94 protein-coding genes and 1 pseudogene (1 of these 95 only partly in view) are annotated in these 105,067 nt (G+C 71.3%); 44 read left to right on the top strand and 51 right to left on the bottom strand.

All coding sequences use genetic code 11. The annotated features are described in order from the left end of the window. Positions 1–151: 151 nt before the first annotated feature. Positions 152–907 (top strand): annotated as a pseudogene (locus tag ACIBQ1_RS04380) (transposase); the annotation flags it as partial. Between the two features lie 171 nt (positions 908–1,078). On the opposite strand, the gene ACIBQ1_RS04375 reads toward ACIBQ1_RS04380, so the two are convergent. The 6 genes from ACIBQ1_RS04375 to ACIBQ1_RS04350 form a co-directional block, all read right to left on the bottom strand. Next, on the bottom strand, positions 1,079–1,675 hold the full coding sequence (locus ACIBQ1_RS04375) for a hypothetical protein (protein ID WP_397274533.1): 597 nt from the start codon (positions 1,673–1,675) through the stop codon (positions 1,079–1,081). Positions 1,676–1,768: 93 nt separating this feature from the next. Further along, a complete protein-coding gene (locus ACIBQ1_RS04370; protein ID WP_397274532.1) occupies positions 1,769–5,857 on the bottom strand; it encodes an Ig-like domain-containing protein in 4,089 nt (1,362 codons plus the stop codon). Between the two features lie 434 nt (positions 5,858–6,291). Next, the gene (locus ACIBQ1_RS04365; RefSeq protein ID WP_397274531.1) at positions 6,292–6,696 is read right to left on the bottom strand and encodes an RICIN domain-containing protein; all 405 of its coding nucleotides are present in this window, start codon (positions 6,694–6,696) and stop codon (positions 6,292–6,294) included. 533 nt (positions 6,697–7,229) lie between these two features. After that, positions 7,230–7,682 carry a hypothetical protein gene (locus ACIBQ1_RS04360; protein ID WP_397274530.1) on the bottom strand — a complete coding sequence of 151 codons (453 nt, stop codon included), beginning with the start codon at positions 7,680–7,682 and terminating at the stop codon, positions 7,230–7,232. 515 nt (positions 7,683–8,197) lie between these two features. Further along, the gene (locus ACIBQ1_RS04355) at positions 8,198–9,016 is read right to left on the bottom strand and encodes an MOSC domain-containing protein (protein ID WP_397274529.1); all 819 of its coding nucleotides are present in this window, start codon (positions 9,014–9,016) and stop codon (positions 8,198–8,200) included. A 119-nt stretch (positions 9,017–9,135) separates the two neighbouring features. Then, positions 9,136–9,324 carry a hypothetical protein gene (locus tag ACIBQ1_RS04350; protein ID WP_397274528.1) on the bottom strand — a complete coding sequence of 63 codons (189 nt, stop codon included), beginning with the start codon at positions 9,322–9,324 and terminating at the stop codon, positions 9,136–9,138. A gap of 86 nt (positions 9,325–9,410) precedes the next feature. Between ACIBQ1_RS04350 and ACIBQ1_RS04345 the strand changes: the two genes are divergently transcribed. Further along, positions 9,411–11,024, top strand: a complete 1,614-nt coding sequence (locus ACIBQ1_RS04345; protein WP_397274527.1) for an SMI1/KNR4 family protein — start codon at positions 9,411–9,413, stop codon at positions 11,022–11,024. Here ACIBQ1_RS04345 and ACIBQ1_RS04340 read toward each other — a convergent pair. Continuing rightward, positions 11,010–11,909 carry a hypothetical protein gene (locus tag ACIBQ1_RS04340; protein WP_397274526.1) on the bottom strand — a complete coding sequence of 300 codons (900 nt, stop codon included), beginning with the start codon at positions 11,907–11,909 and terminating at the stop codon, positions 11,010–11,012. The two genes, ACIBQ1_RS04345 and ACIBQ1_RS04340, sit on opposite strands and share 15 nt — an antisense overlap. Positions 11,910–12,196: 287 nt before the next feature. On the opposite strand from ACIBQ1_RS04340, the gene ACIBQ1_RS04335 reads away from it, so the two are divergent. Beyond that, positions 12,197–13,285 carry a LacI family DNA-binding transcriptional regulator gene (locus ACIBQ1_RS04335; RefSeq protein ID WP_397274525.1) on the top strand — a complete coding sequence of 363 codons (1,089 nt, stop codon included), beginning with the start codon at positions 12,197–12,199 and terminating at the stop codon, positions 13,283–13,285. Here the strand turns inward: ACIBQ1_RS04335 and ACIBQ1_RS04330 are convergent. The 10 genes from ACIBQ1_RS04330 to ACIBQ1_RS04285 form a co-directional block, all read right to left on the bottom strand. Continuing rightward, on the bottom strand, positions 13,269–14,918 hold the full coding sequence (locus ACIBQ1_RS04330) for an AbfB domain-containing protein (protein ID WP_397274524.1): 1,650 nt from the start codon (positions 14,916–14,918) through the stop codon (positions 13,269–13,271). The genes ACIBQ1_RS04335 and ACIBQ1_RS04330 overlap by 17 nt on opposite strands. Before the next feature lie 35 nt (positions 14,919–14,953). Beyond that, the gene (locus ACIBQ1_RS04325; protein WP_397274523.1) at positions 14,954–19,435 is read right to left on the bottom strand and encodes a hypothetical protein; all 4,482 of its coding nucleotides are present in this window, start codon (positions 19,433–19,435) and stop codon (positions 14,954–14,956) included. Positions 19,436–19,675: 240 nt separating this feature from the next. Then, the gene (locus tag ACIBQ1_RS04320; protein WP_397274522.1) at positions 19,676–20,602 is read right to left on the bottom strand and encodes a substrate-binding domain-containing protein; all 927 of its coding nucleotides are present in this window, start codon (positions 20,600–20,602) and stop codon (positions 19,676–19,678) included. A 206-nt stretch (positions 20,603–20,808) separates the two neighbouring features. Continuing rightward, positions 20,809–21,522: an alpha/beta fold hydrolase gene (locus ACIBQ1_RS04315; protein ID WP_397274521.1), complete on the bottom strand. Its 714-nt coding sequence runs from the start codon at positions 21,520–21,522 to the stop codon at positions 20,809–20,811. A gap of 40 nt (positions 21,523–21,562) precedes the next feature. Next, a complete protein-coding gene (locus ACIBQ1_RS04310; protein ID WP_397274520.1) occupies positions 21,563–23,053 on the bottom strand; it encodes a glycoside hydrolase family 43 protein in 1,491 nt (496 codons plus the stop codon). After that, complete coding sequence (locus tag ACIBQ1_RS04305) at positions 23,050–23,325, bottom strand: hypothetical protein (protein WP_397274519.1); 276 nt, start codon at positions 23,323–23,325, stop codon at positions 23,050–23,052. The genes ACIBQ1_RS04310 and ACIBQ1_RS04305 overlap by 4 nt, the downstream gene beginning before the upstream one ends. Then, on the bottom strand, positions 23,325–26,207 hold the full coding sequence (locus tag ACIBQ1_RS04300; RefSeq protein WP_397274518.1) for a hypothetical protein: 2,883 nt from the start codon (positions 26,205–26,207) through the stop codon (positions 23,325–23,327). Before ACIBQ1_RS04300 ends, ACIBQ1_RS04305 begins: the two co-directional genes overlap by 1 nt. A gap of 3 nt (positions 26,208–26,210) precedes the next feature. Next, positions 26,211–27,782: a DUF3502 domain-containing protein gene (locus ACIBQ1_RS04295; protein ID WP_397274517.1), complete on the bottom strand. Its 1,572-nt coding sequence runs from the start codon at positions 27,780–27,782 to the stop codon at positions 26,211–26,213. A 28-nt stretch (positions 27,783–27,810) separates the two neighbouring features. After that, positions 27,811–28,680: a carbohydrate ABC transporter permease gene (locus tag ACIBQ1_RS04290; RefSeq protein WP_397274516.1), complete on the bottom strand. Its 870-nt coding sequence runs from the start codon at positions 28,678–28,680 to the stop codon at positions 27,811–27,813. After that, a complete protein-coding gene (locus tag ACIBQ1_RS04285; RefSeq protein ID WP_397274515.1) occupies positions 28,677–29,663 on the bottom strand; it encodes an ABC transporter permease in 987 nt (328 codons plus the stop codon). The genes ACIBQ1_RS04290 and ACIBQ1_RS04285 overlap by 4 nt, the downstream gene beginning before the upstream one ends. 242 nt (positions 29,664–29,905) lie before the next feature. On the opposite strand from ACIBQ1_RS04285, the gene ACIBQ1_RS04280 reads away from it, so the two are divergent. Genes ACIBQ1_RS04280 through ACIBQ1_RS04270 form a run of 3 tightly spaced genes read left to right on the top strand, consistent with a single transcriptional unit; the run spans position 29,906 to position 34,100 of the window. After that, positions 29,906–30,892 (top strand): hydroxyacid dehydrogenase, encoded by a 987-nt coding sequence (locus ACIBQ1_RS04280; protein ID WP_397274514.1) that lies wholly within the window; start codon positions 29,906–29,908, stop codon positions 30,890–30,892. Positions 30,893–30,903: 11 nt separating this feature from the next. Continuing rightward, positions 30,904–32,979 carry an alpha-galactosidase gene (locus ACIBQ1_RS04275; protein WP_397274513.1) on the top strand — a complete coding sequence of 692 codons (2,076 nt, stop codon included), beginning with the start codon at positions 30,904–30,906 and terminating at the stop codon, positions 32,977–32,979. Continuing rightward, a complete protein-coding gene (locus ACIBQ1_RS04270; protein WP_397274512.1) occupies positions 32,964–34,100 on the top strand; it encodes a LacI family DNA-binding transcriptional regulator in 1,137 nt (378 codons plus the stop codon). Before ACIBQ1_RS04275 ends, ACIBQ1_RS04270 begins: the two co-directional genes overlap by 16 nt. Here ACIBQ1_RS04270 and ACIBQ1_RS04265 read toward each other — a convergent pair. After that, on the bottom strand, positions 34,093–34,578 hold the full coding sequence (locus ACIBQ1_RS04265) for a hypothetical protein (protein WP_397274511.1): 486 nt from the start codon (positions 34,576–34,578) through the stop codon (positions 34,093–34,095). The two genes, ACIBQ1_RS04270 and ACIBQ1_RS04265, sit on opposite strands and share 8 nt — an antisense overlap. Before the next feature lie 261 nt (positions 34,579–34,839). Beyond that, entirely contained in the window at positions 34,840–35,649 is an 810-nt protein-coding gene (locus ACIBQ1_RS04260) for an SAM-dependent methyltransferase (RefSeq protein ID WP_397274510.1), read from the bottom strand. Positions 35,650–36,009: 360 nt separating this feature from the next. On the opposite strand from ACIBQ1_RS04260, the gene ACIBQ1_RS04255 reads away from it, so the two are divergent. Genes ACIBQ1_RS04255 through ACIBQ1_RS04245 form a run of 3 tightly spaced genes read left to right on the top strand, consistent with a single transcriptional unit; the run spans position 36,010 to position 38,805 of the window. Further along, positions 36,010–37,155, top strand: a complete 1,146-nt coding sequence (locus tag ACIBQ1_RS04255) for a nitrate ABC transporter substrate-binding protein (protein WP_397274509.1) — start codon at positions 36,010–36,012, stop codon at positions 37,153–37,155. A 48-nt stretch (positions 37,156–37,203) separates the two neighbouring features. Beyond that, positions 37,204–37,953: an ABC transporter ATP-binding protein gene (locus ACIBQ1_RS04250; RefSeq protein WP_397274508.1), complete on the top strand. Its 750-nt coding sequence runs from the start codon at positions 37,204–37,206 to the stop codon at positions 37,951–37,953. Between the two features lie 54 nt (positions 37,954–38,007). After that, complete coding sequence (locus ACIBQ1_RS04245) at positions 38,008–38,805, top strand: ABC transporter permease (protein WP_397274507.1); 798 nt, start codon at positions 38,008–38,010, stop codon at positions 38,803–38,805. A gap of 14 nt (positions 38,806–38,819) precedes the next feature. Here the strand turns inward: ACIBQ1_RS04245 and ACIBQ1_RS04240 are convergent, their stop codons facing one another. After that, entirely contained in the window at positions 38,820–39,725 is a 906-nt protein-coding gene (locus tag ACIBQ1_RS04240) for a helix-turn-helix domain-containing protein (RefSeq protein ID WP_397274561.1), read from the bottom strand. 54 nt (positions 39,726–39,779) lie between these two features. After that, the gene (locus tag ACIBQ1_RS04235; RefSeq protein WP_397274506.1) at positions 39,780–40,052 is read right to left on the bottom strand and encodes a DUF397 domain-containing protein; all 273 of its coding nucleotides are present in this window, start codon (positions 40,050–40,052) and stop codon (positions 39,780–39,782) included. Between the two features lie 154 nt (positions 40,053–40,206). Here ACIBQ1_RS04235 and ACIBQ1_RS04230 point away from each other — a divergent pair, with 154 nt between their 5' ends. The 3 genes from ACIBQ1_RS04230 to ACIBQ1_RS04220 all read left to right on the top strand — a co-directional run bounded on the left by ACIBQ1_RS04230 (position 40,207) and on the right by ACIBQ1_RS04220 (position 42,664). Continuing rightward, positions 40,207–40,530: a hypothetical protein gene (locus tag ACIBQ1_RS04230; protein ID WP_397274505.1), complete on the top strand. Its 324-nt coding sequence runs from the start codon at positions 40,207–40,209 to the stop codon at positions 40,528–40,530. Positions 40,531–40,642: 112 nt separating this feature from the next. Then, positions 40,643–42,385 carry a CocE/NonD family hydrolase gene (locus tag ACIBQ1_RS04225; protein WP_397274504.1) on the top strand — a complete coding sequence of 581 codons (1,743 nt, stop codon included), beginning with the start codon at positions 40,643–40,645 and terminating at the stop codon, positions 42,383–42,385. Positions 42,386–42,412: 27 nt separating this feature from the next. After that, on the top strand, positions 42,413–42,664 hold the full coding sequence (locus ACIBQ1_RS04220; protein WP_397274503.1) for an enoyl-CoA hydratase/isomerase family protein: 252 nt from the start codon (positions 42,413–42,415) through the stop codon (positions 42,662–42,664). Between the two features lie 58 nt (positions 42,665–42,722). Here the strand turns inward: ACIBQ1_RS04220 and ACIBQ1_RS04215 are convergent, their stop codons facing one another. The 4 genes from ACIBQ1_RS04215 to boxC all read right to left on the bottom strand — a co-directional run bounded on the left by ACIBQ1_RS04215 (position 42,723) and on the right by boxC (position 45,867). Then, positions 42,723–43,583 carry an amidohydrolase family protein gene (locus tag ACIBQ1_RS04215; protein WP_397274502.1) on the bottom strand — a complete coding sequence of 287 codons (861 nt, stop codon included), beginning with the start codon at positions 43,581–43,583 and terminating at the stop codon, positions 42,723–42,725. Between the two features lie 5 nt (positions 43,584–43,588). Next, complete coding sequence (fdxA, locus tag ACIBQ1_RS04210; RefSeq protein ID WP_397274501.1) at positions 43,589–43,918, bottom strand: ferredoxin; 330 nt, start codon at positions 43,916–43,918, stop codon at positions 43,589–43,591. A gap of 14 nt (positions 43,919–43,932) precedes the next feature. Continuing rightward, positions 43,933–44,121, bottom strand: a complete 189-nt coding sequence (locus ACIBQ1_RS04205) for an AMP-binding protein (RefSeq protein ID WP_397274500.1) — start codon at positions 44,119–44,121, stop codon at positions 43,933–43,935. A gap of 72 nt (positions 44,122–44,193) precedes the next feature. After that, positions 44,194–45,867: a 2,3-epoxybenzoyl-CoA dihydrolase gene (gene boxC / locus ACIBQ1_RS04200; RefSeq protein WP_397274499.1), complete on the bottom strand. Its 1,674-nt coding sequence runs from the start codon at positions 45,865–45,867 to the stop codon at positions 44,194–44,196. A gap of 162 nt (positions 45,868–46,029) precedes the next feature. Between boxC and ACIBQ1_RS04195 the strand changes: the two genes are divergently transcribed. Beyond that, a complete protein-coding gene (locus ACIBQ1_RS04195) occupies positions 46,030–46,878 on the top strand; it encodes a PaaX family transcriptional regulator C-terminal domain-containing protein (RefSeq protein WP_397274498.1) in 849 nt (282 codons plus the stop codon). A 3-nt stretch (positions 46,879–46,881) separates the two neighbouring features. Here ACIBQ1_RS04195 and boxB read toward each other — a convergent pair whose 3' ends face one another. From boxB to ACIBQ1_RS04175, 4 genes are all read right to left on the bottom strand, one after another. Further along, positions 46,882–48,303: a benzoyl-CoA 2,3-epoxidase subunit BoxB gene (gene boxB, locus ACIBQ1_RS04190; protein ID WP_397274497.1), complete on the bottom strand. Its 1,422-nt coding sequence runs from the start codon at positions 48,301–48,303 to the stop codon at positions 46,882–46,884. Between the two features lie 264 nt (positions 48,304–48,567). Then, positions 48,568–49,425, bottom strand: a complete 858-nt coding sequence (locus tag ACIBQ1_RS04185) for a 3-hydroxyacyl-CoA dehydrogenase family protein (protein WP_397274496.1) — start codon at positions 49,423–49,425, stop codon at positions 48,568–48,570. A 140-nt stretch (positions 49,426–49,565) separates the two neighbouring features. Continuing rightward, positions 49,566–50,759, bottom strand: a complete 1,194-nt coding sequence (locus ACIBQ1_RS04180; protein WP_397274495.1) for an alginate lyase family protein — start codon at positions 50,757–50,759, stop codon at positions 49,566–49,568. Between the two features lie 318 nt (positions 50,760–51,077). Further along, positions 51,078–51,992, bottom strand: a complete 915-nt coding sequence (locus ACIBQ1_RS04175; RefSeq protein WP_397274494.1) for a hypothetical protein — start codon at positions 51,990–51,992, stop codon at positions 51,078–51,080. A 178-nt stretch (positions 51,993–52,170) separates the two neighbouring features. Here ACIBQ1_RS04175 and ACIBQ1_RS04170 point away from each other — a divergent pair, with 178 nt between their 5' ends. The 4 genes from ACIBQ1_RS04170 to ACIBQ1_RS04155 all read left to right on the top strand — a co-directional run bounded on the left by ACIBQ1_RS04170 (position 52,171) and on the right by ACIBQ1_RS04155 (position 54,987). Beyond that, positions 52,171–52,545 (top strand): BlaI/MecI/CopY family transcriptional regulator, encoded by a 375-nt coding sequence (locus tag ACIBQ1_RS04170; protein ID WP_397274493.1) that lies wholly within the window; start codon positions 52,171–52,173, stop codon positions 52,543–52,545. Next, positions 52,542–53,489, top strand: a complete 948-nt coding sequence (locus ACIBQ1_RS04165) for a M56 family metallopeptidase (RefSeq protein WP_397274492.1) — start codon at positions 52,542–52,544, stop codon at positions 53,487–53,489. The genes ACIBQ1_RS04170 and ACIBQ1_RS04165 overlap by 4 nt, the downstream gene beginning before the upstream one ends. A gap of 244 nt (positions 53,490–53,733) precedes the next feature. Further along, positions 53,734–54,402 (top strand): PolC-type DNA polymerase III, encoded by a 669-nt coding sequence (locus ACIBQ1_RS04160; RefSeq protein ID WP_397274491.1) that lies wholly within the window; start codon positions 53,734–53,736, stop codon positions 54,400–54,402. Positions 54,403–54,468: 66 nt separating this feature from the next. Next, a complete protein-coding gene (locus tag ACIBQ1_RS04155; RefSeq protein ID WP_397274490.1) occupies positions 54,469–54,987 on the top strand; it encodes an EXLDI protein in 519 nt (172 codons plus the stop codon). Between the two features lie 30 nt (positions 54,988–55,017). Here the strand turns inward: ACIBQ1_RS04155 and ACIBQ1_RS04150 are convergent, their stop codons facing one another. The 3 genes from ACIBQ1_RS04150 to ACIBQ1_RS04140 all read right to left on the bottom strand — a co-directional run bounded on the left by ACIBQ1_RS04150 (position 55,018) and on the right by ACIBQ1_RS04140 (position 57,821). Beyond that, a complete protein-coding gene (locus ACIBQ1_RS04150) occupies positions 55,018–55,773 on the bottom strand; it encodes a ZIP family metal transporter (RefSeq protein ID WP_397274489.1) in 756 nt (251 codons plus the stop codon). Between the two features lie 159 nt (positions 55,774–55,932). Further along, positions 55,933–57,045, bottom strand: coding sequence for a Gfo/Idh/MocA family protein (locus ACIBQ1_RS04145; RefSeq protein ID WP_397274488.1), 1,113 nt, complete (start codon positions 57,043–57,045; stop codon positions 55,933–55,935). Then, on the bottom strand, positions 57,042–57,821 hold the full coding sequence (locus ACIBQ1_RS04140; RefSeq protein WP_397274487.1) for a ThuA domain-containing protein: 780 nt from the start codon (positions 57,819–57,821) through the stop codon (positions 57,042–57,044). The genes ACIBQ1_RS04145 and ACIBQ1_RS04140 overlap by 4 nt, the downstream gene beginning before the upstream one ends. 609 nt (positions 57,822–58,430) lie before the next feature. Here ACIBQ1_RS04140 and ACIBQ1_RS04135 point away from each other — a divergent pair. From ACIBQ1_RS04135 to ACIBQ1_RS04125, 3 genes are all read left to right on the top strand, one after another. Beyond that, entirely contained in the window at positions 58,431–59,441 is a 1,011-nt protein-coding gene (locus ACIBQ1_RS04135) for a LacI family DNA-binding transcriptional regulator (protein WP_397274486.1), read from the top strand. Between the two features lie 80 nt (positions 59,442–59,521). Further along, the gene (locus ACIBQ1_RS04130) at positions 59,522–60,523 is read left to right on the top strand and encodes a LacI family DNA-binding transcriptional regulator (protein WP_397274485.1); all 1,002 of its coding nucleotides are present in this window, start codon (positions 59,522–59,524) and stop codon (positions 60,521–60,523) included. 19 nt (positions 60,524–60,542) lie between these two features. Continuing rightward, positions 60,543–62,393 (top strand): glycoside hydrolase family 127 protein, encoded by a 1,851-nt coding sequence (locus ACIBQ1_RS04125; RefSeq protein WP_397274484.1) that lies wholly within the window; start codon positions 60,543–60,545, stop codon positions 62,391–62,393. A 30-nt stretch (positions 62,394–62,423) separates the two neighbouring features. Here the strand turns inward: ACIBQ1_RS04125 and ACIBQ1_RS04120 are convergent, their stop codons facing one another. Next, complete coding sequence (locus ACIBQ1_RS04120) at positions 62,424–63,683, bottom strand: ferritin-like protein (protein ID WP_397274483.1); 1,260 nt, start codon at positions 63,681–63,683, stop codon at positions 62,424–62,426. Positions 63,684–63,945: 262 nt separating this feature from the next. On the opposite strand from ACIBQ1_RS04120, the gene ACIBQ1_RS04115 reads away from it, so the two are divergent. Further along, positions 63,946–64,398 (top strand): DUF1801 domain-containing protein, encoded by a 453-nt coding sequence (locus ACIBQ1_RS04115; protein ID WP_397274482.1) that lies wholly within the window; start codon positions 63,946–63,948, stop codon positions 64,396–64,398. A gap of 82 nt (positions 64,399–64,480) precedes the next feature. Here the strand turns inward: ACIBQ1_RS04115 and ACIBQ1_RS04110 are convergent, their stop codons facing one another. The 3 genes from ACIBQ1_RS04110 to ACIBQ1_RS04100 all read right to left on the bottom strand — a co-directional run bounded on the left by ACIBQ1_RS04110 (position 64,481) and on the right by ACIBQ1_RS04100 (position 67,909). Beyond that, positions 64,481–66,109, bottom strand: coding sequence for an ABC transporter permease (locus ACIBQ1_RS04110; RefSeq protein WP_397274481.1), 1,629 nt, complete (start codon positions 66,107–66,109; stop codon positions 64,481–64,483). Then, entirely contained in the window at positions 66,106–66,999 is an 894-nt protein-coding gene (locus tag ACIBQ1_RS04105; RefSeq protein ID WP_397274480.1) for an ABC transporter ATP-binding protein, read from the bottom strand. Before ACIBQ1_RS04105 ends, ACIBQ1_RS04110 begins: the two co-directional genes overlap by 4 nt. Positions 67,000–67,066: 67 nt before the next feature. After that, positions 67,067–67,909, bottom strand: a complete 843-nt coding sequence (locus ACIBQ1_RS04100; protein ID WP_397274479.1) for an oxidoreductase — start codon at positions 67,907–67,909, stop codon at positions 67,067–67,069. 253 nt (positions 67,910–68,162) lie between these two features. Between ACIBQ1_RS04100 and ACIBQ1_RS04095 the strand changes: the two genes are divergently transcribed. Next, positions 68,163–68,873: a helix-turn-helix domain-containing protein gene (locus tag ACIBQ1_RS04095; protein ID WP_397274478.1), complete on the top strand. Its 711-nt coding sequence runs from the start codon at positions 68,163–68,165 to the stop codon at positions 68,871–68,873. 124 nt (positions 68,874–68,997) lie between these two features. Here the strand turns inward: ACIBQ1_RS04095 and ACIBQ1_RS04090 are convergent, their stop codons facing one another. Beyond that, positions 68,998–69,753 (bottom strand): SDR family NAD(P)-dependent oxidoreductase, encoded by a 756-nt coding sequence (locus ACIBQ1_RS04090; protein ID WP_397274477.1) that lies wholly within the window; start codon positions 69,751–69,753, stop codon positions 68,998–69,000. A gap of 87 nt (positions 69,754–69,840) precedes the next feature. Here ACIBQ1_RS04090 and ACIBQ1_RS04085 point away from each other — a divergent pair, with 87 nt between their 5' ends. Further along, complete coding sequence (locus ACIBQ1_RS04085; protein WP_397274476.1) at positions 69,841–70,437, top strand: TetR/AcrR family transcriptional regulator; 597 nt, start codon at positions 69,841–69,843, stop codon at positions 70,435–70,437. 191 nt (positions 70,438–70,628) lie between these two features. On the opposite strand, the gene ACIBQ1_RS04080 is transcribed toward ACIBQ1_RS04085, so the two are convergent. Next, positions 70,629–71,600: a zinc-binding dehydrogenase gene (locus tag ACIBQ1_RS04080; RefSeq protein ID WP_397274475.1), complete on the bottom strand. Its 972-nt coding sequence runs from the start codon at positions 71,598–71,600 to the stop codon at positions 70,629–70,631. Positions 71,601–71,715: 115 nt separating this feature from the next. Then, positions 71,716–72,147, bottom strand: coding sequence for a VOC family protein (locus ACIBQ1_RS04075; RefSeq protein WP_397274474.1), 432 nt, complete (start codon positions 72,145–72,147; stop codon positions 71,716–71,718). A gap of 91 nt (positions 72,148–72,238) precedes the next feature. On the opposite strand from ACIBQ1_RS04075, the gene ACIBQ1_RS04070 reads away from it, so the two are divergent. Next, positions 72,239–72,907 carry a GntR family transcriptional regulator gene (locus ACIBQ1_RS04070; protein WP_397274473.1) on the top strand — a complete coding sequence of 223 codons (669 nt, stop codon included), beginning with the start codon at positions 72,239–72,241 and terminating at the stop codon, positions 72,905–72,907. A gap of 30 nt (positions 72,908–72,937) precedes the next feature. Beyond that, the gene (locus ACIBQ1_RS04065) at positions 72,938–73,228 is read left to right on the top strand and encodes a hypothetical protein (RefSeq protein WP_397274472.1); all 291 of its coding nucleotides are present in this window, start codon (positions 72,938–72,940) and stop codon (positions 73,226–73,228) included. A 20-nt stretch (positions 73,229–73,248) separates the two neighbouring features. Here the strand turns inward: ACIBQ1_RS04065 and ACIBQ1_RS04060 are convergent, their stop codons facing one another. Next, the gene (locus ACIBQ1_RS04060) at positions 73,249–73,905 is read right to left on the bottom strand and encodes an NAD(P)H-binding protein (protein WP_397274471.1); all 657 of its coding nucleotides are present in this window, start codon (positions 73,903–73,905) and stop codon (positions 73,249–73,251) included. 221 nt (positions 73,906–74,126) lie between these two features. Between ACIBQ1_RS04060 and ACIBQ1_RS04055 the strand changes: the two genes are divergently transcribed. Further along, positions 74,127–75,113, top strand: coding sequence for a LysR family transcriptional regulator (locus ACIBQ1_RS04055; RefSeq protein ID WP_397274470.1), 987 nt, complete (start codon positions 74,127–74,129; stop codon positions 75,111–75,113). A 59-nt stretch (positions 75,114–75,172) separates the two neighbouring features. Continuing rightward, complete coding sequence (locus ACIBQ1_RS04050; RefSeq protein ID WP_397274469.1) at positions 75,173–75,715, top strand: DapH/DapD/GlmU-related protein; 543 nt, start codon at positions 75,173–75,175, stop codon at positions 75,713–75,715. Between the two features lie 61 nt (positions 75,716–75,776). Here the strand turns inward: ACIBQ1_RS04050 and ACIBQ1_RS04045 are convergent, their stop codons facing one another. Beyond that, complete coding sequence (locus tag ACIBQ1_RS04045) at positions 75,777–76,775, bottom strand: LacI family DNA-binding transcriptional regulator (protein ID WP_397274468.1); 999 nt, start codon at positions 76,773–76,775, stop codon at positions 75,777–75,779. A gap of 101 nt (positions 76,776–76,876) precedes the next feature. Continuing rightward, positions 76,877–78,406, bottom strand: a complete 1,530-nt coding sequence (locus tag ACIBQ1_RS04040) for an alpha-N-arabinofuranosidase (protein WP_397274467.1) — start codon at positions 78,404–78,406, stop codon at positions 76,877–76,879. Between the two features lie 176 nt (positions 78,407–78,582). On the opposite strand from ACIBQ1_RS04040, the gene ACIBQ1_RS04035 reads away from it, so the two are divergent. Then, on the top strand, positions 78,583–78,801 hold the full coding sequence (locus ACIBQ1_RS04035; RefSeq protein WP_397274466.1) for a hypothetical protein: 219 nt from the start codon (positions 78,583–78,585) through the stop codon (positions 78,799–78,801). 51 nt (positions 78,802–78,852) lie between these two features. Here the strand turns inward: ACIBQ1_RS04035 and ACIBQ1_RS04030 are convergent, their stop codons facing one another. The 5 genes from ACIBQ1_RS04030 to ACIBQ1_RS04010 form a co-directional block, all read right to left on the bottom strand. Then, the gene (locus tag ACIBQ1_RS04030; protein ID WP_397274465.1) at positions 78,853–79,623 is read right to left on the bottom strand and encodes an ABC transporter ATP-binding protein; all 771 of its coding nucleotides are present in this window, start codon (positions 79,621–79,623) and stop codon (positions 78,853–78,855) included. Continuing rightward, entirely contained in the window at positions 79,613–80,707 is a 1,095-nt protein-coding gene (locus ACIBQ1_RS04025) for a FecCD family ABC transporter permease (protein ID WP_397274464.1), read from the bottom strand. The genes ACIBQ1_RS04030 and ACIBQ1_RS04025 overlap by 11 nt, the downstream gene beginning before the upstream one ends. Next, positions 80,700–81,788 carry an ABC transporter substrate-binding protein gene (locus tag ACIBQ1_RS04020; protein WP_397274463.1) on the bottom strand — a complete coding sequence of 363 codons (1,089 nt, stop codon included), beginning with the start codon at positions 81,786–81,788 and terminating at the stop codon, positions 80,700–80,702. The genes ACIBQ1_RS04025 and ACIBQ1_RS04020 overlap by 8 nt, the downstream gene beginning before the upstream one ends. 147 nt (positions 81,789–81,935) lie before the next feature. Next, entirely contained in the window at positions 81,936–82,526 is a 591-nt protein-coding gene (locus ACIBQ1_RS04015; RefSeq protein WP_397274462.1) for a hypothetical protein, read from the bottom strand. 65 nt (positions 82,527–82,591) lie between these two features. Beyond that, the gene (locus tag ACIBQ1_RS04010) at positions 82,592–82,789 is read right to left on the bottom strand and encodes a heavy-metal-associated domain-containing protein (protein WP_397274560.1); all 198 of its coding nucleotides are present in this window, start codon (positions 82,787–82,789) and stop codon (positions 82,592–82,594) included. 161 nt (positions 82,790–82,950) lie between these two features. Between ACIBQ1_RS04010 and ACIBQ1_RS04005 the strand changes: the two genes are divergently transcribed. Further along, positions 82,951–83,508, top strand: a complete 558-nt coding sequence (locus ACIBQ1_RS04005) for a hypothetical protein (RefSeq protein ID WP_397274461.1) — start codon at positions 82,951–82,953, stop codon at positions 83,506–83,508. A gap of 119 nt (positions 83,509–83,627) precedes the next feature. Next, positions 83,628–85,010: a PepSY-associated TM helix domain-containing protein gene (locus ACIBQ1_RS04000; protein ID WP_397274460.1), complete on the top strand. Its 1,383-nt coding sequence runs from the start codon at positions 83,628–83,630 to the stop codon at positions 85,008–85,010. Here ACIBQ1_RS04000 and ACIBQ1_RS03995 read toward each other — a convergent pair. The 3 genes from ACIBQ1_RS03995 to ACIBQ1_RS03985 all read right to left on the bottom strand — a co-directional run bounded on the left by ACIBQ1_RS03995 (position 85,001) and on the right by ACIBQ1_RS03985 (position 87,626). Next, positions 85,001–86,281 carry an MFS transporter gene (locus ACIBQ1_RS03995; protein ID WP_397274559.1) on the bottom strand — a complete coding sequence of 427 codons (1,281 nt, stop codon included), beginning with the start codon at positions 86,279–86,281 and terminating at the stop codon, positions 85,001–85,003. The genes ACIBQ1_RS04000 and ACIBQ1_RS03995 overlap by 10 nt on opposite strands. A 53-nt stretch (positions 86,282–86,334) precedes the next feature. Then, positions 86,335–86,937, bottom strand: coding sequence for a copper resistance protein CopC (locus ACIBQ1_RS03990; RefSeq protein WP_397274459.1), 603 nt, complete (start codon positions 86,935–86,937; stop codon positions 86,335–86,337). Positions 86,938–87,026: 89 nt separating this feature from the next. Further along, positions 87,027–87,626: a hypothetical protein gene (locus ACIBQ1_RS03985; RefSeq protein ID WP_397274458.1), complete on the bottom strand. Its 600-nt coding sequence runs from the start codon at positions 87,624–87,626 to the stop codon at positions 87,027–87,029. Positions 87,627–87,712: 86 nt separating this feature from the next. Here ACIBQ1_RS03985 and ACIBQ1_RS03980 point away from each other — a divergent pair, with 86 nt between their 5' ends. The 13 genes from ACIBQ1_RS03980 (at position 87,713) to ACIBQ1_RS03920 (ending at position 103,441) form a co-directional block, all read left to right on the top strand. Beyond that, a complete protein-coding gene (locus ACIBQ1_RS03980) occupies positions 87,713–88,810 on the top strand; it encodes a phosphotriesterase (RefSeq protein ID WP_397274558.1) in 1,098 nt (365 codons plus the stop codon). 9 nt (positions 88,811–88,819) lie between these two features. Then, positions 88,820–89,572: a TetR/AcrR family transcriptional regulator gene (locus ACIBQ1_RS03975; protein ID WP_397274457.1), complete on the top strand. Its 753-nt coding sequence runs from the start codon at positions 88,820–88,822 to the stop codon at positions 89,570–89,572. A 76-nt stretch (positions 89,573–89,648) separates the two neighbouring features. Then, positions 89,649–92,417 carry an aminotransferase class III-fold pyridoxal phosphate-dependent enzyme gene (locus tag ACIBQ1_RS03970; protein WP_397274456.1) on the top strand — a complete coding sequence of 923 codons (2,769 nt, stop codon included), beginning with the start codon at positions 89,649–89,651 and terminating at the stop codon, positions 92,415–92,417. 99 nt (positions 92,418–92,516) lie between these two features. Beyond that, positions 92,517–92,864, top strand: a complete 348-nt coding sequence (locus ACIBQ1_RS03965) for an ATP-binding cassette domain-containing protein (protein WP_397274455.1) — start codon at positions 92,517–92,519, stop codon at positions 92,862–92,864. Then, entirely contained in the window at positions 92,861–94,294 is a 1,434-nt protein-coding gene (locus tag ACIBQ1_RS03960; protein ID WP_397274454.1) for an amidase, read from the top strand. The genes ACIBQ1_RS03965 and ACIBQ1_RS03960 overlap by 4 nt, the downstream gene beginning before the upstream one ends. A 17-nt stretch (positions 94,295–94,311) precedes the next feature. Beyond that, positions 94,312–95,184, top strand: a complete 873-nt coding sequence (locus ACIBQ1_RS03955; protein WP_397274453.1) for an amidohydrolase family protein — start codon at positions 94,312–94,314, stop codon at positions 95,182–95,184. Then, positions 95,181–96,731, top strand: a complete 1,551-nt coding sequence (locus tag ACIBQ1_RS03950) for a class I adenylate-forming enzyme family protein (RefSeq protein WP_397274452.1) — start codon at positions 95,181–95,183, stop codon at positions 96,729–96,731. Before ACIBQ1_RS03955 ends, ACIBQ1_RS03950 begins: the two co-directional genes overlap by 4 nt. Positions 96,732–96,747: 16 nt before the next feature. After that, positions 96,748–98,181, top strand: a complete 1,434-nt coding sequence (locus ACIBQ1_RS03945) for a gamma-aminobutyraldehyde dehydrogenase (protein WP_397274451.1) — start codon at positions 96,748–96,750, stop codon at positions 98,179–98,181. A gap of 71 nt (positions 98,182–98,252) precedes the next feature. Next, positions 98,253–99,779, top strand: a complete 1,527-nt coding sequence (locus ACIBQ1_RS03940; protein ID WP_397274450.1) for an ABC transporter substrate-binding protein — start codon at positions 98,253–98,255, stop codon at positions 99,777–99,779. A gap of 2 nt (positions 99,780–99,781) precedes the next feature. Continuing rightward, on the top strand, positions 99,782–100,726 hold the full coding sequence (locus tag ACIBQ1_RS03935) for an ABC transporter permease (protein ID WP_397274449.1): 945 nt from the start codon (positions 99,782–99,784) through the stop codon (positions 100,724–100,726). Continuing rightward, entirely contained in the window at positions 100,723–101,550 is an 828-nt protein-coding gene (locus ACIBQ1_RS03930) for an ABC transporter permease (protein ID WP_397274448.1), read from the top strand. Before ACIBQ1_RS03935 ends, ACIBQ1_RS03930 begins: the two co-directional genes overlap by 4 nt. Further along, on the top strand, positions 101,547–102,461 hold the full coding sequence (locus ACIBQ1_RS03925; protein ID WP_397274447.1) for an ABC transporter ATP-binding protein: 915 nt from the start codon (positions 101,547–101,549) through the stop codon (positions 102,459–102,461). Before ACIBQ1_RS03930 ends, ACIBQ1_RS03925 begins: the two co-directional genes overlap by 4 nt. 44 nt (positions 102,462–102,505) lie before the next feature. Further along, complete coding sequence (locus ACIBQ1_RS03920) at positions 102,506–103,441, top strand: oligopeptide/dipeptide ABC transporter ATP-binding protein (protein ID WP_397274446.1); 936 nt, start codon at positions 102,506–102,508, stop codon at positions 103,439–103,441. Here ACIBQ1_RS03920 and ACIBQ1_RS03915 read toward each other — a convergent pair. After that, positions 103,429–104,094 carry a DJ-1/PfpI family protein gene (locus ACIBQ1_RS03915; protein ID WP_397274445.1) on the bottom strand — a complete coding sequence of 222 codons (666 nt, stop codon included), beginning with the start codon at positions 104,092–104,094 and terminating at the stop codon, positions 103,429–103,431. The genes ACIBQ1_RS03920 and ACIBQ1_RS03915 overlap by 13 nt on opposite strands. Before the next feature lie 54 nt (positions 104,095–104,148). Between ACIBQ1_RS03915 and ACIBQ1_RS03910 the strand changes: the two genes are divergently transcribed. Beyond that, on the top strand, positions 104,149–105,067 hold the 5' portion of the coding sequence (locus ACIBQ1_RS03910) for a GMC family oxidoreductase (protein ID WP_397274444.1). It continues 572 nt past the right edge of the window; the window shows 919 of its 1,491 coding nt (coding positions 1–919); the start codon lies at positions 104,149–104,151; its stop codon lies off the right edge, out of view.

Genomic DNA, 105,067 nt, shown 5'->3' with positions numbered 1-105,067 from the left:
ACGAACAGAGTCTGAGGCGATCACGCCGACCGCGGTGGGACCTTGATCGGCGTGTCCCAACGAAACGGGGCAAACCCAAGATGATGCGGCACTAGAAGATCATCAGGAGTCCGTTGCAGGAGAAGTCTGTCATCCGCCAGACGCTGGCTTCGACGCCGCCGACTTCCTGTCCGACCTGGCCGTCACCGGGGCGCAGTTCCTGGTGCGCTCCTCGGCCCGCCGCTGCCCCCTCATCCTGCAGCGCCTGCCCGATAGCTCTTACCTGGCCAAAATCGGCTACGGCATCGTCAAGACGCCTGTCTTGGTTCGTGTTATCGAGGCGCGGATCACCGTCACTCTGGCCGATGGCACCGCCCGGACCGAGCAGTGGCGGCTGGTCACCAGCCTGCTCGACCACCGCCGCTACCCGGCCCGCGAATTGGTGGCGGTCTATCACGAGCGGTGGCAGGCCGAGACCACCTACTTTTCGATCAAGGCAACCATGCTGGACGGCCGCGTCCTGCGTTCCCGCACCATCCCCGGCATCGAGCAGGAGGTCTACGCCCTGCTGACGGTCTACCAGGCGTTGATCCGCGCCGCCGCCGACGCCGCGGTCATGCGGCCGGGCCTGGACATGGACCGGATCAGTTTCACTGTCCTGCTCCAGGCCGCCGCCACCACGGTGACCACCGCGACCGGGATCTTCCCGGCCGGCCCCGTCGACCTCCTGGGCACCATCGGCCAAGCCATCCTGGACGCCCTCCTGCCCGCCCGGCGTCGTCCCCGCATCAAGTCTCGCTCCCGCAAGAACCCGACCAGCACGTACGGCCCGAACGCTGGACAACACCCCACGACCACGCAGACCTACAGCTTTCACACCGAGGTCACGATCTTCGAGAAAGGACTTGCCTCACGCCCGCGACGCTAAACGCAACGGTGTTGCTGAATGCATACGTCGACCCTCACATGGAGTGCGGTTGCGAGGGTGTCCAGTTCGGTCGTAACAACCCGAGAATGGACATCCTCGCCCTATCTCCGCAGCTATGCCTTGGACTCATCCATCTAACGCGGGAGAACCAGGCAGCCCCGCCTCAATGAGTCACGGGGCGGAGAGCGGGAAGACCCGGCCGACGGTACGGAACCAATCGTCGTCGAGGAAGCGTCCGGTCATCCGTCCAACGAGGATGAGGTAGGCGTTGGCCGACACTTCGTCGCCCTGGCCCTCGTCGCTGTCGGGGAACAGCCCGTGCGCGTAGGGTTCGAAGACGGACCCCGGCGGGACCAGCCAGCCCTCGAGTTCTTCCGAGTCCCGTACGCCGTTGGAGTAGCTGAGGGGGTAGACCCCGTCGATCTCCCACGACCAGCTCACCTCGAGCATGCGGCATCCGCCCTCGATGAGCCGGGCGTCCCCCTCGTTGAGGGCGCTGAGGCCGACCACGGCCGACCAGCCGGGGGCGTGCGGTCCGATCCAAACGGCGTCGTCGCCGTTGAAGGGCAGGGTTCCGTCCAACGTCTGTGTCTCCTCCTGCTCCAGAGACGTCTCCCGGGCGGAACGCTGGTCGAGCCGGAGGAGGTCGGCGATCTCGCCGAGGTCCCCGTTCTCGATCCACAATCCGGCGAACGTCTCGCCGAAGCCATGGGCTGCCAGGAGGCCGTGCTGGTCGGCCGCGGGGAAAGATTGCCGTAAATCGTTCATACCAGCTATTTCTTGTTCGGATGAATAAGGGTCGGTAAGCGTGGTGCCGGGCTGCCGGCCCGGCACCACGCAGACTATCTTGACGTCAAGGCGCTACGGCACGATGTTCACCCAGAAAGGATTCTCCGCGCCTACGCGATAGCGGGCATAGAAATTCAGGAGCGCCTGCCCGTGACTGCCCCTTCCGGTGTTGTGCCTGGCGCTGAGCGCCAGGAGGGAGTAGTTCCCGTTGGCCGACGCCGCGCCCTGCCGCGTCGAGGCGAAGGGATATTCGTCGCAGTGGATTTTCCTGTCCGGGTCCAGCTGCGACGCGATCGGATCCACATAGCGCTCTGGATAGTAGTACCTGCAGTAGTTCGTGTACCGGGTCCCGTTCACGGTGAAACCGAAACGCGGACTGAAAACCCTCCTGTTCGTGGTGGACGTTCCTGCGGGGCCGCGGACCAGGGGGTCACCCGGCTCCACCTCGTCCTTGTCCGTACCTTCCGGGGCGTTCCAGTTCCCGGGGATGGTCTTGGTCTTCTCGTTGCCGAACAGTCCCTTGACCGGCGGGACCTGGGTCTCCGTGGTGCGCAGCGGCGGTACGGTGCGGCGGTTGTCATCCGGCCTGCCGTCCTGCTTGAGCGCGTCCTCGATGTGCTTGATGACCTGCAGGAAGCTGGAGTCCTTCGTCCGGGACATCGTGAAGAGGCGGTTGGCCGCCGGGTTGATGCACCCGCCCGTGTGCGGCTCGTTCGCCGAGAACTTGATCGAGTCGCAGCGTACGCTCGGCACGAAGGTATCGTCCGATCCGGTGCCGAAGCCACCCCGCAGCACGCCGGTCTTCTGTCCTCGTTCGCCCACCACCCAGTCGGTCCAGAATCCCATACGGGTGTCCAGGTCGCCGATCTTGGTGATCATAGGCGCGTACTTGCAGGTGCCTTCGCGGGCCGTGTCGACCTTGACGAGGAAGTCGGTGTTGCCGGCCTGGCGCCAGGCGGCCACGGTCTTCTCCTGGGCGGAGCCTTCCTGGATCCGGCAGGTCGCTCCTTCACCGGCGGCGAGGGTCAGATCCAGCTTGAAGGTGATCTTCTCGGCTTCCGCCCGGTGCTCCGAACCGTCCCCTCCTCTGATGTTGAAGTCTTCCAGCCGGGTGAACACCTTGAAGTTCTGCGGCAGCAGGGTGCTCCCTGCGGCTGCTCCTTCCACACCTCTGCCCGTCGAGTTGCCCAAGTAGCTGTGCATGACGTACGTGGCGTGGAACTCCAGGGCGAGCTCATCAGTGGTGAGATCCTCGATCGCGTCGATGGCCGCACCGATCCAGCCGGTCTTCTTGACCTTGCGCTTCCACTTGAGCTTTTCCTTGTCCCAGATGAAGTCCTGGATGAGGATCTGCGCCGACCAGCAGGAGGTGTACGGGCGTTCCTGGATGCGCGCGTAGTACTCCTCGCCGAGGGAGTCGGTGTCGCGGCAGTTCTCCACGCTGAGGTGCTGCGGGTTGAAGGGAGCGGTCGCAGGCGGCGGGTCGTCACTGGCGGCGGTCACCTTCGCCTTGCTGCGGCTCTGGCCCTTCGGCAGGTAGTGCGAGGCGGGGCCGTGCTCCCTGGCCTTCTTCGCCGAGCCACCGCCGCGGGCCGCGGTCAAGTCGCCGGCCGGGATCAGCGTCACCTCGTCGAAGTAGATCGTGGCCGCGCCGTCGACGTAGATGACGGCGTAGGCGGCTCCCACCGGCGCTGTGGCCGGGCCGGAGACCTGTTGCCACTGCCCGAGGGTCTCCTCGATGGGGAAGTTGTCGGATGACAGGAGATTGAAGCCCACGTCGTACCACTCGATGCCGAAGTTGAACCCCTCGACGGAGCTCGCGGCCGGATAGAACCAGCCCGACAGGCCGTAATCGGTGCCCTCGGAGATCTCGAACGTCTCCGCGGCCGCCCCCCCGGTGCCTGCCAGCGGGGCGAACTTGGCCGAGGCGGTGCCTTCGTGCGCCTGCTCTGTCGATCGGGTGAGTTCGTCCTCCTCGAAGTAGGCGTACCACGGGTCGATCTCCGACTCGAAGTACGGGTTCGGGTTCACCGGTTCCGCCGCCGCCGGGATCGTGATGAACGACCACGCATGCGCGGCCTGCGCGTTCCCGGCGGCGTCGGTGCCGCCGCCCGCGGTCGCCGTGTAGGCCGTACCCGCCTCAAGAGGCGCGGACGGGGTGAAGACGGCCACGTCGGCCTCGGCCATCGAGACAGTCCCCGGCACGGGGGTGCCCCCGGCCTCGCTGAGCGTGATCTGGACGCCGGTCACCGGTTCGCTGTAGGCGACGCGCACCTGCGCGCTGAGCGCCACGTCCGCGGCCCCGCTTCCAGGTGTCGTCTCCGTCACCGCCGGCGGTGTCGTGTCCGGGGGAACGGTGGACATCGTGGTGAAGGACCAGGAGTGAGCCGTCATGACGTTGCCCGCGTCGTCGGCCGCACCGCTGATCTCGGCGGTGTACCGGATGCCCGGTGGCAAGGTGGCGGACGGCGTGAAGGTGACCGTGGTACGGGATTGATCGACCGTGACAGCGCCGCCGACCGCCGTCCCCGCGGCGTCCTCAAGGCTCAGCACCGGGTCGTTGACCGGCTCACAGAACGTCACCGATACCGGGCTGCCGCCGCTGACGCCGGTCGCCTCCGGAAGCGGAGTGAGGGCCCGGATGGCGGGGGCCGTCGTGTCGGGGTCCTGGGCGGGTGGGCAGTCCGACACCGTGGTGAAGGTCCACGAGTAGTCACCCACCACGTTGTCCCAGATGTCCTGGGCACCGGTGATCGTCGCGGTGTACCGGGTACCGCCGGCGAGCGGTGCGGAAGGAGTGAAGGTGACCTTCGTTCCGGACGCGTCCGCATCGATCGTGCCGGAGACGGCGGTCCCGTCCGCGGCTTGGAGGGTCACCGAGGCGCCGATCACCTCCTCCGAGAAGGTAGCCGACACCTTGGCGTCCACCGGGACGCCGGAGGCACCGGGCGACGGTGAGACCGAGACAACGGTAGGGGCGGTGTCGTCGGCCTCGTCCTCGCCGCCGCCGGTCCCGCTGGTGTCCAGCAGGTCGGTGCCGACCTCGGACGCGAACCAGCGCTGCCCCTGCATGGCCGCCGTCATGGTCTCAATCGAGTGGTACAGCTCGCCGCTGCCCGAGCAGCCTGCCAGGGTGCTGCTGTAGCCGCCGGGGGCGACGACCGCGTTGGTGCCCGTACTGGAGGGCTGGTTGGCCCACGTCAAGGTGGAGTAGTCATAGGACTTGGTGAGCCGGCGCGCGACGATCCCCACGCCCACCGTGGTGCCGCACCCGCTGGCGTGGTAGTTCCACAGCCGCAAATCGGCGTCCACGATCGTGGCGTAGTCCAGGTCGGTGCCGTTGATCATGTAGCGCAGGTAGGTGCGCCACAGTTCTCCGTCGGCCGACTTCCCCGCCCGGAGCCACGTGAACAGCGTCGCCGAGTTGGGGTACTGCACGCTGGAGACGAAGGTGTCGGAGGAGTCCCCCGCGCCGATCCACTCACCGCTCATCGGCACGACGACCGGGTAGGTCACCGACGGATCGGCCAGGAAGGCCGCGTCGGGGGTCAGCACCAGTTCGGACCTGCCGGCGGAATCGGTGGCCACCGAGGTGTCCACGTTGCCGGTCCTGCCCTGTCCTGGCGCCTCCACGGCTTTGGCATCGACCGCGCGCGTGATCAGTGGGGCGGTCTCCGCGGTGCCCTGCGCCGACCTGAGCTGCGGCCGGCCGTCGGCGGCCCTGCCGTACGTCTTGCCCTTGGGCAAGACGACGGGCAGGGTGACCTTGATCGGTTCCTGGGGGCGGCTGCGCAGCACCACGTCCTGGGTGAACCCGTTCGGGCGGACGGTGAGTACCACGTCGGCGCCCTTGGCCACCGCGTCCGGATACGTGATCGTGTTGCCGTCCACCGTGGGCTTGGGCAGCTTGCGATCCCAGCCGACGGTGACGGTGCCGTCCTTGTCGTCGGCGGTGACCAGGATGGTGGCGCCCTCGCCGCCGAAGGTCAGCGGGGTCTTGACCAGCTTGGCCGCCAGCGTGCCGTCGTCCTTGGCCACGATCGAGGTGTCGACCGGCTGCCAGGTCTTCTCGCCGCCTTTTCCGGCGACCCGCAATTGCACCGGCTCAGTACTGAGTTCGGCGTGCAGCGTCTTGCCGTCGGCATTGGCCCACACCTTCATGGACTCGGTGTAGCGTGAGGGAAGAGGTACGCGTTTACCGGTTTTGGCCGCCTTTACCTTGGCGGCGTCGAGCACCTTGTCCACTTGGCCGACCGGGTCTCGGTCTAAGGGAGCCTTCGCGCTGGATGTTTGGTGCGCGATGGCGGGCGGTGAGGGCGGGCCCTGGGCGCCTGCGGGCGCCTCCATGAGCGAGACCGGTAACACTGGAGCGCACCGCCGCGGTCGCGTCGGCCGGGCGCGACGGCGCGCTACCGCAGCGAGGGTCGCGCGAACGCGATCATGGGGACGGCCGGGGAGTTCCTGTCGTGGTGCTGCCTGCAGTTCGAACCGGTAGACCACCGACTCCCGCCGTTGGAAGCCGACACGCTCATACAGTCGGTTGGCAGCCTGGCGTGGCGCCTGAACCCCGGGATCAGAAAGGACTAAACGCCCCCTTATACCTCTTCGAAGAGCCAGACTTGGCTGTTTCCCTTGCGTTCCCGCAACAGGACTATTGTGTCGTCGTCACGAGAAGAATCTTTTACGTCGACATGCAAATCGACGTCGTTTTCGATTTGCAAACGGTACCCTCCTTCGTCGTCGGAGATATGCCACAGGACTTGCTCCTCCGCAGTGCGAAGTGCGCTTCCCAGATCTGCACCGTGGCCACAAAGGTAGCGGCCAGACTGGATGTTCCGAAGCCACCACCGACGGCCGGGGCCATCCCGATTCACCTCCCACTTCTGATTATCGCCGCCATTGGGCCCCCATGCTCTGACCCAATTGTTGCCTTGGTTCTCATCCAGGCACATGCCGGTGTTCACGTTCACCAGCACGTAGATACCCCCTGCATGAGGCATGTCGATGTCCTTTCCGAACCACAGGTCGAGGCGAGACAGCCGAGCAGAATCGGCCGCAAACCCACCATGCCAGAGACATGTTGATCAAGCTAGGGTCTGGCCGCCATCACCGAGGCGGCCTGGCTACCGCATCGCTTCCGGCCAGGTCGGCCAGGTGGAGACGGTGGTGGACGCCGACCAAACCTTACCCACCGAAGATCAGCGAGCGCATCCAGCACACGGACGCCGGAACCTAGCGGGCGGGAACTCCTCAATTGATCAGGACCTTCATCAAATGGTCGGCGATCAATTGAGTTCAGAGAAGCCACCGCCATGGCCACCGCGGCCGTCGACCTCCCGCTGCTGCTCTACCGGTTCCGCACCGCCCCCACCGGCGGGATGAGCGTCGGCACCGTGCTGAACAAGCTGGCCGAGACCGGGCTCCTTACCGCGACTGGCCGTAGCGATGATTACAGAGAGCTACTTTGGGGCTGGTCGCATGGACCCGAGTGGGGGCCACCCGGGGCGCGGTCTGGAGTGCGTTTCGTAGCAGGTTACTTGTAGTACTGCACCCAGTACTCGACGGTGTGCTTCTTGTTGAGGTTGAAGGACGCCCAGTACATCGAGTGCCCGGCGTTGCTGATGCGGACGATGCCGTACTTGCCGTTGCAGGTCCACTTGCCGGACTTGGCGACCTTCTCGCCGCCGCCGTAGCGGCGCAGGAACCAGAGCTTGACCTCTATCTGCGAGTCGTTGCCCCAGCACCGGGCCTTGACCTGCATCACGCGGACGCCCGAGAGCCGCTGCCAGGTCGCGGTCGTGAAATATCCCTTGCTTGGGCCCAACGACTCGTGCCGTTGGGTCTGCCATCTGGCCATTGCCGCCGCGCTCGCGCGGATCGAGACCTCGCTGTGCGCGGCCGGGGCCGCGACGGCCGGCGCGGCCGTCGCCAGGGCCAAACCGGAGGCGGTGGTGGCGAGGGCGAGGGCGATGTTGGTGAGACGCATGGGTGCCTGCCTTTCCGTTTCCAGGGACTTTGTCGGTCTGTTCTCGAATGGGAAGGTAGGAGCGGGCGTGTTGAGCATGCGTTGAGTGTGTGTTGAACGCCCCCGAAGGCCCTCCGCTCGATCGGCCTGTGTTCCACCCGCTCACCAGGCAGGACGCGCGCTGCCCGCTCGGCGGAGACCACCTGCCGCCGCCGACCCGCCACCCGAGCCCCCGAACGATGAACCCGCCGGTGGCCGCAGGTCACCCCGCGCGTGACAGCAGCCGACCATCTCGTACGCCACGAGCGATCCGACTCACCGGACGGCGACCAGGCCCGCCCCGTTCATACCGCCTGCCGCCATGGTCGTGCAGCCCAGCACAGCGAACCCCGGACCGCCCTTCAAGGCTCGCTTGAGCCCTGTACGTCACTGGGCCGTGCGACTCGCTCGGGTCCCGGCGGCGAGTCTCCACTCTGCCGGTGATGCGGATGGACATCGTCACCGCCGCCGGTCACGCCGCTCGGGCGATCCGCCGGTCAGCCTGGGCTGATCGGATCGCCCACCCTGATCAGGCCCGTTTCGCGGGGTACGAGGCGGATGCCGAACCAGGTCCTGCCGTCCCACTTGCGGTGCCGGGCCAGTGTCCGCAGCGGCTCCTTACCCTTTTCCTGGGTCTCCGGATCGATGGTCGTCACCGCGCAGCGGTCGCAGATCTCCGAGACCCGGAAGGGCACGGCGCCGATCCGCACCTCCCGCCACCGGTCCTCCGCGAACGCCTCCGCGCCGTCGATGATCACACTGGGGCGGAACCGTACCCGTGACAACCGCCCGGGCGGGTCCTCTCCGCACCTGGCCGCCTCCTCGGCCAGCCATCCGTCCAGGGCGAGCGCGGACGACTCCGAGATGAGCAGGAGCGGCGCGTCCCACGCGAAGCTCACCACCTCGCCCGGCAGCCCGCCGTGCGCCGGATCGATCGACCTCCGGCCGGGGTCGTCCAGCCACACCAGCCTGGCCGGGCGTTCCAGCAACGCGCTGAACCAGGCGTGCGCGGCGTCGTCGGCGAGCACCGCCTTGTCCAGGCCGGAGAAGCCGACCGGCGTGGCCGCGCCCGCGGCGGGCGGCACGGTCAGGGGCTCCATCCCGCGTGCGGCGAGCCGCAGGCCGCCCTCGGCGGTGGCGTGCGCGGCGACGGACGCCAGCCGTGGGAACTCGCCCAGCCACAGGTTGTCGCCGCGCTCGTCGACGACCGCCCACCGCCGGTCCCCGTCCAGGCCCCAGGGGTGAACGATCGCCTCGGACAACGAGCAACCCTTGCCCGATTTGAGCGGATAAATCAGGATTTGATCAAGGATCACGGACCCTAGCTTATCCGGTTCAGTAACTGGCGCCATGGGGCAAACCCCCCTAATCCGGAGGCGGTCGTGCCCATGAGCCTGGGATCCGTGGCGGCCAGGCGTTCCGGGTGCCGGGGTCGCTACCGGCGGCGGTCCAGGAGCCGATGGTGGGGGCGTGGCCGGGCCGGGCCGGGGCGTGCGCGGCGGGCCGGGGCGTAGCGCTCCGCCTCGTCCAGCGCGATCACGCCCTCAGCCGGCTTCGCGGTCCTGCCCTCGGTGACGAGGTCGCGCATTTCCCGCCAGGCGGGTAAGCGGGTCTCTTGTGTCATGGGCGGGTGATTAGAGATCATCACCGACAAAGCAGCCGGTGCCGTTCCGGCCGTCCACAAGATCGAGTCGTGTTACAAAGGGCCGCGTGATTGACGACGTACTCCGTTCCATGGCCGAGAAGATCTCGGCCGCGGCGCCGCCGAAGTGGCGCAGGGCCGAATTGCGGGGGTTCGCGACCAGCGGCGGCGGGTCCGGCCACAGCGGCCTGACGTACGAGCCCGGCGCGGGCGACGGCGACGTCGACCTGCACGCCGAGCTGAGCGCCGTGCACGCGCTGGCCGCCCCGACCGGCGATCACCTGACCGTCGAGCTGGTCGTCGAGGCCAAGGGGCGGTTCGAGGGAGTGGTCAGCGAGTCGCTGGAGCGCGCCCCCGGCGGCGGCTTCCTGTACGTGCTCGACCGGCACGCGCTGCCGGCCGAGCCGGCGGCGTTCCAGCAGGGCCCGGCGGAGGCCACGCCGGCGGGGGACCCGCGGGAGGCGGTCGCCCTGCTCGGCGCCTACTTACGCGAGCGGGACCGGATCCTGGGACGCGACACCTACGCGCCGCCGCCCGCGCTCCCCGAGGCCCGCCGGGCCGAGCTCGCGATGGGGCTCCCCGACGACCTGTCCGCCCTGTACGCGCACATCGACGGCGACGGCGGCGAGGGGCTGCTGGACCGGCACCCCTGGTTCGGCCTCGAACTGCTGGTGAACCAGAGCCGCCCGGAGAACCGCTGGTGGGCCGCGGGACGCGCCTGGCGGCACCACCTGCTCAGCCCGCTGATCACCAGCACCGGCCCGCGGCTGGCGGTGCGCCGGGCGTCGGACCACCCGGGCTGGATCCCGTTCGCCACCAGCGCCGGCGGCGACTTCCTGGCCGTGGACCTCGCGCCGGGCCCCGGCGGGCGGCCCGGCCAGGTCATCCGCCTGGGCACGCATCACGACGACGGCCCGGTCTACGTCGCCGACTCGGTGACCGCCCTGCTGCGGCGGCACGTCGCCGCGCTGCGGGCGGGCGCGTACCGGATCGAGCACGGCGAGCTGTGGATCGACGTCGAGCAGCCGGCGGAGGAGCCCCGCACGCTGACGATCACCGGCCCCGACGCGGCCACCATGCGCGGCATGCGCCCGGGGATCGAACGCCTGACGGTGCTCAACGCGCCCTTGGCCGACTTCCGGCCCCTGCGCGGGACGCCGACGCTGTGGCAGCTCACCGTGGAGAACGTGCCGGGCGCGGACCTGGCCCCGCTGCGCGAGACGCCGGTGGAGCTGCTCGACCTGGCCATGGACACGATCAACCTGTGGCCGCTGGCGGGCCACGCCGCGCTGCGCCTGCTGACGCTGCGCACGGGGGACCCCGTGGACCTGGGGCCGCTGCTGTCGTGCCCGCGCCTGTACGGGCTGGATCTGTCCCAGGCCGCCGTCGCCGACCTCGGCGTGCTCGCCGAGCTGAAGAACCTGCTCTACCTGCGACTGCGCCGCGCGCAGTGGGAGGAGCTCTGGGAACGGTCCGGCCACCCGGCGGGGCTGGCGGCGGCCGGGCTGGCCGACGAGCCGCGCCGGGAGAGGGCCTGGTGGTGGTCGGTCGACAGGTCCTACCACGCCCCGGAGCCGTCGCTGAGGACGGCGGTCAAGTGGGCGGCCGACCTGGCCGGCAGGTCGGCGGACGTGCGGACCTTCACGGGCCGGTTCACCCGCGGCGGGTCAGCCTCTCGTTGAGATCAGCTCCAGGGCGCGCTGGTACTGCTCGGTCGACGGCTGCCGGGTCCAGGTCATGCCGGCCAGGTTGTCCGAGAGCATGCGCGCCATGACCATGGACATGACGTCGGACGGCTGCGCGTGCGGCATCTGCGGGCGCATCGACCGATATTCGGTGAGCACCCGGCCGTAGTCGTACATCAGCGTGTTCGTGAAGCGGCTGCGTTCGGCGTCGGCGCTCTCCAGACCGGCTGCGAACTCGGGCTCCGGCTCCTCGATCACGGCCTTGTAGGCGTCGAGCCGGTTGCGGATCTCGCCGGGGGCGGCGTGGCTGTGGGCGTCGTCGTACATGCGCGCCACGTGCCGCGGCAGCTCCACGAGCACGGTGAGCAGGCCGTAGCCGCCGTCCTCGTCGCCGTAGCCGCCGACGCCGCCGTCCACGCCCTGGGCGTGCGTGGCGCTCATCATGGCGCTGGTGAAGTCGTGCTTGTCCATGCCGTCGACCGGCACGGCCATCCAGTCGTCGTCGAGATGCAGGACGCCGCCGCTCTCGCTCTGCGCGGCGCGGTCGAGCAGGTGGCGCACGGCGGCCGCCGGGTTCGTGAGGGCCTGCGGGCCGAGCGCGGCGAACTGCTCGGTGAGCAGGAACAGCGAGATCGTCATGGACGGGTCGTAGACGCGCAGCACGCCGGCCTCGCGGTGCAGGAAGACCGTGCGCTCCTCGTTGTACGCCTCGAGCCCGGCCATGAAGGCCCGCTCCTGCTCGTCGTCGAGGACGAGCTCCCAGGCCCACTTGCGTTCGACGTGGAACTTGTAGAAGTCCTCACCTCTGAGCGGATCCCGGAACTTCCACCACAGAGCCACGCCGACGACCAGGACGACGATCACGCCCAATGCGATCCACATAGGGGTCCGTCTCTCTTTCGCTCGGGTTTACGGATAGAAAACCCGAATGTAGCGATGAAGATCCGTTGATCTCCCGGAAACAACCGGAACAGAATGACATGATCACGTTCGGTAGCTCCGCCTAGAAAACGTTGCCTGAAGCGGCTCGCGGCCAACCCGCCTCCCGTCTCACCGATCCCCATGGTGGCCCTGATGGTCTCGATGGCGTCACTGGCGCTCAGGGGTCACCCTGGGCAGCCGCAAGCAGCGTCCGTCCTGCTGGAAAACGTTGTCTATACTCCAGCATCATGGCCAGGAGAGGCGAGAATCGCCAGAACACGATCCGGGACGTCGCGGCACGCGCGGGCGTGTCGGTCTCCACGGTGTCCCGGGTGATGGCCGGAGACTACCCGGTGGCCCAGACCACCAAGCAGCGGGTGCAGCGGGCGATCAAGGAGCTCAACTACGTCGCCAACACCCACGCCCGCGCGCTGGTGGCGGGCGGCACCCAGACGGTGGCGTTCATCGTCAACGACGTGCGCGGGCCCGCCTTCGCCGCCGCCGTGCACGGGGCCGAGCAGGAGGCCGCGCGCCGCGGCCGGCTGTGCCTGGTGTGCGCCACCGAGGGCGATCCCGCGCGGGAGCTGGCCGCCGTCCACCTGATGCGCGAGCAGCGCGCGTCGGCGGTGATCCTGATCGGCGGGGCGATCGACGACGACGCCTACCGGGCGCGCATGGCCCAGATCGCGCACTCGCTCGACGCGGCCGGATCACGGCTGGTCCTGTGCGGGCGGCCGCCGCTCGGTGACGGCATCCCCGCCACGGTCGTCGAGTACGACAACGAGCCGGGCGCCTACGCGGCCACCGGCCACCTGCTGTCGCGGGGGCACCGGCGGATCCTCTTCCTCGGCGGGGAGCCGGCGTTCACCACGACCGCGGGCCGGCTCTCGGGATACCGGCGGGCACTGGAGGACCACGGCGTGCCCGTCGATCCCGAGCTGATCGTGACGCAGCTGGAGTTCACCCGGGCGTCCGGTCACGAGCACACGCGCCGGCTGCTGAGCTCGGGGCCGCCGTTCACCGCGATCTTCGCCGAGACGGACGTCGTGGCGGGCGGCGCGATGGCCGCGATCTTCGAGGCGGGGCTGAGCGTGCCCGAGGACATCTCGCTCGTGGGCTACGACGACATACCGCTGGCGACGGATCTGCGGCCGCAGCTCACGACCGTACGCGTGCCGTACGAGGAGCTGGGCCGCAGTGCCGTGCGCCTGGCGTTGGAGCTGCGGGAGGGGCGGGCGAGCAGCGGCTCTGAGCAGCACGCCGTGTTCGGCACCCACGTGGTGGTGCGCAAGTCCGTTTCGCCGCCCGCCCGCGACGGGGTCAGGCCCAGGCCGTGACCGCGGTGAAGGAGCTGTCGTCGCGGAACCCGGCCGTCCCGTCGTAGGCGTCCACCCAGAGCTCGAAGCCGCGGTGCCGCAGGAAGCGGCCGGGGTAGTTACCCGATTCGAGCCGCACCGAGCCGCTCGCGGTGCCCGGGACGGCGTAGAAGGTGGCGTCGGCCCTGAACAGGGCCGTGCCGTCGTCGGCGCCCAGGCGCGCCCGCCATCCGGAGTGGCGCAGGTACCGGCCGTCGGCGGCGCGCAGGGAGTAGCCGTTCGGCGCCGCGAGCCCCGCCACGATCGTGAAGGTGGCGTCCTGGCGGGTCTGGGCGTCGCTGGAGGCGCTCACCTCGTGCAGGTAGCCGAGGTCGTTCTGGTGCCTGACGAAGCGGGCGGGGTAGTTGACCGAGCGCAGCGACCTGGTCGTCCCCGTCGGTAAGGAGGCGCTGCCGGGGGTCCTGGCGTGCGTGAGCGTGCCGAACCCGAGCTGGTCGAAGCCGCCGCTGTTGGGCCCGTAGTCCCCGCCGCCGCCCTCCGGCCGCACCTTGGCGACGAACGCGGCCGAGTACGGCATGGCCAGGCCGCGCCTGACCGCGTAGTGGTGGTAGACGGTCTCCCAGACGGGCCGCAGCTCGCCGCGGCTCGCCGTGGAGATCGCGGTGTGCGTCTGCTGGGCGCAGTTCTGGCCGGTGCCCCAGGTGTAGGCGGTGAACGGGACGTCCTCGCCGAGGTTGTACCTGGCGATGTACTCACACGCCTTGGCGAACCGGTTGTCGTCGTAGCCGTACAGGTCGATGCCCTGGTTCCAGGCCATCTCGCAGAAGGCGCCCATCTGGCCGACGCCCATCATGGTGTGGCCCTGGTCGCGGCCGCTCTCCTGCCACTGCGCGAGCCCGCCGCTGTGCAGGAACGGGATGGCGTGCGTGATCGAGCCGTTGCCCGCGCCCGACTTGAAGTACGTGACGGCCCGGTCGATGAGGTCCTGGCGGTCGCAGAGCACGCCGATGGCCAGGATCGAGTTCATGGTGCACAGATCCCAGTTGGCCCAGTAGTTGGTGATGCAGGCGTCGTTGTGGTTGGTGAGGAAGTTCTCGTTGAGCGGGTGGAAGACGTTGAGCATCATCCGCTGGAAGCGGGCCAGGTCGAAGCCGCCGTAACCGCGCATGATCTCGGCGACGTTGGCGAACTGGTAGCCGTAGATGCCCGCGGCGAGGAACCGGTCGGCGTTGCCGGTGACCGTGGTGAGGGTGGCGGACCAGGCGTTGAGGATGTCGCGAGCCTTGTCGCCGTGCGCGGAGCTGCCGCTGACCTTCCAGCGCAGCGCGTTCTGGTAGGCGGCGTGGATGTCGTTGTAGAGGATGCCGTAGTTCTGGCCGTCGCCGCCGCGGATGATCGTCGCCTGCGGGCTGGGCGTCCAGGTGCTCTGGGAGTGGGAGTTGGCCACGAGCCGGTCCCAGCCCGCCTTCCACGGCTGGGCTCCGGCGTTGACCATGGACCGCATGCGGTCGAAGTCGGCCTGCGTGTGCAGCAGGCCGGGGTGGCTGGCCGCGGCGGCGGGTTCGGCGTGGCCCAGCAGGGCCGCGCCGGCGCCGGCGGCCAGGACGGTCTTGAGGGCGCCGCGACGGGTGACGGCGGGGATGCGTGCGGACATGACCTCTCCTTGGGGGGTGTGGGAGGGTGCGGGGGTCACAGGTTCGCGAGCGCGACGCGCAGCCGCTCGGCCGCGGCGTCGATCTGGTCCTGGCCGGTCAGGCCGGAGCGGGCGTGCTCCAGCGCGGCGGTCAGCTCGGAGGTGCGCCGGCTCGGGTCGACGGCCTCGGCCTCCTCGATGAGCAGGTCGAGCAGGGTACGGTCGTCGATTCTGGACAGGAACTCGATCTCGGCCACGTTGGTGTTGCCCGACGGGAAGGCCAGGCGCAGCCACGGGTAGGCCGCGGTCCGCCGGAGCGGGACGGAGTACCACTGCGCCGTGTTGACCCCGCTGACCGTGTGCAGGTCGGTCCAGGTCGCCCCGCCGTCGGCGGATCCCCTGAACACGGCGCCGTTGAGCCGCGTGACGTGCGTGGAGCGCGGGTGGTAGCGGATCGCGTCCGGCGCCACCGCCGCCGGCAGGCGCACGTCGATCCAGCCCGCCGCGGTGGTGGTGTCGGTGACGGTGGCCAGGTCGCCGTCGAAGGCGCGCCAGCCGTTCTCGGCCTTGGTGCCGCCGCCTCCCGGCCAGGGCTCGGTGGACGCCTCCACCATGGACGGCTCCACGCTCACCTTCCGCAGCAGCGTGCCGACCGGAACGAGCTGCTCGACGGCGGCGTAGATCCGGTCGATCAGCGCGTCCTCGTCGCCGCCCGCCTTCGCCTCGGCGATCACCCTGGTCAGCAGGTAGTAGCTGCCCTTGGTGTAGTCGGCCGCGGGCAGCTTCTCCGTCTCGGCGATCACCGTGGCGAGCGGTTCGGCCGTCGCCATCAGCAGGCCCGGCCCCGGCCGCTCGGCGCCGTCCGCGCCGATCGCCGCGACGCGGTAGAAGCGGGTGCCGTGCCGCAGCGGCTCGTCGGTGAACTCGAAGGTCAGCGCGCTCGACAGCACCGGGCGCCAGGCGGCCGCCGCGCCGTCCTTCCGGTAGACGGTGAACCGGGTGGCGGTGTCCGGCTTGCTCCAGCGCAGCGTCACCCGGTCCCTGGCCCGCTCCACCCTGGCGTACAGCGTCCCGTCGCGGTCGGGCGACACCGTGACGTGGGTGAACGTGGCCGCCGTGGCCGCCGCGACGCCGGCGTACACGCCTTCGGGGAAGGGGGTGAACAGCTCCGCCACGTACGACCACGACCGGCCGTCCTTGCTCGCCCAGGCCCGCACGATCTGGGCGTCGGCGTCCCGTACGAGCTTGACGAACGGGTATTCGGCCGCGGTGTATCCCTGGATTCCGGCGTCGATCGGGCTGCGCCGGTCGTCCTGCCAGTCGTGCCGGGAGTCGCGGGTGCGGTTGCGCAGGACGAGCCTGCCGGAGGCGTCCGCGCCGAAGTAGATGTAGCGGGCGTCGGCCCGGAGCATCACTCCACTGGCCGGGCCCCGGGCCTGCTCGATCCGCGCGCTGACGGACCCGCTGCCGGTGAGCACCTCGTTCGAGAACAGCAGGGTGTCCTGGATGTCACGCTTGTCCACGTAGTAGTCGTCGCCTTCACCGAGGCCCTCGCCGTTGCCCCCGGTGAGCTCGGCGCGCCGCTCGTCCGTCCTGACCCGGCCCGCGATCTCGCCGACGCGGTCCACCGGCGCTGCGGGCGGCTGGACGGCCTGCGAGGCCCAGCCGGAGCCCTGGCGGTTCACCCCGGTCACCGTGTACGCGCCGCCCTGCCTGCCGGCCTCGAACGTCGTGCCGCGCACCCCGGTGGCGACCACCTTGCCGTCGCGCCTGATCGTGTACGACTCGGCCCCGGCGGCGGCCTTCCACGTGAGGGTGACGCCGTCGCGGTCGCGCAGCGCCTGGACGAAGTCCACGTGGTGCGGCCTGAGCCGCTCGGCCACGGCGCCGTCCAGCCTCAGCACCATCGCCGTCTCCGGCGCCACGCTCACCGCGCCCCTGGCCACCCGCCGGCCCGAGACCAGGTCCACCGCGTCGCCGGGGACGTCCAGGGAGAACGACCGCTTGTTGCCGTAGTCGTCCCGGGTGGTGTTGAAGGCGAACACGTAGTTCCCGTAGCGGGCGGTCAGGAAGTCCGCGTACCCGGAGTAGGGGGTGTCGAACTCGTAGTTCTCCCGCCGCACGGTGCCGACGCCCGGCTGGTGGGCGGCGGGCAGGATCTCGCCGGCCAAGGCCTGCGGCAGGCCGCCGTCGCCCGTCTGCTGGTCCTCCATGAAGTCGACGTCGACGTTGTCCATCCGCAGGTTGTAGTCGCGGTAGGCGAACTGCGTGTCCGTGGCGATCTGCACGACGTTGTGGTGGTCCTTGGCCAGGACGTGCAGCCGCCCGTTGCCGGCGACGCCGCGCTGCCGCTCGAACAGCGAGCCGAAGATCCGCGTGTCGCCGTCGCGGACGGAGACGAACATGTCGTCCACGTCCGCGAACGCGAACCGCTCGTAGCGGGCCGGGTCGACGCCCAGGGCGGCCAGTTCCTGCGGCGTGTACGCGGCGAAGTCCGTCTGCGGGAGCACGGCCCCGGCCGCCGGCCGGGCGCGCAGGTAGGCGTAGGTCTCGGGCAGCCACATGTCGTACTTCCGCTTCGCCTCCACGGAGGAGAACGTGTTGAAGTACTGGTTGTCGGCGATCTGCTGCTGGACGAACCCGGCCGCCTCGTTCGCGTAGCCCCGGTACGGCTCCCACTCCGCGCCCGCGTAGCGCTCGGCGTGCTCGGACATGTGCTTGTCCAGCGTGACGTACTCCATCGTGCGGCCCTCGGTGTTGCGCAGGGCGTAGGCGGGCCAGCCCGGGTAGCTCGCGTTGCGCTCGTCGACGGCCATCTCGGCCAGGGACACCCGCTTGCCGCCGTCGTCCGTGCCGGTGTAGCGGGTGAAGCCGCGGGCGTGCAGGTTCTTCAGCGCCAGCTTGAGGATCTCGTCGTTGAGCTTCTCGTCGCCCTTGTGCCCCCAGGTGCGGAAGAAGTACTCGGGCAGGTAGTTGGTGGCCTCACCGTAGTTGGCGACGAAGGTGTTCTCCCTGGTCAGACCGGCCTTGGTGATGCCCGTGTAGTGCTCGCCGTACGGCAGGCGGCGCACCGCCCTCCCGTCCGCGCCGAGCTTGCTCCTGGCCAGGCCCTTGCCGACGATCTGGACGAAGTCGTCGGTGAAGCGGGCGGTGGTGTCGTGGTAGAAGAGCGAGTGGTAGAGGTCCAGGTCCTTGCCGTCGGGCCCCACCAGCACCTCCTCGCCGAGGAAGGGCTCGACGCCGAGCGCCTCCAGCAGGATCCGGTGGCTCCTGGCCTTGCCCTCGTAGAAGCGCGATCCGATCACCCGCAGGCCCTCGTGCGCCTCCCACGCGCCCTCGTAGGTGTACATCACCTGGTTGTAGATGTACGACAGGCGCGCCCGGGCGAAGTCGAAGTTGGCCTTCAGCACCCGCTCGTACGCCTCCCGCCGGGACAGCTCCCCGCCGTCCCAGTCGACGCCCTTGAGCGAGGTCGGCCCGTCCTGCGTGCCGGTGACGAAGGGCTCGTCGAGGAACGCCTCGAACTCCCGCGTGCCGTACGCCTCGGGGATCAGGTTCTCCACGATGTACAGCGCCTCGCCCAGCGCCCCGTAGTAGCCGCCCCAGTCGCCCTGGTGACCGCCCCTCAGCAGCAGCCGGGTGTCGGCGTAGTAGTCCTTGACGTGGTTGTCGATGGCCTTGAACAGGCGTCCCAGCGCCGCTTTCCCGAGCTCGGGCGTGTTTGCCGGCGCCCACGGCTCCACCAGCGCGGAGGCGTAGAAGCGCAGGTCGTCCTGGTAGCGGACGATCGACAGCTTGGCGCCCGGCGAGGCGTCGAGCTGCGCGCTGTACTGGTTGAACAGGTCGATCTGGCTCTTGCGGTAGCGGTCGACCATCGCCTGCTTGTCGGCGTCGCCCGGTCCTGGCGCGGGCGTGGTGTCCGGCGTGACCGCTCCCTGCTTCTCACCGGAGACGTCCAGGTACGCGGTGGTGTGCGTGTAGGCCCGGTAGTAGCCGCGCGAGTCGGCGGTCACGGGCTGGCTGAACCCGGCGTCGTACGTCCTGACCGTCATCTCCACGACCCGCCGGCCGCGCGTGTGGCCGAGCGGCAGCATGATCGTGTTGTAGTAGAACCGGCCGGGCAGCGCCTTGCTCGAACCGAGGTTGATCGCCTCGTAGTCGCCCGAGCGCCGGTAGCCGATCTGCTCGCCGTTGATGTAGGCGATCGTCTTGTAGGGCGAGGCGTCGCTCCCCCAGAACTTCAGCGTGAAGTAGTTCTGCGCGACCGGATCGACCGCGACCGTGAACCGCAGCTCACCGGCCTTGACCGTGGGCGGGGCGGTCGGCTTGGCCACTCGGGCGGGCTCCCCCAGCGCGCCTTCCACCGCCGCGGTGGAGGCCGCCTGCAGCGCGTGCGCGCTCTCCGACTCGGTGTCGCCGAACGTGACCACGTCCACGTATCCGGCGGGCAAGGGGGCGGCCGCCGCGGGGGAGGCGGTGAGAAAGGGCAGCAGCAGGATCGCGGCGAGCGGGCCGCCTAACCGGTGCCGTGTACGCATGGCGGATCGATCTCCTGATAGAAAACGTTCTCCCCGGAGATTAGGCCGAAGTGAGATGCCCGACAAGAACCAGTTACCTAGGCGTTACATGGCCAGACGACCTAGGTCGACCATTTTCCCAGCTCAGCGGCATGATTGATGACCAAGCACGAGGGAATGCGCTTTCCCCTCTTGTCGACCCGCCGGTACGCGTCTACGCTGAGCGCACTCGGATAGGCACCGTTAACTATCCTTGCTGGCTCAGAACGTCCAGAACTGGTGCGCGTTCTCCTTGGTCGCCAGCTTGACCGGGACCGCCACCGTCTTCGCGACGGGCTGGCCCTCGGCCGCCTTGATGGCGTCCTGCACCGCATGCCAGCCGATCAGCCGCGGCTGCTGGGTGACCGTGGCGGCCATGGTGCCCGCCCGCACCGCCTTGATCCCGTCGGGAGTGCCGTCGAAGCCGACGACCTTGACGTGGGTGCCCGCCTTCGGCCCCAGTGCCTGGATCGCGCCCAGCGCCATCTCGTCGTTCTCCGCGAACACCCCGGCGAGGCCGGGATGCGAGCGCAGCAGGCCCGTCATGACGGTCAGGCCCTTGGCCCGGTCGAAGTCGGCCCGCGGCGCGGCCACGACCTTGATCTTCGGGTACCCGGCGATGCCCTGGGTGAAGCCCTTGCTGCGGTCGCGGGAGGCGGAGGTGCCGGCCGTGCCGCGGAGCACGACCACGTCGCCCTTCCCGCCGAGCTGCCTGGCCAGCTCCTGCGCGCCGAACTTGCCACCGGCCACGTTGTCCGAGGCCAGCGTCTGCGTCACGGCGGTGCCGTTGATGGCGCGGTCGGCCGCGATCACCGGGATGCCGGCCAGACTGGCCGCTCTGACCTCCGGGCCGAGCGCGCGGGAGTCGACCGGGTTGATGATGACGGCCTTCACCCGCTGGGCGGTGAAGCCGTGGATCTGCGTCGCCTGCCGGGTGGCGTCGTTCTGGGCGTCGGCGACGGTCAGTTTGGCCCCGAAACGCTGCGCCGCCGCCTCGGCCCCGTCGCGGAACTGGACGAAGTAGGGGTTGGCCATCGTCGAGACCGACAGGCCGATCCGGATGTCCCCGAAGTCGTCACCGCTGGCGGGCACACCGCAGGCGGCGGCTCCCAGCGCGATACCGGCTATGACGAACGCGAGTCTTCCCATGATCTTCTTCTCGTAGGGTTCTGCCCCTGCTGCGAAAGGGCGCCGACGCGGGCGGCGGACGCGTCATCCGCCTATGACCGCCCGGCCGCCACGCTGAGGCCGGACGGCTCGAAATCGCTGGTCAGAGTGTATGTGATGGTCCTCACGTTTGCCGAACCCGAATGGTGAGCCGCGCAATCACGGCGGCGGCACGGCTCCCAGAAGGCTCAGCGGTCCCACCCGGACAGCACCAGGTCCACGAACTCCGCCGGATGCTCCACATGCAGGAAATGCCCGGCCTGCGGCCATACGACGGTGGAGGAGCCCGGATGCCCGGGCAGGCTCGCCTCCCACCGCGCGGCCTCCGGCACATTGTGCACGGCGAGCACCGGACAGGACCGTCTGGCCAGATACCGCTCCGACTCCCGGCGCACCCCGAACGCGCCGGGCACGGTGTACATCCCGGCGTAGCACTCGGCCAGCACGTGGCCGGGCGTGGCCAGCAGCTGCCCGGTGATCGGCGCGGGCAGCGGCCCGAGCTGCCGCAGCGCGGCGGCCACGCCGTCGGCGCGCAGGGCCGCCAGGCGCCCGGGGATGAGCCGTTCCTCCTCCTCGTCGGCGCCGTAGGCGGGGGCGACGACGACCAGCCCGCCGACCAGCTCCGGATGCTCGACCGCCAGCGCGGTGACCACCTGGGCGCCCATGGAGTGCCCGATGGCCAGCACCGGCTCCTCCAGGAGCGGCACCAGGTCACGGGCCAGGTCGACGGGCCGGTACCCGGTCGCCGGGACCGGGGACCGGCCGTGGCCGCGCAGGTCGGGGGCGATCACCCGGCGCCCCCCGAAGTCCAGGGCGCGCCACAGCCGGTGGTCGCCGCCCCAGCCGTGCACCAAGAGCAGGGGCCGCCCGTCGTGGCCCCAGGTCTCGACGTGCAACCTCATGGAGTGCCCGGAAAGGTGGTGCCGAGGAGGCGCCTGTGTCTCATGTGCGGTAGCCGATCCGCTCGAAACGCGCCGAGCAGCCTTCTCCCGCCAGATCCTGCACCCAGAACCCGACGAAGGCGCCGGTGAAGCCGAAGGCCCGCACGTGCCCGTCGACGAACTCGTCGGCGTGCTCGTCCGACAGGATCGTCGCGTCCAGGTCGGGCCCGTGGTTGAAGCGCACCACCGCCCCGTCGAACTCCACGCGCAGCTCGACCTCGGCTCCCGCGGGCCCGAGTACGCGCTCGGTGCGGGTCCCCTGGTCGCTGGTGGTCAGCACCAGGCCGTCGGCGGTCACGGCCAGGTAGTGCCAGTTGCGCGAGTTGTAGTAGGCGACGATGCCCGCCGCCTGATGGACGCTGTCCGGCTCGAACCGCATGACCGTTTCCAGGGAGCACTTCCGGGCCGTGACCCGGCGGGCGACCAGGCTGGGGCTGCGCAGGCCGTACGGGGACTGACCGCCCTGGACGGTGAGCCCGGCCTCGTCGGCGGCCAGCCAGTCGGGCGTGGCGGGCCGCCGCAGCGTGCTCCAGTGCGGCCCGAGCCCGCCGGGGGACGGCGAGCCGGCCCAGCCCTCGGCCGCCGGCCACGGGTGGGCGGGCAGCTCGGGCGCGGCCACCTCGACGGCGGGCACGCCGCCCGCCACGCGCGGCCAGCCGTCCTCCCAGGTCACGCGCTGGAGCGCGGTCTCGCGCCCGAGCACGCACCTGCCGTTGTGGTACGGCCGGGCCATCAGGTGGGACAGGTACCACTCCCCCGTCTGCGTCTCCACCAGGCAGCCGTGCCCCGCCTTCTGCAGCTCCAGGCTCCGGTCGTGCCGCGAGGTGAGCATGGGCCCCGCCGGGTCCTCCTCGTACGGCCCGGACATCGAACGCGAGCGCAGCACCGTGACCCCGTGCTCGTAGCCGGTGCCGCCCTCGGCCACCATCAGGTAGTACCAGCCGTCGATCTTGTAGAGGTGCGGGCCCTCGGTGACCTTGCGGTTGGGCAGGATCAGCTCGGGTTTGCCGCCGTCGAGGGGCTGCAGCTCGATCCCGGCGAACCCGTGGCCCGGCCGGGAGTCGAAGACCATGTTGAGCAGCCAGCTGCGGCCGTCCTCGTGGTAGAGGGAGGCGTCGAAGCCGCGGCCCGGCAGCCGGACCGGGTCTGACCACGGCCCCTCGATCGAGGGCGCGGTGATCAGGTAGTTGGCGATGTCCTTGTAGCCAAGGGCATAGTTATCCATCACGCCGTAAACCAGGTGGAAAAGCCCGTCGTGATAGGTCAAATCGGGCGCCCAGATGCCCCCTGAGTCGGGCACGCCGGACAGGTCGAGCAACCTGCGGTCGGCCAGGACGCCGCCGAGCGGGCGCCAGTTCACCAGGTCGCGGGAGTGGTGCACGCGGACGCCCGGATACCACTCGAAGGTCGAGGTGGCCAGGTAGTAATCGTCGCCCACCCGGAGGATCGACGGGTCGGGGTCGAATCCGGGCAGGACGGGGTTGCGGATCATTCGATCTCCACACTCTTTCCGGCAGGCAGCTCAACTTCTCGGCGCGGGCCCGAGGCACGGTGCGCCACGAAAATCCCGTTGTCCAGAATTTTCCGAACATTTGCCCAGGCCGGCCCGCCGTCCTTCAACCGCGCCGCCACCAGCGCCCGACGCAGGCTGCCGTGGGCCGAGAGGTTCTCATCACCCCTGGACAGTAGGGCTTTCCTCGCGGCCCGCGCCAGCTCGGGCGAGAGCGACGGCACCACCGTCCCGTAGCCGGGCAGGGAGTGCATCAGTCCTCCAGGAAGAGCACCACGGTGCTGAGGGGCGCGACCTCGATCGGCCTTCCGAGGCGGACGCGGCGGCCGGTCACGAGGTCACGGGCGTGGCCGGCGCCGGTGGTGTGCAGGCGGCGGGGCCGGTCTTCGGAGGTGTTCATGCCGATGAGGTAGCGGCCGTACGAGCAGCGGTAGAACTGGGCCTTCCCGACGAAGAGCTTCTCGACACCGGGGAAGTCCACCCCGAGCGCCGGGTCCGGGACGTCCGCGGGGTGCGGCCCGACCTTGAGCACCTCGCCCGCGAAGGCCTGGTGGATCTGGGGACCGGGCGGCGGGAAGCCGCCGGGCGGGATGTGGGAGGCGGCGGGGTCGTTGATGGCGAAGGAGAAGCAGACCCAGTCGGCCTCGGTCCAGGTGTCGCCGGTGGGCGTGACCTGGCACTGCTGCCTGATGGTGGCGACCCGATGGGTGTCGGGCGTGATGTGGTGGACGCGGGCCAGGTTGTTGACGGCCTGCCGGGCGCGCCAGTAGAGGGAGGCGTAGAGGATCTCCTTGCCGTTCTTGATCGCGACGACGCCGTTCTCCTCGTCGGAGAAGACGAAGGTGGGAGCGTCCCAGTCCATGGGGAACCGCGTGCCGCTCGCGGGCAACGCCTGGAAGGCGGGCCAGTCGCGCTGGACGAGACGCAGGGCGTTGAGCCCGACGCGCGGCCAGGTGTTGGTGAGCAGCAGGTCGAGGTGGCCGAAGAACTGGTTGTCGGCGATCATGCGCTGGGCGTGCCCGGCGATCGAGGGGTCGCCGAGGACGGCGGCGGCCATGGCGGGGTGGCCGTCCCAGGCCAGCCGCTGGGCGTAGACGACGTCGCCGGGGTAGTGGTCGTCGCGCCAGCCGACGGCGGCCTCCATGCGCATGGTCCGGTAGCCGTCGTTGTCGACCTCGGGGTAGCGGAAGACGGCCCGCGCGTTGATCATCTTGATCAGGTGGGCCTTCAGCTCCGGGTCCTCGACGCCGCCGAAGCGGGTGACGGCCTCGTAGAGCAGGACCAGCCAGTCGGTCACCTCGCCGTAGTTGCCGACGTACCCCAGCTCCCTGGTCAGGCCCTTCCTGGTGACCTGGTGGAAGTGCTCGCCGAGGATCTTGCCGGGCGTGCCGGACGCGTCCTCCCGGCCCAGGAACGGCTTCATGCCGACGGACTGGTGGATGTAGTCGCGGGCCTTCTCCTCGGCGAGCGGCGCCTTATCCGGATTTATCAGCATCAGGGCTCGGTTGCAGCGGTAGATGCCGAGCGCGCAGATCATCGACTGGTTGCTGTAGTGCGGCATGTGCTGCCGCCAGTACGAGATCGACTCGGCCAGCATCCTGGTGTACGCGTCCCGCCGTACCGGGAGATCGCCCTGGACCGGCGGGGTGGCCCCGTCCAGCGGCGTGACCTCGACGTCGTCGAACCAGGCGGTGCCGCCGCCCTCGACGCGGACGTCGAGCCGGAGCTCGACCGCGGCGGCCGGGGTGTCCAGCTCGGCGGTGATCTGCGTCCAGTCCCGCGTGCCGGTCGGCGCGTAGAACTTGTTGTCGGTGCCGACGATCTTCCCGGCCGCGTCGTAGAAGAGCACGTCGAGGTAGGCGCCCGGGGCCACCACGTCCTCGGTCCTGACCCAGACGCCGTAGCGGTGCCGGCCCTGGCCGATGAGGGTGCGGTTCTGGGCGGTGTTCCAGCCCGCGGCGGCGCCGGCGGCGGCGGTGACCTTGACCGAGCGCGAGCCGCCGCGCTTGACCGTGTCGTCCCAGAGCCAGGTGGCCGTGCCGGCCCAGCGGGCGGTGTTCCAGGAGGCGGGGGCCGTGCCGCCGCGCTCGAAGCCCGGGTTGGGCGCGCCCACGGGCCGCCCGCCGACCGGGCGTTCCAGCCGGTCGCCCAGGACGTCGCGGAGCAGCAGCAGCGCCAGGCCGACCTTGGCGAAGCCCTCCCACTGCTGGTCGGAGGCGGTCAGCACGGTCGGGTCGGTGAGCCACTTGGTGTAGCGGGCGTCGATGGCGGCCAGCACCTGGTCGATCGCGTCGGGGCTCCGGTAGGCGGGGCTCTCGGGCCAGAAGTAGCCCTCGGCCAGCCCCTGGAAGGCCCAGGAGTCGAGCGAGGCGGGGTTGCCGTCGATCCAGCCGCGGTGCTCGCGCAGCACCCTGGCCTTGATGTCGGCCAGCACCTCGGGGCCGGGCGCGGGCCGGACGGGCGCGTCGGGCACGGGCCCCTGGATGCCGTCGCCGGGGAAGAACGGCTCGGTGTGGGTGTAGATCCGGTAGAAGGGGCGGCTGGGCTTGTCCATCGACCGGTAGAACTCGGCCGCGTTCTGCCCGTAGCCCCAGATCCGGCCCATCGACCTGATCTCCAGCGTGACCTGCTCGCGGTCGCGGGTCATCGCCTCGGGCAGCGGCAGCGTGTGGTAGTGGAAGCGGCCCGGCGAGTGGGCGTCCTGGCTGAGGATGTCCAGCGGGTCGACCGCGCCCAGGTGGTAGTGGCCGACCTGCTCGCCCGCGCAGAAGAGCTGGAGCCGGGACTGGTCGGCCTCGCTCGCGGCCCGGTCGTCGCCCCACAGCTTGATCGTGACGTACGTGGTGCCGCGCGGCGCGCACCTGACGGTGAGGGAGATGGTGCCGCCCCAGACCCCGGCGGGCTCCCGCGGGCTGAGCACGCGGGCGGAGCGGCCGAGCGCCCCGGCCACCACCTCCGACCGGTCGGCGGTCACCGCGTGGGCGCGCTCGGAGGCCTCGTCGCCGAAGACCACCACGTCAAGGGGGGCCTCACGGCCTCTCGTGGAGGCGGCGGCCTCGCCGTTCCATAACCACGTGGCGGCGGCCAAGGCGCCGGAGGACGCCAGCACGGTCCTCCGGCTGATGGGTGACGTCACCGGTCACTGACCCTTCAGGTAGGCGTCGGCCTGCTTGGCCATCTCGGCCTGGACCTTGGCCAGGCCCGCCCGCTCCAGCGCCTTCTTCAGCTTGTCCAGTCCCTGGTCGACGTCGACGGCGCCGATGAACAGCGGGTTGGCGAACTGCGTCATGGCCGCGGTGACCTGGGTGTTCTCCCGCTTGATCGGCTCGGGGTCGGGGACGAAGCTGGCATACGGGTCGACGGTGAAGTTGTCGATGTCCTGCGCCCAGTCGAACCACTTGGCCTCGGACTCGGTCATGTCCTTGACCCGGCGCTCCAGCTTGGCCCGCCAGGCGAGGGCGAAGCCGGGGAAGGTGTAGGTGGTCAGTTGCTCGTACTTGTCGTCGCCGACGGGGTTCCAGTCCTTGCCGGGGATGCCGTAGTTGAGCAGGTCGTGGTTCTCCTTGATCGACACCCAGTCCTGCAGCTGCATGGCCTTCTCGTTGCTCTGGCCCTTGGCGTTGAGCACGACGAAGTTGTCGCTCTGGAAGGTCTGGTACGGCTTGGCGCTCTCGCCGCCCTTGAGCGGCATCACGTTCGCGATCATCGCGCCCGGCACGTTCTTGGTCAGCTCGGGCAGCGCCGTGGAGGACAGGCCGTCGGTCATGGCCCAGCCGGTGGCGACGCGACCGGCCTTGAACTGGGAGTCCAGCGCCTTCGAGTCCAGGGTGAGGGCGTTCTTGTTGATCAGCCCGTCCTGGTAGTACTTGCGGATCTTGCGCAGCGCGTCCACCATGCCCGGGGCCTCCCACCACGGGATCGGGTTGGACGAGCCGGTCTGCTTGCCGTCGGCGGCCAGGACGAAGTTGAGCGAGTCGCCGGTGAAGGAGGCGATGCTCATGGTGGGGTTGTCCCACATGTAGGGGTTGAGCCAGCCGACCGGGTTCCACGCCACCAGCAGCTTGGGCATCCGGGAGCTGACGCCGATCGGGATGATGTCCTTGTTCTTCTGCTTGACGTCGTACCAGAACTTCTCCAGCCCGGCGAAGTCCGTGATGTCGCTCATGCCGAGCTTCTCCGCCAGGTCCTGGCGGATGCTGAAGTGGTGGAAGCGGGCGACCGAGTTGATCTGGGGCAGGCCGTAGAGCTTGCCGCTCCACCGGTTCAGCTCGATGATCTTCGGGTCGATCGTGGCGGTCAGGTTGGGGTACTTGCCGCTGGACAGCAGGCTGCTCAGCTCGACGATCGAGCCGCTGGCGGCCAGCTGGGTCATGTTGAGCCAGCGCGCCTGCAGCGCGGTGTCGAACTTCTCCCCCGCGGTGAACTTGAGCAGCGCCTGCTGGCCGTAGCTGGTCCACGGGATGAACTGCGGCTTGATGGTGAAGCCCAGGTCGGCCTGGAGCTTCTTGTTGACCTCGGCCAGGACGGGGTCCCAGCCGACCGGCACGTCTCCGGGGAGCAGCAGGCTCAGCGCGAGCGCGCCGGCGGTCTGGGCGCCGCCGGTGCCCTGCGGCTTCTGGGAGTCGTCCGAGCAGGCGGCGAGGAGGGCGGCGAGGGACAGTCCGCCGCCGGTGGCCAGCAGCCGGCGCCGCGACATGATGTGGTGGGACACGGTAACTCCTGAGGTGGGGGGAGCGGCTTCAGCCCTTGGTGGCACCGAGGGTGATGCCCTTGACGAAGTAGCGCTGGGCGAAGGGGTAGGCGAGCAGGATCGGGCCGATGGCGACGGTGGTGAGAGCCAGCCGGAGCTGGTAGACGGGGGTGGCCGCCTCCGCCAGCTGCGGCAGCATCTGCGTGAAGGAGATGTTGGAGATGAGGTTCTGCAGCACGAGCGGCAGCGGGAACTTGTGCACGTCGTCGATGAACAGCAGCGCCATGAACCAGTCGTTCCAGTAGTGCACGGCGTAGAAGAGGCCGACGACGGCGAGGATCGGCTTGGACAGCGGGATCGCGATCGTGAAGAAGATGCGCAACTCCCCCGCCCCGTCGATCTTGGCCGACTCGAAGATCGACTCCGGCAGCTGGCGGAAGGCGCTGACCTGGACGAAGACCAGGAACGGCATGACCAGCAGCGGCAGGATCACCGAGAAGTAGCTGTTCTGCAGGTTCAGGTACTGCGTGACCAGCAGATACAGGGGCACCAGGCCGCCGGAGAACAACATCGGCAGGTAGGAGAAGACCGTCAGCGGCCGGCTGATGCCGGGCAGCCGTCGGGCGATCACCCAGCTCAGCCCCGAGGTCACCGCCAAGGACAGGGCCGTGCCCACGACCGTGATGAAGACGCTGGCGAAGTAGGCGTCCAGCACCGCGGGACCCGTAAAGATCATCTTGTACGCGGTGAGGTCGAAGGCGGCGGGGAACAGGCTGTACCCCGTCGTGGCCAGCTCGGACTCGCTGGTGAGGGACCCCGAGATGATCATCCAGAACGGGATCGCGCAGGCCAGCACGGCCAAGGAGACGCCGACGATGCTGACGATCGTGAACGGTTCCAGCTTCTTCTTGCCGCTCATAGGATGCTGGTCTCCTTCGAGTACTTGCGCTGGATCAGCACCGCGATCACCACGAGGACGAACCCCACCACCGACTGGAACAGGCCGATCGCGGCGGTGGTGCCGAAGTCGCCGAGCTGGCGCAGGGCGCGGAAGACGTAGGTGTCGATGACGTCCGTGCTGTCGAACAGGGTGCCGTTGTCCCCGACGATCGCGTAGATGGTGCCGAAGTCGCCGTAGAAGATCCGGCCGACGCCCAGCACCAGCAGGACCGCCGCGGTGGGCTTCAGCAGCGGGAGGGTGATGCGCCAGGCCATCTGGGCCCGCGAGGCCCCGTCGATCATCCCGGCCTCGTAGACCTCCTCGGGGATGCCGGTGATCGCGGCCAGGAAGATGACGCTCAGGTAGCCGCCGAGCTGCCAGATCTTCACGAAGGTGAGGATCCACGGCCACGGTCCCGGCTCCGTGTACCAGTCGACCGTGGGGAACCCGAGGCCCCCGAGCGCGTCGTTGACCGCCCCGCCCCCGCCGGAGGCCCCGGCCAGCAGCACCTGAAGGATGATGCTGATCACGACCGGGGAGACGAAGTAGGGGAAGAAGACGACGGACTGGGAGACCCGCTTGAAGAAGGTGCTGCGGATCTCGTTCAGCATGATCGCCAGGATCATGCCGGCGGCCAGCGTCGCGACCAGGAACAGGATGTTGAGGAAGAGGGTGTTGAACAGGATCCTCGCCGCGTCCCCGGACTCCAGGAAGTAGGTGAAGTTCTCCAGCCCGTTCCACGGGCTGCCGAAGATCCCCAGGTTGACGTCGAACTGCTTGAACGCCACCACCAGGCCGGACATCGGCAGGTAGCTGAAGACCACGAAGAACACGACCGCCGGCAGTGCGAGCAGCCCGATCGTCCAGTTCGCGCGGGCCGCCCTGCGTCGGACGCGGCGCCTGCCCGGCGGCCCGGAAGGCGGTCTCGTCTGAGGCTCTTGCCTCGTCTGTAGCGTGCTCATCACCGAAGTCCCGTCTCAGGCGGCAGCAGGTGGCAGTTGATAGAAACCGGTCGCTGCGAACGCTACGTCCGAGCGGCCAACACGTTCAAGGCTGCGTTACAGAGACGTTACACATCAACGCAGGCTAACCGGGACTTCCAGGTGGGACGCTCTTTCGAGATCGATCAAGGATTGACCGTTGACCCTGCGAGGCCGCGCTCCTACTTTAGAAACCGGTCTCTATCGAATGGAGGGCTTCCCCCGTGTCCCCACGCCCGAAGGCGTTGTTCGCCATGCGCGAGGAACATCTCGCCCTGCTCTTCCCCGCGCCCTTGCTGCGGCGGCTGGACACGCTGGCCGACATCGACGTCGCCCTGGTCGCCGAGCGGTTCGACGACCCACGCCTGGCGCTGGCCGACGTCGAGATCCTCATCACCGGCTGGGGCTGCCCGCCGATCGACGAGGCGCTGCTGGCCGCCGCCCCGCGCCTGCGCGCCGTCCTGCACGCCGCCGGCTCGGTCAAGGGCATGATCAGCCCCGCCTGGTGGGAACGCGGCCTGCTGGTCTCCACCGCCGCGGAGGCCAACGCCGTCCCGGTGGCCGAGTACACCGTCGGCGCGATCCTGCTGGCCGGCAAGGGGGTCTTCGGCCTCAACGAGCGCTACCGGCGCGAACGCTCCTTCACCCTGGCCAAGATCGAGCCCGGGATCGGCAACAACGGCCGCACGGTCGGCATCGTGGGCGCCTCCCGCATCGGCCGCAAGGTGCTCGAACTGCTGGCGCCGTACGACTTGGACCTGTGCCTGTACGACCCCTACACCCGCGTTCCCGGCGTACGGCAGGAGTCGCTGGAGGAGTTGCTGCGCCGCAGCGACATCGTCAGCCTGCACGCCCCCGCCACCCCCGAGACCGCGCACATGCTCGACCGGGCCCGGCTGGCGCTGATGCCGGACGGCGCGGTGCTGATCAACACCGCCCGCGGGTCGCTGGTCGACACCGACGCGCTGATCGCCGAGCTGAAGTCCGGGCGGCTGTCGGCGATCCTCGACGTCACCGAGCCCGAGCCGCTGCAGCCCGACTCGCCCCTGTTCGACCTGCCCAACGCCTTCCTCACCCCGCACATCGCCGGTTCGCACGGCAACGAGCTGTCCCGGATGGGCGGCGTCGTCCTGGACGAGCTCGAACGGCTCCTCGCCGGGCTGCCGCTGGCGCACCAGGTGAGGCCCGACGACCTGGACCGGGTGGCGTGATGGAGGCGTCCGTGACCTGGCACGACCTCGTCTTCGAGCTGGTCGCCGGCGCTCCGCCGCGGCTGCTGGCGATCGGCCCGTTCAAGGGCAACGGCCGTTCGGCGCTGCCGGTGACGCAGATCGAGGTGGCCGGCAGGGGCAGGAGCGGCACGGCGGGCAAGCGGCACGTCGACGGGCTGAAACTGCGTTACGAGAGCCACCTCGCCGACGACGATCGCCTGACGATCCGCTCCGGCGGCGACGGCGTCTCCGTGACGACCGTCTTCCAGGCGGTCGGCCCGACGGTCGGCCCGGCGGTCGGCCCGGCGGTCGGCCCGGCGGTCGGCCCGGCGACCGGCCCGGCGACCGGCCCGGCGACCGGCCCGGCGACCGGCCCGGCGACCGGCCCGGCGACCGGCCGGGTCATCCGCTGCTGGTCGACGGTGACGGCGACGGAGGAGCTGGTCCTGGAGCACGTGTCGAGCTTCGCGTTCGCCGGGCTGCCCTGGGACCTGACGGTGTGGAGCGCGCGCAACCCGTGGAGCGGCGAGTTCCGCTGGTCGGGGCGGCCGTTGGAGCTGCACGACGTCGGGATGACGCGCTTCGGCCAGACCGGGACGAAGAACCGCGTCGCGTTCACCAGCACCGGCTCGTGGCCCTCCTCCGAGCACCTGCCGACCGGCCGGCTGGAGTGCGCGGGCGGCACGCTCGCCTGGCAGATCGAGCACAACGGCCCCTGGCACGCCGAGCTGGCCGACCGCTTCGACGACGTCTACCTGGCGCTGTCGGGGCCGTCCCAGCGCGAGCACGGCTGGTCGGCCCGGCTGGCGCCGGGCGAGAGCTTCACCACCGCGACCGCCGCGTTCACGGTGGCCGACGACCCCGTCGCCGCCCTGACCGCCTACCGCCGGGCCGTCCGCCGGCCGCACCGCGACAACGCCGAGCTGCCGGTGGTGTTCAACGACTTCATGAACTGCCTGATGGGCGACCCCTCGACCGAGCGCCTGCTGCCGCTGGTCGAGGCCGCCTCCCGGGCGGGCGCGGAGTACTTCTGCATCGACGCCGGCTGGTACGACGACTCGCTGGCCGGGCCCGGCGACGGCGGCGTGCCGGGCTGGTGGGACACGGTCGGCGCGTGGGAGCCGTCGACCGTGCGCTTCCCCGGAGGGCTCCACGAGGTCATCGACGCGATCAAGGGCCACGGCATGGTCCCGGGGCTGTGGCTGGAGCCCGAGGTCATCGGCGTGCGGAGCGACGTCGCCCTGCCCGAGGAGGCGTTCCTGCGCCGGGCCGGGACCAGGCTGGCCGAGTGGGGCCGCCACCAGCTCGACCTCAGCCACCCGGCCGCCGCCGCCCACCTCGACGCCGTCGTCGACCGGCTGGTCCGCGACCACGGCATCGGCTACTTCAAGCTCGACTACAACATCGACATCGGCCCGGCCGACCGGCTGCTCGAACACAACCGCGCCTACCTGGACTGGGTCGAGCGCGTGCTGGACCGCCACCCCGGCCTGGTGATCGAGTCCTGCGCGGCCGGCGGCATGCGGCTGGACGGCGCCACCCTGGCCAGGCACTCCATCGCCTCGCTCACCGACCAGCAGGATGAGGTGCTGCTGCCCGCCATCGCCGCCGCCGCGCCCGCCGCGGTGCCGCCGGAGCAGGGCGCGATGTGGGCCTATCCCGGCGAGCGGGTCGCCTGGTCCATGGTCACCGCGATGCTCGGCCGCATTCACCTCAGCGGCCGGCTCGACCTGCTGCCCCCGGACCGGCTGGCCGAGGTCGCCGAGGCGATCGGCGTCTACAAGTCCTACCGGCGTGAGCTGGCGCACGGCCTGCCGCGCTGGCCGCTCGGGCTGCCCGGCTGGCAGGACGACCGCCTCGCCCTGGCCGTGGACTGCGGGGACGTCGCCTACCTCGCCGTGTGGCGCAGGGGCGGGCCGTCCACGACGATCGAGCTGCCCTGGCCGTCCGGTTACCGGGTGGCTCCGCTCTTCCCGGCCGCGGCCGAGGCGGGCTGGCAGGCGGGCACGCTCCGGGTCGCGTTGCCCGAGCCGTACTCCGCGGCACTGCTCCGCCTGACGAAAGGTGCGTCTTGCCCCGAAAGATGACGCCACCGAGCCCCGCCGCGCAGTCGGCGCCGAGGCCCGCCGCGCAGGAGGCGCCGCCGCCGAAGGCTGTTCTCGTGGACGACCCCGAGCGGGCCACCATCCGCGACGTCGCCGCCCGGGCCGGGGTCTCCGCGTCCACCGTCTCCCGGGTGCTCAAGGGGGACTACCCGGTCGCGCAGGCCACCCGGGCCCGCGTGCTGCGGGCCATGCGCGAGCTGGACTACGTCCTCAACGTGCACGCCCGCGCCCTGTCCGGGGCCGGCACCAAGATGGTCGCGTTCGTGCTCGACGACGTCACCGGCCCCTCCTTCGCCTACGTCGCCAAGGGCGTCGAGCAGCAGGCCACCGAGGAGGGCCGGCTGTGCCTGGTGTGCGCCACGAACGGCGACCCGGCGCGCGAGCTGGCGGTCGTCGAGGCCATGCGCGAGCAGCGCGCCGACGCGGTGATCCTGGTCGGCGGCGGCTCGGCCGACGACGCCTACCGCGAGCGCATGTCGCACTTCGCGCACGCCCTGGACAAGGCGGGCTCCCGGCTCGTGCTGTGCGGGCGCCCGCCGCTCGGCGACGACGTGCCGACCACCGTGGTCGAGTACGACAACGAGGCCGGCGCGTACGCCATGACCAGCCATCTGCTCTCGCGCGGCCACCGCCGGATCGTCTATCTCGGCGCCGCCGACGACGACGACCAGAGCACCACCAAGATCGACCGCGTGGCCGGCTTCCGCCGCGCGCACGAGGGCTTCGGCGTCCCCTGCGATCCGGGCCTCGTCCTGCCCGGCGACTTCTCCCGCGCCGCCGGTTACGACGCCACCAGGCGGCTGCTGGCGGCCGGGGCCGAGTTCACCGCGATCTTCGCGGGCACCGACATGGTCGCCGCCGGTGTGCTGGCCGCGCTGCGCGAGGCGGGGCTGCGCGTGCCCGAGGACGTGTCGGTCGCCGGCTACGACGACATCCCGCTCGCCGCCGACCTCGTCCCCGGGCTCACCACGGTGCACATCCCGACCGAGGAGCTGGGCCGCACCGCCGTGCGGCTGGCCCTGGACCTCGGCCAGCCGCAGCACGTCATCCTGGGCACGCACATCGTGGTCCGCGGATCGGTGGGCGACCGGATCGTCAGTTGAAGGGGTTGTCGTAGGTGAACCAGTTCTTCTTCCAGGTGGCCTGGTTCTGGCCGTTGAAATTGACGCCCTCCACCTCGACCGTGACGTTCCGGACGGTGCTGCCGACGTAATCCGTGGCGCCGTACAGCTGGGCCGGATATCTGCACTCGGGTATCGTCGTGTCGCCCCAGTTCAAGCTGTACGAGGCGCGGAGGGTCGCGCGGTCGTTGATCTTGACGTACCCGCCGGCGGCGCTGTAGCTCGACTCGCGGCACAGGTAGAACTGGTACGTGTACGTCGTGCTGTCGTTGAACTCGATCCAGCCGTAGATGCCGGCCAGCTTCTGGCTGCTGTCACCGCGTACTTCCAGGAAAATCGGGACCCGGGCGGCGGCGGAGGCCGAGTGGGCCGGCACGACCGTCACGGCGGCCGCGGCCAGCAGCGCGAGCACGGCGGTCAGGAGCCTTCTCGTGCGGCGTCGCAGGATGTCGGATAACAATTCCGCCCCCTTCTTTCTGACGTGGCGTGGCATCACCCTGCGCTGGCGGCCGTCGGGCCGTCCACTAGAGGATTCGTCGGGCCGGAATCGGGCAGGCGTTAAGGCGGCCGGACGCCGGGCTGATAAGGGGGCGGATCTCTCCTTTCACCGGCGGTTATGGGTCGGCCGCGGCGCACCGCGCGCCGATTCCCCTCCGTGAAAGTTTCACCGCCGCCCGGGCGGAAAGGCCGGGGCGGAAAGCCCGGCGAGGCCCGCGGGGCGTCAGGGCTTCCTGCCGACTCCGCAGAATCCGTCCACTTCCGGGACGTCGTCGATGTCGGGGCGCCACCGCGTGGTGGAGACGATGCCGGGGGGCAGGACCTCCAGCCCGTCGAAGAAGTGCCCGATCTGCTCGGGTGTGCGGATGGTCAGCTTGGGGGTGCCGTGTTCGTTCCAGTGGCGCACCTCCTCGCGCTTCGCCTTCGGGTTGAAGTACGCGGTGATGTGCACGATCGCCAGGTGGCTGCCGGAGGGGACGGCGTCGAGCAGGCGTTTGACGATCCCGTACGCCTCGGCGTCGTCGCCGACGAAGTGCACGATCCCCAGCAGCATGATCGCGATCGGCTGGGTGAAGTCCAGCGTGTCGGCGGCCGCTCTCAAGATGGCGCCGGGGTCGTGGAGGTCGGCCTGGATGTAGTTGGTCCTGCCCTCCGGCGTGCCCACGAGCAGGGCCTTGGCGTGCGCGAGGACGACGGGGTCGTTGTCGACGTAGACCACGCGGGTCTCCGGGGCCAGTCCCTGGGCGATCTCGTGCGTGTTGCCGGCCGTGGGCAGCCCGGTGCCGATGTCCAGGAACTGCCGCACCCCCGCCTCGGCCACCAGGTAGCGCACGGAGCGGCGGAGGAAGTCACGGTCGGCGCGAGCCGTCAGGGCGATGTCGGGATTTATCCGGCTCAACCGGTCGCCGACCTCCCGGTCCACCGCGTAATGGTCCTTGCCGCCCAGCCAGTAGTTCCAGATCCGAGCCGAGTGGGACACGGTCGTGTCGATCTCCGGCGGCCACCGGTTCGTCGTCGAGTTGTCTGTCGTCATTCAGAGGTCTCCAGGCTTGAGCATGGGTTCGCCGGCGGCGACGTACCGCGGGGTGATCATACCCATTTGCCACGGAAGTCGTCGTTAGCACACTTCTCCCGAATCCAAATCTCACACGACTGGACAAACCACCCACGGAGGGTGTTTCACCCGGATCCGCTCCGCTGAAATGCCGAGCGCCCGACAAATCATGGTAAGTTCCGGAAAAATATCTTTCGCTCATGCAGAACCAGAAATATCGGATCAGCGCTTGACATGGTTTCTGCCGCGAATATTCAATCGCCGCCCCATCGGAAGGATGGCACCATGCACGTGCGCCGGACACGGCATGCGGGACGTAAAACGGCTGGAACCGCGGCCATGATCGGGCTGCTCCTCCTGCTCGGGGCGTGCACCGGCACGCAGCAGCCGCCCCAGCCGAAACCGGCGGCAGCGGGGAACGCGAACGATCCGACCGACCTGCGCGGCGCCTGCCCGGCCACCATCGTGGTGCAGACCCAATGGACGCCGCACATCACCGTCGAAGGCGGGATGTATCACCTCCTGGGCGCCAACCCCACCGTCGACGCCGACAAGAAGCGGGTGACCGCGCCGCTGGTGGTCCGGGGCAAGGACACGGGAGTCAAGCTGGAGCTGCGGGCGGGCGGGCCGGCGATCGGCTTCACCCAGTCGTCGGCGCAGATGTACGCCGACACCGACATCACCCTCGGCGTCCTGGGCGGCATGGACGAGGGCATCCAGATGTCGGCCACCCAGCCGACCCTCGCGGTCATGGCCCTGATGGAGATCCACCCGCAGATCATCCTGTGGGACCCGGCCACCCACCCCACCTTCACCACCATCAAGGACATCGGCCGGACGGACACGAAGGTGCTCTACTTCGGCGGCAACACCTACATGGAGTACCTGGTGGGGGCGGGGCTGCTCAAGCGCAGCCAGGTGGACGGGTCGTACGACGGCTCCCCGTCGCACTTCGTCGCCGCCGGCGGCAAGGCCGCCGTGGCCGGGTACGCCAACGCCGAGCCCTACATCTACGAGAAGGACGTGCCGCAGTGGCGCAAGCCGGTGAAGTATCAGCTCGTGTACGACGCCGGCTACCCGAACTACGGCCCCCCGCTGGTGATCCGTCCGGCTGACAGGCAGAAGCTCACGCCGTGCCTGCGCAAGCTCGTTCCCATCTTCCAGCAGGCGCAGGTCGACGTGCTGGCCCAGCCGGGCCCCACGATCGATCTCACCCTGCGGCTCAACCAGGACTACAAGGTCGCCACCCAGTACACCAAGGCGAGCTCGGAGTTCTCGGTCGAGCAGATGAAGGCTCTCAAGCTGGCCGGCAACGGCCCCGACACCACCGTCGGGAACTTCGACACCGCCCGCGTCCAGCGGCTGATCGACATCACCAGGCCGATCTTCGCCGGGCAGAACAAGCCGGTGAAGGACGGCCTGAAGCCCGCCGACGTGGTCACCAACGACTTCGTCGACCCGAAGATCGGCTACAGCGCCGGCTGACCGGCCGGCGTGTTGCCCGTGTCCCGTCCGATGTGGTCTAGTGGCCGGGTGCTCGGTCAGGCCGCCACCTCCGCGCTGTCGTTCTCGGCCGCGGGCAAGCGTTACGAAGACGGCACGCAGGCGCTGGACAAGGTCGATCTGACCGTCGCCCCCGGCCAGTTCGTCGCGGTGGTCGGCCCCTCCGGGTGCGGCAAGAGCACTCTCCTGCGCCTGGCCGCGGGGCTGACCGACGCCACGGAGGGTTCGGTGCGCCGGGAGACCACCTCCGTGGGCTACGTCTTTCAAGACCATGCGCTGCTGCCGTGGCGCACCGTCCGCGCCAACGTGGAGCTGTTCGGCGAGCTGCGCGGGCTGTCCAGGGCGGAGCGGCGGCGGCGCGCGGACGAGGCGATCGACCTGGTGGGGCTGGCCGATTTCGCGCACCACCGGCCGCGCACCCTGTCGGGCGGGATGCGGATGAGGGCGTCGCTGGCCCGCGCGCTCGCCGTTCAGCCCGATCTGCTCCTGCTCGACGAGCCGTTCGGCACCCTGGACGAGATCACGCGGGAGCGGCTGCAGTCGGAGCTGCTGCGGCTGTTCGGCTTACGCCGCTTCGCCGCCGTGTTCGTCACCCACTCGGTCGGCGAGGCCGTCTTCCTCGCCACGAAGATCATCGTGCTGTCCGAACGGCCGGGGCGGATCGTCGGCACCCGCGACGTGCCCTTCCCTTACCCTCGTCCGCCCGAGCTGCGCTTCGACCCCGACTTCGCGCGCATAGCCGCACAGGTGTCGGCCTGGCTGCGGGGGGCGACCGCATGAGCGCCACCCCAAGGCGGCCGCGGAGGACGACCACATGACCACCACCGCGACCGCATGAGCGCCACCCCGAGGTGGCTGCGGTGGGTCCCGCCGCTCGCCGTCCTCGCCCTCGTGATCGCCCTGTGGTACGCCGTCACGTACCTGCTGCTGACCCCCGACCGGCGCTTCCTGCTTCCGCCGCCGGACGCCGTCGTGCGGGTGGGGCTCCTCGACCCCGGCAACCGCGCCGAGCTGTTCGCCGGCCTGCTGCTGTCCGCCCAGGTCGCGCTGCTCGGCCTGGCGAGCGCCGCGGCGACCGGCATCGTGTGCGCGATCGCCATGGCCCGGGCGAGCTGGCTGGAGCGGTCGCTGCATCCGTACCTCGTGATCCTGCAGACGATTCCGATCCTGGCGCTGGTGCCGCTGTTCGGGTTCTGGTTCGGGTTCGGGTTCCTCACCCGCGTCCTGGTCTGCGCGCTGATCGCGCTGTTCCCGATCGTGACCAACACGCTGTTCGGGCTGCGCTCGGTGGACGAGGCCCACCACGACCTGTTCACGCTGGCGCGGGCCGGATGGGCGGCCCGGCTGTGGAAGCTCCAGTTGCCCTCGGCGCTGCCCCACATCCTCACGGGCCTGCGCATCTCCGCCGGCCTGTCGGTCATCGGCGCGGTGGTCGGGGACTTCTTCTTCCGGCAGGGCGAGCCGGGCATCGGGACGCTCATCGACCTGTACCGGTCGCGGCTGCAGTCCGAGCAGCTGTTCGCGGCGGTCGGCCTGGCCTCCCTGCTCGGACTCGGCGTCTTCCTCGGCTTCGGCGCCCTGGCACGCCGGGCGACGTCCTGGCACACGGCCGCCCGGGACGCGGCCCGCTAGCCCGGCCGGCCCGCTCAGAGCTGGTCGAGCATGCTCTGGAGCAGGGCCGGAGTGGCCTCCTTAGGGGCGGCCTGAATGGTCAAGGTGTTCATCACCTTGCTGTAGTCGTCGATGTCGGTGGGCTTGTCCAGGTACATCGCGCTGGTGAGATGCTCCAGATAGACCACGTCGGGCAGGTCCGGGGCGTCGAAGCGTAAGAGCGTGAACGGGCCGCCCATCGCCGCGTGCCCGCCGATGTCGAAGGGCACGACCTGCAGGGTGACGTTCGGCAGCGCGCAGACCGCGAGCAGGTGCTCCAGCTGGGCACGCTGGACGTCGCGTCCGCCGACCGGCCGCGTCAGCACCGCCTCGTCCATGATCGCCCACAGGGTGGGCGCCTCGCTGTCGGTGAGCAGGTCCTGACGGCGCATCCGCATCGCCACCCGGCGATCGAGATCGTCGGGGTCCGCACCGCCGTGCCGCATGGCGATGACGGCCCGCGCGTACGGCTCGCACTGCAGCAGGCCGTGCACGAACTGCACCTCGTAGCTGCGGATCGTGCGCGCCGCCTGCTCCAGCCCGAGGTAGGGCTCGAACCAGCCGGGGAGCACGTCGCTGTATTGGTGCCACCACCCCGGAGCGCTGGCCTGGCGGGCCAGCTCCAGCATCTTCTCCCGCTCGACGGGGGCGGTGATGCCGTACAAGGTGAGCAGATCGGCCACGTCACGCTGCTTGAACGGGCTGCGGCCCAGCTCCATCCGGCTGATCTTGGAGTGGCTGGCGCGGATGGTGTCCGCGGCCTGCTCGCCGGTGATGCCCTTGGCCTCGCGCAGCCGGCGCAGCTGTGTCCCCACCATGATCCGCAACGCGGTCGGCCCGCTCCGGGCACCACGTACGACCTGGGAGGGGACGGCGTCTCCGTCAGGCTCTGCAACGATCATCATTGATCCTTTTGCCGGGCGAGGCACTCGTTCTTCCCTACGTTACCCACTGTTTCATGACGTTCCAGATGATGCGCCCATATTCGGGCTGATGACCAGGTCATCGAACTCGCCGTCTTTGGCGCCGAGTATCAGCGCCCTGACCTCGGCCTTGGTGTAGACGAGGACCGGCCCGTCGGGGAAGCGGGAGTTGCGCACCGCGATCCGGCCGCCCGGTAACTCGGCGAGCTCCACGCAACTACCGTCCGCGTTACTCCGCTGACTCTTACGCCACTTCACCCCAGACAACACAGAAGCCGACATGCCATTGTAAATGGGACCTTCCATACCTTTCCCTCTTTTCAACCCGTGTGACGAAATTGCAGGTGCATATGCACTTTCTTCAAAATGCATGTGCAGATGTACTTGCAGCGGGGAATGCCGATTGGAAAGGATAAGCCTCCGCAAGCACCACGATCTACCCCCCTTCATGGAGATCTTGATGCAGCGTCCTCGGCACCGCCGCTCGCGCGGCGGACCCGCCCAGACACCCCCGCAGGAGAACGCGGCCACCCCGGCCCCCACCTCAGCGGCCGCCGCCCTGTCGGCAGCCGTCGATCGCGACCTGAACGCCCTGCGCGCGCAGTGGCCGGGCTGGGTCATCACCTGGGGAGCATGGCGGCAGACCTACACCGCCTTCGAGTGCCGCGACCCGCTCCGCTGCACCGTCCTCGAGGCCCGCAGCCCCGACCAGCTCCAGGCCGCCATGGCCCGAGCGGAGCTCGAACTGAACGCCCGCCGGCCCCGGCCCGCCGAGCCGCCTTGACGCGCTCCGGCCCCTGGGGCCTTCCGATCGGCCCGGATGTGCGCTAGAAAGAGGCCGGAACGGAAAATGCTACAGAATCCTGACGTGGATGCGGTCACATGTAGGAGATCAGATGCGTTTCTCGGTCGACAAGGACGTCATGGTGCCGATGCGCGACGGGGTGACCCTCGCCACCGACCTCTGGATCCCCGAGGGGCCGCCCGCGCCGGCGCTGCTGGTGCGTCTCCCCTACGGCAAGGACGGCCTGCCGGCTCTCTCCGGGTCTCCCCTCACCCCCAACCTGCTCGCCCTGCTCGAAGCCGGGTACGCGGTCGTCTGGCAGGACACGCGCGGCAGGTTCCGCTCCAACGGCGAGTTCACCCCCCACGTCGACGACCCGCACGACGGCGCCGACACCATCGCCTGGCTGCTGGAGCAGCCGTGGTGCGACGGCAACGTCGGCACCTACGGCGGCTCCTACCTCGGCTTCGTGCAGTGGGCCGGCGCGTCGCGGACCCCGGCCGGGCTCAAGGCCATCGCCCCGGCGGTGACCAGCACGGACTACTACCACGCGCCCTGGTACTCCGCGGGCGGCGCGCTCTCGTGGCACGCGTCCTGGACCTGGACCACGATGATGACGCTCACGGCGGCGCAGACCGCGCTCGCCGCCGGGGCCGGCGACCCGGGCGTTCTCCTGGAGGCGGCCGGGATGGCGGCCGACCCCCAGCCGCACCTGACCAAGCTGCCGATCCTCGACCAGCCGCTGCTCGGCAAGCAGTCGCCCTGGTGGGCCGAGTGGCTGCGGCACCCCGACCGGGACCGGCTCTGGCAGGACCTCTCCGTCGCCGAGCGGTTCGACCGGGTGACCGTGCCCGCGCTGAACGTCGGCGGCTGGTTCGACCTGTTCGTCGACAGCACCGCCCGTACCTTCACCCGCATGCGCGCCGAGGGCGGCAGCGCCGAGGCCCGCGACGGCCAGCGGCTGATCATCGGCCCCTGGGACCATCTGTCGCAGGACGGCGTGTACCACGACCGGCAGTTCGGGATGAGCGCCGGCGGCATGGCGGCCGACCTGACCGGGGCGCACATCCGGTTCTTCGACCGGTGGCTGCGCGGCCGGACCGACGCGCTGGACGGCACCGCGCCCGTGCGGATCTTCGTCATGGGCATCGACCGATGGCGCGACGAACAGGACTGGCCGCTGCCCGACACCCGGTACACCGACTACTACCTCGACGGCTCCGGCCGGGCCAACACCGCCGACGGCGACGGCTCCCTCGGCACCGAGCCGCCCGCGGCGGAGGCGGCCGACACCTACACCTACGACCCGGCCCGGCCGGTGCCCACCCTCGGCGGCCGGATCATGCTGCCCGCTGCCCTCAACGGGGCCGGACCGGTCGACCAGCGCCCGGTCGAGACCCGCGACGACGTGCTGTGCTTCACCACCCCCGCGCTGGAGGAGCCGGTCGAGGTCACCGGGCACGTCTCGCTCGTCCTCCACGTCACCTCGTCGGCGCGCGACACCGACTTCACCGGCAAGCTCGTGGACGTCTTCCCCGACGGGCGGGCGATCTACCTCACCGACGGCATCCTGCGCGCCCGCTACCGCGACTCCCTGTCCGCGCCGCGGCCGCTCACCCCCGGCCAGGTCCACGAGGTCACGCTGGACCTGTCGGTGACCTCCAACGTGTTCCTGCCGGGCCACCGGATCCGCCTCGAGGTCTCCTCCAGCAACTTCCCCCGCTACGACCGCAACACCAACACCGGTGCCACCATCGCCGAGGACACCGCCGACGAGGTCGTCGTCGCGACCAACAGCGTGCTCCACGGCCCCGGGCACCCGAGCCGCCTTGTCCTGCCCGTGATCAGCCGCTGAGACATGGCGACGAAGAGAGAGGGCGCAGTGCCTCCACTGAACGACACGGTGAAGATCGAGGACGGGCCCGACCGGGTGCTGGTTCGGCTGGACCGGCCACAGGTGCGCAACGCGATCGACGCCGCCATGGTGGCGGACCTGCACGAGGTCTGCGCCGAGCTGGAACGGCGGCCGCGCGTCCTCGTGCTCACCGGCGCCGACGGGATCTTCGCCGCCGGCGCGGACATCCGCGAGCGGTGCAGCCTTCGAGGTGGGCGTTGCGGCCGACGACGCAGTTGACGACGGCGTCGGGGTGGATCCGGGGCACCTGGTCGCCGAGGGCGTGGACGGGCACGGGTCACTCCCCCGTTCGCAGGCCGGCGTACACCTTCGTCGCGTTCCCTGCGAGCACGGCCCTGGCGACCTCGTCGGGCAGGAGCCCGGCGACGGCTCGGGCGTTGGCGGCGGTGCCGGGGACGCCGGGCCAGTCGGTGCCGAAGATCCACTTGCGGCCGAGGCGGGCGAGGTCGTACCTGGCGTAGTACTCGGGCAGCCGCTTGGGCGGCAGGCCGGACAGCTCCAGCCACACGGTGTCGTTGGACAGCGCGAGGAAGGCGGCGGCGTCGTACCACCAGCCGCGCCCGCCGTGCGCGAGCACGACGTGGAGGCCGGGGAAGTCGCGCACGACCGGGATGAGGAAGCTCGGGTCGGCGTTCTCGTTGGCCGCGCCGGGGAAGGAACTGGTGCCGCAGTGGACGACGAGCGGGACGCCGCGCTCCTCCAGCACCTGGTACGCCGGGTAAAGGGCGGCGTCGTCGCAGCGGAACCCGCCGTGCACGGGGTGCAGCTTGAGCGCGGCGGCGCCGAGGTCGAGCTGGCGGCGCACCTCGGCGGCGAGGGGGAAGTGCAGGTGGGGGTTGACGTTGGCGACCGGCCGGAAGCGGGCGGGGTTGTGCTCGACGATCGGCAGCAGGTCCTCGAACGCCTGCGTGCCGGTCGCCTTGGGGCTGTACTCGCAGAACAGCAGCGCGACGTCCACGCCCTGGGCGGCGAAGAGCTCGTCCAGGCGGGCCGGGCGCGGCCTGCCCGCGGAGTCCCAGGCGTCCTCCAGCACGCCGCGCTCGCCGAAGTCGCGGGCCCAGCGCAGCCAGGCGGGCTTGAGGGTGCCGAGCTGCGGCACGTGGACGTGCGCGTCAATGAGGGGGATGCCGTCGATCATGCTCCTTACCTGCCCGCGACCATGGGGGTGTCCACCCCGATCCGGCCCGTTCTGCCGGAACCTCCGGGCGCGCCGAGCGGCGCCTCGCGCCCCCGCAGCACCTCGATGAAGAAGCGGCGGTTGTCGTCGACGAACTCGGCGTGCTCGTCGGCGACCCGCCGGTCCTGGCTGATGGCCTCGACGGGGCAGACGGGTTCGCAGGCGCCGCAGTCGATGCACTCCTTGGGGTTGATGTAGAGCTTGCGGTCTCCTTCGTAGATGCAGTCGACCGGGCACTCCTCGACGCACGACTTGTCCATGACGTCGATGCAGGGTGCGGCGATGACGTACGGCATAGTGAATCTCCTGGTCACGGACCCGAGGCGGGATTGTCGGTGGAGTGCCCCGGGAAGAGCTGGGCGACGGAGTCGAGGTGCACGGCGCCCTTGGGAACCCCGGTGGTGCCGGAGGTGTAGAGCCACAGGGCCCAGGAGTCCTCCAGCGTGGGAGCGGGCTCGCGGGACTCTCCCTCGCCCGCGCGCAGCAGCTCCTCCCACATCAGGGACGGGCCCGCGGCCCTCCCGGACGTGGCGGTGGACGAGCCAGTCCCCGGCGTTGAAAAGGGTCACGGTCAGACCCTCTTCAGGTCGTAGTCGCCCTTGCGGCCGGTGCCGTAGCGGCGCAGCGCGCCGTCGGGGCCGGAGGCGTTGGGGCGGACGAAGATCCAGTTCTGCCAGGCGGTGAGGCGGCCGAAGATCTTCGTCTCGACCGTCTCCGGACCGGTGAAGCGGTGGTTGGCCTCCATGCCGGTCAGCGCGTCGGGCGAGAGCGAGGCTCGTTCCTCCAGCACGATGCGCAGCTCGTCCTCGAAGTCGATGTCGTCCAGGGCGACGGTGACCAGGCCGAGCTCCAGCGCGGCGGCCGCGTCGAGCGGCTCGCCGAACCGGGCGCGGGCGGCCTCCAGGTCCCGGTCGTTGCCCCAGAAGCGGGAACGCAGGCGGGACAGCCCGTTGCCCATCGGGAAGAGGCCGTCGTTGGACGGGGTCAGGACGAGCGTGGCGGGGGCGGCGGCCTCGTCGCGGTCCTCGTAGACACCCTCCAGCATGTACTGCCGGTCGGCGGCCAGGGCCAGCTCGGCCAGCAGGCCCGCGAAGGCCGTGCCCGGCTCGATGACGGCGATGAGGCTGCGGCTGGTGACGTCGAGGCGTTTGAGGGTGCGCTTGTAGTAGTGGCGCACCTCGTCGACGAACCAGCCGGGCCTCTCGCGGAGCTGGGCGTCGTAGGCCAGCACCCGCTCGGGGTCGCCGCTCGCGCGCAGCACCCAGATGCCGAGTTCCGGCTCGTTGGTCCGCAGGTGCAGGATCAGGTCGTCCAGCGCGCGGGTCACGGCGAGCGGCCAGTAGCCGGCGCCCTGGTCGGCGGGGTCGGCGGGGTCGGCGGGGTCGGCGGGGTCGGCGGGCGGGGCGTCGCAGGGGCCCTCCACGGTGATCTCGACGCGGCGGCCGGCCCGGTCGATGCGGGCGCTCACGTACGGGTACGTGATGGCGTCGCCCTCGTCCTTGCGGTCGAGGGACGTCAGGGCCACCCCCGTGGCGCCCGGCGGACGCGTGGAGGCGGCCACCGCCGCGTCCGCCCGCCTGGCGACCTCCTCCTCGAACGAGTGGCGCGGCACGGCGGCGTCCACCAGGCCCCACTCCGCGGCGGTGGGGGCGCGCACGCCCTCGGACTTCGTGGCGAACAGGTCGGCGCGGTCCTTGCGCACGTGCCGCTTGTCCACCACGCGGGTCAGGCCGCCGGTGCCCGGCAGCACGCCGAGCAGCGGCACCTCGGGCAGGGACACGGCCGAGGAGCCGTCGTCGACCAGCACGATCTGGTCGCAGGCCAGCGCGAGCTCGTAGCCGCCGCCGGCGGCGGTGCCGTTGAGCGCGGCGATCCAGGTCTGGCCGGAGTGCTCGGTGGCGTCCTCGATGCTGTTGCGGGTCTCGTTGGTGAACTTGCAGAAGTTGACCTTCCACGCGTGCGTGGACTGGGCCAGCATCCGGATGTTGGCCCCGGCGCAGAACATCCGGTCCAGGCCGCCGGTGAGCACGACCGCCTTGACCTCGGGGTGCTCGAAGCGCAGACGCTGGACGACGTCGTACAGCTCGATGTCGACGCCGAGGTCGTAGGAGTTCATCTTGAGCTCGTAGCCGGGGACGAGGCCACCGTGTTCGTCCACGCGCAGCGTGACGGTGGCCACGGCCCCGTCCACCGCGAGGGTCCAGTGGCGGTAGCGGTCCGGCGAGGTCGCGAAGGTGACAGTCAATGCGTGCTCCGTGGGGGCGTGGAACCTTAGTTCCCAATATTCGACGGCTATCATGAGCAACGTCAAGAGTTTGTAGTGCTTCTGCCTGCATGCGCATCCGCGGGGGTGCCCGACCTGGCAGAATGCGCGTCACGAGCGTGTCGAACGACAGGGAGGGCAACCGTGGCGGGCGAGTCCGCTGAGCGTCCGCGTGAGAAGGCGTCCGCCAGCGCGCGCTCGATGCTGCTGACGGTGCTGGGCGAGTTCGTCCTGCCACGCGGGGGCGAGGTGTGGACGGGCACGTTGGTGACCGCGCTCGGCGCGCTCGGCGTGGAGGAGAAGTCCGCGCGCCAGGCCCTGGCCCGCACCGCCGCCGAGGGCCTGCTGGTGTCGGAGCGGCACGGCCGCAGGGTGCGCTGGAAGCTGACCGAGGCCGGAGACCGGCTGCTGCGCGAGGGCACCGAGCGCATCTACGGCTTCATGCGCGCCCCCCACCAGTGGGACGGCCGCTGGCTCGTCCTGACGGCGGGCGTGCCGGAGACCCAGCGCCAGCTCCGCCACCGGTTGCGCACCAAGCTGACCTGGCTCGGGCTCGGCTCCCCCTCCCCCGCGCTCTGGATCGTCCCCGACGCCTCCAAGGAGGCCGCCGTGCGCGAGGTCATCCGCGAACTGGACCTGACCGACCGGGCCTACGCCTGGACCGGACCGTCGGCGGGCATCGGCGACACCGCCAAGCTCATCACCGCCGCGTGGGACCTCGACGACGTGGAGAAGCGCTACGTGAGCTTCATCGAGCGCTTCGAGGGGCGCGCGGTCTCCTCCGACCGGGAGGCGTTCGTCAACCAGGTGCTGCTCATCCAGGAGTGGCGCCGGTTCCCGTTCCTCGACCCCGACCTGCCGGCCGAGCTGCTCGACCACGCCTGGCCGGGGCCCCGGGCGGCGGCCGTCTTCCACGACCTGCACAACCGGTGGCACCGGCGCGCGCAGGGCGAATGGGACCACATGGACGGCGAGGCCGCCGCCCGGAGCTGACCGTCAGACGAGCCCTTCTGCGGCCAGGTGCACGTAGTCGAACTCGACCGGCTGGTCGTTGATGCCGGTCTTCGGCGGGGCGATCCAGCCGGCGAACTTGCCGTACTCGTACTCGGGGACCATGAGGGAGGCGACCCGCTCGCGATCCCCGGGCGTGGGCAGCCACTCGTGGGCGCGGGCCTGCCAGGCGGCCTCGCCGACGACCTCGCCGTGCGGGGTGACGTGGTGGCCGGCGTAGACGCCGACCTTGCGGTTGAAGCCCTCGTGCGGCAGGTGGAGCCGCTCCTCCAGGCCGACGTCCTCCAGGGCCTGGTTCCAGCGGCGCACGCCGTTGGCGCAGTCGGCGACGTACTCGTCGCGCAGGTCGAGATTGAGGGCGCTGAGCATGGGCACGGTCCTGGTCCCGATCCGACCGTCCTCGACGTGGCGCAGCTCGCGGGTCTCCGCCAGCAGCACGTGGTCGTCCTTGCGCCGGGTCTCCATCCAGCGGCCCTTGAGCCCGGAGGTGTAGTAGTTGCCGGCGTTGGTCGACTGCTCCGAGCCGAACAGGTCCATCGAGACCGAGAACTGGAAGTTCAGGTACTTCTGGACGACGTCCAGCGGGATGCCGCCGTACGGCAGGACGTCGGCCGTGCCGTGCTCCTTCATCAGCTCGGCCGTGCGCTCCAGGACCCGTTGCACGCCCGTGGTGCCCACGAACATGTGGTGGGCCTCCTCCTTGAGCATGAACTCACACGTGCGCGCCAGCGGGTCGAACGCCGACTCCTTCAGCGTGCCGAGCTGGTACTTGCCGTCGCGATCGGTGAAGTACGTGAACATGAAGAACTGCAGCCAGTCGGTGGTCTCCTCGTTGAAGGCGCCGAGGATGCGCGGCGCGTCCAGGTCGCCGGAGTTGCGCTTGAGCAACTGCTCGGCCTCCTCCCTGCCCTCCCTGCCGAAGTAGGCGTGCAGGAGGTAGACCATGGCCCACAGGTGGCGGCCCTCCTCCACGTTGACCTGGAAGAGGTTGCGCAGGTCGTAGATGCTGGGCGCGGTGTTGCCGAGGACGCGCTGCTGCTCGACCGAGGCGGGCTCGGTGTCGCCCTGCACGACGATGAGCCGCATCAGGTCGGCCCGGTGCTCGCCGGGCACCTCCTGCCAGGCGGGCTCGCCCTTGTGCTTGCCGAAGCCGACCTTGCGGTCGGGGTCGCGCTCGGCCAGGAAGATCCCCCAGCGGTACTCGTCCATGGGGACGTGGTCGAAGTGCGCCCAGCCGTCGCGGCCCACGGCCACCGCGGTGCGCAGGTAGACGTCCTTGGTCGGCAGGGCCGGGCCGAGCTGTTTCCACCAGTCCAGGAACTTCGGCTGCCAGCCCTCCAGCGCCCGCTGCAGCCGGCGGTCGCCCGCGAGGTCGACGTTGTTGGGGATGCGCTCGCTGTAGTCCACGCGGCTGAGCGGGCCGCCGGGCAGGGGGCGGCGCCGGTACGGGAGTCGGTGCTCATCACTGCTCTCTCTACGTATACTTGTCGTTACTTCACGATCGAGTCGAGTGTCGCCGGGCTGCCCTGGAGGGCGGTGCGCCGGAGGTGGGCGTGGATGGCGCGCAGGCCGCCCTCCTCCTCGCCGCCGCCGGCCCGGCCGGGGCCGCCATGGACGAGCCCGCCCCGCCTCCGGCGCGCCAGGTCCCTGCGAGGTAGCTCTCCAGGGTGCTCACGACGCGTTCCAGTCGTAGAAGCCCTTGCCGGTCTTGCGCCCCAGGTGGCCCTGCTCGACGAGCCGGACGAGCAGGGCCGGCGGGGCGAAGCGGGGGCCCAGCTCGCGTTCGAGGTAGCGGGCGATGCCCAGCCGGACGTCCAGGCCGACGAGGTCGGTCAGCCGCAGCGGCCCGGTCGGGTGGCCGTAGCCGAGCGTCATCGCGGCGTCGATGTCCTCGGCCGCGGCGACGCCGGACTCGACCATGCGGATCGCCTCCAGCCCGAGCGCGACCCCGAGCCTGCTGCTGGCGAAGCCGGGCGAGTCGCGCACGACCACGGCCGTCTTGCCGATCGCCTCCACCCACGCCACCGCCCGCTCCCGCAGGGCCGGGTCGGTGGCGGTCGCGATGACCACCTCGACGAGCCTGCTGGCCGGGACGGGGTTGAAGAAGTGCAGCCCGAGGAGGCGCTCGGGGCGGGCGAGCGCCTGGGCGAGCGTGTCGAGCGAGATGCTGCTGGTGTTGGAGGCGATCACGGCCTCGGGCCCGACCGCGTCCTCGGCGGCGCGCAGGGTGACGAGCTTGAGGTCGACGTCCTCGGGCACCGCCTCGATCACCAGCCCGGCCGCGGCCAGCTCCGCGGGGTCCGTCACCGTGGTGAGGCGGGCCACCGGCTCGCCCGCGTCCTCGATCCGGCCGCGCTTCGCGCTGGCCTCGACCGCGCGGGCCACCCGGTCCCGGGCGGCGTCGGCGGCCTCGCCGTCGCGCTCCACCAGCGTGACGTGGCAGCCCGCGAGGAGCAGGGCGTGGGCGATGCCGGCGCCCATGCGCCCGCCGCCCACCACCCCGCACCGCTCCGGCAACGTCTGGGTCATCGCAGTCCTCCTGTGGCGAGCTCCTGGGCGCGGGGCGCCGACGCGCTGGATGCGGTCATGCCCCGTACGCTCACAGGTACTCAACTTGCCACAGTTTTATGGAGCTACGGAAGGATTATGTAGCAGATTTGTGGCACGGCCTAGTGGGGGTTGCCCGCGTGGGTGAGGGTCTCCCAGGCGACGAAGAGGTTGTTGGTGCCCGCCGGGCGCTGCCGCTCGGTGAGGGTCTGCGTGTTGCTCATCGCGATGCCCATGCGGTTGTGCAGGGCGTTGAAGCCGACCTCGGTGACCGGCCCCAGGCCCAGGGTGAGACTCCCGCCGCACAGCCACGCGGGCACGGCCGTGCCGAGCTGGTATTTCGCGTGCAGGCCGAGCGCGTGCCGCAGCCGGTCGGCGATCTCCGGATAGAGGTCCTGCCCCTGGATCCGGGCCGTCTCGGCAACGTGCGCAATCGACGCCAGGCCGTACCCGGTGTGGGTGAAGTCGCGGCACGTCTCCTGGGAGAGCCCGTCGACGAAGGTGTCCTGGCCCTGCCAGTAGTCGACGACCTCGGCGCGCGTGTCGATGCCGCTGCCCGCCGGCCCCTTGGGGAAGGCGCCGTCGGCGGTGAGGTAGACGTACGCGGGCACGCGGGCCCTGAACGTGCTCACGGCCTTGTCGTAGGCGGCCTTGTCCTCCAGGAACACCGCGATCCCGATCGCCGCGTCCGTCATCGTCAGCTCCCAGTTGCCGTTCGTGCGGGCGCTGCCGTTGATGACCTCGGGCAGGTAGACGTTGCGGAGCATGGTCGCGAAGCGGTTGACGCCCGTGGCGGACCAGCCGGTGTAGGTGTAGCGGATGATCTCGGCCGCCCTGGGCCAGGACGATCCCGCCCACCCGGTCTGGAGCGGCGCGTTGCTGTTGGTGTGGTCGGTGATCACGCCGGACCAGGCGTCCATGATCTGGATCGCCTTGTCCGCGTACCGGCTGTCGCGCGAGATGTACCAGGCCAGCGCGTCGGTGTAGGCGGCCAGCGCGTCCTGGCGCTCGTCCGTGCAGCCGTTGTTGGGGTTGGAGTACGGGCCGCACTCGACGACGGCCCGCGGTTTCGGGGTACGCGACAACGACGCGAGCGGGCTCGCGATCATCTGGTCGTAGGCGGCCTTCCAGGGCTGGGCCCCGGCGTTGACCTTGGCGCGGACGAAGTCGAGCTGGGCCTTGCTGACGAGCACGCCGGGATGCGCGAAGGCGGCCGGCGCCGCGGTGGCGGGCGGGGACATGACGATGGTGATCAGGGGGATGACCAGGGCGATCGCGAGTGACGACAGGATCCCGCGACGACGGGGACGGACCACGGACCCCACTCCTTATTTAGGAAACTTTCCTAAAGGACGGTGTGATCGTAGCCCTGACATCAAACCTTTACAAGACATGCCACCGCTTGTGGTCCGCCCTCAAGCAACCCGCATTGACTAAATCCTGGCTAGTCAACTAACGCTGCTTAACGCGCCGGCACTTCCGCCCGGCGGATGACCACGCCCTTTCCGACCTCCCAGGAGGCACCATGCCTGTGCTCCGCACCGCCGACGACAGTCCGGCCCAGGCGTTGCCGTCCTGTTGATCCATAGTCGCCGCAAGGGAGCCCGCGACCGAGCGCCGCAGCCGTCCCTGATTCAGTGCGTGTGGTCGTGGCCGTCGCTCGGGATGGCCTGCTTGACCCACACCGCCCGGGCGGTGAAAGCCGCCGTGCGGACCTTGCCCTCGTGCTGGAAGTCCAGGAACAACCGGTACTCGCCGCCGCTGGGCACCTGCGCGTAGAAGGTGATCTCCGGCCCCGCCGTCGCGCCGTCCTCCGGATGAACGTGCAGGTAGGCCAGGTCACCACCCCGCAACGCCACCAGGTGTCCATAGGCTCCCAGATACCGCTGCAGATCCGTCACCGGCTTGTCGCCCTTGCTCACGCTCAGCGTCAGCCTGCTCGCCTGGCCCGGCACCAGATCGCCCCGCAGATAGACGGTGTAGTCGTCCACCGTCGCCGCGCGGCTGACCCGAGCCGCCGCCCGCGGCGCGTACTCGCCCGCCACCAGCACATCGGCCCCCAGCGTCAAGCCGCTCCCGCCCGCCGGGGCGAAATCCGCGAACACCCGGTACGCGCCCGGCTCCTTCAGCCTCAGCGGCACCGACCACACCCCGTCCCCGCCCAGAACCGGATGCAGGTGCTGGAAACTCGCCAGATCCCGCGACACCACGATGAAATGCAGCTTCTTGTCATGCTGGACCTGGTAGTCGGTCACCGGCCGGCCGTCGGGCCCGGACACGGTGAACCGGAACTCGGCCGGCTCGCCCGCTTCGACGGTGGTCAGCGGGGTCAGGGTGTAACCGTTCTCGGACACTTGAAGCCCCCCAGGGGTCTCCCCCTTGGCCGTCCCATGACCGCCGTGATCGTGCGCGGCAGGAGCCCCGTGCGCCGTCTGCCGGGCCGGCTCCGGGGGAGCGGTCTCCCTCACCGCGTTGCCGGCACCCAGGGCGCCGCCGAAGACGAGGGCCAGCCCCAGAAAGTAGACGCCCAGCTTGGTTGCCGCGTTCATGCCTGATTCGTCACCTCGTGCCGCGCTTCCTCGACCACTGCCACACTCTCGGCTACGGCCACGAGGCCTTCGCTGTTCACGGTCAGCCGGAAACCCCTACGATCACCCTTCGTAGAGCGGGACAGGGCAGGCGCCCCAGGCGGTCCGCGGCGCTACGACCGCCGATAGCATTCTTGGCATGATGCGCGGCTTAGGAGAGCTCGAGTCCACCATCATGGAGCGGATGTGGGCCCGGCGGAAGCCTGCGTCCGTCCGGGACGTGCTGGAAGAACTGCAGCAGGAGCGCACCATCGCCTACACCACGGTCATGACCGTGATGGACAAGCTGCACACCAAGGGCCTGCTCAAACGCGAGCCCGTCCGCCGCGCCTACATCTACGAGCCGGTCGCCTCCAAGGAGGCCTACACGGCCGACCTGATGCGGGCCGCGCTGGCCGGCAGCGGCAACCAGGCCGCCACGCTGGTGCACTTCCTCGAACGGCTCACCCCGGAGGAGGCGACCGCCCTGGAGGCGGCCCTGCAGGTGTTCCCGCCCAGGGGCGGGCCGACGTGATCGCAGCCGCCGTCCTGGTCCTCTACACGGTGGTCGCCGCGATCTGGCTGCCGCGGCTGATGCGGGCCGCGCGCTGGGCCGACCGGGCGCCCCGGCTGGCCATCGCGATGTGGCAGGCGGCCGGCGCCTCCGTGGTCGCCTCCGCCGTCCTGGCCGCGTTCGCCTTCGCCGTGCCCGCCGACGCCGTGGGGCACGGGCTGGCCGGGCTGTTCGAGATCTGCGCGGCGATGTTGTCGGACGGCCGCGGCCTGACCCTGGCGGGTGCGGGCGCGCTCGCGACCGCGGGCGCCGTGCTCGCGCGCCTGCTCTCGTGCGGCGCGGCCCTCCTGGCCAGGGCGAGCGTGGAACGGCGCGCGCACGCGGCGATGCTCGGCCTGCTCGGCCGGCGCGACCGCGACCTCGACGCGATCGTGCTCGACCACGACGACCGGCTGGCGTACTGCCTGCCGGGCAGGCACGCCCAGACCGTCATCACCACCGGCGCCCTGCGCAGCCTCACCCCCGAACAGGTCGCCGCCGTGCTGGCGCACGAACGCGCCCACCTGCGCGGCAGGCACCATCTGGTGCTCGCCGCGGCGCACACGCTGGCCAGGGCGTTTCCGAAGGTGCCCGTGTTCGAGGCGGCCAAGGCGGAGATCGTGCGGCTGATCGAGCTGCTGGCCGACGATGTGGCGGCGCGGCGCCACCCCCGGGTGCAGATCGCCGCCGCGCTCGTCGGCCTGGCCACCGGCCGGGCGCCCGCGTTCGCCCTCGGCGCCGGCGGCGACACCGCTCTCCTTCGCGTGCGCCGCATGCTCCACCCCGCCTGCCCGCTCAGGCGCGCCGAGCGCCTGGCCGGAGTGGCGAGCGTGACGCTGCTGCTCGGCGGGCCGGCGGCGGTGGCGCTGGTGCCCGGGCTGGCCTCGTTCGTGGCGCATCACTGCCATTCGTTCCTCCCCTTCTGAGGCCACGGCTCCGAAACCGTCCTGGCGGTCTCCGGTGTATGCGGGGTATGAGACCGCTACCGTCCTCGCCCTCGCCGCCGCGCTCCTGTCCTGCCCAGCCTGCTCCTCCCGGGCGGGCGACTGCCCGGTCACGCCGCCCAGTGCCGCCCCGGCCTCCTCCAGGCGATCTTCGCGGAGTTTCCGCAGGTGAGCCGACTTCCGCGTTGGCGCCGTAAGCGAGAGGACGACGGGGTACGGTCAGCGCGTGGATGTGCCAGGAGCCCTGTACGGCGACGCCGTTCTCGCCCGCCACACTCTCCTCGTCATCGACTTCGAGGGGCTGACCCCGCAGGGGCGCCCCCTGGTGCCGATCGAGGTGGGCGTGTGCGCCGTGCGGGCCGTCGGCGGCGATCTGGCCGAGATGTGGCGGTTCGAGTCGCTGATGGCCGCCCCGGCCGACGTGCCCGTCACCCCGTGGGACGTGCGGCAGACCGGCATCACCGCCGCGATGCTCGCCACCGCCCCGCCGCCCCAGCAGGTCATCGCCGCCCTCGACGAACGCCTGACGGCGCCGCCGTACCGGCTCGTCGCCCATCATGCCGCGACCGAGGCGGCCCTGATCGCCGGGCTGCGGTCGTGGTGCCCGCGGCTGGCGGCCGTCCCGCTGCTCGACACGGTACGGCTGGCCCGCCACCTGTATCCGAGGTTGCCCTCCCACAGCCTGGACACGCTGCTCGCGCACCTGGGCATCCCCCGCCCGGCGGGCCGCCACCGGGCCCTGCCGGACGCCGAGGTGACCGTGCGGCTGCTGCGGCGCCTGCTGGCCGAAGGCGGCCGCACGCGCTGGCGATCCCTGTACGACCTCGACGCCATCGGCGGCCTCGCGCCCAGACGACCGGCACGCCGGCCGGGCGAGCAGCCGGGCCTGTTCTGACGGGCATCTCTTGCGGCCCTCTCCTCTTATACGTAGGCTTATACGTATAGACAGAGGAGGGCGGCAATGGCGCAGAACACGACGATCGACATCCCGGACGAGGACCTTCCGCTGCTGGAGCGGGCGCAGCACCTGGCCGGCGGGACGCCGTCGGCGGCGGTCAGCGAGGCGCTGCGGCGCTACGTCGAGATGGAGGAGGGCCGCCGGCAGGGCTACGAGGAGATCGTCATCCGGATCGCCGGGGACGAGCGGCGCTTCTCCGGCGTGCTGCTCGGCGAGTGGGGCCGCACCAGCCGCAGCGGGCGGGTGGACACGTTCCGGGTCTACCGCTCGCACGGGGGGACGTTCGTCCTGCACGTCGACCGCTCGCCCGACTGGGTGAGCGGCTCGGAGTCCGACGACTGGGCGACCACCTGGCTCGGCTACCTCGGCCTGGGCGAGACGAGCTGGGGCTTCGTGCCGGGCGACGCCACGGTGGAGGCGGCCGGCACGCTGGAGGAGCTGCGCGGCAAGATCCCCGGGGAGTTCTACGACCGGATCGCCGCTCTCGCCGACCGCCCCGTCGTCGAGGACCTCGACCTCTGACCGCGCGCCGGTGGTCCGGGCGGTGACGACTCACTCGCCCAGGCGCTCGACGGCGAAGGCCGCCAGGAACCCGATCGTGGCGATGAGCCCCGTGAGCGTGTGCGCGCGCTCGAAGGCCTCGGGGATCATCGTGTCGGCCACCATGGCGAGGATCGCGCCCGCCGCCACCCCCATGATCATCGCGGTGACCGCCGGCGAGGCCGACTGCATGGTCAGGTAGCCGAGCATCGCCGCCAGGCCGCTGGCCAGGGCGATCCCACCCCAGATGCCGAACACGTAGCGGGCGCCCCGGCCCGCGCGCTTCATCCCGGCGGCGCTGGAGAGCCCTTCGGGGACGTTCGAGATGAACACCGCGGCGAGGACGGCGAACCCGACCTTCCCTCCGCCCACGAGGGACAGGCCGAGCACCACCGACTCGGGCACGCCGTCGAGCAGCGCGCCGACGGCGATCGCCGCGCCGCTCCCCTGGACCTCGGCCTCGCTCGGTTGCTGATCGCCCGAGCGCTTGCGGTGCCGGGCGCCGTACCGGGCCAGCAGCGCGTTGGCCGCCACGTAGGCGCAGGCACCGGCGAGGAAGCCGGTGGCGGTCGGCAGGAGCCCGCCGGTCCGCTCGGCCTCGTCCATCAGCTCGAACGACAGCGCCGAGATCAGGACACCGGCCCCGAAGGCCATGATCATGGCGATCACCCGCGCCGGAACCCGCACCAGCCAGGCGACCGCCGCCCCCATGACCAGCGCCCCGCCGGCCAGCAGCCCCCACAGCAACGCCTCCAGCCCCTCCGGCATCGCCCCACCTCCGCGTACAGAACCGTACGATCCTTGCACTACGGGCATATGGTCTCCCCACCGGGCCGGGGGGTGACGTACGTCGTGCACGACGCCGCCCGCGCCGCCGACGAACCTGGCCGGCGCGGGCTGAGCGGCCCCGCTCGCAGCTGAGCAGCGCTAGCTCGTGGCGGCCCGCCGGGCCGCCAGCGCCGCCGTCGCCGTTCCCCAGGACTCGAGTCGCGTACGGATCTCCTCGCGCACGGGATGGGCCAGCGCGTCGTGGTGGGCCCGGTCCAGCAGCGCGTCGATCTCCACGCGCCGACCGGACTCCGCGGAGCGGACCGCCGCCTCGACCATCGCGAGGCTGCGGACGTTGCCGGCGATCGACCCCGGCGGCTCCACCCCCGTGCGCAGCGCCGCCACGAACTCCGCGAGCGCCCCGGCGACCTCCTCCTGACCGCCCCGCGGCACGTCCACGGCGCCGCCGGCACTGGACGTGACGCGGTCCTCGCCGTCCCAGGTGGCGGTGCCCGCGGCGCCGCTGGCCAGCCACTCGCCGTTCCAGGACGTCTCCGCTCCCTCGGCGCACCAGCTGCCGGTGAACACGTAGCGGGTGCCCTCCTCGAACAGGAAGGTCGCCGTCGCCGTCGCGTCGCCCCGGAACCAGCTCCAGGGCGGGTTCCAGCTCTCGCAGCGGACCGAGACCGGCTCCGCCCCCAGCAGGTGGCGGGCCGCGTCGAAGGCGTGGATGGCCATGTCGACCAGCAGCGGCTGCTCCATCTCGGCGCGGAAGCCGTCGAAGCGCGGAGCCCGGAAGAACCCGGTCGTGAGCAGCCCGATCGGGCCGAGCTCGGCGATCCGGCTCCGGTACGCCGCCAGGGCGGCGAAGTACCGGCGCGACTGGCTGATCATCAGTAATCGCCCGGCCGCCTCGGCGGCGGCGGCCTGGACGAGCACCTCGGCGAGGGTCGGCGCGGCCGGCTTCTCGCACAGCACCGGCAGCCCGGCGAACAGCGCCTCGACGTTCACCGCCGTGTGGGCCGCCGGGATCGTGACGTTCACGACGGCGTCCGGCTCGGTCGGCAGGAGCTCGCCGAGCGAGGCGCCGACCTCCGCGTCGACGCCGGCGGCCCGTACGGCCCGCTCCGCCCGTTCGGTGTCGAGGTCGGCCACCCCGACCAGCTCGACGTCGCCGGACGCGGCCAGGGTCCGCAGCCAGACGCCGCCCATCGCGCCCGCCCCGACCTGGACGACGCGGAGCGGGCGCGCCGGCTCGGTGGAGGGGCTCACTCGGCATGCTCCTTGTTGTGGAGGGCGCCGCGGTAGCCGTGCCCGTTGAAGAAGTCGCCCGCCTCGTAGCGGAGCAGGGTCGGCAGCTCGCGCCGCGACCGGTCGCCGGCCGCCCACTCGGCGCCGTTGGCGATGACGTGCAGCACGTCCGGGTGGTGGTAGACGGGATAGTCCTGGTCGCCGGGGCTGAAGTAGAAGATCTTGCCGTTGCCGCGCCGGAAGGTGCAGCCGCTGCGGAAGACCTCGCCGCCGGTGAAGGAGCTGATGAAGATGAGCTCGTCGGGCGTGGGGATGTCGAACTGCTCGCCGTACATCTCCTGGGCGGGGATCTCGATCGGGTGCGGGATGCCGCGGGCGATGGGATGGGTCGGGTTCACCGTCCAGACCAGCTCGCGGTCGTTGTCGCTGCGCCAGCGCAGCGTGCAGGTGGTGCCCATGAGCTTGGTGAAGATCTTCGACCAGTGGCCGGAGTGCAGCACCACCAGCCCCATGCCCGACAGGACATGCTGGTGCACCCGCTCGACCACCTCGTCGGCCACCTCCGCGTGGGCGGCGTGACCCCACCAGATGAGCACGTCGGTGTTCGCGAGCACCTCCTCGGTCAGGCCGTGCTCGGGATCGTCCAGCGTGGCCGTGGCGACGCTCGCCCGCTCGCCCAGCCAGCCCTCGATCCCCCGGCGGATGGCGTTGTGCATGCCGTCCGGGTAGATCTCGGCGACCCGGGGTTCGAGCCGCTCGTGGCGGTTCTCACCCCATACCGTGACGTGTGTCTTCACGCATGTTCCTTTCTCATTTGATCGCTCCGCTGATGGCGCCGGCCGCGATGTAGCGCTGAGCGAAGATCAGCAGCAGGCCGGCCGGGATGGAGGCGAGCACCGCGGTGGCCATGACCGCGGCCCAGTCCTCGGAGTTCGCGCACCTTGGAGATCAGCCCGGCACCCGGGATGTGGTTGATCTTGACCTCGACGCCGACGCTCTTCGCGCAGGCTTTGTAGATCGCGTCGTGCGAGGGCTCGCAGCAGTCCTGGACGGTCAGGGAGAGAGGGACGAGGGCGGCTGCTGCGACGGCGACTTTGGGCGCTTTTCCGGGGCACTTCCGTGCTGTCTTCATGTGAGCTGCTCCTTGCCGGCTTAGGGGGGCGGCATTGGGGGGGTGGTTCGCGAGGGCCACTGGCGGATGAGTCACGGGGAGAGCCAGGGATGCGGGACGCATCGCTCTCAGACATGGACAACAGTCGGTAAAGCGCTTAACCGAGCTCGCTTGTGAAGTATGTTGCGCCCATAGCTCAGGGAAGTCAATAACTAGTTAAGCGATTTACCGAGGAAGCCCCGATAGAGTTACGCTGCTCTTCGCGCGTGCTCACGAGGTGGGAGGCGGACAGTCCATGGTCACGATGCGCGACGTCGCCGAGCGAGCCAACGTCTCCATCGCCACGGTCTCCTTCGTCATCAACGGCACCAAGCGGGTCGCCCCGGAGACCAGGGCGCGCATCGAGGCGGCCATCCGGGAGCTGGACTACCGGCGCAATGTCGTGGCCCGCGCGCTGGCCAGCTCGCGCACGCGCATCCTCGCGCTGTTGCACCCCTACCTCGAGGCCCGGCCGATCGCCACCGCGAACCAGTTCCTCATGAGCGCCGCCCACGGCGCCCGCGAGCGCGGCTACGACCTCGTGCTGTGGCCCGTGAACGACGACGAGCAGATGTCCCACCTGCTCGCCGGCGGTCTCGTCGACGGCGCGCTGCTGATGGAGGTCCAGCTCCGCGACCCCCGCGTCGAGCGGCTCATCGCGTCCCGGCTCCCCTTCGCGCTGATCGGCCGGACCGAGGACGAAGAGCTGCCGTTCGTCGACATCGACTTCACCACCACGATCGACCAGGCCGTCGAGCATCTCCGCTCGCACGGCCACCGGCGCATCGCGCTCGTCACCCTGCGCATGAAGGCCTCGGCCGGGAACAAGCCCGGCTGGATCATACGGGCGAAGTCCGCGTACCTGGACGTGATGGCGGCTGCCGGCGATCCGGCCACCGTCATCACCGTGGAGGGCACGTCGGCCGGAGGGCGGAAGGCGGCACGCCGGCTCAGCGAGGACTTCCCGGAGGTGACAGCCGTCGTCGTGGTGAACGAGGGCGCCTCGGCCGGGCTGGTCAAGGAATCACGCGCGCTCGGCCGTGCCGTGCCCGACGATCTGTCGATCATCTCTGCGGCCACCACCGCCGAGCTCGGCGAGATGATCGAGCCGTCCCTGACCGTCATGACGGCGCCGGCCACCGAGCTGGGCCGCCTCGGCGTGAACGCGCTGATCGACCAGCTCGAAGGCGTCCAGGAGGCCCCTCCGCGCATCCTCATCCCCTGCACGCTGGTGCCGGGCCAGTCGGTCGGCCCCGCACCGGCCTGAGAGCGGACCGAACCCGGGCGGCGGTCGGCCATGCCTACCGCTCTGATTATTTTTTCATGATGTATGTGTATATTTGCCGCATGACGCGAGGACCGAAGATCGCTGACGTCGCGCGGCTGGCCGAGGTCTCCGTCCCGACCGTGTCGCGGGTGCTCAACGGCTCCTCCGGCGTGCGGCCGGAGACCGTGGCCCGGGTCATGCGCGCGGTCAAGGAGCTGGACTACCGGCCCAAGGGCGTGGCCAGGACGCTGATCTCGGGGTCGCGGTCGATGATCGCCGTCATGGCCGCGCACCTCAACCGCTACGGGTACGCGGAGGTGCTGGCCGGCATCGAGCAGGCGGCGCGCGACAACGGCTACGCGGTCACCGTCTGCGTGGTCGAGTCCGCCGGTGACGACGTACAAGGGGCGATCCGGCGCGCGCTCAGCCAGGAGATCGCCGGTGTCATCGTGATCGACTTCGACGCCCAGGGCGAGCGGGTCATCGGCCGCATGCCGAGCTCGGTGCCGATGGTCGGCGTCACCGGGTTCGACGGCCGCCCGGGGCACATGCCGTACGCGGTGATGGACGAGCACGCCGGCGGGCGCCTGGTCACCGAGCATCTGCTCGACCTCGGGCACGGCACGGTGCACCACGTCACCGAGCCGCCGTTCGGCCGCCCGGCCGGACGGACAGCGGGGTGGCGCGCGGCCCTGGAGGGCCGCGGGATCGAGCCGCCCCCGACCTGGACGGCCACCTTCGACCCGCACAGCGGATACGAGATCGGGCTGGAGCTGGCGCACCGCGACGACGTCACCGCCGTCTTCTGCGCGACCGACGTCGTCGCCGCCGCCGTGCTGCGGGCCTTCCGCGACTCCGGCGTGCCGCTGCCCGGCGGCAAGTCGGTGGCGGGCTTCGACGACCAGCCCTTCAGCCGGTTCCTCTCCCCCGCGCTGACCACGGTCGAGCAGGACTTCCAGCGCCTGGGCTGGCTGGCGTTCCGGCAGCTGCTGCACCTGCGCGACGGCCGGTCACAGCCGCCCGACCTCGTCGTCAGGCCCGAGCTCGTCGTCCGCGAGTCGGCCGCCCGCCCCCACCACTGAAGATCCAGCCAGGAGTGCCATGTCAGCGCCACCCGTCCAGCCGTCACACACCCTGCTGCAGCCGCTGCCCCTCGACCGGGCCCGGCTGGCGGAGGGTTTCTGGGGACGGCTCCAGAGCCTCGGCCGCTCGGCCGTCATCCCGCACGCGGTCGAGTGGATGGAGCGACTCGGGTGGGTGGCCAACTTCGACCGGGCCGCGAGCGGCGCCCGGTACGAGCACCGCGGGCGCGAGTTCGCCGACTCGGAGATCTACAAGATCATCGAGGCCGTCTCCTGGGAGCACGCCCGCTCGGGCCCCGGCGCGCTCGACCCGATCGCCGACGACCTGATCCGGCGGGTCGCCGCGGCGCAGGAGCCCGACGGCTACCTGCACACGCTCTTCGGCCGCCCCTGGCAGGCCCCCCGCTACAGCGACTTCACCTGGGGGCACGAGCTGTACTGTTTCGGCCACCTCATCCAGGCGGCGGTCGCGCATCACCGGGCGTACGGCACCAGGTCGCTGCTCGACGTGGCCGTCCGGCTGGCCGACCACGTGTGCGTCATGTTCGGGCCGGGCGGGCTGAACCGGGTGTGCGGGCACGCCGAGATCGAGGTCGCGCTCGTGGAGCTGTTCCGCACCACCGGGGAGCGCCGCTACCTCGACCAGGCGGCGCTGTTCGTCGAGCGGCGCGGGACGGGGACGCTGCCGCTGATCGAGTTCGGGCGGGCCTTCGCGCAGGACGACCTCCCCGTGCGCAAGGCCGACGTGCTGCGCGGGCACGCCGTACGCGCGCTCTACCTGGCCGCCGGGGCAACCGACGTCGCGATCGAGACCGGCGACCGGGAGCTGCTGGACGCGCTGAGGACCCAGTGGGACAACACCGTCGAGCGCCGGACCTACCTCACCGGCGGGATGGGCTCGCACCACATGGACGAGGCGTTCGGCGAGGACCACGTGCTGCCGCCGGACCGCTCGTACTGCGAGACCTGCGCAGGCGTGGCGTCCGTCATGTTCAGCTGGCGGTTGCTGCTGGCCACCGGCGACCCGCGCCACGCCGACCTGATCGAGCGCACCCTCTACAACATCGTCGCGACCTCGCCCGGCGACGACGGCCGCTCGTTCTTCTACGCCAACACCCTGCACCAGCGCCACCCGGGCGGCGAGGTCCCGCTCAACGACGACGGCGTGTGCATCCGCGGCGGGTCCGGCCTGCGCCAGGCCTGGTACGAGGTCTCCTGCTGCCCGCCCAACCTCGCCCGCACCCTCGCCGGCCTCGGCGGGTATCTCGCCACGACCACGTCCGACGGCATCCAGATCCACCAGTACGCGTCGGCCACCATCGACGCCGTCGTGGCCGGCGGGCCGTTCGAGCTGGAGGTCACGACGGACTACCCGCACAGCGGCGTGGTGACGGTCACCGTGCGGCAGGCGCCGGCCCGGCCGGCGTCGATCAGCCTGCGCGATCCGGAGTGGTCCACCGGCACCCGGCTCACCCTCAACAGCGTGCCCGTCGAGCCGGCCGCCGGCGCCACCATGGTGCTGACCAGGACGTGGCAGGCGGGCGACCGGCTGGAGCTGACCCTCGACCTGCGGCCCCGGGTCGTCCGCCCGGACCACCGCGTGGACGCCGTCCGCGGATGCGTGGCCGTCCAGCGCGGACCGGAGGTGCTGGCCATGGAGTCGGTCGACCTGCCGCCGTCGTGGGCGCTGGAGGACGCGGCGCTGCTGCCGGACACCGTCACCGCGGAGAACGGCTCCGTCGTGGCCACCGCCCGGCACCACCGATCCGGCGAGGACCGCACCGTGCCCCTGATCCCCTACCGCTCGTGGGCCCGCCGCGGACCGTCGGCCATGCGCGTCTGGATCCCGGAGGCGTCCGGCCGTTCCTGACGCCGCACGCCAGGCCCACCGCGTGCTCGCCTACCCGGAGGCCGCCTTGGCGCGGGCGGCGTCCAGCGCGTCGGCCACCGCCGTGACCTGCTCGGCCGCCGCCGCGACCACCGGGTCGGTGGCGGCGTGGGACGCGCTGCGCTCGGCGATCTGGCGCAGCCGTTCGAGCAGCACCGTCCAGGCGGCCTCGCGCCAGGGCACCACGTTGTCCATCAGGTAGTACATCTCGAAGGCCGGACCGGCCGTGCGTCCCGGATGGGCGGGGCCGGCGGGCCGCCGGGTCAGCTCGGTGCCGAGCGGCCGCAGCACGCTTGCCATCGTCGTGATCGCCGCACCGATCAGGGCGTCGAGCTCCTCCTCACTCTCGTCGGTGTGCGTGAAGAAGCGGGTGAGCAGCCACAGGATCGCCTCGTAGGCGAGGTTGCAGAGCTCGGCCAGCGCCAGCGTCCGCGCGTCGCCGATCAGCGGCTGCGGCTCCCGCACGTCGAAGGGCTGGCGGGTGAACGCGCCGAGCGCGGGGTGGGCGGGTTCGAAGGCCGGGTCGGCGGCCCGCAGCGCGTGATACTCCTCCCAGATCTTCAGGAAGCGGCCGTAATGGGCGTCCTGCCAGTCGCCCTGCGCGCCCTCGCCCTGCTCGATGATCTGGTCGATGGCGGCGCACGCCGACGCGAGGTCGGTCACCGCGACCATCTCGGGCCAGCGGAACAGCTCCGGGGTGGCCTGGGCCCGGGGCGAGCCGCAGAACACCTGCTCCTCGCCGTGCTTGGCGACCAGTGCGGTCAGGCCGTCCTTGATGCCCCGGTAGAGATGGCCGACCGTGGCGAACTCCTGCGCGCGGGGGAAGATCTCGCCGGACGCGACGGGCTCGGGCGGCGGGTCGCAGGAGATGAATTCGGCGGCGTCGTGCCGCTCCATGCCCTCGGGCCGTTCGAGGTAGAGGAAGTGGGCCAGGGCCGCCTCGCCGAAGGGCAGGAGCCGCATCTGGATCGTGGGCGGGAACGCGCCGCAGGACTGCGGGAAGTTCGGGCGGCCGAAGGTGGGCGCGGCGCCGATGGCCGACATGAGGTTGGCCACCAGGGCGAGGTGGAGCATCTCCTGTACGGCGATGCCGTGGAGCTCCTGGCGCCAGCGATCGACCGCGGCCTGCTGCTCGCCGGTGAGTCCTTCGGCCTTGAGGCTGAACTCGGCGAAGAGGTACTGGCACATGATCATGTGCTCGAGCTGCGAGGCCTGGACGAGCAGGTACCACACGTGCTCGCGGTGCTCGATCACGATGGGGGGCTCGGTCATGCTTACAGAATTACACAGAGGCCGCGCCGGCGGCAGGCCCACGCCGCGCGGGCTTCGCGACGGCGATCACGCGTTCGCGGGCGCCGGCTGCGCCGCTGACGGGCGGGGAGTACGGGCTCGCGCAGGCCGGCCAGGCCCTGGCGGACCTGGCCGCCCGCCGTACCGTCGGAAAGGTCATCCTGCGCAATTAGGTAACGACGGACGGGATCGGGCTCCCTTGCGCCCACCACCGTTTGTCACACCGGCGTGGGAGCATGACGTCATGGTGACCTCGAAGCAGCCGGTGACGGTCCCGACCGACGCCAGCGTGGACGATTTCCTGGCCGCGGTCTCTGACGAACGCCGGCGGGCCGACGCGGAGCGCCTCCGCGCGATTCTGTCCGAGGTGACCGGTGAGCCTGCGGTGATGTGGGGCCCCAGCATCGTCGGCTTCGGCAGCTACCACTACACCTACGCGAGTGGGCGCACGGGTGACTGGCCCTTGGCGGGCTTCTCGCCACGCAAGCAGCAACTCGTCGTCTATTTGGTGGGTGGGTTCGAGGAGCGGCACGCCTCTGTGCTGGCCCGGCTCGGTCCGCACAGGACCGGTAAGGGATGCCTCTACCTGAAGCGGCTCGACGACGTCGACGAGAGCGCGCTGCGCGAGCTCATCGACCGCACGGTGCGGGTGCACAAGGGCGTCGACCGGGCCACCGACCGCGGGCAGCAGCGGTAGCCCCTGACTCCGCGCTGCACGCCGACGACGTCCGCAAGCTGCGCCCGCTCCTGGACGGCCACCGCCGGCTGAGCCCGGTGCCTCAGCCGGCGGCGAGGTCGCGGCGGCGCAGGCCGTACAGGCCGAGCGTCGCCAGCACCGCGGCGAGTGCGGTCAGCACCACCGTGGCCACCGGGGCGAAGGACCCCAGCGGGTGCCAGGGGAGGTGCGACAGCACCGACGTGTCCACCAGCCACCCCGGCAGGTTCATGTAGGACCCCAGGACCTGCATGAACCCGCTGTACACGAGCACGGCCCAGGCCACCGCGCCCATGGCCCGCGGGGCGAGCCCGAGCAGCGCGGCGGGGACGGCGAGCAGCACCAGCACCTCGGGGGCGCGGACCAGGCTCGACCAGGCGACTTCTCCCACGAGGCCGGGTTCGCCGGTCGACAGGGCGGCGCCGACGCCGAGCGCGGTGCCGTACACCACCGGCAGGACGACCACGGCGAGCGCGGTGACCAGCAGGGACGACCAGTACCACGTGGATCTGCCGGTCGGCCCGGCCAGCACGGGGTCGATTCGCCCGCGCACCTCCTCGGCCCTCAGCCGGACGACCGACAGGACCGCGAAGACGCCGGTGTAGAGGGACCCGGTGAACACCATGAGGCTGATCCAGGCCCGCCCGAAGTCCGCGTCGGCGGAGAAGATGGGGAGATCGGTCTGCTCCATCCCCCCGGTCATGCCGCCCAGGACGAGGCCGATGGCGAGGAACGCGGCGCCCCATCCGAGGATGGCCCCCTGCTGGAGCCTCAGCGCGAGCGTGAACGACGAGCGCAGCCAGGAGGGCGCCGAGGCGCGGCCGGGGCGCGGGGCCATCAAGGAGGCGCCGAGATCCCGGTGGCTCGCCAGGGTGTAGGCGCCCGCGACCAGCAGCCCGGCGAGCAGGACGGACAGGCCGAGCGGCCACCAGCGCTCGTCGGCCAGCACCCGGGTCTGCTGCGACCAGCCGATCGGGGACAGCCAGAACAGCGTGCCGCCCTCCTGGCTCTGCAGCGCCCCCGCGCCCCGCAGCAGCCACACGACGAAGAGCACGATGCCCGCGAGCCCGTTGGCGCCCCTGGGGTGCTCGGTGACCTGGACGGTGACCGCGGTGACCCCGGCGAACAGCAGCCCGACCGCGGCGAGGGAGGCGCCGAACAGCAGGGCGCTGCCGGTGGGGAACCCGATGCTGATCGTCGCGGCGGTGGTGAGGACCGCGAGCGCGGCGTTGCCGATCACGGCCACGATCAGCGCCCCGGTGAGCTGAGCGTGCCGGCCGACGACGGCCGCCCGGACGAGTTCGGCCCGGCCGGTCTGCTCCTCGGCCCGGGTGTGCCGGGTCACGAGCATCACGTTCATGATCGCGGCGGCCAGCAGGAACTCCACCCAGTAGGCGGCGAGGAAGTAGCTCTGCGTGGTGACCTCGCCGAACAGGGGGCCGCCGAGCACCCTCATGAAGGAGACGCGGATCATCTGCGAGGCTTCGGCCAGGGCCTCGGGCGTCGGGACGACCGCGTTCACCGCGGCGTAGTAGAAGCGCGGGACGAGGGCCGTGATGGCGACCAGCCAGAGGGTGAGCTTGATCCGGTCGCGGCGCAGCGCCAGCCGTACCATCGCGCCGGTGCCGGTCAGGTGGCTGCTCGCCGGTCTCGATCCGGTACGGCCGCGCGCCGGGGAAACCGTGGTGGTCACGCCGCCTCCTTGTGCGCGTAGTGCCGGAGCATGAGCTCCTCCAGCGTCGGCGGGTGGCTGACCAGCGAGTTCAGGCCGAACGTGGTGAGGTGCCGGATGGCGGCGTCGAGGTGCTGGGCGTCGACGCCGAACCGCACGTTCCGGCCGTCGATCTTCGCGTTGTGGATGCCCGGCAGCCGGTCGAGGCCGGTGACCGGGGCGGCGGTCTCGGCCGCGACCGTCGTCCGGGTCAGGTGCCGCATCTGCGCCAGCGTCCCCGACTCCACGGCCTTGCCGTCCCGGATGATCGTGATCCGGTCGGCGAGGGTCTCGACCTGGGCGAGGATGTGGCTGGACAGCAGGACGGTGCGGCCGTCGGCGGCGGCCTCGCCGACGACCTGCTGGAAGATCGCCTCCATCAGCGGGTCCAGCCCGCTCGTGGGCTCGTCGAGGATCAGCAGTTCCACGTCGGCGGACAGGGCGGCGACGAGGGCGACCTTCTGGCGGTTGCCCTTGGAGTAGGTCCGCGTCTTCTTCTTCGGGTCGAGCTCGAACCGCTCGATCAGCTCGTTCTTGCGCTGCTCGTCGAGCCCGCCGCGCAGCCGGCCGAGCACGTCGACGGCCTCGCCCCCGGTGAGGTTGGGCCACAGCTCGACGTCGCCCGGCACGTACGCCAGCCGCCGGTGCAACGCGACGGCGTCGGCCCAGGGGTCGCCGCCCAGTAACCTGGCGCTGCCGGAGGTGGCCCGGATCAGGCCCAGCAGGATGCGGATGGTGGTGCTCTTGCCGGCCCCGTTCGGGCCGAGGAAGCCGTGCACCTCTCCGGTGTTCACGGTGAGGTCGAGACCGTCGAGGGCGCGCGCCGGCCCGTAGGCCTTGACGAGCCCGGAAATGGCGATGGCAGGGGTCATGGGGTTTCTCCGAATTGTGCCGCTGGTGGGACCGCCCGCCCCGGCTGCGCGCGGGGCGGCGGCCCGGTCAGGTGAGGGGGCCAGTGAGGGGGCCGGTGATGCGCGCGTCGAATTCGCGGTCCGAGAGGGACCTGTTGAGCTGCAGGAGAGCTTCGGCCTGCCAGCCGACGACGTAGCGGGTCTCCGGCCGGTCCGACTCGACGGCCTCCCGGATCGTCGTCGCGACGACGCCGGGGTCGGTGGCCTGGTCGCCGCGGTCGCCCACCGGCGCCTCGGCGGCGCGTGCCATGGCCGCGGCCATCTCCCGGTAGGCCCCGCCTCCGGAGATCTCCCGCAGCTGCCGCGCGGTCCCGGCCTCGAAGTCGGTCCTGATGATGCCGGGCTGGACGACGACGACGTCGACGCCGAACTGCGCGGTCTCCATGCGGAGCGTGTCGGAGAAGGCTTCCAGGGCGTGCTTGGAGGCGTAGTACCAGGCGCCGAGCGGGAAGGCGACCTCCCCGCCTATCGAAGACACGTTGACGATCGTGCCCGATCCCCGCTGCCGCATCCCCGGCAGCACCAGCTGGGCCAGCCGGGCCGCGGCGAACACGTTGACCTCGAACAGGTCCCGCGCCATGGCCAGCGGCGTGTCCTCCACGGCGCCGTGGACGACGGCTCCCGCGTTGTTCACCAGGACGTCGATGCGCCCGCACTCGTCCAGGACGGTGTCGACGGCCCGCTTGAGGTCTTCTTCTTTGGTCACGTCCACCGGCAGCGTGCGGCCTCCCGCGTCACGCAGTTTCGCCATCATCCTGTGCACCCGCCGCGCCGCCCCGTAGACGAAATGGCCGGCGTGCAGGAGCTCGAGCGCGGTGGCGTGGCCGATGCCGGATGAGGCACCGGTCACGAGACATACTTTGGCAACCATGCCATGGTCCCCCTCGGGTTCGACGGTGATCGGGGCCGGCTACGCGACGCGTGACCGGCGATCGTTCACCCACGGGGAAAGTTACGGATGCGTTTGCGGATTCGGCAAGTTGTGAACATCGTCGTAGCAGGTCAGAGCCGGATGGTTGGCGCAACGACAATGTCGGCAAATGCAACAATCCCTGTTGGCGTGTCGCACTCAGGTGCGTCCGGAAGCCATACTTGCGCGTGACGACGACGTGCCGGGAGGGCGCATGCCGGGAGGCCACCTGACGTACGACGAGCGCCGCAAGATCTCGGAGGGGCTGGCGGGAGGGCTCTCCTACGCGGAGATCGCCCGGCGCCTGGGGCGGCCGAGATCGACCGTCGGCCGCGAGATCGCGCGCAACGGCGGCCCGCACGGCTACCACGCGGGCCGGGCGCAGCAGGCGACCGGATGGCGCGCCCGCCGCCGGCCCGCCGCGCCGGCGAGCACGCCGGCCACGGGGGACTCCGGCCGGCGTGACCCCGAGGCGGTGCGGGAGTTCGAGGAGAGGCTCACCGCGAGATTCGGGGGTGTGCCGACGATGGCGGCCAGGGTGATGGCCTGCCTGTTCACCAGCGACACCGGCAACCTGACCGTCGCCGAGCTGACCGAGCGGCTGCGGGTCAGCCCCGCGTCCATCTCCAAGGGCGTCGGCTGGCTGGAGCAGGTGGGGCTCGTCAGACGCGAGCGCGACAACCGGCGCGAGCGGTACATCATCGACGCCGAGGTCTGGTACCGGGCGTGGCTGGTGGGCACCCGGTCGATGACGCTGTGGACCGAGACGGTCCGGGACGGGGTCGACATCCTCGGCGCCGACACCCCGGCCGGCAGGCGGCTCGCGACCGCGAGCCGGTTCTTCGAGCTCATCAGCTCGGACATGGCTCAGGCGGCCGAGCACTACCGCCAGACCTTCGCCGACACCGGGGAGATCCCACGCTGACCGCCGCGCCCCTTCAGGGGCGGCGGGCCCGCAGCGCCCCGGCCGTTCAAGGGCGGGTCCGTCGCCGTGAAGGGGGCGGGCGCGCCCGTCACGACGCCGCGAGGGCTCCACGCGGGGGCAAGGTTCAGACTGCCGCGCGCCCGCCGTCCACCGAGAGGGTGGCTCCGTGGACGTTGGCCGCGTCGTCCCCCGCCAGGAACACCACCGCCTTGGCCACCTCCTCCGGAGTGCTGGCTCTGCGCGAGGGGATGGTCGCGATCATCGGCGCCAGGAAGTCCGCCATCGCGGCGACCTTGTCGGTGGACGTGGGCCCCGGCGCCACGGTGTTGACCCGCACGCCGGAGGGACCGTACTCGTCCGCCCACGACTTCGTCAGCGAGTGGATGGCGGCCTTCGTGGTGCTGTAGAGGGCGGAGCCGCTCGTCCCGAACAGCCCGGAGATGGAGCCGAGGTTGATGATCGCGCCGCTGCCGCGGGCCGCCATGGCGGGGGCGACCAGGCCGGTGAGGAGGAAGGCGGCCTTGACGTTCACGGCCAGGGCCTGGTCGATGAGCGCCTCCTCCACCTCGGCCGTGGGGGCGGGGTGGATCAGCAGCGCGGCGTTGTTGACCAGGATGTCCAGCGGGCCGCCGGCCAGCCGGTGCGCGGCCTCGGCGAGCTCGCGGACGGCGGGCAGCCCGCCGGCGAGGTCGGCGCGGACGAACCAGGCCTGCCCGCCCTGCTCGGCGATGGACGCGACGACCTTCTCGCCCCGGACGGTGTCCCGGCCACTGACGATGACGTGGGCGCCCTCGGCGGCGAGCGCGCGGGCGATGGCCGCGCCGATGCCGTCGGTGGAGCCCGTGACCAGGGCGGTGCGCCCCTGAAGACGTGCGGACATGATGACTCTCCCTTGCGAAGGTGCAGGATTCGCGACCCAGGATGCCGAGGCTAAAATGGACCAGCAAGTCCAATCTTGGAGGTCACCATGCCCACGCTGACCCGCAAGGGGGCCGCGACGCGGCAGCGCATTCTCGAAGGCGCCGCCGCGCACATCCGCGAGTACGGCGTGGCCGACACGGCCCTCGACGACGTGCTGGCCAGAACCGCCACGAGCAAGAGCCAGCTCTTCCACTACTTCCCGGGCGGGCGCGAGGAGCTGCTGCTGGCGGTGGCCCGCTTCGAGGCCGGCCGCGTGCTGGACAACCAGCAGCCGGCGCTCGGCGAGCTGACCTCCTGGCCCGCCTGGCAGCGGTGGCGCGACACGGTCGTCGACCATTATCGGAGCCAGGGCCGCCTGTGCCCGCTCAACTCGGTCACCTCGCAGCTGGGCAACCGCACGCCCGCCGCCCAGGCCGTGGTCACCGAGCTGGTGCGCCGCTGGCAGGCCGAGATCGCCACCGGCGTACGGCACATGCAGGAGGCCGGCGAGGTCGACCCGGGCCTCGACCCCGAACGCGCGGCGGCCGCGCTGCTCGCCGGCATCCAGGGTGGCGTCCTGATCCAGATGTCCACCGGCGAGGTCACCCATCTGGAGGCCGCCCTGGACATGGGCATCGCCCACCTCCGCGCCGGCCGCCCGTAGCGGGACGGGGCGGAGGCGCCGCCCACCAAGGGGAGCCGACGGCACCGCCGCACGAACGAGCCACCGCTCGAACGGGCCACCACGCGAACGAGCCACCGCGCAAAGGGGCAGCCCTGCGAACGGGCCGCAGCGCGAACGGGCCGTCTCTCGGCAGGGGCCGGGCGGCGCGTCCCGAAGGACGCGAGCCTCCGTCAGATCAGCAGGAGGGTCTTGCCCAGGGCGGTACGGTGCTCGATCGCGGCGTGCGCGTCGGCGGCGCGCTCCAAGGGGAAGGTCTGCCCGATGACCGGCCGGACGAGCCCCGCCGCCGCCTGAGCCATCATCTGCTCCGCCCACCGCACCAGGTGCGGCCCGAACCCGAAGAGCTGCTCGATGCCGATCACTTCCACGCCCTTGTGGCGCGCCCGCTCGGGGTCGACGGCCGTCGCCTCGCCGCTGGAGGCGCCGTGCACCGAGAACCGGCCGCCACGGGCCGTCACCTCGAACGCGGCCCGCCCGATCTCCCCGCCGACGCCGTCGAACACCACGTCCGGCCCCGCACCGCCGGTCGCCTCCAGCACCTGCTCGGTCCAGGCCGGTTCGGAGTAGTCGACCACGGCTTCGGCGCCCAGCTCCCGGGCCAGGTCGAGCTTGCGCGATCCGCGGGCGGCCCCGACGACCCGCGCGCCCGCCGTACGGGCCAGCTGCACCAGCAGGCTGCCTACGCCGCCGGCCGCCGCCTCGACCAGCACCCACTCGCCAGGACGGATCTTGGCCCCCTCGACCAGCCCCTGCGCGGTGCTGCCGTCGCTGTGCAGGGCGACGGCCTCCGGGAGCCCCAGCTCGCCCGGCACCGGGAACAGCTCCTCGACCGCGGCCACCGCCCGCTCGGCGAAACCGCCGGTCTCCCCCGTCCCGGCGATGACCCGCCGGCCCGCCCACGCCGGATCAACCCCTGCTCCGACCGAGCTCACCCGCCCGGCCACCAGGCCGCCCGGCACGTACGGCAGCTCGGGCCTGGCATGCCACCGGTCGGCGCCGCGCCGGATCTGCGTCTCGACGAACGTCATGCCCGCGACCGCCACATCGACCACGACCTGCCCGGGCCCGGCGACCGGATCCGGCGCCTCCCCGGGCACCAGCATCTCAGGCCCGCCGAACTCGATCACCCGAACCACCCGCATTACCGCTCGCTCCTGTCTTCTTTGTGACATGACCTCCCTAGCGTGCAACCTCAATCGGACTTGAGGTCAACCGGCGGGCCGGGCGAAGGCTCCCCCGCCCGGCCCGCCGGAGCGATCAGACGGCGAAGACCTGGGAGTCGTCGGCGAACGCCTTGAACTCCAGCGCGTTCCCCGCGGGGTCGAGCAGGAACATCGTCCACTGCTCCCCCGCCTGCCCCTCGAAACGGACATAGGGCTCGATGACGAACTCGACGTCCGCCGCGCGCAGCCGGTCGGCGAGCCGGTGGAACTCGGGGATCGTCAGGATCAGGCCGAAGTGCGGCACGGGGACGTCATGTCCGTCGACCGGGTTGTGGATCCGCCGCGCGCGGGCCGGCGCCAGATGCGTCACGAACTGGTGGCCGCGCAGGCTCCAGTCCACCCAGGTGTCCGAGCTGCGGCCCTGCTCGAGGCCCAGCACCTCGCCGTAGAAGCGGCGCGCGGCGGCCAGGTCGTCGACCGGCATGGCCAGGTGGAACCGCGGGATCGGGGAGTCGAGAACCGTCATGAGGGGGACCTTCCTTCCTGACTACACAATGTATCAATGTTAACATTACGACAAGGAGTCGCGGCATGAGCTCCCATGAGAGGCTGGAGCCATGAGCGAACAGGGCAGGGTCGCCCCGGCCCGCCGTCGGGGCCTCGCCGACGAGGTCGCGGACCGCATCCGCGAGGCCATCTTCGCCGGGACCTACGCTCCCGGAGCGCAGCTGCGGGAGGTGGAGCTGTCCGGCGCGCTGGACGTCAGCCGCGGCCCGGTGCGCGAGGCGTTACTCCGGCTGGAGCGCGAGGGCCTGGTCCGCAGCGCGTGGCACCGCGGCGCCACCGTCACCACGCTCTCCGCCGAGGACGTCATCGAGCTCGACAGCCTGCGCGCCGCGCTGGAACAGCTCGCCGTCCGGCAGGTGGTCACGCACGCCTCGGACGACGACATCGCCGCCGTCGAGCAGGCGGCCGCGCGCATGGAGCGCGCCGAGGACGAGCACGACATGGTGCGCTGCGACATCGCCTTCCACGACGCCGTCTACGCCGCCGCCCGGCACCGGCGCCTGGAGGAGGCGTGGCAGGCCATCCGCTCCCAGGTCCACCTGTTCCTGCTGACCCGGATCGGCCTCGACTCCGCGGACTACCTGTCCCACATCCCCGAGGAGCACCGGGGGCTGGCCGCCGCCCTGCGTGCCCGTGACGCCGAGCGCGCCCTGGAGCTGTTCGCCGCCCACCGGCTCCACGCCTTCGACGTGCTCACCGCTCCGAACCCCACCCCCTGACCGCGTACGCCGATCGTGAGGAGATCAGCGATGACCCAGCAGCCCGCTTACCGCCGCACCCCCTTGACGCCGGAGGAGGACGCCCGCGCCGAGGCGAACTTCGCCTCTTTGGTCGCCGAGAACCTCACCGCCCACGGACGGTTCCGGGTGAGCGCCGACACGCCGGAGATGGTGGAGCTGTTCCAGCGGGTCGCCCGCAGGGCCGGTGACCTGCTCCAGCGCCCGGTGGTCAGCTACGCCAACGGCCGATACATCGTGATCACCTTCGCCCAGGAGAGCGCGGCCCCCGGCCTCACCGGACAGGCGACGCCGGGCACGTAGTGGCCGTCCTGGCGGTTCTCCTAGCGGGACGGGACGAGCCGGGCGACCGCGTCGCCGACGGGTGTGTCGCCGGTGGTGAGCTCGACGATCACGCGGTTCAGGGCCGGCTCGCGCAGGGCGGCGGCGATGAACGCGGCGACGTCGTCGCGATGGACGTCGCCGTACTCCACGGCGGGCCCCGCGGTGACGCGGCCGGTGCCGGGCTCGTCGCGGAGCGTGCCCGGACGGACGATGAGCCAGTCGAGGCCGGTACGGGTCAGGTACACGTCGGCGCTCTTCTTGACCTTGATGTAGTGCTCGAAGCCCGCGCCGGCGCCACCGGCGCGCAGGGCGTCCGGGAACACCGACACGAGCACGAACCGTGACACCCCGGCGCGGGCGGCGGCGTCGGCGGCCTTCTCCAGCCCCTTGCCGTCGATCAGGGTGGTCTTGTCCATGCCGGTGCCGTGCGCGCCGGCCGAGAACACCACGGCGTCGTGCCCGCCGAGCTTCCCCGCCAGCGCCTCCACCGGGTCGTGGATCAGGTCCCCGGCCACCGGCGTCGCGCCCGACGCCCGTACGGTCTCGGCCTGGGCGGGATCGCGGTACATGCCGGTCACCTCGTCACCGCGGCCGGCGAGCAGGCGGGCGAGCCGGCGCCCGACTCCCCCGGCGGCACCGATCTGGAACACCTTCACGCGGATCACCTTCCATGGTTGAAATTCATCCTAATGTTAACATTAGGACATCGAAGGGGCACACGAGAAGCGTCCTGCCCGGCGCCGACCACAGCCACCCGTGGGCCCGCACGACAACCAACGGTTGGACGCTCGCATCACATCAGCCACGTCAGAGCGTGACTGAACAACCGACCCGCGGCTGGCCACAACGATCGGTTGTGCACGCCTAAGGTGAACCGGTGGACACCGAGGCATTGCGATCGTTCGTCCGGGCTGCCGAGCTCGGACAGTTGCAACATGCGGCCGATGAGTTGGGCGTGACGCAGCAGGCAGTCTCCAAGCGGATCGCCGCCCTGGAGCGCGAGCTGGAAGTCCGTCTGTTCACGCGTACCGCCCGAGGGGTTGAGCTGACGCTCGACGGTCAGGCGTTCCTCCCCCACGCGCGGAGCGTCGTCGCGGGTGTCGAGCGTGCCATCACCTCGGTCAGGCCGGGCTTCCGGGCCCTGCGGATCGATGTTCTCGGCCTGCGAAGCGCGCAGGCCGTCGTTCTGCACGACTATTGGCGGGCGCATCCCGAGACCGACCTCGACGTGGTGACCCTCAGGGTCAACGACCCACGCGTGGCGGTCGCCGCCGTCCAAGCGGGCGATGTCGACGCCTCGTTCCGTAGCGTCACCGACCCGGCCACGCTGCCGCCCGACCTGCAGATGATCCACGCGTTCGACTCCCCGCTGGAGCTTCTCGTCGGCCCGAGGCATCCGCTCGCCTCCGCGCGCAGACTGACGCCGCCGCAACTGCGCAAGCACCGGATATGGGTGCCGGGCATCGCGCCCCGAAGCGAATGGGCGGAGTTCTACGATCAGCTCGCCACCGACTTCGACCTGCGCATCGACGCGGCGGGCCCGCACTTCGGAGACGAAGTACTCCTGGACATCCTCGCGGACTCCGCGAACGTGGCCACCCTCGTCGGGGCACGTGACCGGTACCTCTGGCCGACGAACCACGACCTGCGCCGCATCCCCGTCGTGAACCCGGCCCTCGCATACCCGCTCTCGCTCATCCTCCCCAGAACGAATCCGCACCCAGGACTGCGTGGAATCCTCACCCACCTCGCAAGCCTGCCGAGGCTCCCCGATCCGGTCTGGCTCCCGTCCTGGGCGACGACACCACGGCCCGGCGACGGCGACCTCGCAGCGCCTCGCCGGCCCCGGCCCTGGCAAAGGTGACTCCACCAGCGCCTGGCGGATCTCATCCAGTCACCGGTACACCAGAAAAGGATCATGGCATGTCCAGCGACCGTCTCATGCGCATCCACAGCCCCCGGTTCCAGGCCATGGCCGAGAGGGTCCTGCGGGTCACCGAACTCACCTCCCGCCTGAACGTCCTGCCCTTCGAGGACGAAGCGGGCAAGGCGGAACTGTTCGCGCGGATCCTCGGCAAGCCACTGCCGGCCAGAGTCACGATCTACCCGCCCTTCTACACCGACCACGGCCTGCGCCTGGACCTCGCGGAGCGCGTGTTCATCAACCAGAACTGCACGTTCCTGGACTATGCCGGCATCCGGCTCGGCGAGCGCGTGATGATCGGGCCGAAGGCCACGTTCATCACCGTCGGCCACCCGGTCGATCCCGAGGAGCGACGCGAATGGCTGAGCGGCGCGCCCATCGACGTGGCGGAGAACGTGTGGATCGGCGCCGGCGCCACGATCCTGCCCGGCGTCAGCATCGGCCGTGATGCCGTGATCGCCGCCGGCGCGGTCGTGGCCGATGACGTTCCACCGGCGAGCCTGGTGACCGGCACCAAGGCCACCGTGCACCGACGGTGGTGACGACCTCTCCAGGGCTTCCGGCGCGAAGGGGCTCCCGGCACGAGCCGGGGGCCGGGGGCCGTCAGCGGGTGGACTCGCGGACCTTCAGCTCGAAGGGCGCGGTGTACTCGCCGGCCGGGCGTGACGGGTCCTGGATGCGGGCGGTCACCAGCTCGACCGCCTTCGCGGCCATCCACCGGTGGTCGGGGGCCACGGTGGACAACGAGGGCACCATGTACGCCGCTTCGGGGATGTCGTCGTACCCGATGAGGCGGATGTCGTCAGGGACCCGGAGGCCGCGGTCGGCGAGGCCGCGGAAGACTCCCTGGGCGACGGTGTCGCTCACCGCGACCACGCCGTCGACCTCGTGACCGGAGTCGACCAGGCGGTGGGCCGCCTCGCGGCCCGACTCCAGCGTCATCCCGCTGACGGCGAACAGCAGCGCCGGATCGGCGTCGAGTCCCCGTTCGGCGAGCCCGGCGAGATAGCCCTGGTGGCGGCGCGTGACCACGTTCACGCCGTCGAGGGAGTCGCCGGTGACCATCGCGATCCGGCGGCATCCGCGGTCGATCAGATGCGTGGTCGCCGCCTTCGCGCCCTCCTCGTTGGGCATGGCGACATGGTCGAACCGCGCGGCGAAGTCCCGCTCGCCGAGCATCACGATCGGGTGGTCGCCGCCGGTCGGCAGCGAGTCCTGGGGGTCGATCCCGACCGCGCTGAGGATCAGCCCGTCGAAGTCCAGCGCATACGAATGGGAGATCGCGTCGATCTCCCCGGCCGCCGCCGCGCCGGTCTGCTCGATCGCGACGTGGAAGCCGTGCTCCCGCGCCCTGTCGATCACGTGGGCGGCGAGCTGGCCGAAGTAGGGCCGGTCGATCTCGGGGACGGCCAGCCCGATGACGCCGGTCCGCCCGGACCTGAGGGTCCGGGCGGAGACGTTGACGCGGTAGCCCGACTGGCGGATCGCTTCGAGCACGCGGCGGCGGACCTCGTCGCTGACCCCGGCGCGGTCGTTGATGACGTTGGAGACCGTCATCTTCGACACCCCGGACAGCTTGGCGACGTCGCCCATGGTGACCATGCCGCTCCTCAGGTCCTGCCCTTTCGGCCGGATCCGATCCGGCCGCTTCCGACTCGTGGCCGCCGCTGGTTCGAGCTTACTGCGGCCCATGACGGCGCCGGTTATGCGACGTCGACCTCCACGGTGACGAAGGAGTGGGCGGGCAGGTGCACCCGCAGACCCGTACCGGTGACCGTGACCTGCTCGTGGGAGCGGGGGGCGACGGCGGCCGGCGCGTCGGGGGTGTTGTGGGTCTGCAGCGACCCGGCGGTGAGGATCCGCGAGCGGACCTCGCCCACGCGGCCCCCGCGCAGGTCCAGCTCGACGTCGGAGGCGTCGGCCGCGTCCAGGTTGGACAGGGAGACGAGCACCTTGTCGTCCTTGCGGCTCGCCGACAGCGAGACGGTCGCCAGCGTGTCCGGCCCGACCTCGCGGGAGGGCAGGTCCGACAGGAGGTCGACCCGCAGCGACGCGGCGTCCTGGTGTCCCTTGTTCATCTCGAACACGTGGTAGGTGGGCGTGAGCACGAGCGCCCCCGAGTCGGGGTCGGTCAGGATCATGGCCTGGAGCACGTTCACGGTCTGGGCGATGTTGGCCATCACGAGCCGGTCGGCGTGGCGGTGGAAGATGTCGAAGTGCAGGCTCGCGACCAGCGCGTCCCGGAGCGTGTTCTGCTGGTAGAGGAAGCCGGGGTTGGTGCCCGGCTCGACGTTCCACCAGGTGCCCCACTCGTCCATGATCAGGCCGACGGTCTTGTGCGGGTCGTAGCAGTCCATCACGTTGGAGTGGCCGGTGAGGAGCTCGTCGGTGTGGGCGGCCTTGACCATGGTCCGGTAGTACTCGTCGTCGTCGAACACCGTGGCGGCGCCCTTGTCCTGCCAGGTGCCCGCGACCGTGTAGTAGTGCAGCGACAGGGCCTGGAAGAACCCGGCCGGCCGGCGCGCGCAGCCGAGGTGGCCGAGCGCCTTCATGAGCGTCTCGGTCCAGGTGTAGTCGTCGGAGTTCGCGCCGGCGGCGATGCGGTACAGCCGGTTGTCTCCGTGGTCGCGGCAGAAGGTGGCGTACCGGCGCGCCTCGTCGGCGTAGTGCTGGGCGGTCATGTTGCCGCCGCAGCCCCAGGCCTCGTTGCCGAGGCCCCAGAAGCGCACCCGCCAGGGCTCGTCGCGGCCGTTGGCCTTGCGCAGGCGCACCATCGGGGAGTCGCCGTCGCGGGTGAGGTACTCGACCCAGTCGCTCATCTCCTTGACCGTGCCGGAGCCCACGTTGCCGTTGATGTACGGCTCGGCGCCGAGCAGCTCGCACAGGGCCATGAACTCGTGGGTGCCGAAGTGGTTGTTCTCCTCGACGTTGCCCCAGTGGGTGTTCACCATCACCGGGCGCTGCTCTTTCTGGCCGATGCCGTCCATCCAGTGGTACTCGTCGGCGAAGCAGCCTCCAGGCCAGCGGAGGTTCGGGATGTTCAAGGCGCGCAGCGCTTCGACGACGTCCAGCCGGATCCCGCCGGCGTTCGGGAGGTCGCTGTCCTCGCCCACGTAGAACCCGCCGTAGATGCACCGGCCCAGGTGCTCGGCGAAGTGGCCGTACACGTGCTTGCTGATCACGGGGCCCTTGACGTCCACATTGATGACCGCGGACACGGCAGCGTCACTCATGGATCACACCTTTTCTCGATAAGCAACGGCGGCTACTTTATCGATAAAGTAGGGCCTGTCAAGGGGAGGGAGGTCCCGGGGCCGCCGGGAAAGTGCCCCTTTCTTGCCCTGTTGGCTCGGGAATTCTCGCCCACCCGCCCCTATGCGACCGGCCGCGCGATCCGTACGGTGAGGCCATGTGCGATCTGAACGCCACGGAGACACGTGAGATCATCGCATCACTCAGCGAGGTGACCGGCCTGTCCGGCCAGGTGACCACGCACATCGACGACATCGGGAAGACGTCGTACATGGACCACGAGAGCCTGGCCGCGCTCCTCGGCACACTGCGCGACCGCGCCGAGGCGGCCAGGGAATGGGTGGCCGCCAAGCCTCAGCAGCACGCGGGCCACTGACCCGGTGCCGACCGGCCCCGGCGGAGGCGCCGGGGCCGGTCGGCGCGCCGTTCACGGCGCGGGTGAGGCCACGGCGATGTGCGGGCGGCCGGTTATGGGGTGCGGGCTGATGTGCGCGCGCACGCCGAAGACCTCCTCGATGAACGCCGGGGTCAGCACCTCCAGGGGCGGGCCGTGCCCGGCGACCCGGCCGTCGCGCAGGACGACGACCTGGTCGGCGTAGGCGGCGGCCTGGTCGAGGTCGTGCAGGGCGGCCAGCAGGGTCAGGCCGAGGGAGCGGATCAGGTCCAGCAGCAGGAGCTGGGAGCCGACGTCCAGATGGTTGGTGGGTTCGTCGAGCACCAGCAGCGGCGCCTGCTGGGCCAGCGCGCGGGCGAGCAGGACGCGTTGCCGTTCGCCGCCGGACAGGGTGATCATCAGCCGGTCGGCGGCCCAGTGCATGCCGACGCGTTCCAGTGCGGTGTCGACCATGGCGCGGTCGGCGCCGGTCTCGCGGTCGAGTGGCCGTTTGTGGCTGTGGCGGCCGGTGGCGACGATCTCGGCGACGGTGAAACCCTCACCCGCCTGACCGTGCTGCGGCAGCACGGCGCGGTGGCGGGCGGCCTGGCGGGGTCGCATCCGCCACAGGTCCTGCCCGTCGAGCCGGACCACGCCGGCGGAGGGGCGCAGTGACCGGTAGACGGTTCGCAGCAGGGTTGACTTGCCGCTGCCGTTGGGGCCGATGAGAGCGACGAACTCGCCCGGTCCGGCGGTCAGGGTGACGTCGTCGACGATGGGACGGGTGTCGATATGGGCGCTGACGCCGGCCAGGTCAAGCCGCATCGGTGGCTCCCTTCGCGCGGCGGCGCAGCAGCCACAGGAAGAACGGCACGCCGAGTCCGGTGGTGAAGATGCCGACCGGCAGCTCGTTGGGCCGGTCGGCGGTCCGGGCGGCCAGGTCCACCAGCACCAGGAACAGCGCCCCGGCCAGCAGGGACACCGGCAGTACGCGGCGGTGGTCGGCGCCGACGACGAAGCGGGCCATGTGCGGGATCATCAGCCCGATGAAGCCGATGCCGCCGACGACGCTGACCACGGTGGCCGTCAGCAGCGAGGCCGCCACCAGCAGCCCGACGCGCAGCCTCGCCACCGGCACGCCGACGGCGATGGCGACCTCCTCGCCGGCCAGCAGCGCGTTGAGCGCGCGGGCCTGCAGCATCAGCCACGCCAGGCAGGCGACGATGAGCAGGGCGGGCATGCCCAGGTCGGGCCAGGACGCGCCGGCGACGCTGCCCATCAGCCAGAACATCATGCCCTGCAGCTCGGTGGGGTTGAGCTGGAGCTGGACGAAGGTGGTGGCCGCCGTGCACAGGTAGCCGATGGCGACGCCGGTCAGCACCAGCCAGGAGTCCAGCAGCCGACCGGCGCGCTGGGCCAGCAGGTAGACCAGCAGCGCCGAGCCTATGGCGGCGGCGAAGGCGGCGCCGGTGACGCCGAGCACGCCGGTCAGGCCGGCCAGCGCGGTGCCGCCGAGCGCGGGGACCAGCACCGCCCCGAGGGAGGCGGCCGAGGCCACGCCGAGGACGTAGGGGTCGGCGAGCGGGTTGCGGACGAGAGCCTGCAACGCGACCCCGGCCACTGACAGGCCGGCTCCGGCGAGCGCGGCCAGCAGTGCCCGGGGCGTGCGGATGTCCCAGACCACCTGGCTGAGCAGCGGGTCCGCCGCCGCGCCGCGCCCGGTCAGGTGGGCCCAGACCACGCCCCAGACCTGGCCGAGGGGCAGGGTGACCGAGCCGACGGAGATGCCGGCCACCAGGGCCGCGACCAGCGCGACGACCAGGGCGGCCAGCAACAGCCCGGTCGCGGGCCCGGAGATCAGATGCGCGCGGTGAGGACGTACCGGTGCGCGGGTCAGGGTGTCAATCACCGGGGTGGACCACCTTGGAGATCTTCTCCACGGCGGCGGCGTTGAGCGGGCCGAGGTAGGCGCCGTCGGAGATGATCGTGTAGGTCCTGGACTTGGAGGCAGCCCAGTTCGGGTAGGCGGCGAACAGTTCGGCCGCCTCCGCATCGCCCTTCTCATCCGGGGTGAACAGGCCGACCACCAGAACGTCGACCTGGGCGGTGGCGAGTTGTTCCCGGTTGAGGGTGCGGGTGGCGTCGGCGGTCTGGCCGGCGAAGGCGTTGACGCCGCCGGCGACCTTGATGACGTCGTCGTAGATGCCGCCGGTCATGACGGCGGGCAGCCCGTTGGCGTTCATCATGGCCATGCCGGGATAGGCGATGAGCACCTTCTTCGGCGGCAGGCCCGCGACCCGTGTCCGTACGGCCTCGATGCGGGCGCGCAGCTTGCCGACCAGGTCGAGAGCGCGGTCCTGGACGTCGAAGACGCGTCCGAGCAGGGCGATGAACTCCAGCGAGGAGTTGATCGACTGGTTGCGGTAGGCGACCTGCTCCGCTTCGGTGGCGTCGGGCTTGCCCATCGCGCAGTTGACCGGGTTGACCAGGGAGGTGATGCCGGCGGCGGCGAGTTGCTCGCGGGTGGCGAAGCCCTGCTTGGCGTCGAACCCGCCGGACCAGGTGGACACCACCAGGTCGGGCTTGAGCTTGAGCACCTGCTCGGCGGGGACGTCGAAGTTCTTGTTCATGGTCAGCCCGCCGGTCGGCAGGGCCTTGATTTTGGCGATCATGGAGGGGTCGTCGGAGACGCCGTAGCTCTGGGCGTTGGCCAGGACGCTCTTGTCCAGGCCGAGCATGATGAAGCTTTCCACCTCGCCCACGCTGGTGCCGTTGAGGATGAGCACCCGCTGGGGCGGTTTGGTGAAGGTGACCTTCGTGCCGCAGTTGTCAAAGGTCAGGGGGTAGCCGGACGTGGTGGGGGACGCGGCGGTGGACGCGGCGGTGGAGCCGCTTTCCGAGCCGCCCGGGTCGCCGCAGCCGGCGGCGGTCAGGGTGAGCAGCGCGCACAGCGCGGCGGCCAGCGGGCGGCGGGCATGACAAAGGTTCATCGATGATGCTCTTTCGAAGTCGAGTCTGAAGGCACGCGAGATGGGCGCGGGTCGCAGCGGCGACCGGCGCGCATCGCGGGAACGCGGGACCGCCCGGGCGGCTCTGCGGCACGCCCGGTGTCACGCTCGTTCGGAAACAGCCCAGGATCAGGCGGTTCTTAGGCGCGCTCCAGGGGGTGCCCGCCCTACCAGGGCATGTCGCAGGAAAGCGCGAATAGGCGGGGTCTCGTCCTCACCCGCGTACGCGATCGTCCTCGGCCCGGTGGCCGTGCACCCGGCCACCGTGAAAACCAGCACCAGCAGCGGGCGCAGCACCCGTCCGGCCACCTGCCGGACCAGGGCGCACAGGCCCGACTCGACCCACCGCAGCCACGCGGAGGTCACCAGCACGCCCAGCGTGTGCATGACCAGCATCCCGAACGTCGGGGAGCCTCCGTGATGCAGCTGCGCCGCGCCCGGAACGGCCCCGAGGGAGGCCATCGCGTGGTGGGCGGCCCCCTGGCTCAGCAGCACGTGCAGGATGACCTGCGACAGGGCCGTCGCGGGCAGGATGGCGCCCAGGGTGCGCTCACGGCCGGTCAAGGCCAGCGCGACCGGCAGCAGGAGGACGAAGCCGCCCAGTGTGGACACGGGGTCGAAGAAGCCCCCGCCGGCCAGGTGCCCGAGCATGGCCAGTGCGGCGCACGTGGCGGCGAAACTCGCCGCGCGCACCCACCGCACCACCGACAACGGACCCATCGCGGACAGATCTTCGCACACCGCTGCCGCCGTCTTCGGATCGGGAGTCTCTCGCCGCCGCCGGATCAGGAGGCCAGCTTGTATCCCGCCTCGACGATGGCCTCGCGCACCTGCGACTCCTGGAGCAGCGGGCCGCCGCTCACGGTGACCCGGCCGCCCAGCACGTCCACCTCCACCCGCTCGACGCCCCGCAGTGGCAGGACCTGTGCCCGGATCGTCGAGGCACTACAGCCACAGCTCATTCCCGCAACCGCAACGGACATGGTCATTGGCGCGACCCTTTCCCGTAAACCGCCAGGCGCGCTCACGGCTCGCCTTTAGGAGGGATACGCGGCTTCCTGCCTCCCGGTTCAAGCAACTGGCGACTTTTTTAGATCCATATCTTTTTGTTCACGAATTCTCGATCACGTGGCACTATGACCGGGTGCATATCGGTCAGCCCTTCCTGCGCGCAACGCGGGCCGCGGTCTTCGCGGCGGTGTGCGTGCTGGTCTCGGCCGCCCTGCACGGGCTGGCCGGCGGCGATCCGGTGCACACGGGCACGTTGCTCGGCGCGCTCACGCTGACCTGGACGGGCGCGTTCCTGCTCGGTGGCCGCCGGCGCGGCCTGGAGGTGCTGCTCGCGGCCTGCTTCGCCGCCCAGTACGGCATGCACCACCTGTTCAGCGCAGGTGCGGCCGCACCGCCGCCGCCTCATGAGCACGTCACGGGCGTGGGCATGTTCCTCGTGCACGCCGTGACGGCGGTCCTTTCGGCGTGGTGGCTGGCGCGGGGCGAGTCCGCTCTCGCCGTGCTGCTCCATCTCGCCGTCGCCTCCATCGACCGCTGGTGGGGCGTGCTGTCGCTCCTGACGGGCGGGCCGGTCGAGGCGAGCCCGTCCGGCGGCCGGCCCACGGCGCGCGACGGCGACGCCTTCCTTCAGCGCCTGTTCGCGGCGGCGATCTTCCGGCGGGGCCCGCCGGCGCGTTTCTCCCTCGTCTGACACCCCTTCGGGCCGTTGCCGGCCCGTGTTCCGCCACGCCCGGAAAACGGCACGGCGGACCCTCTTTCGAGAGCACGCGTACCTGCGTACGCGTCGCCCCATGAGTGGAGAAACGCCTGATGACCTCTACCGCCGACGTCCACACCAGCCCTGCCCCCGCGCCGCCCCGCGAGCGCTCGGCCTGGGCCGCGCTGCGCCCGCTGGTGCTGCGACTGCACTTCTACGCGGGCGTCCTCATCGCCCCCTTCCTGCTCGTCGCCGCGGGCACCGGCCTGTTGTACGCGGCCTCGTACCAGCTCGAGCAGGTCGTCTACCAGCACGAACTCACCGCGCCAGTCGGCCGGACCAGCCTGCCCCTCAGCGCGCAGGTCGCGGCGGCCCGCGCGGCACACCCCCAAGGCACCGTCACCGCGGTACGGCCCGGCGCCGAGCCGGGCCAGACCACCCGCGTGCTGATCAACGAGCCGGGCCTGGCCGAGAGCACCCAGCTGGCCGTGTTCGTCGATCCCCACACCGGCCAGGTACGCGGCGCGCTGGAGAGCTACGGCAGCTCCGGAGCGCTGCCCGTACGCGCCTGGATCTCCACCCTCCACCGCCAGCTGCACCTGGGCGAGCCCGGCCGGATCTACAGCGAGCTGGCCGCCAGCTGGCTGTGGGTGGTCGCGCTCGGCGGCCTGATCCTCTGGGTCGCCCGGCGCCGCCGCGCCCGGCGCCACCTGCTCGTCCCCGACCGCGCCGCCAACGCGGCCCGCCGCAGGCTGTCCTGGCACGGCTCGATCGGCCTGTGGGCGGTGCTCGGCCTGCTGTTCCTGTCCGCCACCGGCCTGACCTGGTCGAAGTACGCCGGAGCCAACGTCGACGAGCTCCGCGCGGCGCTGAACTGGACCACGCCGTCGATCAACGTCTCGGGCGGCGACCACGCCGCGCACACCGCGACCACGGGAAACCACGCAGGCGGCGGGGCCGACGTCGGGGTGGACCGCGTCGCCCAGGCCGCCGCCGGCAAGGGGCTGTCCGGCCCGCTGGAGATCGTCTGGCCCGCCAAGGCCGGCGCGCCCTACCTGGTGAAGGAGATCGACAAGACCGCGCCCACCCGCCTGGACCAGGTTGCCGTCGACGCCACCAGCGGCCAGGTGACCGCCGAGCTGCGCTTCGCCGACTACTCGCTGGCCGCCAAGCTCGCCCGGTGGGGTATCGACGGGCACATGGGGCTGCTGTTCGGCCTGGCCAACCAGATCCTGCTGGCGGCGCTGGCCATCGGCCTGATCGCGCTGATCGTGCTCGGCTACCGCATGTGGTGGCACCGGCGGCCCACCCGCGGCTTCGGCAAGCCGTACCCGCGGGGCGGCTGGCGGCGCGTGCACTGGGCCCTGCTGGTCCCGCTCGGCCTGGTCGCCATCGCCGTCGGGATCTTCCTGCCGCTGATGGGCATCTCGCTGGCCGCGTTCCTGGTGATCGACGTCCTGCTCGGGCTCCGCGCCCGGCCGGCGTCTCACTCGTGATCTTCTGTGCGTTCGCGCCGGGGCAGAAGCAGCGCGGAGCCGAACATGCAGGCCGCCACCAGGAACAGCCCCGCCCGCGTGCCGAGCGTGCTCGCGACCAGGCCGCCGACTGCGATGAACACCGGCTGCGTGACGTTGGTGGCGAAGATCCAGAGCGTCGACACCCTGGCCAGCAGGTGGTCGGGGGTGCCGAGCTGGCGGTAGGTCGTCATGGTGGAGTTCGCCAGGCCGGAGAAGAACAGCACGCCCGCGAAGCCGAACCCGCAAAGGAGCAGGCCCGCGGTTCCGGGGAAACCCAGCGGGATGAGCGCGTACCAGGGGCCGCGCCAGAGACTCACCCACCATAGGCCGCGGACCAGGCCGAATCGCCTGCTCAGCCTCGGCGCGAGCCGCGCGCCGAGGAAGCCGCCGAGCGAAGGGAGACCCATGAGCAGGCCGTACTGCCAGGGGGTGAACCCCAGGTCGCGCAGGTAGAACAGCGAGCTCAGGGGCGTCGCCATCGCGCTCGCGCCGGCGAAGATCAGCCAGCTCGCGAACATCCGCCGCAGGATCGGATGCCCACGGACGAAGCCCCACCCGGCGAACAGCTCCTCTCGCCGGGAGGGGCCGGGCTCGCGCGCGGGCGGTGGCGGCTCGGGCGTGCGCAGCGACCGGATCGACCAGGCGCTCACGACGAAGGACACGGCGTCGACCAGCAGCGCGCCGACCGCCGACAGGACGCCGATGAGCGGTCCGGCCAGGGAAGGGCCGACCAGCACGCTCAACCAGCGGGTCGACTCCAGCCGGCTGTTGGCGCTCATGAGCCGCCCGGCGGGCACGAGAGCCTTCAAATGCGCCTGCGCCGCCCCGGACGCCGCGATCTGGCCGGCGGCGTTGCCCAGGGCGGCGACACAGAGGTGAGCGAATGTCAGCAGGCCGAAGAACGCCGCGACCGGAATGCTGAACAGCAAAATACATCTGGCGAGATCTGCCCAGATCATGACCGGGCGTTTGGCCCGGAATTCGATCTGCCGCCCCAGGGGAAATGCGACAAGAACGATGGTGACCGCTTGAATCACCGACAATAAGGCGACCTGAAATGCCGAGGCGTCCAGCACGGTGATGGCGACCACGGGCAGGGCGACCATGCTCACCGCCGAACCCAGCTGGCTCACGGTCGTGCCCGCCCACAGGAGCCGGAAGTCTCTTTCCCCGGCGGAGTCTCCGTCCGGCCGGGTCGGCTCTGGATCGCCCTGCAGAATGCCTCCCCCAGCGTCCTCCGGAGCGATCATCATCCCCGAAGGACCCGCGTGCCGCCAACCGTGACGGCACGCGTCCCCGGCGATCAGCCGCCGTCGGCGCCGGGCTTGCGGCGCGTGGCGAAGACGACGGCGACGCCGCCTGCCAGGACCACCGCCAGCACCGCCCACAACCATCCGGGCAGTCCCGACGTGCTGTCGGCCTGCGGGGCCGCCTGGGCCGCCGGAGCGGAGGCGGGCGGCTGCGCGGAGGCCGGTTGCGGCGCGGGAGAGCTCGCCGGGGCAGACGTTTCCGGCGTGCTCTCCGAAGGGCTGGGCGAGGGGGCCGGGGCGGTGACGGTGAAGGCGATCTCGCCCTGGATCGGGTGGCCGTCGGAGGAAACCACCCGCCAGGCGATCCGGTAGCGCCCCTCCGGCAACGTGCCGGAGAGCCGGGCGGAGACCTTGCTGCCCTGAACCCGTGGCTTGTCGAGCGGGACCGGCTTGCCGCCGGGGCCGTCGAGCACGATGGTGGGCAGCTGCATGTGCGAGGTGAATTCGAGCTCGATCGCCTCCAGGCTCTTCACCTTGGCGCGATCGGCCGGGTTGCTGGCCTTGAGACGGTCGTGGGCCAGGGCGGCGGGCGAGGTCAGGAGCAGTACGAGGACGGCGCCGACGGCCGGGACGAGGGCGCGCCGAACAAAGGTCATGGAGAACTCCGAAGTCATGGGGTCCGGCGGCAGGCCGGAGGAGGTCGTGGCGCCTGTCGCGCCGGATCGGGCGTTCGCGGGCCCGCGTGTCAGCCGCGGGCCGCCGGGACGGCAGGCGGCCCGCGACGGGGCACGACCACGGCGAGCAGGGCGGGGACGCGCGGGGCCGGCTCCCGCCGTACGGGTACGGGACGGGGGCGCCCGATGACCGCGAGGGGCGCCAGAACGGTGATCGCGGCGGCGAGCAGGGTGCGCACGCCCGCCGCACCCAGGGCGTTCAGGTGCAGCAGCGTCGCCAGGGCCAGCTCACCACGGGCCAGCCACCAGCTCGAACCCGCCGCCACGGCCAGGTGGATCACCGGCATGGCGAGCCCGGGGCCGTGCTCGTGGCCGGAGGAGAAGACGGGGTCCGCCGCAGAGGCGCCGGAGAAGAGCTGGTGCAGGCCGTACTGGGACACCGCGCACAGGGCCAGCAGCTCCGGCCACGCACGCCGGCGACCGGCCAGCAGGTAGGCGCCGGCCCAGATGACCGGCATCGCCGCCGCGAGCCCGCCCGGCCGCATCGCGCCGCCGCCCACCAGCACGTGCAGGGCGGCGGAGGCCAGCACGCAGGCGGCCGTGAACACCGCCGCGCGCAGCGCGCGGATCGCGGGGTGGCCGACATGCACGTCGCCATGCTGCCAGAGCACACCGCCACCGTCAGGACATTCGGTGCATCGCCCACCAAATGGCGATCGTTTTTTGTCCAAACGATCGATAGAATAACTCTGTGACAATGCTCCCGGGTCGCCGCGTGCGCACCGTCCTCGGCGACGTCGAACCATCCGAACTCGGCCACACGCAGCCGCACGAGCATGTGCTGTCCGACATGTCGACCATCGTGCGGCCATGGGGCCTGGAGCCGGTGGCGGGCGACGCGTCGCCGCCGTCATCAGTCCGGCAGGAGTTCCCCGCGTCGGTCCGCGCCCGGATCGCCGAGCCCGTACGCCTGGACAACTACGACTGGATCAGGCGCGCGGTCCTGAACCTCGACAACCTGCGGCTGCTGTCCGAGCAGGACGCCACCGACGAGCTGGTCCTCTACCGAGCGGCCGGCGGCGGCACGGTGGTGGACTCCACCTCGGTCGGGCTGGGCCGGGACCCGCTCGGGCTCGCCCGCGTCTCGCGCGGCAGCGGCGTGCACATCGTGATGGGCAGCGGCTACTACTGCCGCGACTACCACCCGGCCGGGCTCGCCGACGCGCCGGTCGAAGCCGTTTACGAGGAGATCGTCGCGGACGTGCGGGACGGCGTCGGCGACACCGGCGTGCGGGCGGGGCTCATCGGCGAGATCGGGCTGAGCCGGCCCGTGCATCCCGTCGAGGACAAGGTGCTGCGCGCCGCCTGCCGGGCGCAACGGGAGACGGGCGCGCCCCTGCAGATCCACCCCGGCCGTCACCCGGAGGCGCCCCTGGCGGCCGTGCGCACGGTCATGGACGCGGGCGGCGACCCCACCCGGGTGATCATGTCCCATCTCGACCGCACCCTCTGGCGCGCCGAGGACCTGCTGGAGCTCGCCCGCACGGGCTGCTACCTGGAGCTGGACCTGTTCGGGCAGGAATCCAGCTACTACGCCTTCAACCCCGACGCCCGCCGGCCCAACGACCGCACCCGCGTCGAATGGCTCCAGCTGCTGATCGAGGCGGGCTTCGCGGACCGGCTGCTGATCGCCCAGGACATCTGCCAGAAGGTGTACCTGCGCCGCTACGGCGGCCCCGGCTACACGCACATCCTGGAGAACGTCGTCCCGTTGATGCGCCGCATGGGCATGACCGAGGCGGAGATCACGACGCTGACGGTGACGAACCCGGCGACCGCCCTGGCTATGGAATAGTTCAGCAGCATGGCGACCACCAACCAGCCCGGAGGCCAGCGGACCAGCGGTGGCCGGATGAAGGCGAAGTCCTCCCGGCGCGCGCGCTCGGTGCGCACGGAGTTCCAGCTGCTCCGCGCCGCCTGCTGGCTCTTCTCCGAGCGGGGGTTCCACGGCACGGGCATCCGCGACATCGCGGAGACCGCGGGAGTCGCCGTCTCCGGGATGTACTACTACGCCTCCTCCAAGGACGAGATGCTGGAGGCGGTCACCCGCCGCGTCATGGACGTGCTGGTCACCGGCAGCGAGGAGACGCTGCGCGACATCGACGACCCGGCCGAGCGCCTGGCGGCGCTGATGGCCGTGCACGTCGCCTTCCACGCGCGCAACCCCCGCGCCGCCAAGGTCGCCGACCACGAGTTCCAGGCGCTGACCGGCGAGGCCCGCGAGGACATCCTGCGGCTGCGGGACGCCTACGAGGCGGTGTGGGCCGACACGTTGCGCGCCGGCGTGCGCGACGGCGTCTTCCAGGACCGCGGCACCGTCGCGCGCCTGGCGCTGCTGCAGATGGCCACCGGGATCGCGCACTGGTACCGGCCGGACGGCGAGCTCGGCATCCCGCAGTTGTGCGAGCGGTTCGCCGACATGGCGCTGTCGCTGATGGGCGCCCAGCGCGAGGGCCGCCTCCTGCGGGTCCAGGACCTCGCGCTGCCCGACCCGGATCTCCTGCTGGAGCGGGTCGAGCTGGCCATCGAGCCGCGCGAGGAGCCCTCCGCCGGCTGAGCCCCGCGCGGGTTCCCGCCTTGACACGCCAAGTTTTTTGAGCGATCGTTCGATCATATTCAGGAGGAGAGACGCCGTGACAGAGCTGGACCGCGCCGCCGAGATCGCCCACCGGCTCTACGGGCTGGAGGGCCGCGTACGGCCGCTCCCCGGGGAGAGCGACCGCAACTTCCGGCTGAGCACGGCCGCCGGAGAGTACGTCGTCAAGCTGCACGCGCCCGGCACCGACCCCGCCGAGCTGGATCTGCAGGACGCGGCACTGCTGCACCTGGCCGGACGGCCGGATCCGCCGCCCGCCCCGCGGGTGGTGCCGGCCGTGGACGGGCGGCGCTCCGTCACCGTCTCCTGGCCGGACGGCCCGCGCATCGCCAGGGTCCTCACCTGGATGGACGGCCGCCCCTGGGCGGAGGTCGAGCCGACCGGGGAGCTGCTGCGCGACCTCGGCCGCCGGGTCGCCGGCGTCGACCTGGCCCTGCGGGACTTCACCCATCCCGCGATGCGGCGCGAGCTGCTGTGGAACCTGACCAGCGCGCCACGGGTGGCGGAGCTGGCGCCCCTCGTCGGCGACGACCTCCGGCCGCTGGTGCGCGAGGTGTTCGACCGCTACGGCGAGCACGTCGCCCCGCGTCTGGCCGCGCTCCCCCACCAGGTCGTCCACAACGACGCGAACGAGCTCAACATCCTGGTGGACGACGGCGGCGTCGCCGGGCTCATCGACTTCGGCGACGTGGTGTGGAGCCCGCGCGTGTGCGGGGCGGCCGTGGCCGGGGCCTACGCGATGCAGGGGCACGACGACCCCCTGCGGGCGGTGCTGCCTCTGGTGAGCGGCTACGACGAGGTGACCCCGCTGCTCCCGGCCGAGCTGGAGGTGCTGTTCGACCTGATGCGGACCCGGCTGGCGATGAGCATCTGCCTGTCGGCGTACCAGCACCGCAAGGATCCCGGCAACGACTACCTGCTCGTCAGCCGGCACGGGGTGGCCCGGGCGCTGCGCCGGCTGGCGGGGACGAGCCCCGACCTGGCGCACTTCCTGCTGCGCGACGCGGTCGGGTTCGAGGCCAACCCGCCGGCGCGGGCCGTGCGCCAGTACTTCGAGTCGGGCGCCGCCCGCCCCGTGCCCGTGCTGGACCCCCGCCCCGGCGCCGCGCCGACCCGCCAGGGCGAGGAGTCGGACAGGGGCGTTCACCTGGGCTGCGACCTGGTCACCGATGAGGCGGCCACCGTGCGCTGCCCGCTGCCCGCGGTCGTGCGCGCCGCAGGGCGGGAGCCGTACGTGCTGCTGGAGCATCGGACGGACGGCGGCGTGCCGTTCTGGACGCTCTACCGGCACGTGGACGCGGGCTCGATCGACCCGGGCGACGAGCTGGCGCCCGGCGATCGGCTGGGGACGGTCACCGGCTCGCGCCTGCACCTCCGGCTGCTGACCCATCCCGCCGGGGTCGACGTCGACCTCGCCCCCCACGCCGAGGCCGACCTGTGGACCAGCGTGAGCATCGACCCCAACCTGCTGCTCGGCCTGCCGGACGGCGGCGCGGCACGGCCGCGGAGGGCCGCGCCCGCGCTGCGCGCCCGCCGCCGCACCACCTTCAGCGGCGCGCTGAGCCTGGCCTACCGCGAGCCCCTGCACATCGTCCGCGGCGAGGGCGCCTACCTGTACGACGCCTCCGGCCGCCCTTATCTGGACCTGGTCAACAACGTCTGCCACGTGGGCCACGCCCACCCCCGGGTGGTCGAGGCAGCGCACCGGCAGGCGGCCCGGCTCAACACCAACACCCGGTACCTGCACGAGTCCGTCGTCGAGTACGCCCGCCGGCTGGTCGAGCTGCTGCCCGACCCGTTGCGGGTCTGCTTCTTCGTCAACTCCGGCTCCGAGGCCAACGACCTCGCCCTCCGGCTGGCCACGGCCCACACGGGCGCCGAGGACGTGCTGGTCCTCGACCACGCCTATCACGGCCATCTGACCTCGCAGGTCGCGCTGAGCCCGTACAAGTTCGACCGGCGGGGCGGGCGCGGCAGGCCGCGCGGCACGCACGTCTGCGAACTCCCCGACCCCTACCGGGGCCGGCTCAGGGCCGGGCGCGACGACGACCTCGGCAGGCGGTACGCCGCCTCGGTCGCCGAGCGGATCGCCGCCCTGGCGGCCCGCGGACGAAGACCCGCGGCGTACTTCGCCGAGTCGCTGCAGAGCTGCGGCGGCCAGATCGTCTACCCGGACGGCTACCTGCGCGAGTCCTTCGAGCACGTGCGCCGCGCGGGCGGGATCTGCGTCGCCGACGAGGTGCAGGTGGGGCTGGGCCGGGTGGGACGGCACTTCTGGGGCTTCGAGCTCCAGGGCGTCGTGCCGGACGTCGTCACGCTGGGCAAGCCGCTGGGCAACGGCCATCCGCTGGCCGCCGTGGTGACGACACCGCAGGTCGCGCGCTCCTTCGAGACCGGGATGGAGTACTTCAACACCTTCGGCGGCAACCCGGTGTCCGCCGAGACCGGGCTGGCCGTGCTCGACGTCATCCGCGACGAGCGCCTCCAGGCTCGCGCGCGCGAGCGCGGCGACCGGCTGCTGCGCGGCCTGCGCCGCCTCCAGGAGCGCCATCCCCTGATCGGGGACGTGCGCGGGGAGGGGCTGTTCATCGGCGTGGAGCTGAGCCTGGACGGCCGCGAACCCGCCACCGCGCACGCCGCGGCCGTCAAAGAGGCGGTGAAGGCGCGTGGCGTCCTGATCTCCACGGACGGGCCGGACGACAACGTCCTCAAGATCAAGCCTCCGCTCGTGCTGACGGAGGCCGACTGCGACCTGTTCCTGGACGTCCTCGACGACGCCTTGATCATGGCAGACACATCCTTTTAATCCGGATTTATCCGGATTTCCCCTTGACGTGAACATTTATTTGAGCGATCGTTCGACTACTTATCTCCATCTGAGGGGCCATCGCGACCCCTGGCACACATGGCGGTTACAGATGCAAGGCGCGCGAAAAAGGACCATCGCCACCACAGCGGCCGCACTGACGTTGATCACCACCGGCTGCTACCGGGACACCGGAGAGGCCGCAGGGCGGCCGAGCTCGCCGGCCTGGTGGGCCTCGACGAGCGCCAGATGAACGCGCTGCCGGCGGCGCTGTCCGGCGGGCAGCGCCAGCGGGTCGCCATCGCCAGGGCGCTGGCCGCCGAGCCGCGCATCCTCATCCTCGACGAGTCCCGGCACCCCTACACCCGCCTGCTGCGCGCCAGCGTCCCAGGCCCCGGCTGGCGTCCTGCCCGCCGGGCGACCCCCCAGGAACAGGAGGAACGATGACAGATCCCGTCGGCACCGGCCCCGAGGGCTGGCCGGCCGCCACCGAACTGGCCGAGCAGATCGCGACCGGCAAGGCGAGCTCCCGGGAGATCGTGGAGGGCTACCTCGCCCGCATCGACGCGATCGATCCCGCGCTGAACGCCTTCTGCCATGTGGCCCCGGACGAGGCCCGCCAGGCCGCCGACGCCGCCGACGAGCTGGCGCGGCAGGGCGGGCCGCTGCCGCCGTTCCTGGGCGTGCCCATCGCGATCAAGGACCTGCACCCCGTACGTGGCTGGCCGCTGTGCAGCGCGTCCGACGGCGTCGGCCACGACGTCATGGAGCACGACGCCCCGGCGGTGCGGGCCCTGCGCGAGGCGGGTTTCGTCTTCGTCGGCGCGACCACCTCGCCGGAGTTCGGCACGGTCTCGGTCACCGAGTCGGCCCGCCACGGCGCCACCCGCAACCCCTGGAACCTGGAGCACAGCCCCGGGGGATCCAGCGGCGGCTCGGCGGCGGCCGTGGCGGCGGGCCTGCTACCCGTCGGGCACGCCTCCGACGGGGCCGGATCCATCCGGGAGCCGGCCAGCTACTGCGGGCTGGTGGGCATGAAGCCGAGCCGCGGCCTGGTCCCCTCCGACGCCCACTACATGGAGGGCTTCGCGACGGAAGGCGTGCTCACCCGCACCGTGCTCGACACCGCGGCGATCCTGGACGTCCTCGCCGCCGCCCCCCGGCCCACCTGGTACGCCCCTCCGCGCCCCGACGTGCCCTTCCGGCAGCGGGCCGAGCGCGACCCGGGCCGGCTGCGCATCGGGCTCAACCTCCAGCCGGCCTTCCCCGCGCACGTGCACCCCACGGCCGTCGCCGTGGCCCGCCGCGCCGCCGACCTGCTCGCCGACCTCGGGCACGAGGTGGTCGAACAGGACGTCCCCGGCCTCGACCCCGGCTGGTTGACCCCCCGGTTCGACATCCTGTACGCCACCGGCTCGGCCGACTGCGCGGTGATCGACGAGTCCGCCGTCGAACCGCTCAACCGGACCCTCCGCCAGGCCGCCCGCGACACCGACTCGCTGACGTACGTGACCACCATTCTGGAGCTCCAGCTACGCTCGGCCGAGATGTACCAGGCCTGGGACGCCGTGGACGTCCTGCTCACCCCGACCAACCCCGTCCTCGCGCCCCGCGTGGGCTCGCTCTGGGAGGGGCAGGAGGCGGACCCGTGGGCGCCGCTGCGGCGCGCGGAGGAGACCGCCTCCCTCACCGTGCTGGCCAACCTGCTCGGCCTGCCCGCGATCTCCGTCCCACTCGTGGAGCGGGCCGGTGACCTGCCCCTCGGCGTCCAGCTCATCGGCGGCAGATGGCAGGACGGCACGGTCCTCGCCCTGGCCGGACAGCTCGAACGCGCCCACCCCTGGCGGCACCGCCGGCCGGCCGCTCTCCCCCTGTGACCCGGAGGAACATCCCCATGAATTCGACGATCATCGACTTCCGCGTACGGGTGCCCAGCGCCGTCCGTCCCCCGATCTCCGCGGGAGGCGAGGTCTACACGCAGTACGAAGCGGTGCTCGACATCGGCGACGGCTGGCACAAGGACACGGACGAACTGCTGGCCGAGATGGACGAGTCCGGCATCGGGCACGCCGTGCTGCACGCCGAGTACGAGCACGGCGACTACGCCGACGCGCTCAACGAGGAGGTCGCCGAGCAGGTCCGGCGGCGGCCCGAGCGGTTCTCCGGCTTCGGGACGGTGACGCTGGAACCCCTGTCCGTCATGCGCGCGGTGCGCCAGGTCGAGCGGGTGGCGGCGCTGGGGCTGAAGGGGATCAACGTGCAGCCGTCGTTCTTCGGCCACGCGATCGACGACCGCCTGCTCTACCCGATCTACGCCAAGGCCACCGAGCTGGGCCTGGCCGTCGCCGTCCACACGGGGGTCAACTACTCGCGCCGCCACCCCATCGAGGCCGAACGCCCCGTCCGCCTGGACCAGGTGGCCTGCGACTTCCCCGAGGCCACGCTCATCGCCTGCCACGCGGCCTGGCCGTGGGTGCCGGAGATCGTCGCGGTCGCGCGGCGCCACCCCAACGTGCTCATCGACTTCGGCGGCCTGGCCCCCAAGTACCTGGGCGTGCCGGGCTCGGGCTGGGAGATGATGCTGCGTTTCATGGACCGGCTGCTGCGCCACCAGGTGCTGTTCGCCACGGACTGGCCGGTGTTCCCGCACCGGCGGGCGCTGGAGGAGTGGCACGGTCTCGGCCTGCGGGCGGAGACCCTGGACGCGCTGCTGCACGGCAACGCCGCCCGGTTGTTGTCGGCTCGCGAGCAGGCGGTGCTGGTGTGAGCCCGCCCCGGCTGCCGCGCATCACCGACTATGTCGAGCATTGGGCCGCGCACCGTCCCGCCGGGGAGGCCCTCATCGGGGAGAACGGGCGCTGGACGTACGAGCGGCTGCGTGACGACGTCGACCGCTGCGCGGCGGCGCTGCTGGCCGCCGGGGTCAGGCGCGGCGACCGGGTCGCGGTGCTCGGCCATCCGCAGCCGGAGTGCTTCGTGCTCTTCCTGGCGGCGGCGAGCGTCGGCGCCGTCTGGGTCGGGCTGAACCCGAAGTACACCACCGCCGAGCTGGCACACGTGGTGGCCGACAGCGAGCCGGCGCTGCTGTTCGGCATGCTCGGCCCGGACGACCCCGCGCAGCGCGCGCTGTCGCCGGGCCGGGCGCGCGTGGTGATCCACCGGTCGTCCTCCTACGAGGAGTTCATCGAGGCGGCCCGGCCCGATGATCGCCTCCTGGCCGCCCGGCGGGAGGTGCGGCCGCTGGACCCGGCGGCGATGATCTACACCTCGGGCAGCACGGGCAGGCCGAAGGGCGCGCTCGTCCCGCACTGGGGGCTGGCCCACTGCGGGGTCGTGCAGGCGGGCCGCTGGTACGGCGAGGCGCCCCGCAAGCTCTGCGACCTGCCGCTCAACCACATCGGCGGGCTCGGCGACATCAGCACCTCGATCCTGGTCGCGGGCGGCACGGTGGTCTACCTGCCGCGCTTCGACCCGGCGGGAACCCTGCGCATGGTGGAGCGGGAACGCCTGACCCACCTCTACTGCATCCCCACGCAGCTGCTGGCGATGGTGGCCACGCCGGAGTGGCGGGACTGCGACCTCGGCTCGCTGGAGTACATCCTCTGGGGCGGGGCCGCCGCGCCGCGCAGCCTGCTGGAGACGCTGTCGCGGACCGGGGCCCGGCTGGCCACCAGCTACAGCCTCACCGAGTCGACCGGCTCGGTGACCTACACCGATCCCGGCGACTCCCTCGACGTGCTGTCCTGGAGCGTGGGCCGGGTGGACCCGCACTACGAGGTGGTGCTGCGCGCCCAGGACGGCGCTCCGGGCGGCGCTTCGGCCGGCGCTCCGGGAAAGGACAGCGCTCCGGGAAAGGCCGGCGAGCTGCTCGTCCGGGGCGACTTCATCACCCGCGGGTACTTCCGCGACCCGGAGGCGACGCGCGCCGCCATCGACGCCGACGGCTGGCTCCACACCGGCGACCTGGCGGTGGAGGAGCCCGGCGGGCACATCCGCCTCGTCGGGCGGCTCAAGGAGATGTTCAAGTCCGGCGGCTACAACGTCTACCCCCGGGAGATCGAAGCCGCGCTGGAGGAGCATCCGGCGGTGGCGCTCGCGGCCGTGGTGGGCGTGCCCGACGAGCGCTGGGGCGAGGTGGGCCACGCGTTCGTGGTGCCGAGGGCGCCGGTGACCGAGGCCGAGCTGCGCGAGCACGCCCGGTCGCGGCTGGCCAACTACAAGGTGCCGAAGGTGTTCCGGCTGGAGGGCGAGCTGCCCAAGCTGGCCGTCGGCAAGGTCGACAAGGTGAAACTGCGCCTGCTGGCGGCGTCCTGACATGGGGGAGACAGACATGCCCGACCTCCGCGTGCTGCGGAACTTCATCAACGGCGAGTCCACGGATCCGCTGGAGGGGCGCACGGCGCCCGTGCTGGACCCGGCGACCGGCGAGACCATCGCCACCGCGCCGCGCTCCGACCCCGAGGACGTCGAGCTGGCGGTGGCCGCCGCCGCGGCGGCCTTCCCCCGCTGGTCGGCCACGACGCCGGGCGAGCGGGCGCACGCGCTGCTGCGGCTGGCGGACGCGATCGAGGAGCACGGCGGCGAGCTGGCCGAGCTGGAGTCGGCCGACGCCGGCAAGCCGCTGCACGTGGTGCAGAGCGACGAGATCGGCACGATGGCCGACAACCTGCGCTTCTTCGCCGGCGCGGCCCGCTGTCTGGAGGGCAGGTCGGCGGGAGAGTACGTGGCGGGCTACACCTCCATGATCCGCCGGGAGCCCGTGGGCGTGGTCGGGCAGATCACGCCGTGGAACTACCCGATGATGATGGCGGTGTGGAAGATCGGCCCGGCGCTCGCCGCCGGGTGCACGACCGTGCTCAAGCCCGCGCCCTCGACTCCGGTGACCACGGTCAGGCTCGCCGAGCTGGCCGCCGGCCTCCTGCCGCCCGGGGTCCTCAACGTCGTCGTCGGCGGGAACGAGCCGGGCGCCGCGCTGGTCGAGCACCCGGACGTCGAGCTGGTCTCGCTCACCGGATCCGTGGAGACGGGCAGGTGGGTGGCCGAGCACGCCGCCCGCACGCTCAAGCGCGTCCACCTGGAGCTCGGCGGCAAGGCCCCGGTCGTGATCTTCGACGACGCCGATCTGGAAACGGCCCTGGAGGTGGTCGCGGGCGCCGGCTACTACAACGCGGGCCAGGACTGCACGGCGGCGACCCGCGTGCTCGCCTCCGCCCGCCTGTACGACGACGTCGTGGCCGGGCTGGCGGACAAAGCGGGCAAGCTGGTGCTGGGCGACACCCGCGACCCCGGCACCACGCTGGGCCCGCTCAACAGCCTGCGCCAGCGCGAGCGGGTGGCGGGCTTCCTCGACCGCCGCCCCGCGCACGCCGAGGTCGTCGCCGGGGGCCGCGCCGCCGACCGGCCGGGCTTCTTCTACGAGCCCACGGTGGTCGCGGGTCTGCGCCAGGACGACGAGCTGGTCCAGAAGGAGATCTTCGGCCCGGTCGTCACGGTCCAGCGCTTCGACACCGAGGAAGAGGCCGTCGCGCTGGCCAACGGCACGCCGTACGGGCTGGCCTCCTCCGTCTGGACCCGCGACGTCGGCCGCGCCCTGCGCATGTCGAAGGCGCTGCGGTTCGGGTGCGTCTGGATCAACGACCACGTGCCGCTGGCGTCGGAGATGCCGCACGGCGGCTACAAGCAGTCGGGGTACGGCAAGGACCTGTCGATGTACGCCCTTGAGGACTACACGCACGTCAAGCACGTGATGGCCAGCCTGCGCTGACTCCTGTGACCGCCCCCGGAGCGGTACGTTCAGAAAATTTATCGAACGTTCGAAATCTGGTGATGAACACGATGTGGACGAGAACCACGGCATGCCTCCTGCTCGCGGTGGCACTGCTGGTCACGGGCTGCGGGGGCGGCACGGCGAGCAACTCTCACACCGAAGGTCCGGCGAGGCGCGGTGGCAGCCTCACCATCCTGCGCGCCGCCGACATCGACGGCTGGGACCCCGACAAGGCGATCCAGCTCGCGACGTTCCAGACCCTGCCGCAGGTGATGGAGGGGCTGGTGCGGCCCTCGGCGGACGGCGCCTCCATCCAGCCCGGACTGGCCGAGAAGTGGAAGCTCGACGCCAAGGCGAAGACCATCACCTTCACGCTGCGTCCAGGGCTCGCCTTCAGCGACGGGCGGCCGCTGACGTCCCAGGACGCCGCGTTCTCCGTCGAGCTGTGGCGCAAGGAGCTGTCCATGGGCTCGCTCTACGCCGCCATCACCGGCACCGCCACCCCTGACGACCGAACCCTGGTCGTCAAGATGAAGAAGGCCAGCACCTTCACGCTCACCTGGCTCAGCAACGGCTCGGCCGTCATCGTGCCGAAGGACTTCGGCGGGATGAGCCGCAAGGACTTCTTCGCCAGGCCGATCGGCGCCGGGCCGTTCGTCGTGGCCGCGTACCAGCCCGGACAGCGGCTCGTGCTCGAACGCAACCGCCGCTACTACGACCCCGCGCGGCCCAGGCTGGACCGCCTCGTCTACGAGGTGGTCGCCGACCCCAACCAGCAGCTGCTGCGCTACCAGAGCCGCCAGGCCGACGCCATCGAGGCCGTCCCGCTCGATCTGGCCGGCCAGATCCCCGAGGGCGAACGGGTGCTCGTGCACCCTTCGGCGACGATCCACGGCATCTTCGTCAACGCCGCCAAGCAGCCGGGGAACGACATTCACTTCCGGCGGGCCGTGAGTCTGGCGATCGACCGCGGCCGGTACGCCCAGGCGGTCTTCGGCGGCCTGGCCACGCCGGCGACCGGCGGGCTGCCCCCGGGCGTCCAAGGGTCCGTCGGATGCGGCTGCACGTACGAGACCGGGGTCGAGAAGGCGAAGGCCGAGCTGGCGAAGTCGTCCTACCGGCCGGGGACGAAGGTCGAGCTGGTGGTCGACGCGACGACGCCGTCCTCGACCCGCGCCGGCGAGACCGCGGCCGCGCAGCTGCGCGCCGTCGGCGTGGCCGTCGACCTGCAGAAACTGGAGGTCCAAGTGCTCGTCGACCGGCAGGCGAAGGGCGCCTACGACCTCTCCCTCGGCGAGGTGGGGAGCGTGTCGCCGACCGTGGGTGACATCTTCGGCCTGATCGTCGCCACCGGCGGGCTCTACTCCGGCCTGCCCATGAAGACCATCTCCGACGCCTTCGACCGCCTGGAGGTCGCGCAGACCGACGAGGAACGGGCGGCTGCGGTGCGGACCGCCGAAACGTGGATCCACGAGAACCTGCCGTACATCCCGACGGCCTTCCCCGACCGGCTCTTCGCCGTGTCGCCGAAGGTCAAGGGCCTGCGGATCACGCCTTTCCTGTTCTATCCCGCCGACCTGCTCTGGGTGGGCTGAGGATGTCCGCCGGACGACTGCGTTTCGTGGCCGGCAGGCTGATCCAGGTGGTCCCGGTGCTGGCGGCGCTCCTGCTCATCGTCGTCCTGCTCCAGCAGCTGATGCCCGGGGATCCGGCGCGGGTCGTCGCGGGGCCGCGGGCGAGCGCCGAGCAGGTGGCGCAGGTCCGCCGGGACTCGGGCCTCGATCAGCCGATGGTCGTGCAGTTCTGGAGATACGTGACGAACCTCGCCGACGGCGATCTCGGCCGGTCCAACCGGACGGGAACCCCCATCGCCACCATCGTCGCCGATCGCGCCGGTGCGACGGCCTGGCTGCTGGCCGGCGGTCTGCTCGTCAGCACGGCGCTGGCGGCGCCCGCCGCGCTGCTCATGGCGCTCCGCCCGCGGTCGGCGGCCGCCAGGCTCTGCGCGCGCTCGCTCACGATCCTCGTCAACTGCCCGCCGTTCTGGATCGGTCTGATGCTGGCCTCGTTGCTGGCGCTGCGGACGGGCTGGCTGCCCGTGGGCGGCTTCGGCGAGAGCTTCGGCGAGCGGCTGCGTTCGATGGTCCTGCCGTCGCTCACCATCGGCCTGGCCTCGATGCCGCTCCTGGCCCGCAGCGGCGCCGCGAGCCTGCGCCAGGTGCTGGCCGCCGATCACGTGACGACCGCGCGGTCCCTGGGGCTGTCCGGGTGGCCGCTCGTCCGGCGGCACCTGCTGCGCAACTCCCTGCCGCCCGCCGTGACGCTGCTGGCCGTCCAGGCCGCCGCGCTGCTGTTCGGCGCGGTCGTCGTCGAGCAGACCTTCGGCCTGCCCGGCCTGGGCGCCGAGATGGTGAACGCGGCGAGCCAGCGGGACTTCCCGGTGGTCCAGGCTCTCACCCTGATCTTCGGCACGGCCATCATCGCGATCAACCTGCTCGCCGACCTGGTGGTCGCGCTGCTCGACCCGAGGACGACCTGGTGACGGCCGCGGTCGCGGCGGGTCCCCGGCGCGGGTTCGCCTGGACGCGCTGGTCCGCCGCCGGGCTGCTGGCGCTGGTGATCCTCGCCGCCGTCCTCGCGCCGCTGCTGGCCCCGGCCGATCCGGATCTGCAGACGCTCGACCAGCTCCGGCCACCGAGCGCCGCCCACCTGCTCGGCACGGACGCGCTCGGCCGGGACGTGCTGTCCCGGCTGCTGTTCGCCCTGCGTACCGACCTGCTGCTGATGCTGTTCGCCGCCGGGCTGCCGATGCTGCTCGGGACGCTGATCGGCGCCGTGGCCGGCTATTACGGCGGCCTGCTGGACGCGGCGGTGCGGTGGGTGGCCGACATCTTCCAGGCGCTGCCCGTGTACGTGCTGCTGATCGCGTTCGTGTTCGTGCTCGGCCCGGGAACTCCGTCCCTGCTCGTCGCGTTCGGCGTGCTGGGCTGGGTCGTGTACGCGCGGCTCATCCGCACCGAGGTGCGCCGGGTCCGCGAGCGCGAGTTCGTCTCCGCGAGCTACCTGCTCGGCCTGTCGCACGTCGCGGTCCTGGTCAGGCACGTGCTGCCGAACTCGCTGCGGCAGTCGCTGGTCTACCTGGCCACCGACATGGGCATGGCGCTGCAGGGCATCGCGGTCCTGTCGTTCTTCGGGCTGGGCGTGGCGGCGGGTACCCCCGAGCTCGGCGCCATGGTGTCGGAGGCCCAGCTGTTCCTGCGCAGCCATTGGTGGCTGGCGGCGTTCCCGGGGCTGACCATCGTGATCCTCGGATCGAGCGTCGCCGCCCTCGGCGACCGGTGGAGTGAGCGGGGTGAGGCGGGATGACGCCACTCGAGGTTGACGGGCTGAGGGTGGCGGTCCGCCGGCGGGGGAAGGCGCTGACGGTGCTCGACGACGTCTCGTTCGCGGTCGGGGCGGGGCAGTGCCTGGGCATCGTCGGCGAGTCGGGCTGCGGGAAGTCGCTCACCCTGCGTGCCGCGATGGGCCTGCTGCCGCCGGGCGCCGTCCGCACCGCCGGTGAGGTCCGGGCCGGGAGCGGGCTCGCGATGGTGTTCCAGGACTCCCACGCCTCCCTCGATCCCACGATGCGGATCGGGTCCTTCGTCGCCGACGTCGTACGCCGCCGGCAGGGTGCCTCGCGGGCCGCCGCCCGGCGGCAGGCCGTCGAGCTGCTGGCCGCCGTCGGCGTCCCGGATCCCGGCCTGCGCTCCCGCGCCTATCCGCACGAGCTCAGCGGCGGGATGCGCCAGCGGGTCGCGATCGCGCTGGCCCTCGCCACGGATCCGGGCGTGCTGCTGTGCGACGAGCCGACCACGGCGCTGGACGTCACGCTGCAGGCCGAGATCCTGCGACTCCTCGATACGGCGCGGGAGGAGCGGGGGCTCGGCGTGGTCCTCGTCAGCCACGACGTGGCGGTGATCCGGCAGGTGGCCGACGTGGTGGCCGTCATGTACGCCGGGCAGATCGTCGAAGCCGGCCCGGCGTCCGAGGTGCTCGACCGGCCGCGGCACCCGTACACCAGGGCGCTGATCGACGCGGTGCCCACGCTCGACAGGCCGCCGGGCCCCTTCAGGCCGATCCCCGGCGCGCCACCCGACCCCGCGGCCTACTCCCCCGCCTGCCGTTTCCTGGCGCGCTGCGCCCACCGGGCGCCGGCCTGCCAGGAAGTCGTCCCCGGGATCCACGCGCTCGACGAGCGGCACCGGTCGGCGTGCGTCCACCAGGAGGGCACATGAGCGAGCGAAGCGAGCGATCAATCGAACACAGCCGGATCTCACCAGTGAGCGTACGAGTCGAGCGGCTGACCGTCACCTATCCCGTGCGGGAAGGGCTGTTCCGCAGGCGGGTGCACGCCGTGGACGGGGTCGACCTCGAACTCGCCCGGGGCGAGATCCTGGGCCTGGTGGGCGAGAGCGGTTGCGGCAAGTCGACTCTCGGGCGGGCGATCGTCGGCCTCGCCCGGCCGTCCGAGGGAAGCGTGCTGCTGGACGGCGTCCCCGTCCCGCGGCGGCGCCCGCCGGGCATGCGCCGCCGCATCCAGATGATCTACCAGGATCCGGGCGCCTCCCTCGACCCGCTCCGCACGGTCGCGCAGACGCTGGCCGAGCCGCTGCGACGGCGGCCCGCCGATCAGGTCGCACGCCGGACTCGCGAGCTGCTGGAGATGGTCGGGCTGGGCGCGGAGCACCTGCGTGCCCGTCCCCGCGAGTTGTCCGGGGGCCAGCGGCAGCGCGTCGCGATCGCCCGCGCGCTGGCCGCGGAGCCAGACGTGCTGGTCGCCGACGAGGCGGTGGCCGCGCTGGACGCGTCCGTGGCGGGCGCCGTGCTCAACCTGCTGGGCGACCTCCGCGAGCGGCTCGGGCTGGCGGTGCTGTTCATCTCCCACGATCTGGCCGTGGTGCGGGGGCTCTGCGACCGGGTCGCGGTGATGTATCTGGGACGCGTCGTGGAGGAAGGGCCGGCCGCGGAGGTCTTCGCGCGTCCCGGGCACCCGTACACCCGCGTGCTGCTCGACGCGGTCCCCTCCGCCGACCGGCGCCGTCCCGTCGTGACCGTGGGCGAGCCGCCCAGCCCGCTCCGCCTGCCGCCCGGCTGTCGCTTCCATCCGCGCTGCCCGGCCGCGGTGGCCAGGTGCGCCGCCGCCGAGCCCGAGCAGGCTCGGCGGGACGGGCATCGGGTCTCCTGCCACCTCGCCTGGCAGGCTCAGGAGGTCTGAGCGGTCCTGCGCGCCCACGACGGGCCGTACGAGCGCTCCAGGTTGTCCCGCATGAACCGCACCACCTCCGCCGGAGCCTTCGCCACCGAGCCGGCGTCGTGCGGCGGCTGGGGGTCGTACTCGATCCCCAGCTGCACCGCCTGCGCGTAGGCGGCGCCCTGGAGCCGGTCGCAGACCAGCAGCGCCATGTCGATGCCGGACGAGACGCCGGCCGCCGTGATGATCTTCCCGTCCTCGACCACGCGCCGGGACACCGGCTCGGCGCCGAAACAGCGCAGGCTCTCCAGCTCGTACCAGAACGTCGTGGCCCGGCGGCCCTCCAGCAGCCCCGCGGCGCCGAGCAGGAGCGAGCCCGTGCACACCGACGTCGTCCAGACGCTGGTCCCGTGCGCCCGGCGCAGCCACGACAGGACGGATTCGTCGTCGAGGAAGCGCGTGGTGGTGCTGCCGCCCGAGACCACGACCACGTCCGGCCGCTCCATGCTCTCCAGCGGCTCGGCCACGAGGCCGAAGCCCGGCTGGTCGGCGGGGCACATCCCCGGCGTGGCGGCCACGAACCGCACCCTGGCCTCCGGCAGGCGGCTCAGCACCTCGAACGGCCCGGTCACGTCCAGGGCGGTGAACCCTTCGTAGATGAGGATCGCGACGTCCATGCTCCGTACCTGCCTCTCTAGTTCTTTTATCGTTCGATCGATTAAACTTCGTCCATGGTAAACGACTCAGACCAGCGGGTGCACGCGGACGTCGCGGTTCTCGGCGGCGGCACGGCCGGCGCGGTCGTCGCCGGGCGCCTGCTCGAGGACACGTCCCTGTCCGTGGTGGTCGTCGAGGCCGAACCCGACTACGGGGCCTTCGACGCCGCCCGCTGGCCCCGCGAGCTCCTCGACAGCATGACACTGCCGGACACGCACGACTGGGGGTACCGCGGCCCGGGCGCCGTTCCCGCCCGGGAGCTGGCCTTCGAGCGGGCGCGGGTCATCGGCGGCTGCTCCGCGCACAACGGCTGCTCCCAGACCGTCGGTCACGCGGCCGACTACCGGCAGTGGGGGCTCTCCTGGACGGACGAGTCGCTCGCCGTGCTGATGGAGCAGGGCGCGACCAGGCTGCGCGTCCGGCACTACGCCGACGAGGAGCTCACCCCCTTCCAGTCCGCGGCGATGGACGCCATGGCCGGCTGCGGGATCCCGCGTACGGACGATCTGGATGACCTCTCCGGCGGCGCCGGCTGCGGCCCCTCCCCCGTGAACAACCCCGGCGGCGTACGCTGGAACAGCGGCTTCGCGTATCTCGACCCGGTGCGCGGCGACCACCGCCTGCGCATCCTCGATCGGGCGCTGGTCGACCGGCTGGAGTTCCGCGGCTCGGCCGTCCGCCGCGCCCACGTCCTGCGGGGACGGGAGCAGCTCGTCGTCGAGGCCGACAGGTTCGTGCTCTGCGGCGGCGCCTACGGCAGCCCCGAGGTGCTGCTGCGCAGCGGGGTCGGCCCGGCCGACGAACTGCGCGCCCTCGGCGTGCCTCCCTGCCTCGACCTCCCCGGCGTCGGCCGCAACCTGCACGACCACCCGACCCTGGAGCTGCGCTTCGCGGCGAGCGAGGAACTGTCGCGCCGGCTCACCGCGTACGAAC

The sequence above is a fragment of the Nonomuraea sp. NPDC050153 genome, from assembly GCF_044460125.1.
In the GTDB taxonomy this organism is placed as follows: Bacteria; Actinomycetota; Actinomycetes; order Streptosporangiales; family Streptosporangiaceae; genus Nonomuraea.
Note: the sequence above shows the minus strand (reverse complement) of the source record. Positions and strands in the feature narration are given on the sequence as shown.

What these genes read in the sequence shown, in the direction of transcription:
- ACIBQ1_RS04335 (WP_397274525.1), top strand. Translation starts at nt 12,197, where the DNA reads ATGGCCAGGAGAGGCGAGAATCGCCAGAACACGATCCGGGACGTCGCG.
- ACIBQ1_RS04020 (WP_397274463.1), bottom strand. Translation starts at nt 81,788, where the DNA reads ATGAACCTTTGTCATGCCCGCCGCCCGCTGGCCGCCGCGCTGTGCGCG.
- ACIBQ1_RS04035 (WP_397274466.1), top strand. Translation starts at nt 78,583, where the DNA reads ATGTGCGATCTGAACGCCACGGAGACACGTGAGATCATCGCATCACTC.
- ACIBQ1_RS04045 (WP_397274468.1), bottom strand. Translation starts at nt 76,775, where the DNA reads ATGGTCACCATGGGCGACGTCGCCAAGCTGTCCGGGGTGTCGAAGATG.
- ACIBQ1_RS04125 (WP_397274484.1), top strand. Translation starts at nt 60,543, where the DNA reads ATGTCAGCGCCACCCGTCCAGCCGTCACACACCCTGCTGCAGCCGCTG.
- ACIBQ1_RS03980 (WP_397274558.1), top strand. Translation starts at nt 87,713, where the DNA reads ATGCTCCCGGGTCGCCGCGTGCGCACCGTCCTCGGCGACGTCGAACCA.
- ACIBQ1_RS03990 (WP_397274459.1), bottom strand. Translation starts at nt 86,937, where the DNA reads ATGACCTTTGTTCGGCGCGCCCTCGTCCCGGCCGTCGGCGCCGTCCTC.
- ACIBQ1_RS04240 (WP_397274561.1), bottom strand. Translation starts at nt 39,725, where the DNA reads ATGATCGTTGCAGAGCCTGACGGAGACGCCGTCCCCTCCCAGGTCGTA.
- ACIBQ1_RS04100 (WP_397274479.1), bottom strand. Translation starts at nt 67,909, where the DNA reads ATGGTTGCCAAAGTATGTCTCGTGACCGGTGCCTCATCCGGCATCGGC.
- ACIBQ1_RS04185 (WP_397274496.1), bottom strand. Translation starts at nt 49,425, where the DNA reads ATGACCCAGACGTTGCCGGAGCGGTGCGGGGTGGTGGGCGGCGGGCGC.
- ACIBQ1_RS04075 (WP_397274474.1), bottom strand. Translation starts at nt 72,147, where the DNA reads ATGACGGTTCTCGACTCCCCGATCCCGCGGTTCCACCTGGCCATGCCG.
- ACIBQ1_RS03940 (WP_397274450.1), top strand. Translation starts at nt 98,253, where the DNA reads ATGTGGACGAGAACCACGGCATGCCTCCTGCTCGCGGTGGCACTGCTG.
- ACIBQ1_RS04130 (WP_397274485.1), top strand. Translation starts at nt 59,522, where the DNA reads ATGACGCGAGGACCGAAGATCGCTGACGTCGCGCGGCTGGCCGAGGTC.
- ACIBQ1_RS04245 (WP_397274507.1), top strand. Translation starts at nt 38,008, where the DNA reads ATGAGCGCCACCCCGAGGTGGCTGCGGTGGGTCCCGCCGCTCGCCGTC.
- ACIBQ1_RS04260 (WP_397274510.1), bottom strand. Translation starts at nt 35,649, where the DNA reads ATGACGACAGACAACTCGACGACGAACCGGTGGCCGCCGGAGATCGAC.
- ACIBQ1_RS04010 (WP_397274560.1), bottom strand. Translation starts at nt 82,789, where the DNA reads ATGTCCGTTGCGGTTGCGGGAATGAGCTGTGGCTGTAGTGCCTCGACG.
- ACIBQ1_RS04115 (WP_397274482.1), top strand. Translation starts at nt 63,946, where the DNA reads ATGGTGACCTCGAAGCAGCCGGTGACGGTCCCGACCGACGCCAGCGTG.
- ACIBQ1_RS04135 (WP_397274486.1), top strand. Translation starts at nt 58,431, where the DNA reads ATGGTCACGATGCGCGACGTCGCCGAGCGAGCCAACGTCTCCATCGCC.
- ACIBQ1_RS04150 (WP_397274489.1), bottom strand. Translation starts at nt 55,773, where the DNA reads ATGCCGGAGGGGCTGGAGGCGTTGCTGTGGGGGCTGCTGGCCGGCGGG.
- ACIBQ1_RS03945 (WP_397274451.1), top strand. Translation starts at nt 96,748, where the DNA reads ATGCCCGACCTCCGCGTGCTGCGGAACTTCATCAACGGCGAGTCCACG.
- ACIBQ1_RS04360 (WP_397274530.1), bottom strand. Translation starts at nt 7,682, where the DNA reads ATGCGTCTCACCAACATCGCCCTCGCCCTCGCCACCACCGCCTCCGGT.
- ACIBQ1_RS04315 (WP_397274521.1), bottom strand. Translation starts at nt 21,522, where the DNA reads ATGAGGTTGCACGTCGAGACCTGGGGCCACGACGGGCGGCCCCTGCTC.
- ACIBQ1_RS04330 (WP_397274524.1), bottom strand. Translation starts at nt 14,918, where the DNA reads ATGTCCGCACGCATCCCCGCCGTCACCCGTCGCGGCGCCCTCAAGACC.
- ACIBQ1_RS04070 (WP_397274473.1), top strand. Translation starts at nt 72,239, where the DNA reads ATGAGCGAACAGGGCAGGGTCGCCCCGGCCCGCCGTCGGGGCCTCGCC.
- ACIBQ1_RS04155 (WP_397274490.1), top strand. Translation starts at nt 54,469, where the DNA reads ATGGCGCAGAACACGACGATCGACATCCCGGACGAGGACCTTCCGCTG.
- ACIBQ1_RS04080 (WP_397274475.1), bottom strand. Translation starts at nt 71,600, where the DNA reads ATGCGGGTGGTTCGGGTGATCGAGTTCGGCGGGCCTGAGATGCTGGTG.
- ACIBQ1_RS03925 (WP_397274447.1), top strand. Translation starts at nt 101,547, where the DNA reads ATGACGCCACTCGAGGTTGACGGGCTGAGGGTGGCGGTCCGCCGGCGG.
- ACIBQ1_RS04235 (WP_397274506.1), bottom strand. Translation starts at nt 40,052, where the DNA reads ATGGAAGGTCCCATTTACAATGGCATGTCGGCTTCTGTGTTGTCTGGG.
- ACIBQ1_RS04225 (WP_397274504.1), top strand. Translation starts at nt 40,643, where the DNA reads ATGCGTTTCTCGGTCGACAAGGACGTCATGGTGCCGATGCGCGACGGG.
- ACIBQ1_RS03915 (WP_397274445.1), bottom strand. Translation starts at nt 104,094, where the DNA reads ATGGACGTCGCGATCCTCATCTACGAAGGGTTCACCGCCCTGGACGTG.
- ACIBQ1_RS04375 (WP_397274533.1), bottom strand. Translation starts at nt 1,675, where the DNA reads ATGAACGATTTACGGCAATCTTTCCCCGCGGCCGACCAGCACGGCCTC.
- ACIBQ1_RS04370 (WP_397274532.1), bottom strand. Translation starts at nt 5,857, where the DNA reads ATGAAGGTGTGGGCCAATGCCGACGGCAAGACGCTGCACGCCGAACTC.
- ACIBQ1_RS04015 (WP_397274462.1), bottom strand. Translation starts at nt 82,526, where the DNA reads ATGGGTCCGTTGTCGGTGGTGCGGTGGGTGCGCGCGGCGAGTTTCGCC.
- ACIBQ1_RS04175 (WP_397274494.1), bottom strand. Translation starts at nt 51,992, where the DNA reads ATGAACGCGGCAACCAAGCTGGGCGTCTACTTTCTGGGGCTGGCCCTC.
- ACIBQ1_RS04365 (WP_397274531.1), bottom strand. Translation starts at nt 6,696, where the DNA reads ATGCCTCATGCAGGGGGTATCTACGTGCTGGTGAACGTGAACACCGGC.
- ACIBQ1_RS04320 (WP_397274522.1), bottom strand. Translation starts at nt 20,602, where the DNA reads ATGGGAAGACTCGCGTTCGTCATAGCCGGTATCGCGCTGGGAGCCGCC.
- ACIBQ1_RS03935 (WP_397274449.1), top strand. Translation starts at nt 99,782, where the DNA reads ATGTCCGCCGGACGACTGCGTTTCGTGGCCGGCAGGCTGATCCAGGTG.
- ACIBQ1_RS04065 (WP_397274472.1), top strand. Translation starts at nt 72,938, where the DNA reads ATGACCCAGCAGCCCGCTTACCGCCGCACCCCCTTGACGCCGGAGGAG.
- ACIBQ1_RS04350 (WP_397274528.1), bottom strand. Translation starts at nt 9,324, where the DNA reads ATGACACAAGAGACCCGCTTACCCGCCTGGCGGGAAATGCGCGACCTC.
- ACIBQ1_RS04085 (WP_397274476.1), top strand. Translation starts at nt 69,841, where the DNA reads ATGCCCACGCTGACCCGCAAGGGGGCCGCGACGCGGCAGCGCATTCTC.
- ACIBQ1_RS04040 (WP_397274467.1), bottom strand. Translation starts at nt 78,406, where the DNA reads ATGAGTGACGCTGCCGTGTCCGCGGTCATCAATGTGGACGTCAAGGGC.
- ACIBQ1_RS04290 (WP_397274516.1), bottom strand. Translation starts at nt 28,680, where the DNA reads ATGAGCGGCAAGAAGAAGCTGGAACCGTTCACGATCGTCAGCATCGTC.
- ACIBQ1_RS04305 (WP_397274519.1), bottom strand. Translation starts at nt 23,325, where the DNA reads ATGCACTCCCTGCCCGGCTACGGGACGGTGGTGCCGTCGCTCTCGCCC.
- ACIBQ1_RS03975 (WP_397274457.1), top strand. Translation starts at nt 88,820, where the DNA reads ATGGCGACCACCAACCAGCCCGGAGGCCAGCGGACCAGCGGTGGCCGG.
- ACIBQ1_RS04310 (WP_397274520.1), bottom strand. Translation starts at nt 23,053, where the DNA reads ATGATCCGCAACCCCGTCCTGCCCGGATTCGACCCCGACCCGTCGATC.
- ACIBQ1_RS04230 (WP_397274505.1), top strand. Translation starts at nt 40,207, where the DNA reads ATGCAGCGTCCTCGGCACCGCCGCTCGCGCGGCGGACCCGCCCAGACA.
- ACIBQ1_RS04285 (WP_397274515.1), bottom strand. Translation starts at nt 29,663, where the DNA reads ATGAGCACGCTACAGACGAGGCAAGAGCCTCAGACGAGACCGCCTTCC.
- ACIBQ1_RS03965 (WP_397274455.1), top strand. Translation starts at nt 92,517, where the DNA reads ATGGCGGTTACAGATGCAAGGCGCGCGAAAAAGGACCATCGCCACCAC.
- ACIBQ1_RS04105 (WP_397274480.1), bottom strand. Translation starts at nt 66,999, where the DNA reads ATGACCCCTGCCATCGCCATTTCCGGGCTCGTCAAGGCCTACGGGCCG.
- ACIBQ1_RS04050 (WP_397274469.1), top strand. Translation starts at nt 75,173, where the DNA reads ATGTCCAGCGACCGTCTCATGCGCATCCACAGCCCCCGGTTCCAGGCC.
- ACIBQ1_RS04205 (WP_397274500.1), bottom strand. Translation starts at nt 44,121, where the DNA reads ATGTGGGAGGAGCTGCTGCGCGCGGGCGAGGGAGAGTCCCGCGAGCCC.
- fdxA (WP_397274501.1), bottom strand. Translation starts at nt 43,918, where the DNA reads ATGCCGTACGTCATCGCCGCACCCTGCATCGACGTCATGGACAAGTCG.
- ACIBQ1_RS04170 (WP_397274493.1), top strand. Translation starts at nt 52,171, where the DNA reads ATGATGCGCGGCTTAGGAGAGCTCGAGTCCACCATCATGGAGCGGATG.
- ACIBQ1_RS04340 (WP_397274526.1), bottom strand. Translation starts at nt 11,909, where the DNA reads ATGTGGATCGCATTGGGCGTGATCGTCGTCCTGGTCGTCGGCGTGGCT.
- ACIBQ1_RS04325 (WP_397274523.1), bottom strand. Translation starts at nt 19,435, where the DNA reads ATGCGTACACGGCACCGGTTAGGCGGCCCGCTCGCCGCGATCCTGCTG.
- ACIBQ1_RS04030 (WP_397274465.1), bottom strand. Translation starts at nt 79,623, where the DNA reads ATGCGGCTTGACCTGGCCGGCGTCAGCGCCCATATCGACACCCGTCCC.
- ACIBQ1_RS03995 (WP_397274559.1), bottom strand. Translation starts at nt 86,281, where the DNA reads ATGATCGCTCCGGAGGACGCTGGGGGAGGCATTCTGCAGGGCGATCCA.
- ACIBQ1_RS04120 (WP_397274483.1), bottom strand. Translation starts at nt 63,683, where the DNA reads ATGACCGAGCCCCCCATCGTGATCGAGCACCGCGAGCACGTGTGGTAC.
- ACIBQ1_RS04095 (WP_397274478.1), top strand. Translation starts at nt 68,163, where the DNA reads ATGCCGGGAGGCCACCTGACGTACGACGAGCGCCGCAAGATCTCGGAG.
- ACIBQ1_RS04090 (WP_397274477.1), bottom strand. Translation starts at nt 69,753, where the DNA reads ATGTCCGCACGTCTTCAGGGGCGCACCGCCCTGGTCACGGGCTCCACC.
- ACIBQ1_RS04215 (WP_397274502.1), bottom strand. Translation starts at nt 43,583, where the DNA reads ATGATCGACGGCATCCCCCTCATTGACGCGCACGTCCACGTGCCGCAG.
- ACIBQ1_RS03955 (WP_397274453.1), top strand. Translation starts at nt 94,312, where the DNA reads ATGAATTCGACGATCATCGACTTCCGCGTACGGGTGCCCAGCGCCGTC.
- ACIBQ1_RS03960 (WP_397274454.1), top strand. Translation starts at nt 92,861, where the DNA reads ATGACAGATCCCGTCGGCACCGGCCCCGAGGGCTGGCCGGCCGCCACC.
- ACIBQ1_RS04255 (WP_397274509.1), top strand. Translation starts at nt 36,010, where the DNA reads ATGATCGGGCTGCTCCTCCTGCTCGGGGCGTGCACCGGCACGCAGCAG.
- ACIBQ1_RS04000 (WP_397274460.1), top strand. Translation starts at nt 83,628, where the DNA reads ATGACCTCTACCGCCGACGTCCACACCAGCCCTGCCCCCGCGCCGCCC.